We start from the raw sequence: 81,498 nt of genomic DNA on the forward strand, positions 1-81,498 counted from the left end.
TGCTGTCCGCCCACTGTGCGTCGACCTTACGGTCCGCAATCGGGACGAGCCGGTTGAAGCTCTCGGAGATGGCGTTCATCACGGCGCCGACGTGGGTGAAGATCGACGGGGCCATGCGGGCGCGGTACCAGGGGTCGTCGATGACGGCGTCGTAGATGAGCAGTGCCGAACTGCGGTGCTCGACTTCTTCGACGGTGTGCCACAAGAACAGCGATGCCACTCGGTCGTCGCCGGGCGCGAACAGGGTGTCGGCGTTGTCGAGCATCAGCTTGAACGACGGCGTGAACGTCGCTTCCACGTCGGCGGTGTAGGCCAGCCGGTACTTGACCGGCTTGGTGGCGGTCAGGTCGTCGAACATGGCGATCGCCGTGTCGAGGGTCTCCTGCAGTGCGGGGTGGCTCTTGATCAGGGCCTTGGCATGCTGCCGGTGGGCCATGCTGTGCTGGCCCTCCTGTCGCATGAATGCCGCGGCCTCCTCGGCCACCTGCGGGTCGTTGATCAGGGGCAGCGCTTCGGTGACCGCCGCGCAGATCATCTTTTCGAAGGCGATCGCGAAGAACGAGAGCGAATTTGTGGCACACGAGAACGCCGGGTTGGACGCGTTCCACGCGAACGGCACGTCGTGGTCGGCGAACCCGAAGCGCAGCTTGCGCACTTGCAGATCAGTCACCTGATTGCACCTCGATCTTTTGGGACCGATCTTGTTGGACCCAGCTCTGGACCGATCTCTCGGGCCAGGTCCACTGCGGGACATCACGCACGATGACATCAATTTACGGATACGTCAACGACATCGTCCATAAACCCTCCTGACGTCCGAGCAGCCGGTACCGTGCGCGTCAAACAACGATCGCGTTGCGGACTGCGGGGCCACACCTGAACTGGTCAGGCCCGGTCAGCCGAGAAAAACATGGGGTGAACCGTTGGTTGTGATCGACAGTCGGCCGGTGGACAGGACGAACCTGCACCGGCTCTGGCGGGCGATGCTCATCGGCATCGCGATCGCCGCGGCCGTGGCGTGCTACTTCGTGCCGGTCCTGCTGATCGGGTTGGGCGTGCTGGCGGTGCTGTTGGCCGGTGCGCGCCTGCTCTGTGCAGGGCGCGACCGCTTCATCCCGAACCTCTACGCGCGTGACATCGCGGTCTATGACGACGACTACCAGGCGTTCATCCGCAGCAGCCTTGCCGAGCTGCGCCGGTGCAAGATCCCGGGCCATCCGCTGCTGGCCGAGGCAAGCCAATTGGCGTCAGGGCCGGCCGGGGATTCCGAGGGTCTGCTGCTGGACCTGGGGGTGTGGATCGGTTGGTCGACTCGGCTCACGTCCGACGCGAGCCACCGCACGGTCCACGGCTTCGACACCTTTTCCGGTCTGGTCGAAGACTGGCAGGTCGACGACCAGATGGTCATCAAGAGCGGAACCTTCTCCCTGACCGAACCGCTGGCCCAACGCCTCATGCCGGACACCGGGGTCACCCTCGACGAGGACGGGATACCCGCCGCGCTGGGCCGCAAGGTGCAGTTCGTCAAGGGCATGACCTACGACACCCTGGATCCGTTCCTGGCCGCGCACCCGGGTGCCCCGATCAGCTTGTTCCACATGGATCTGGACACCTACGAGAGTTGCCTGCACGCCCTGGAGGCCTGCAAGGACCGCTTCGTCGAGGGGTCCATCCTGGTGTTCGACGAATACCTGGTCACCAACGCCGAGATGCAGGCGTTCTACGAGTTCCAGCGCAAGTACGGCCTGGAATGGCGTTACCGCACTTGGGGTCTGGAAATTTGGGAGATGAACGTCGAGATGGTCACCTCGCGCGTGAAGCGCGTGGCGTACTACTTCCTCGCGATCGCCGTGTACTGGCTGGTGGGCAACGGGAACTACGCGTGGGCGTTCTTCACCAAACGGTTCTGGCGGTTCTGGCTGGGCGCCCCGGTGGGCGACATCCTGTTCATGCTCGGTGCGGCCGGACAACGCAAATCGGTGAGTCTGGAGATCACCGGCCTGGGCCGGCTCGATCGCACCCGGCAACCCGACGGTGCCAACCGATGACAACGAAAAGTCTGTTCTCCCAAGGGGATCGTCTGATGAAGGGGATGGCTGCGTGAGCATCAACGACAAGCTGGTGATGTTGGCGGACGCGCTGCCCGGCGTGAACCGGATCCGGGCCGTGCAGCAGGCGCTCGCGATGCGTCGCGACCCGGTGTACCTGGAGATCGGGGTCTCGAAGGGGCAGGCGTTCCAGCGGATCAGCGCCGACATCAAGCTCGCGGTGGACCCGGCGTTCCGGATTCCGCCGCGATCCCGCGAACTCGCCGCTGCCAAAGGCCGCGTGACGAGGTACTTCGAGACCACCAGTGACGCGTTCTTCGAGAACGAGACCGCCCTGCTCGAGCAGCACCGGATCGACGTCGCCCTGATCGACGGCCTGCACACCTACGAACAGGTGGTGCGCGATGTCGAGAACACGGTCCGTTATCTCAAGGACGACGGCGTGATCTTCCTGCACGATTGCAACCCCCCGTTCGAGCTGGCCGGCCGGCGCGCGGACTCGTGGGAGGAATTCATGGCGCAACAGTCAGGGCCGTTGAAGATCGGCATCTGGAACGGCGACGTGTGGAAAGCCATTGTGCAGCTCCGCAGTACCCGCCCGGACCTGCTCGTCGGCGTCCTCAAATGCGACCAGGGCGTCGGATTCGTCCGCAAGGGCACCCCGGAATCCACCCTGCCGTACACGCCGAGGCAGATCGAAGCCCTCACCTACGCCGACCTCAAAGCCGACCGCAAGCGGCTGCTCAACCTGAAGTCGCCCCGCTATCTCGGCGAATTCCTCAGGGAGAGTGTGGGATCGTCGCGCAACACCTAGGACGCGAAAGGTCGACATCCGCGATGAAGTTTGTGCTGGCAACCTGGGGGAGCCGCGGCGACATCGAGCCCAACCTCGCCGTGGGCCGCGAGCTGGTGGACCGCGGGCACGAGGTGTGGATGGCGGTGCCGCCCGACCTGCTCGGCTTCGTCGAGGCGGCGGGGCCCAAAGCGGTGGCGTTCGGCCCGAATTCGCGGTCGATTCTCGACGCGCACCGCGACTTCTGGACGTGCTTCTTCCGTCACCCCTGGAAGGTGCGGGAGCTGGTCAGGTCGCGGGTCGAGATCGCCGGGCCGCTGCTGCAGGGGTGGCAGGACATGAGCTCGACGCTGATGTCGCTCGCCGACGGGGCCGACCTGATTTTCACCGGCATCAACTTCGAGGACGCCGCCGCCAACGTCGCCGAGCACTACGACATTCCGTTGGCCACCCTGCACTATTTCCCGTTGCGGCCCAACGCCGTCGTGCTGCCGTTCCTGCCGGCGTGGCTGGGCCGCGCGGTGGTGAAGGCGTTCTGGTGGGTGTCGTGGCGCGGGACGAAGAAGGTCGAGGACCAGCAACGGCGCGAATTGGGGCTGGGGAAGTCCAGCGGTTCTGCGCCCCGGCGGATCACCGAGCGAGGCTCGCTGGAAATGCAGGCGTACGACGAGGCGTGCTTTCCGGGGCTGGCCGACGAGTGGGCCGGTGACGCGGGGAAGCGCCCGCTCAACCGTCCGTTCGTCGGCACGTTGACGCTGGAATTGCCGACGGAATCCGACGAGGAGGTCGCGCGGTGGATCGCGGCGGGCACGCCGCCGATCTTCTTCGGCTTCGGCAGCATTCCGGTCGAGTCTCCGGCCGACACCATCGCCATGATCGCGACGGCCTGCTCGCGGTTGGGGGAGCGGGCCCTGATCGGCGCCGCCGGCACCGACTTCGGCAACGGTCCGCAGTTCGAGCACGTCAAAGTGGTGGGCACGGTGAACTACGCGACGACCTTCCCGGCCTGCCGCGCCGTGGTGCATCACGGTGGTTCGAGCACCACGCCCATCGTGATGCGGGCCGGGGTTCCGCAGCTGATCCTGTACTGGGACCTGGTGCACGCGATCTACGGGGCCGCGGTCAAACGGCTGAAGGTGGGCACCGCCCGACGGTTCTCGACCGCGACCGAGGACTCGCTGGTGGCTGACCTGCGCACCATCTTGGCTCCCGACCATGTGGCCCGGGCCGGTGAGCTCGCGACCCGCATTACCGAGCCGGCCAAGAGCGCCGCGGCCGCGGCCGACTGTTTGGAGAGTTTCGCTCGCCGGCACCGTATGCCCTGATCGACGCCGTCGCGGGCCTTTGCGACGGCGGGTTCAGCTACCGGGCCCTGAGGTCGGTGATCTCAGTCACAGCCGGGAAGTGCGGTTTTGCAACTTGTTGCGTCAGCGTCAATTACATTCTTTGCATAAGCGTCAATTAAAGTGGCTGGGAGAACCGGTGAGCATCAACCCCTTTGACGACGACAACGGCAGCTTCTTTGTGCTGGTCAACGACGAGGAACAACACAGTCTGTGGCCGGCCTTCGTCGACGTCCCGCCCGGTTGGCAGGTCGTTCACGGCGCGGCGGACCGGGCCGGATGCCTCGAGTACATCGAGCAGAACTGGTCCGACATCCGCCCGAGGAGCCTGCGCGAACGTCTGGCAGTTAGCCGGACGTCGAACCACTAGAACACCGGGTCAGGGAGTCCAATGGAACTCAAGGACGGCGCGCTCCCGCTGACGCGCGCGCAGCTGGACATTTGGCTTGCGCAGGAGACCGGTCACTCCGACACGGACTGGCAGATCGGCCTCCTGATCAAAATCGACGGCGAGTTGGACCGCGACGTCCTGCAGTGGGCGATCGAGCGAGCGATGCGGGAAGCCGAACCGGTCCGGGTGTCCTTCTTCGAAGCCGACGGCCACGTCTTCCAGAAGGCGATCGACCACCCCGACATCCCGCTGGATTTCTACGACCTGACCGATTCCGACGATCCGACGCAGGCCGCGCAGCAGATGGCGCTGTCGATCCAGCGCACCCCCATGTCCTTCACCGGTCCGTTGTTCAAGTACGCGCTCTTCCAGACCGGAGCGGAGGAGTTCTACGCGTTCGGGTGCTACCACCACATCGTCATCGACGCCGCAGGCATCGGGCTGCTGGGCAACCGGATCGCTTCGGTGTACACCGCGGTGGTATCGGGCGAACCCATCCCGCCGGCCTTCTTCAGCACCCTGCAGGAACTGGTCGACGCCGAATCGGAATACGAAGCGTCAGCGGACTATTCGTCCGACGAGAGTTACTGGACACAGAACCTGCCGTCGGAGGACCGAACGAACCACCAGGTGTCCGCGGCCACCGGCGAGCGTGACCCGAACTGGCGCTCGGAGCCGGTGCAACTGGACCCCGTGGTGCTCCGCCGCGTCGACGAGCTGGCCCACGCCTGGAACATGCCACGCCCGTCGGTCATCACCGCGGCCTGTGCGCTGTTGGTGCGGGGCCGCTGCGCCGAGGGCTCCGAAGTGGTGCTCGATTTCCCGGTCAGCCGACGGGTGAGCCCCGAGTCGAAGACGTCGCCGGGCATGGCCGCCGGCGTCGTACCACTGGTGCTCGACGTCGGGGCGGGCGCCACCGTCGGCGACTTCTGCCGCCATGTCGACACCCGGATCCAGGAAGCGTTGCAGCATCAGCGATTCCCGGTGCACGCCCTCGAGCGCAAGATCCACCACCGCGGTGCCGCGCAGACCGCCGACCGGGTGGTGATCGACTTCTTCCCGCTGGCGTTCACGCTGGACTTCGGCGGCATCCCGGCCTCGGCGTCGATGAGCAACTCGGGTTTCGTCGGCGGATTCGGTTTCATCTTCTCGGGGCTCGGCGACAAGCTTTTCATCAGCACGCTGGGCGCCGGGCACGTGTTCTCCGACATGGATGTCGCCGACCTGGCGGGGCGGCTGCAGCAGGTGTTGGTGGCGATGACGGCCGACCCCGGCCGGCGGCTGTCCTCGATCGGCGTGCTCGACCCCGGTGAGCGCGACCGCCTCGACGAGTGGGGCCACCGGGCCCAACTGGCCGGCGTGGTCAGCGCCGCGACGTCGATCCCGGAGGTGTTCGCCGATCAGGCAGCCCGGGTTCCCGACGCGGTGGCGCTGCGCTGCGGCGAGCGTTCCTGGACATATCGGGAACTCGACGACACCGCCAACCGGATGGCGCAGCAGTTGGCCGCGCACGGCGCCGGCCCCGGACAGCGGGTGGCGTTGCTGCTGCCGCGCACCGGTGATGCGATCGTGGCGATCCTGGCGGTGCTGAAGACCGGGGCAGCCTATGTCGCAATCGATCCGGCGGTGCCGGCCGCGCGGATGGAGTTCGTGCTCGGCGACGCCGCGCCGATCGCCGCGATCACCACCACGGAACTGGTCGAGCGGCTCGCCGGGCAAGACCTGCTGGTGCTCGACGTCGACCATCTCGTAAATGGCTCTACGGCACCAGAAGTAGCCGGATCCGTGGCCGGTCCGGGTGCCGACGATGTTGCCTACATCATCTACACGTCGGGAACCACCGGTACCCCCAAGGGGGTCGCCGTCCCGCACCGCAACGTGATCCGACTGCTGCAGACGCTGGATGCCGACATGGAATTGGCCGGGCAGGTGTGGTCGCAGTGCCATTCGCTGGCGTTCGACTTCTCGGTGTGGGAGATCTGGGGTGCCCTGCTGTACGGCGGCCGGGTGGTGGTGGTGCCCGACGCCGTGGTGCGTTCACCGGAAGACCTGCATGCGCTGCTGGTGTCGGAACAGGTGACCTCGCTGAGCCAGACACCGTCGGCGTTCTACGCGCTGCAGGCCGCCGACACCGCGCAACCTGAACACGGCGCGCGGCTGGCGCTTGAGGCCGTGGTGTTCGGCGGGGAAGCCCTGGAGCCACATCGGTTGCGGCCGTGGCAGGAACGGCATCCGGACTCGCCACGGTTGATCAACATGTACGGCATCACCGAGACCACGGTGCACGCGTCGTTCCGGGAACTGGCCGCCGCCGACATCGTCGGCGACACCACCGTCAGCCCCATCGGGGTACCGCTGGCGCACCTGGGCTTCTTCGTCCTCGACGGGTGGTTGCAGCCGGTCCCGGCCGGGGTGGTCGGCGAGCTGTATGTGGCCGGCGCCGGACTGTCGTACGGCTACATCGGCCGGGCGGGGTTGTCCGCCACCCGGTTTGTGGCCTGCCCGTTCGGCGGTGCGGGCGAACGCATGTACCGGACCGGCGACCTGGTCCGGTGGAACGCCGACGGTGAACTCGAGTACCTGGGCAGGGCCGACGAACAGGTCAAGATCCGCGGCTACCGGATCGAGCTCGGCGAAATCCAGGCCGCCCTGGGCGGACTGGACGGTGTCGAGCAGGCGGTGGTGATCGCCCGGGAGGACCGCCCCGGCGACAAGCGCCTCACCGGATACATCACGGGCACAGCAGATCCCGCCGCATTGCGCGCCGCACTGGCCGAGCGGCTGCCCGCTTACATGGTGCCCACCGTGGTGATGGTGATCGAAACGCTGCCGTTGACGGTCAACGGCAAGCTCGACGTCCGGGCCCTGCCCGCGCCCGAATACCAGGGCACCGATGCCTACCGTGCACCCGTCGATGCGGTCGAGGAGATCCTGGCCGACATCTACGCCCAGGTGCTGGGCTTGGACCGGGTCGGGGTGGACGAGTCGTTCTTCGAGTTGGGCGGCGACAGCATTCTGTCGATGCAGGTGGTGGCCCGGGCCCGGGCGGCCGGGGTGGTGTGCCGGCCTCGCGACGTGTTCGTCGAGCAGACCGTGGCCCGGCTGGCCCGGGTGGCAGTCGTCGCCGACGATGCCACGGCAATCGACGACGGCGTCGGGCCGGTGCCGGCCACCCCGATCGTGCGATGGCTCCAGGGCCTGGAAGCCGCCGGCAGCCCGGTGGACCAGTTCAGCCAGACCGTGGTGGTGCAGGCCCCGGCCGGGACCACCGAGGCAGACGTCCTCGTGATGTTGCAGGCGCTGTTGGATCACCACGCCATGCTGCGGCTGCAGGTGCAAGCCGACGGTGCGGGGCAGTGGTCGCTGAGCGTGCCGGAGGCCGGCGCGGTGGACGCCCGCGCCTGCCTGCAGTCCGTCGACGTGATGACCGACGAGGCGGTGGTGGAAACCCTGTTGCGGTTGAACCCGGCCGCCGGGGTGATGCTGAGCGCACTGTGGGTCGAGTCCACCGGCCGCTTGCTGGCCATCGTGCACCACCTCGCCGTCGACGGGGTGTCCTGGCGAATCCTGTTGGAAGATCTCAATATTGCCTGGGCACAGCATCAGGCCGGCCATTGCCCGGCACTGCCGGATTCGGGGACGTCGTTCGCCCGGTGGGGGGCACTGCTGACCCAGTACGCCCACCACCCCGACGTCGTGCAGCAGGAGCAGGTGTGGCGTCAACTCGGGTCGACCCCGGCCGCGTTGCCGGCGGTGCGCCCCGAGGAGGACACGCTGGCCACCGGCGGGAACCTGTCGGTGGACCTCGACATCGAGACCACCCGGATGCTGCTCGGCGAGGTGCCGGCCGCATTCCATGCCGGTGTGCACGACATCCTGCTCATCGCATTCGGTTTGGCGCTCGCGGAATTCCTCGGGACCGGCGGCGCACCGATCGGCGTCGACGTGGAGGGCCACGGTCGTGACGAGGAGCTCACGGCCCTGGGCGAGCGTGTCGACTTGTCGCGCACCGTCGGCTGGTTCACCGCCAAATACCCAGTGGCACTTGTCGTCGGCGGTCTGGACTGGGGTCGGGTGGTGGCCGGGGACGCGGAACTGGGTGCCGTCATCAAAGCCGCCAAGGAACAGCTGCGGACCGTGCCGGACGGATTGTCCTACGGCGCACTGCGATACCTGAACAGCAACGTCGATCTGGACGGCGCCGACCCGGCGATCGGGTTCAACTATCTGGGCCGGCAAGGTGCGACGTCGGCCGAGACGTCCGGACAGCTGTGGCAGATCGCCTGGGACGGTTTGGCCGACGTCAGCCCGACGGTACGGCTGCCGATGCCGCTGGTACACACCCTGGAACTCAACGCAGGCACGGTGGACACCGACGCCGGCCCGTTCCTGCGCGCCGGCTGGACGTGGGCGCCGTCGGCGCTGAAGCAGGCACAGGTCAGCCGGCTGAGCACATTGTGGTTCGAGGCACTGGCCGGTATGTGCGCACATGTGAGAGGTGGTGGGGGCGGGTTGACGCCTTCGGACATTGCTGTCGGCCTGAGCCAGCAGCAGATCGACGAGCTCCAGCGCCAATATGCAGATAGCTGACGTCCTTCCGCTGACCCCGCTGCAGCAGGGGCTGCTGTTCCATGCCAGCACCGGGAACAGCGGCGACGACGTGTATGCGGTGCAGCTGTACATCACGCTGGCCGGTGAACTCGACCGGGACCGGCTGCACGGGGCCGCACAGGCGGTGGTGGAGCGCCATCCCCATCTGGCGGCCCGCTTCTCGCAGAAGTTCGCCGAACCGGTGCAGATCATCCCGGCCGACCCGGTGCTGCCATGGCAGTACGTCGACCTCGGTGGCACCGTGGACCGGGACGCCGCGGCTGAGCAGATCGCCCGGATCGCCGCGGACGAACGCGCCGCCGTCTGTGATCTGGCCGATGAGTTGGCATTTCGGGCGGCGTTGATCCGCACCGCGCCGGATCGGCACCAATTGGTGCTGACCAATCACCACATCGTCCTGGACGGCTGGTCGCTGCCGATCCTGCTGGGCGAGATCTTCGCCGGCTACTACGGCCAACGCTTGGCGCCGGCCCCGCCGTACCGCCGGTTCGTCAGCTGGCTGGCCGGCCGTGACCTCGACGCGGCCCGCGCGGCCTGGGGTGAGGTGCTGTCCGGCTTCGACACCCCGACCCTCGTCGGGGCGTCGGGCCAGGCCGCGCCCGGCCGGCGAGATGTCGCCTCGTTCACGATGTCCGAGGACACCACGCGGGCTGTCGGTGAACTGGCGCGCTCGCGGCACACCACCGTCAGCACCGTGCTGCAAGGCGCCTACGCACGGGTGCTGATGTCGATGACCGGCAGCCAGGACGTGGCGTTCGGCACCACGGTGTCGGGGCGGCCCGACGAGGTGTTCGGTGCGGATTCGATGGTGGGCCTGTTGATCAACACCGTCCCGGTGCGGGCGAGCATCACCTCGGCCACCGCCACCGCCACCGCCGAACTGCTGGAGCAGTTGCAGCACGCGCACGGCCGGACGCTGGACCACCAGCACCTGGCGCTCAGCGAGATTCACCGCGTTGCCGGGCAGGACCACCTTTTCGACACCTTCTTCGTGTACGAGAACTATCCGCTGGACGCGGCCCGGCTGTCGGGCCACGACGGTCTGGCCGTCACCAGCTTCGAGCACCGCGAATACAACCACTACCCGATCGCGATCCAGGCGTTGCCCGGTGACGAACTGACGCTGCGCATCGAATACGACACCGAGATCTTCGGCGCGGCCGACATCGAAGCGTTGGTCGAGCGATTCACGCGGGTGCTGGTGGCGATGACCACCGATCCGGCGCGGCCGCTGTCCACCCTCGACCTGCTCGACGACGGTGAGCTGGCCCGGCTGGAGCGGTGGAGCAACCGGGCGGTGCTGAACCGCGCGGCGTCCACCCCGGTGTCCATTCCGGCCCGGTTCGCCGCCCAGGTGGCGCGGGTTCCGCAGGCTCCGGCACTCACCTGGGGCGCGCGGACGTGGACCTACTGTGAACTCGATCAGGCCACCAACCGGTTTGCACATCTGCTGGCCGACAAAGGGATTGGCCCGGGGGACCGGGTGGCGCTGTTGCTGCCGCGTTCGGCCGAGGCGATCACCGCCATTCTGGCCGTGCTGAAAACCGGTGCAGCCTATGTGCCGATCGACCCGACCGCACCCGGCGCGCGGATGGAACTCGTGCTCGGTGACGCGGCGCCGACGGCCGCGATCACGTTCCCCGAGTTGGCGCACCGGCTGGAGGGGCAGGGGCTGCAGATCATCGACGCCGTCGGTATCGCCGACCCGGTGCCGCAGGTGGCAGATCCGGCGGGCACGGTGGAGCTGGCGCACCCGTCGCCGGATGACGTCGCGTATCTCATCTACACCTCGGGAACCACCGGCGTGCCCAAGGGGGTGGCGATCACCCACCACAACGTGACCCACCTGCTTGAGGCGATGGACACCAACTTCGCGCTGGCAGACCAAGTCTGGTCGCAGTGGCACTCGCTGGCCTTCGACGTCTCGGTGTGCGAGATGTGGGGCGCACTGCTGTACGGCGGACGGCTGGTGGTGGTGTCGGAGTCGGCGGCGCGCGCCCCCGAGGAGTTCCATGCGCTGCTGGCCAAGGAGCAGGTCAACGTCCTGAGCCAGACCCCGTCGGCGTTCTACGCTTTGCAGACCGCCGACGCCCTGGCACCCGAGCTCCGCGGTCAACTCGACCTCACCGCAGTGATATTCGCCGGTGAGGCCCTGGAACCGCAGCGCCTGCGGACCTGGCTGGACAATCACCCCGGCACCCCGCGCCTGCTCAACCTGTACGGCACCACCGAGACCACAGTGCACGCCTCGTTCCGGGAGATCCTGGAGGCGGACGTAGCCGCCGCCGCTGCCAACCCGGTCAGCCCGGTCGGCGGCCCGCTGCCCGACCTCGCGTTTTTCGTGCTGGACCGCTGGTTACGGCCGGTGCCGGCCGGCGTGGTCGGTGAACTGTACGTGGCGGGAGCCCAAGCGGGACTGGGCTATTGGCGGCGTCCGGGATTGTCCTCGACGCGCTTTGTCGCCTGTCCGTTCGGCGGCGCGGGTGAGCGCATGTACCGCACCGGCGACCTGGTGTGGTGGGGCGCCGACGGTGAGCTGCGCTATGTCGGGCGGGCCGACGAACAGGTCAAGATCCGCGGCTACCGCATCGAGCTGGGCGAGGTCCGTTCAGTGCTGGCCGCAGTCGACGGAGTCGAGCAGGCGGTGGTGATCGCCCGCGAGGACAGGCCCGGAGACAAACGACTGGTCGGCTACATCACCGGCACCGCCGATCCGGCCAAGGCGCGGACCACGCTGGCCGAGCGGCTGCCCGACTACATGGTTCCGACCGCGATCATCGCGATCGAAACGCTGCCGTTGACCGTCAACGGCAAACTCGACCGACGGGCCCTGCCGGCGCCGGAGTATCACGACACCGACACCTATCGCGCCCCGTCCACCGCCGTCGAAGAGATCCTGGCCGGGATCTACGCCCAGGTGCTCGGGGTGGACCGGGTCGGGGTGGAGGACTCGTTCTTCGAGTTGGGCGGAGATTCGCTCTCGGCGATGCGCCTGATCGCCGCGGTCAACACCGGCCTGAACACCGGACTGACCGTGCGCACCCTGTTCGAGGCGCCCACGGTCGCCCAGTTGGCGCCCCGCATCGGCACCGCCGAGAGCCAGTTGGCCCCGCTGGTGGCGATGGAGCGGCCCGAGATCGTGCCATTGTCGTTCTCGCAGAACCGATTGTGGTTCCTCGACCAGCTGCAGGGTCCCTCGCCGACCTACAACATGGCTGTCGCGTTGCGGATGCAGGGTCAGCTGAATGTCGACGCATTGGGTGCGGCCCTGGCCGACGTCGTGGGCCGGCATGAGAGTCTGCGGACAATCTTCGCCGCACCCGACGGCGTCCCGCAGCAGATCGTGCTGCCCGCCGAGCAGACCGACTTCGGCTGGGACGTCGTCGACGCCACCGGCTGGTCGGAAACCGAACTGGACGAAGCCGTCGGTGCGGTGGCCCGCCATCCGTTCCACCTGGGGACCGAGATCCCCATGCAGGCACGGCTTTTCCGGATCAGTGACGACGAGCACGTGGTGGTGTCGGTGGCGCACCACATCGCCGCCGACGGTCTGTCGATCGGCCCGCTGGTCCGCGACCTCGGGGTGGCCTACCTGTGCCGGTGCGCCGGGATGAGCCCCGTGTGGAACGAATTGCTGGTGCAGTACGTCGATTACACGCTGTGGCAGCGCGCGCAGTTCGGCTCCCTCGACGACGAGCACAGTCTGATCGCCGGGCAACTGGCGTACTGGCGCAATGCCCTGGCGGGGATGCCCGAGCGGCTCCAACTGCCCACCGACCGGCCCTACCCGGCGGTGGCCGACGAACGTGGCGCCACGGTGAGCTGGACGTGGCCCGTCGAGTTGCAGCAGCAGATCGCCCAGGTGGCCCGTGCCCACAACGCCACCGGCTTCATGGTGCTGCAGGCCGCCCTGGCGCTGTTGGTCGGCAGGCTCAGCGCGAGTTCTGATGTGGCGGTGGGCTTCCCGATCGGGGGCCGTCGTGACCCGGCACTCGACGACCTGGTCGGCTTCTTCGTCAACACCTTGGTGCTGCGGGTCGACGTGGGTGGCGATCCCACGGTGGCCGAGCTACTGGATCAGGTGCGCAGCCGCAGCCTGGCCGCCTACGAGCACCAGGATGTGCCCTTCGAGGTCGTCGTCGAGCAACTCAACCCCACGCGATCGCTCAACCACCACCCGTTGGTCCAGGTGATGCTGGCGTGGCGCAGCCTGCCCGCCGAGGCCAGCGAACAGATCGCCCTGGCGCTGGGCGATCTGCAGGTCACCCAGCTGCCGCTCGACAGCCACACCGCCCGGGTCGATCTGGCGTTCTCGCTCGACGAACGCTGGACCGATGCCGGTGAGCCCACCGGCATCGCCGGGACGGTGGAATACCGCACCGACGTCTTCGAGGCCGCCCGCATCGAGGCACTGGTGGCCCGGTTGCAGCGGGTGCTCGAAGCGATGATCGCCGACCCGAACCGGCGGTTGTCAACGGTGGACATGCTCGCTGCCGAGGAGCGCGCCCGGCTCGATCAACTGGGCAACCGGGCGCTGCTGGCGCAGCCGGCGCCGGCCCCGATGTCGATTCCGGAACTGTTCACCGCCCAGGTGCACCGCGCGCCCGAGGCGGTGGCGGTGACCGCCGGCGATCTGTCGATGACCTACCGGGAACTCGACGAGGCCGCGAACCGGTTCGCGCACAGACTTTCCGGAGCCGGTGTGGATTCCGGAGACTGCGTCGCCCTGCTGTTGGAACGTTCCGCCGAGGCCGTCGTGGCCATGCTGGCGGCGCTGAAGCTCGGCGCGTCGTACCTGGCGATCGACCCTGCGCTGCCCGAGGCCCGGGTCGCGTTCATGCTGGCCGATGCCGCGCCGGAGATCGTCGTGACCACATCGGAGCTGCGGTCGCGGTTGGCCGGGCACGACGTCGCGGTGCTGGACATCGAGGACGCGACAAACCTCGAGGTGGCCGGCCAACCCAGCTCTGGGTTCCCGCCGCCGGACCCCGAGGCCATCGCCTATCTCATCTACACCTCGGGCACCACCGGGACGCCCAAAGGTGTGGCCGTCGCGCACCGCAACCTGGCGCATCTCGCGGATTCCCCGCCCGTCGGCCTGCCGGCCGAACAGGTGTGGACGCAATGCCACTCGTACGCCTTCGATTTCTCGGTCTGGGAGATCTGGGCGGCGCTGCTCGGCGGCGCGCGGTTGGTCGTGGTGCCCGACGCGGTGACCCGGTCACCGGCCGACTTCCACGATCTGCTGGTCAGCGAACAGGTCAACGTGCTCACCCAAACCCCGTCCGCGGTGAATGCGCTACGGCCGCAAGGGCTGGAGTCGGTGTCGCTGCTGCTCGGTGGCGAGGCCTGTTCGGCCGAGGTGGTGGACAGGTGGGCGCCGGGTCGGGTGGTGATCAACGCCTACGGGCCCACCGAGGCCACGGTGTACGCGTCGATGAGTGCCCCGCTGACACCGGGCTCGGCCGGCGCCGGGGTGGCGCCGATCGGCGCGCCGGTGCCGACCGCGGCGCTGTTCGTGCTCGACGAACGGTTGCGGCCGGTGCCCGAAGGTGTGGTCGGTGAGCTCTACGTGGTGGGCCGCGGTGTGGCCGTGGGCTACATCGGCCGGACCGGCTTGACCGCGTCCCGGTTCGTGGCGTGCCCGTTCGGCGCGCCGGGCACCCGCATGTACCGCACCGGGGATCTGGTGCGGTGGCGGTCCGACGGCCAACTCGACTACGTCGGCCGCGCCGACGAACAGGTCAAGATCCGCGGCTACCGGATCGAACTCGGTGAAATCCAGGCTGCCCTGGCGGAATTGGACGGTGTCGAGCAGGCCGTGGTGATCGCCCGCGAGGACCGGCCCGGGGACCTGCGTCTGGTCGGATACGTCACCGGCACCGCCGACCAGGTCAAGGCCCGGGCCGCGCTGGCCGAAAGGCTTCCGGCCTATATGGTCCCGGCGGCCGTGGTGGCATTGCCCGCGGTGCCGTTGACCGTCAGCGGCAAACTCGACAAACGCGCCCTGCCGGCCCCGGACTACCAGGGCACCGACACTTACCGCGCCCCGACCACGCTGACCGAGGAGATCCTGGCCGGGATTTTCGCTCAGGTGCTCGACGTCGACCGCGTCGGCGTGGACGATTCGTTCTTCGACCTGGGCGGCGACTCCCTGTCGGCGATGCGCCTGATCGCCGCGGTCAACGCCGGCCTGGACACCGCTGTCGCGGTGCGGGTGTTGTTCGAGGCCCCCACGATTGCCCAGCTGGCACCCCGGATCGACGGGGCGGCCGGCCATTCCGAGCCGCTGGTTGCCGGGCCGCGCCCCGAGGTGGTGCCGCTGTCGTTCGCCCAGAGTCGGCTGTGGTTCATCGACCAGTTGCAGGGTCCGTCACCGATCTACAACATCGCGGTGGCGTTGCGCCTGCACGGAGAACTCGACGCCGACGCGTTGGGCGTGGCGCTCGCCGACGTGGTGGCGCGTCAGGACAGTCTGCGTACCTTGTTCCCGGCCGTCGACGGGGTGCCACGACAACTGGTCTTGCCGGCCGAGCAGGCCGACTTCGGCTGGGATGTCGTCGACGCCACGCTGTGGCCGGAATCCCGTCTGGGTGCGGGTATCGATTCCGTCACCCGTCACAGCTTCGACCTGGCCACTGAAATCCCGATCCGAGCACAGCTTTTCCGGCTTGCCGAAGACGAGCACGTACTGGTGGCCGTGGTGCACCACATCGCCGGTGACGGCGCGTCGATCACCCCACTGGTGCGTGATCTGGGAGTGGCGTACGCGAGCCGGTGCAGCGGTGCGGCACCGCGGTGGGCCGACATGCCGGTGCAGTACGTCGATTACACGCTGTGGCAGCGGACCCGGCTCGGCGAGCTGACCGACAGTGACAGCCGCATCTCCGCGGAGTTGGCGTACTGGGAACGCGCACTGGCCGACATGCCGGAGCGCTTGCAGTTGCCCACCGACCGGCCTTACCCGCTGGTCGCCGACTACCGCGGCGCCCGCCTGGACGTCGACTGGCCGGCCGAGTTGCAGCGCCAGGTGGCCGCGGTGGCCCGCGAGCACAACGCGACCAGCTTCATGGTGGTCCAGGCCGCGTTGGCGGTCCTGCTCTCGAACCTCAGCGCGAACCCCGATGTGGCGGTGGGCTTCCCGATCGCTGGGCGCGGTGACGCCGCGCTGGACGATCTCGTGGGCTTCTTCGTCAACACCCTGGTGTTGCGGGTCGAGTTGTCCGGCAATCCGACGTTCGCCGAGGTGCTGGCACAGGTGCGCCGGCGCAGCCTGTCCGCCTACGAGCATCAGGACGTGCCGTTCGAGGTGCTGGTGGAGCGGCTCAAGCCGACCCGGAGCCTGACCCATCATCCGCTCGTGCAGGTCATGTTGGCCTGGCAGAACTTCGCCTGGCAGGACAGTGACGCCGCCGGGCTGTCGCTGGGCGAGCTTCAGGTGGCGCCGATGCCGGTCGACACCCAGACCGCCCGCACGGATCTGACGTTCACACTGTCCGAGCGCTGGACCCCCGACGGCGAACCGGCCGGGATCGGCGGTGGGGTGGAATTCCGCACCGACGTGTTCGACGTGGCCAGTGTCGCAACGCTCGTCGAGCGGTTCCGCCGAGTGCTGGCGACGCTGACTGCCGACCCGATGCGGCTGTTGTCGACCGTCGACGTGTTGGACGACGCCGAGCACGCCCGCCTCGATGAGGTGGGAAACCGTGCAGCGCTGACCCATTCGGCGCGCAGGGCGCAATCCTCGGACGGGGAGTCGATTGCCGCGGTGCTGGCCGCCCAGGTGCGGCGCACACCCGATGCGGTGGCGGTCACCTGGGAAGGCCGGTCCATGACGTACCGCGAGCTGGACGACGCGGCGAGCCGGGCGGCGCGGGCGTTGGCCGCCCACGGTGTCGGCCCGGGACAGCGGGTGGCGCTGCTGTTGCCGCGCACCGGTGATGCGATCGTGTCGATGGTGGCGGTGGTCAAGACCGGGGCGGCGTATGTGCCGATCGATCCGGCTGTGCCGATGGCGCGGATGGAGTTCGTGCTCGGCGACGCCGCGCCGGTCGCCGCGATCACCACCGCGGATCTGGCGGAACGACTTGCCGGACAGCACCTTTCCGTCATCGACGTCGCTGACCTCGATGACCTTGCCGCCCAGTCGGCGGCCGCCCCGGTAGGCCCGCACGCAGACGATGTCGCCTACATCATCTACACGTCGGGCACCACCGGCACGCCCAAGGGTGTGGCGATTCCGCATCGCAACGTGATTCGGTTGCTGCACACGCTCGACGCGGACATGCAACTCGACGGCCAGGTGTGGTCGCAGTGCCATTCGCTGGCGTTCGACTTCTCGGTGTGGGAGATCTGGGGCGCGCTGCTGTACGGCGGCCGGGTGGTGGTGGTGCCCGATGCCGTGGTGCGGGCGGCCGAGGACCTGCATGCGCTGCTGGTGTCGGAAGGCGTGACGGTTCTGAGCCAGACACCGTCGGCGTTCTATGCGCTGCAGGCCGCCGACACTGCGCAGCCCGAACTCGGCGCGCAGCTGGCGCTGCAGGCGGTCGTGTTCGGCGGGGAAGCCCTGGAACCGCACCGGCTTCGAGCCTGGCACGCCGGCCATTCCGACTCCCCGCGGTTGATCAACATGTACGGCATCACCGAGACCACGGTGCACGCGTCGTTCCGCGAACTGGCCGCCGCCGACATCGTCGGCGACACTGCGGTCAGCCCCATCGGCGTGCCGCTGGGCCATCTCGGGTTCTTCGTGCTGGACCGGCTGCTGCGACCGTTACCTCCGGGGGTGGTCGGCGAGCTGTATGTGGCAGGCGCCGGACTGTCGTATGGGTACATCGGCCGGGCGGGGTTGTCCGCCACCCGGTTTGTGGCCTGCCCGTTCGGTGAACCCGGGGCACGCATGTACCGCACCGGTGACCTGATGAGCTGGGGCGCAGACGGCGAGCTGCGCTATATGGGCCGGGCCGACGAGCAGGTCAAGATCCGCGGCTACCGGATCGAGCTCGGCGAAATCCAGGCTGCGCTCAGCGAACTCGACGGCGTAACCCAGGCGGTGGTGATCGCCCGTGAGGACCGTCCCGGCGACAAGCGGCTGGTGGGTTACGTGACCGGCAGTGTCGACCCAGCTTCGGCTCGGGGCGCGCTGGCCGAGCGGCTGCCGTCCTACATGGTGCCCACCGCCGTGGTGGTGATCGAAGCGCTGCCGTTGACGGTCAACGGCAAGCTCGACATCCGGGCCCTGCCCGCGCCCGAATACCAGGACGCCGATTCGTACCGGGCCCCGGCAGGCGAGGTCGAGGAGATACTGGCCGACATCTATGCCCAGGTGTTGGGCCTGGAGCGGGTCGGGGTGGACGAGTCGTTCTTCGAGTTGGGCGGCGACAGCATTCTGTCGATGCAGGTGGTCGCGCGGGCCCGGGCCGCCGGCGTGGTGTGCCGGCCGCGCGACGTGTTCGTCGAGCAGACCGTCGCCGGGTTGGCCCGCGTCGCCACGCGGACTGACGGTGACAGCGTCGAGATCGACGAGGGCGTCGGGCAATTGGCGGCGACACCGATCATCCGCTGGTTGCAGAACGTGGCAGGGCCTGTCGACCAGTTCAACCAGTCGGTGCTGGTGCAGGCCCCGATCGGAGTGACCGAATCCGACGTGGTCGCGGTGTTGCAGGCGGTGCTGGATCGACATGCGATGCTGCGGTTGTGCGTGCGTGATGACGGCGCGGGGGAGTGGTCGCTGAGCGTGCCCGAGGCCGGCGCGGTGGACGCCCGCGCCTGCCTGCACACCGTCGACGTCTTGTCCGACGAGGCGGTGGCGGCGGCCCGGTCGCGGTTGAACCCGGCCACCGGCGCGATGGTGAGCGCGCTGTGGGCGGCGCCGGCCAACCAGTTGTTGTTGATCGTGCACCATCTGGCCGTCGACGGGGTGTCGTGGCGAATTCTGTTGGAGGACTTCAACCTCGCCTGGGCTCAGCGCCACAGCGGGCAGCAGGTGCTGCTCCCGGCGCCGGGCACGTCGTTCGCCCGGTGGGCGTCGATCCTGTCCGATTACGCACAGGACCCGGCGGTGGTGGCGCAGGCGGAGACGTGGCGGCAGATCGCGGCGGTGCCGGCGGCGCTGCCCGCGGTGCAACCCGCCGTGGACACCTACGCCAACGTCGGCAGCCTGTCGGTGGAGTTGGATGCCGAGACCACCCGGATGCTGCTCGGTGAGGTCCCGGCCGCGTTCCACGCCGGGATCAACGACATCCTGCTGATCGCTTTCGGTTTGGCGCTGGCCGAATTTCTCGACGTCTCCGATCCCCACGGTGCCCCGATCGTGATCGACGCCGAAGGTCACGGCCGCGAGGAAGACCGCGCCGCGGTGGGAGAGCAGGTCGACCTGTCCCGCACGGTCGGCTGGTTCACCACCAAATACCCGGTGGCACTTGCGGTCGGCGGTCTGGACTGGAGCGCCGTGGTGGCCGGCGATGCGGGCCTGGGCGCGGCGGTCAAGGACGCCAAGGAGCAATTGCGGTCTCTGCCGGACGGTTTGACGTACGGTGTGCTGCGCTACCTCAACAGTGAGATCGACCTGGAGGGAGCCGATCCGGCGATCGGATTCAACTACCTGGGGCGGATGGGCGCCGGCGGCGGCCAGGTGTCGGGTGACATCTGGGAGATCCGCGAGGACGGATGGAAGGTGACCGGTGCCGCTGCGGCGATCCCGATGCCGTTGATGCACACCGTGGAACTCAATGCCGGCACCGTGGACACCGACGCGGGCCCACGGCTGCGCGCCGGGTGGACGTGGGCGCTGTCGGCGCTGGACCAGACGCAGGTCGCCCGGCTCAGCGAGCTGTGGTTCGACGCACTGGCCGGGATCTGTGCGCACGTGCGCGGTGGCGGCGGCGGGCTGACCCCATCCGACATCGCCCCGGCGCGGCTGTCCCAGTATGAGATCGACGAACTGTGCCGGTCCGACGACGTCGCCGACGTGTTGCCGTTGACTCCGTTGCAGCGGGGGCTGCTGTTCCACGCCGAGGTGGCGCACAGTTCCGGCGACGATGTGTACGCGGTGCAGCTGGACGTCACCCTGACCGGGCGACTCGACCAGCACCGGCTGCGCGACGCGGTGCAGGCGGCGGCTTCCCGCCATCCCCAACTGGCGGCCCGCTTCTCCCAGCGGTTCGGCGACCCGGTCCAGGTCATCCCGGCCGACCCGGTGGTGCCGTGGCACTACCTCGACCTCAGCGGCAGCGCCGAGCCGGAGCAGCAGATCGCCGGGTTGTGCGCCGATGAGCGGCACGCGGTCTGTGATCTGGCCACCCAGCCGGCGTTCCGGGCGGTGCTCATCCGTACCGCGGCCGATCGGCACCGGTTCGTGTTGACCAACCACCACATCCTGTTGGACGGGTGGTCGATGCCGGTGCTGCTGCGCGAGGTGTTCGCCGCCTACTACGGGCAGCGGTTGCCCGCCGCGGTGCCGTATCGCCGGTTCGTCAGTTGGCTGGCCGACCGTGACCTCGACGCCGCCCGTGCGGCCTGGTGTGAGGTGCTGGACGGCTTCGACACGCCGACCCTGGTCGGACCTCAGGCCCGGCCCAGTGTCGCACCGAGAAGGGTTGCGTCACTCCTAGTGTCAGAACAGACGACGTACTCCCTCAACGAACTGGCGCGGGCCCATCACACCACCGTCAGCACGGTGCTGCAGGGCGCGTTCGCGCAGCTGCTGATGTCGTTGACCGGTCAGTGCGATGTCACGTTCGGCACGGTGGTCTCCGGCCGGGCGGCCGAGGTGACCGGCGTGGAATCGATCGTGGGCCTGCTGATCAACACGGTGCCCGTGCGGGCCACCGTCACACCCGCGACCAGCACCGCCGAGCTGCTCGATCAACTACAGGACCGTCGCAGCCGCACTCTCGAACACGAACACCTGGGGCTCAACGAGATTCACCATGCCACGGGTCGGGACAGGTTGTTCGACACCGTCTTCGTCTACGAGAACTACCCGATCGACACCAGCCAGTTGTCAGGTGCGGACGGATTGGCGCTCAGCGACATCAGCACCGTCGACAACTACCACTACCCACTGACGATCCAGGCGGTGCCGGGCGACGAGCTGGACCTGCACATCCAATACCGCTCGGATGTGTTCGACGAAGCCGACATCGACGCCCTGATCGAGCAATTCAGCCGGATTCTGGTGGCGATGGCTGCCGACCCCACCCAGCCAGTGTTGGGGTCGACGGCCACCGACCTCGAAGAGATCCTCGTCGACATCTACTCCCGGGTGCTCGGCGTGGACGAAGTCGGCCTCGATGTGTCGTTCTTCGACCAGGGCGGGGATTCACTGTCGGCATTGCGGGTGATCCGCGAGATCAACAGTGCGCTGGCGGCAGACCTGCCGGTGACCGCGCTGCTCGACGCGCCGTCGGTGCGACGGTTGAGCCGGCGGTTGGGCTGAACAAGTGTTCGTGCGTCTCCTCGACCCCAAGGCAGGTCTGTACTCGCGTCACTCCAGACTCAATCAGCCTCGTAGGAAACAGATTTCGGTTTGTCCACCTACGAGCGACAGAGGCTCACCACATATAGGGCACCAGGCGCGACCGCACCCGCTGCGTGTACTCCGCGTAGCCGTCGAGCTCGGCGGACAGCATCTTCTCCTCGTCATGGATGCGTGAGGCGAGCACCAGCACACCCGGAACGACGAACAGCAGCGCCCAGTAAGAGCCCACCGCGAGCGGCAACCCCACCAGCATCAGCACGTTGCCCGTGTACATCGGGTGGCGCACCAGCCCGTACAGACCGGTGGAGACGACCTGCTGGCCGGTCTCCACCTGCACCGTGGTCGAGGCGTAGCTGTTCTGGACCACCACCGCGACGACGACGATCAGGCCGAGGCCGAACAGCACAGCTCCGGCGACGCTGATCGTGGACGGCACCGTCGACCAACCGAATCGGTGGTCCAAGCCGCCGACCACACAGATCGCTGCCAGTGACAGGTACAGGCCGGCCATGACGATCTTCTGCACCGGCCGCCCTTCGGCGGTCGGCCCGCCACGCATCCGTCGTTGCAGTGCATCAGGTTTCGTCAGCTGAATGAACACACTGGGCAACCACACCGAAACTGCGAACACCGCCAGCAGCACCCAGGCCTGCCAGTAGTGGAACGAACCGGCCGGCACGAACAGCAGCGCGGCGATCGCGACAAGCTGAATCAGCCCGGATACCAACACATTGAGAACGGCTTTCACGATGCTCCTTGCAGCCGTTCACACAACACGTCGGCCAGGCCACGGACGGTGCCGACGGCCAAGTCGGACGGGGCGAGGCGGATTCCGGTCTCGGTCTCGATCCGGGTGCGCAGTTCCAGCGCCGCCAGCGAGTCGACGCCGTACTCCGACAGCGGCCGATCCGGATCGACGCTGCGCCGCAGGATCAGCCCGATCTGCTCGGACACCAGCCGCCGCAGCCGGGAGGGCCAGTCGGTGCGGTCGAGTTCGTCGAGTTCGGCCCGCAGCCTGCTGGTACCCGAAAGGTTTTGGCCGTTGGAGCGGAAGGCTTCGGCGAACGGACTGCGCTGGGCGAACGCGGTCAGCCACGGGGTACCGATGATCGGCGCATACCCGGTGTAGGGGCGATCGTGACGGAGCAGTGCCTCGAACGCGTGGGCGCCGTCGTCGGGCGTGATGGCGACACCGGTCCCTTCCGCGAAGGTCGTGGCCGCGCCGATCTGGCCCCACGCGCCCCAGGCGATCGCCCCGGCCGGCAGCCCCTGGGCCCGCCGCCACCGGGTGAAACCGTCCAGCCAGCTGTTGGCCGCGGCGTAAGCGCCCTGGCCCGGCGAGCCCACCAGTGCCGCCGCGGAGGAGAACGAGCAGAACCAGTCCAGCGACTGCCCACCGGGAGCTTGCTCCACAGCCTGATGCAGGTTCCAGGCACCGTAAACCTTTGGCGCCCAGTCGCGCTCGATGAGCTCGGCGGTGACGTTGGGCAAGGTGGCATCTTCGACCACCGCGGCGGCATGCAGCACACCTCGCAGCGGCAGCCCGGTGGCGGTCGCGGTGGCCACCAGCTGTTGTGCAGTGCCCGGTTCGGCGATGTCGCCGCACTGCACCACGACGTCGGCACCGATCGACCGGATCAGCTCGATCGTCTCCGACGTCGCGGAGTCCGGTTGCGAGCGGGACGTCAGGACGATACGCCCGCAGCCTGCGGTGGCGAGCTTCTCGGCGAGGAACAACCCCAGGCCACCCAGGCCTCCGGTGATGAGATAGGCGCCGTCGGGCCGGAACATCCGGGCCTGCTCGGGTGGCACCACCACGGTGCTGTGTCCGGTGTCCGGTACGTCGAGCAGGAGCTTGCCGGTGTGCTGTGCCGAGCCCATCACCCGGATCGCGGTGGCCGCGTCGGCCAGGGGATAGGTGGTGAACTGCGCCGGCGGCAGGTCACCGTTGGCCGCCATCCGGTACACGGTGCGCAACAGTTCCCCGACCCGTTGCGGGTGACTCAGCGACATCAGCGCCAGGTCCAGATAGTAGAAGGTGAGATTGCGGTGGAATGGCAAGAGACCCAGCCGGGTGTTGCCGTAGACGTCGCGTTTGCCGATCTCGACGAACCGCCCGCCGATGGCCAGCAGCTCGAACCCGGCCCGTTGCGCCGCACCGGTCAGGGAGTTGAGCACGATGTCAACGCCGTAGCCGTCGGTGTCGTTCCGGATCTGCTCGGCGAAGTCTGTGCTGCGGGAGTCGTACACGTGCTTGATCCCCATGTCGCGCAGCAACTGTCGGCGCGCTTCGCTGCCGGCGGTGGCGAAGATCTCGGCTCCGGCGGCTTTCGCGATGGCGATGGCCGCCTGCCCCACCCCGCCGGTGGCGGAGTGGATCAACACGCGGTCACCCGAGGTGATCCGGGCCTGCTCGTGCAGGCCGTACCAGGCGGTGGCGGTGGCCGTGGCGACCGCGACGGCCTGATGGTCGGACAGGCCGGGCGGAAGTGTGACGGCGAGGTTGGCGTCACACGTGACATAGGTTGCCCAGCAGCCGTTCCGGGACACACCGCCGACGCGGTCACCCACCCGGTGGTTGGTGACGTCGGGGCCGACGGCGGTGACCACCCCGGCGAAATCCATGCCCAGCTCCGGCAGTTGGCCGTCGAAGCTGGGAAACAGGCCCATTGCCACCAGCACGTCGGCGAAGTTTAGGCTCGACGTGCTGACCGCCACCTCGATCTGTCCCGGGCCGGGCGGAACCCGGTCGTAGCCGGTGAGTTCCAGCGTTTCCAGGTCGCCGGGTGTGCGGATCTGCAAGCGCATCCCGTCGGAACCGAAGTGGGCGACGGCCGCGCCCCGATCCTCGGGTCGCAGCGGGGCCGGGCACAACCGCGCCGTGTACCACTCGCCGTTTCGCCAGGCCGTCTCGTCTTCGTCGGAGCCGCTGAGCAATTGGAGCGCCAACTGTTCGGCGTCACACGCGTCGTCGACATCGATCTGGGCGCTGTGCAGATGCGGGTACTCGGTGCCGATCACCCGGATGAGGCCGCGCAGCCCGGCCTGTTCCAGGTTGACGACATCACCCGGCAACACCGCCTGAGCGGCCCGGGTCACCACGAAGAGGTGCGGTAACCGGCCGGGTACCTGTAGCAGTTCACGGGTGAGGCGAACCAGGTGCTCGACATGCCGGCGGCCCCGCTCCGCGCACTCGTCCTCGGCGCCCGCGCCAGGTGGGCCGGTGAGGATCACCGCGCCGGCGAATCGACCGTCGCCCAGCTGTTCCTGGAGCGCAGCCGCCGCGACCGTGTGGTCGGCGGTTGGCGGCCAGTGCGTGGTGGTGCATTGCGCGCCCTGGGTTTTCAGGGCACCGGCGAGCGCGCCGGCCAACGGGTCCGGGGAGCCGTCATCGATCAGCAGCCAGGTGCCGGTGTCGGCCGGGGTGGATTCGGGCAGTGAATGCTGCTGCCACTCGATGTTCAGCAGCCGTTCGCCCAGCACGCGGTCCTTGAGGGCTTTCTCGGATACTGCCGTCCCACACCGCAACCCCTGCACTCGCAGCAGCACGCCTCCGTCTTTGTCGAGCACATCGAGATCGGCCTCGACCCCGCCGGCATCGACACTCGTCACCCGCGTGTAGCAGTAGTGGGCGGCGCGGGCCGAACTGTAGGAGCGCAGCCGCTGCACACCCAGCGGCAGCCCCAGTGCCTCCGTGCCAAGGGCCTGGACCGCAGGGCTGGCGCCAACGGACTGGAAGCAGGCATCCAGGAGGGCGGGGTGCACGCCGTAAGCGGCTTGCTGCGAACGGATTTGGGTGGGCAGGGCGACCTCGGCCAGCACAGTGCCAGAGTCTTCACCGGTGCGCACGGCGGCAAGGCCGCTGAACGCCGGACCGTACTGCACGCCACGGGCGTCGAGTGCCAGGCGGGTCTCCGCGCCGTCCGCGGTGTGCGGATGCGACGCGAGCAGGCCCGCCACATCGTAGGCGGGGGGTGGTTGATCTGCGGCGCTCCGCAGAACCGCGCTGGCTTGACGAACCGGTTGGCCGGACTGCTGGGATTCCACCGCGAAGTCGACGACACCGGGTGAGACCAGCGACGTCGAGGCGCCGACCGCGGTCTGTGCGTCGAGCAGCAGCGCCTGCTCGAAGCGGATGTCGTCGACCTCGGAATCCTCGCCCAGCGCAACTCCGGCCGCCGCCAGCGCCATCTCGCAGTACGCCGCCCCGGGAAGCACGGCCACGTCCCGGATCCGGTGCTCGGCGAGCCAGGGCTGGGCGTCGGTGCCGACCTCGGCCTGCCACACGTGCCGTTCGGGTTCCTCCTGCAGCCGCACGTGCGCGCCCAGCAGCGGATGTACCGACACGGTGTGGCCGTTGCGGCTTGTCACGTCGCGATCGTTGCCGTCCAACCACATTCGCCGGCGGGTCCAGGTGGGCAGGGGCGCGTCCACCAGTTCCCCGCTGGGGTACAGGGCCGAGAAATCGATCGCGGCGCCCGCGCTGTGCAGATCTGCGGCGAAATCGGCCAGCCCGTGCGGCAACTGCTGCTCGCGGCGCATGCCGGCCAGGGTGGCCAGCGGCACATCCAGACTGTCGGCGGTCTGCTCGATCGCGTGCGTGAGCAGCGGGTGTGGCGCCAACTCGGCGAAGACGCGGAACCCGTCCTCCAGAGCGGCCCGCACCGCCGCACCGAACCGCACGGTGTTGCGCAGGTTCTGCACCCAATATTTGTTGGTGCACCACGGCTCTTCGCGCGGGTCGAACCCGGTCGCCGTGTAGAAGGGAATCTCGGGGGTCCGCGGGTTGACTTCTGCGAGAACGTCGGTCAACTCGGCAAGGATCGGATCGACCTGCGGCGAGTGCGAAGCCACGTCGACGGCGACCTGGCGCGCCATCACCTCGCGTTGCTCCCAGGCCGCGACCAGCTCGCGCACCGTCTCGGTGGCACCGCCGATCACCGTCGACTGCGGCGAGGCCACCACTGCGACCACGACATCCTTGATGCGGCGCATCGTCAGCTCCGAAAGTACCTGCTTGGCAGGCAATTCCACCGAGGCCATGGAGCCGGACCCGGCGATGGTGGCCATCAGCCGTGAGCGACGGCAGATCACCCGCACACCGTCTTCCAGGGACAGCGCCCCGGAAACCACGGCGGCGGCGGTCTCGCCCATCGAGTGCCCAATGACCGCGCCGGGACGCGCCCCGCGGGCCGTCATCGCGGCGGCCAGGGCGACTTGCATGGTGAACAGCGACGGCTGCACGCGGTCTATCCCGGTCACCACGTCGGGCGCCGTGATCGCCTCGCTCACCGAGAACCCGGATTCGGCGGCGATGAGTGGTTCGATCTGGGCCACCGTCGCGGCAAATACCGGCTCATTGGCCAACAGCTCGGCGCCCATCTGCGCCCACTGCGACCCCTGCCCGGAGAACACCCACACCGGTCCGCGGTCGTCCTGGCCGACGGCCGACCGGTAGGGAGTGTCGTCGTCGGCGACCGCCCGCAGCGCCCGGCTCAGTTCCTGACGGTCGGCGGCAGTGACGGCGGTGCGCACCGGGCGGTGCGCGCGTCGACGCGCCAGCGTGTAGGCGAGGTCCGGCAACGACACGTCCTCGTGCGTCTGCACCCAGTCGGCCAGCCGACCCGCGGTGCGGCGGAGCTCGTGGGCCGAGGTCGACGACAGCGGGAACACCAGCGGTGTTCCGGCTTCTGCTGTTGGGCGGTGCCCGTTGGTGACCGCCTTGTCTGCGGGTTCGGGAGCCTGCTCCAGGATGGCGTGCACATTGGTTCCCGAGACGCCGTAGGACGACACCGCTGCTCGGCGCGGTTGCCCCCCGTCGGCGCTGCCGGGCCACGCGGTGGTCTCCTGCGGCACGAACAGGTTGGTGCTGATCCGGGCCATGTCCTCCGGCAGGCGGTCGAAGTGCAGATTCTGCGGGATCGCGCCGTGCTGCAGCGCCAGGATCGCCTTGATCAACCCGACCGCGCCCGAGGCCGATTGGGTATGGCCGACATTGGATTTCACCGACGCCAGCGCACAGGGACCTTCGATTCCGTAGACCTCACTGAGGCTGGCGTACTCGATGGGGTCACCGACCGGGGTGCCGGGACCGTGCGCCTCGACCATGCCGACGCTGCCGGCCTCCACGCCCGCTGCCTGCAGGGCCGCCCGGTACACCGCGGTCTGCGCGGTGACCGATGGCGTCGAGATGTTCACGGTGTGGCCGTCCTGGTTGGCGGCCGTGCCACGCACGACGGCCAGGATGCGGTCGCCGTCGCGCAGCGCATCGGGCAGACGCTTGAGCAGCACCACCGCGCAGGCCTCACCGCTGACATAGCCGTCGGCCGCGGCGTCGAACGAGTGGCAGCGGCCGGTGGGGGACAGGTGGCCGGCCGCCGTGCCCGCGACGTACTTGCGCGGATCCAACATGACGTAGGCGCCGCCGGCAAGGGCGAGATCGCTCTCGCCGTCGTTGAGGCTGCGGCAGGCCGTGTGCACGGCGAACAGGCCCGAGGAGCATGCGGTGTCGAGCGCGAGCGCGGGACCGTGGAGTCCGAGGGTGTAGGCGATGCGCCCGGCGGCCATGGCCAGGGTGTTGCCCTGGAAGCCGTACGGCCCTTCCATGGCTTCGGAGCCGGCGCTGATCAGTTGGTAGTCGAGATGCGTCAGGCCCACGAACACGCCGGTCGAGGTATCCCGCACCCGCTCCGGGGTGAGGCCGGCATGCTCCATCGCTTCCCACGAGGTTTCCAGCAGCAGGCGATGCTGGGGATCGAGCGCGGTGGCCTCGCGCTCGTTCAGCCCGAAGAACTCGGCATCGCAACCGGCGACGTCGTCGAGGAACGCGCCCCATTTCGAGGCCGTCCGGCCCGGCACACCCGGCTCCGGGTCGTAGTACTCGTCGGAGTCCCAGCGGTCGGGCGGGACTTCGGTGACCAGATCGTCGCCCCGCAGCAATGCTTCCCACAGTTGCTCCGGAGACTCGATGCCCCCGGGCATCCGACAGGCCATGCCGATGACAGCAACGGCAGTGGTGGGCTCGTCGCGCTCACCGAATGAAACCATGTGGCCTCCTCCCAGCAACGACGACGTAGCGTTGCCCGCTGCTCGATTCATGTACTGGTTCCCCCGACCCAGGGCAAGACATTAATTGACGCAGACGTAGGTATGCCGGGTCAAGTACTTCGCCGGGGTCGGCCACTCGAACCTGTTCGCCACCCAAGTTTTATTTTCGCCCGTGTAAATGCCGTTGCTGTTGTAACTTCCATCGCGTGACACAGATGGTCGACACATCCCTTCCGGCGCTGCTGCGCGAGCGCGCCAGCCTGCAACCGGATGACGCGGCGTACACCTACATCGATTACGAGCAGGACTGGGCCGGCGTGCCCATCAGCCTGACGTGGCCACAGGTGTACCGGCGAACGCTGAATGTCGCCCGCGAGCTCAGGCTCTGTGCCGCACCCGGCGACCGCGCACTGATCGTGGCGCCGCAGGGGCTGGAGTACATCGTGGCTTTCCTGGGCGCGCTCGAAGCCGGACTCATCCCGGTGCCGCTCTCGGTGCCCTTCGGTGGCGTCACCGACGAGCGTGTCGACTCGGTGCTGCGCGACGCGTTGCCCGCCGCAATCCTCACCTGCACCTCCGTCGTCGACGGCGTTGTCCGTTCTGTCGCAGCGCAACCCGAGTTGCCCGCGCCGGCCATCATCGAGGTCGACGCGATGGATCTGGACGCGCCGGTGCGGTCCGGCGGCGCAGAGTTCGGACAAGCCGACGACTACCAGAGCACCGCATATCTGCAGTACACCTCGGGGTCGACCCGCTCGCCGGCCGGCGTGATGATCTCCTACAAGAACCTGTTGACCAACCTCGAACAGATCACCACAGACTTTCTGATCGACCACGGCGGCATCGCCCCGCCGGACATGACCATCGTGTCGTGGTTGCCCTTCTTCCACGACCTGGGCCTGATCATGGGGGTCTGCACCCCGGTCATCGGCGGATTCCACACGGTCTTCACCACCCCGGTGTCGTTCCTGCAGCGGCCGGCGCGCTGGATGCAGCTGATGGGCAGCCATCCGCACGTGTTCACGTCGGCACCGAACTTCGCCTTCGAGTTGGCGGCGCGCAAAACCACCGACGACGACATGGCCGGGCTCGACCTGGGTGGTGTGCTGACCATCCTCAGCGGCGCCGAGCGCGTACAACCCAGCACGGTGCAGCGCTTCAACGACCGGTTCGCCCGCTTCAACCTGCCCCCCGCGGCGATCCAACCGTCCTACGGGCTCGCGGAAGCCACGTTGTACGTGGCCACCCGCAGGCCGGGCCGGGCTCCCGACGTCGTCAACTTCGATTCCGAGGCACTGGCGGACGGCCGCGCGGTGCGCACCGCGGGTGCCGACGGTGCCCCCCTGATCAGTTACGGATCACCGATCTCCGAGGTCTCGCCGCTGGTGCGGATCGTCGACCCGGAGACGCGCATCGAGTGCCCGGCGGGAACCACCGGCGAAGTCTGGACCGCCGGCGACAACGTCAGCGCGGGCTACTGGCAGAAACCGGAGGAGAGCGAGCGCGTCTTCCGCGCCACCATCGTGGAGCCCACGGCCGGTACTCCCGCAGGCCCCTGGCTGCGGACGGGGGACCTGGGCTTCATATCCGACGGCGAATTGTTCATCGTCGGTCGTATCAAGGATCTGCTGATCGTCTACGGGCGCAACCACGCCCCCGACGACATCGAGGCGACGATCCAGGAGATCACCGGCGGCAGGTCGGCGGCAATCGCCGTTCCCGACGACGGCACCGAACAACTCGTCGTGGTCATGGAAGTCAAGAAGCGCGGCGACTCCGATCAGGAAGTGAAGGCCAAACTCGACGTCGTCAAACGAGAAGTCACCTCGGCGATCTCAAACTCGCACGGCCTCGCGGTCTCGGATCTGGTGCTCGTCCCGCCCGGCTCGATTCCGATCACCACCAGCGGCAAGGTCAGGCGATCGAGTTGCGTCGAGGAGTACCAACGGAACAGGTTCGCCCGCCTGGACGCCTGACCGCTCGAACATGTGGGCCCCGCACCATAGCGGTGCGAGGCCCACATATCTTGGTAAGCAACCGATTACGAGCCGTCCGTCGGACTAACCCGAGCAGAACCCCAGCAAGCAGTCGATGGCGACAGACAGATCGGGGATCGGCAGTCCGATACCGGGCAGGCCGGGTAGGCCCCGGACACCCAGCCAGCCGACACCGCCCAATCCGCCGGAACCACCCGAGGCCTGACCCAGTTTGACCGCGAACCCGCTGCCGCCGGTACCGCCGAGACCACCGGCCGCCAACGTGCCCGAGGCCGCGCCGCCGGTTCCGCCGTTCCCGCCGATGGCCGCTCCGTCGATGCTGTAGGTGGGGCTCAAGAAGTTGTAGGCCGCCCCGCCCGAGCCGGCGGCGCCGCCGATCGTGACGCCCTGTCCACCATTTCCGCCGTTGCCGCCGATCGCGTACGACGGAGTGCTGTCGACGCCGGTGAACTGGGTCATCACCGTCAAGAGATAGTCGGTCACCGACAGCCCCAAAACGATTGCGGTACCCCCCGCCCCGCCGAGCCCGCCGATGGCGCTCGTCGCGGTGCCGCCGGTCCCGCCATTCCCACCTTTGACGCTGCCGGCGTGGTACTTCCCATCGAAGTATCCGAATCCGAGGCTGAGCACCGACCCGCCGGCCCCGCCCACGCCGCCACTGACGCCGCTGCCGCCGTTCCCGCCATTGCCGCCGTTGCCGCTCATCAGCCCACCAGAGCCACCCGCCCCGCCGGCGCCGCCGATCAGCCCGCCGTCCCCGCCGTTGCCACCATTGCCGCCATTGCCGAACAACAGGGCGGATCCGCCGTTTCCGCCGCTCTGGCCATCCGCGCCGTTGCCACCGTTCCCGCCGTTGCCGACCAGACCGGCGGCTCCCCCATTGCCGCCGGCCAGGCCAGAGCCGGCCGGCGCCGAGTAGCCGTCACCGCCGTTGCCGAAGAACCAGCCGCCTTCCTTGCCATCCGGGCTTTCCGCCGTCCCGTCGGCGCCGTTACCGACCAGCGCACGGCCCTCCCACTGATTGGTGACGATCGCAGTGAGGACGTCCTGAACGCTGATGTCTTTCGGGTCGACGAAGATATTGAGCAGCGTGCTGCCCGCCGTGCTGGTCACCGAGTAGAGGAGGTCGCGAATCATCTGCTCTACCGGGTTGGCCGCGGCGGCAGCGGCGGCAGTGACCCCGGACGTGGTGGAGTCGGTGGTGAGCGTGTTGTCGGCCGCCGCCGCGGTGGCGGTGATTCTGGGCCTGGTGACTCCGGATGTGGTGGTGCCGGTCGCGGTTTCGGGTGCGGTGGCGTCTGTGGTGGCGTCTGTGGCGTCGGCGGGTGGTGTGTCTGTGCTTTCGGTGGACGTCGTGGCTGCGGGCGCCAGGGTTTTCGGCGCGACGGCGGACGCCGTCGACGGTCGCGTCGGCGTCGAAACCGAATTCGTGGACCCGGAACCCACGCCGCCGTCGGTGCGGTCGGAATCAGTTGTCGCCGTGTCGGGTTCGGGTTCGGTTCTGGTCTCGGGTCCGGCACTCGGGGCCGTCGGGGTGGTGTCGTCCGAGGGCTGAGCGTTGGCGTGCGACGGCTTGGCCGTCGATGACGTGGAGCCATGGATGGTTCGGTGCGTGCCGCCGTGGAAGGCTTTCTTCAGCTTGTCAACCGCAGCTTCTTCGGGGTCGTCGGTGGTTCCCGATCGTTTACCGGTGCCGGCGGTGTTCCTGCCGGGCGCCGCGGATTTGGTGGCTTTCTTGCGTGCCGACGTGGAGTTGTTCTTGGTTCCCTTGCTCGACTCACTGCTCTTGGCCGAACCATCAGATCCGCCAGAGGTGTCCGCGTAGGCGATGGCTGGCGCGCCGGCGAGCGAAGCGCACACACCGAGGGTGACGGCGCCCGATACCAGCCACGTCGAGGCCTTGGCGTTTCTTGCGGCGGCAGCGTGCCGGGCCTGGTAGCGCCGCCTCTTCGCCTTGGCATTCGCACGGTGCTTGGCTGTCATACTCCAACTTCCGGTCATATGAACGACGCGCAACTTGAGTCATAGCAAATTGACGACCTGGTAGAAATGGACAATACAGGGTCTGGGCCGGTTCAGGTCAAGTAGGGATGTTTACGAGCATTCTGGCGTGAGACCACACTGACCTGCGCTTTTCGCGTGCGGAATGGGCTGCAGATTCAAATTATTCTGCCCGGCGGTCTGGGCGCCGCGACTTGTCGGTGGTCGAATATATGTTCGATATATGCAGGCAGGGGCAGTCGAGGCGGTGGCGGGGTTACGCGCGGCGTTCGACGCGTTGGCTGCCTGTGATTTCGAGGCACTGACCCGCCCTGAGGTGTTGGCGGTGCTCGACGAGTACGAAACCTTGACCTGCCAGCTGCCGTGGCTGCGGCAGCGGCTGCTGGCCCAGCTGCAGGCCCAGACCACCCCGCCGGAGTTGGGCGCGAAATCCTGGAACGAGGTGCTGCGGGTCCGGTGGCGACTGTCGAGCGCCGAAGCCGGGCGCCGCCTGGGAGAGGCCGCCGAGCTGGGACCCCGACGCACCCTGACCGGTCAACCCCTGCCCCCGGCGCTGCCCGCCGTCGCGGCTGCCCAAGCCGCCGGGGCGCTCAACGCCGATCACGTCAGCGTGCTGCGCGAGGCGATCCACCACCTGCCCGGGTTCGTCGATGCCGCCACCGCCGGGCAATTCGAAACCGACCTGGTCGGGATCGCGGTCGGGGTCGGACCCAAAGAACTCAAAGACACCGCCGCCCTACGACTGTTCCTGCTCGACCAGGACGGCCCCGAACCCGACGACACCGAACGCGCCCGCCGCCGCGGCGCCTCGATGGGCCAACAGGGATCCGACGCCATGACCGTCCTGCGCGCCAATCTCACCCCTGAGGCTGCCGCGGTCTACGAAGTGCTGTTCGCCGTCCTGGCCGCCCCGGGCATGTGCAACCCCGACGACGAGCAGCCCTGCACCTCGGGGACCCCCACCCAAGCCCAGATCGACAACGATCACCGCAGCCTGGCCCAACGCCAACACGACGCCCTGCTGGTCATCGGGCGGATCGTGTTGATGACCGGCGATCTGGGCCAACTCAACGGCCTACCGGTCTCGGTGATCATCCGCACCACCCTGCAGGACCTGGAGTCACGCGCCGGGATCGGTGTCAGCGGTGGGGGCCTGAGGATCCCCATCCGCGACGTGATCCGCATGGGCGGACACGCCCACCATCACCTGGCGGTGTTCGACCAGGCCACCGGCGCGGCCCTGGACTACTTCCGGGCCCGCCGGGTCGCCAGCCCCGCCCAACGCATCATGCTCATCGCCCGTGACGGGGGATGCACCAAACCATGCTGCACCGTCGGGGCCTACGGCTCCCAGGCCCATCACGCGGTCACCGACTGGGCCCAGGGCGGCAACACCAACGTCGACGAGATGGCCTTGGCCTGTGGCCCGCACAACCGCATGGTCACCAACGACGACACCGGCTACACCACCACCATCAACAACCACGGCGACGTCGAATGGCACCCACCACCAGGACTGGACCATGGACAACACCGCATCAACTACCACCACCGCCCCGAACTACTGCTCACCCCACCACCCCAGCCCCAGCCCGACCCGCAACCCCAGCGCCAGCCCGACCCAGAACCACCGTGGGAGTCGCTACCTCAACCCCAGCACGACGAGCCCGAACCCCCATGGCACCCCGACTGGGACCAACTCGGCGATACCAGCCTCGACGAGCCGACACTGACCGCACCCAACATCGAACACCTCTGGGACACAACCACACCCACACACCCCACCGACCCACAACTCCCACCCGGATGGACCCTGCTCGAACCCCACCCCAACCGACGCAACCCCCTCGACGGACACCCCCTCGACAGCGTCGCCCTCGACGACAAGGCAGTCCGCGGACCCTAACCCTGAGACGGTGCGGGCCCGCCCCTCAACCTGAGCCGGAGAGGCGGGCGGCGCAGCAGTCGCACCTGCAAAGCAGTTGGCCCGTCAGGGTTTCCGGCTCAGCCCGTTGGTGCGCCACTTAGGCAGCCGACACGACGGTGATCGTCACTGTGGCGGGGCTGCTGGTGGCGTCGCCATCAGAGACGGTGTAGATGAAGCTGTCGAGGCCTGTGAACCCGTCGTTCGGGACATAGGTGTAGCTGCCGTCAGGGTTGACAGTCACCGTGCCACTGGTGGCCGCGGCTGCCAGGGAATAAGTAACGGTGTCGCCCTCAGAATCCGTGGCCGCTGGCAGCGTCGAGGTCAGCGGAGTGCCCTGGTTGGTACTGGGATTTGGGTCGGCGCCGGCGGTGGGGGCGTCGTTGACGGGGGTGACGGTGATGGTGACGGCGCCTTCGGCGCTGCCGCCCTGGGTGTCAGTGGCGGTGTAGGTGAAGGTGTCGGTTCCGTTGAAGTCGGCGTTGGGTGTGTAGGTGTAGCTGCCGTCGGCGTTGACCACCACGACGCCGTTGGCGGCTTCGGTGGCCAAAGCCGCAGTGAGAGTGTCCCCCTCGGGATCGGAGTCGTTGCCGAGTAGTTCACCGGTTACCGGGGTGTCTTCATTGGTGGTGACGGTGTCTGCGCCGGCGGTCGGGGCGTCGTTAACCGGACTGACCGTCACGGTCACGGTGCCAGTGCTGCTGGCACCGCTGGGATCAGCAGCGGTGTAGGTGAAGGTGTCGGTTCCGTTGAAGCCGGTGTTGGGTGTGTAGGTGAAGGTGCCGTCGGTGTTGACGACCACGACGCCGTTGGCGGCTTCGGTGGCCAAGGCTGCGGTGAGGTCGTCGCCGTCGGGGTCGGTGTCGTTGGTCAACACGTTCACGGTGCCCGAGATCGGGGTGTCTTCTGTGGTGGTGATGTTGTCCGCGCCAGCCGTCGGGGCGTCGTTGACTGGGGTGACGGTGATGGTGACGGTGGTTGGGCTGGTGGTGGCGGTGCCGTCGGTCGCGGTGTAGGTGAACGAATCGGTTCCGTTGAAGTTCGTGTTCGGTGTGTAGGTGAAGGTCCCGTCGGCGTTGACCACGACGACGCCGTTGGCCGGTCCGTCACTCAGGGTGGCGGTGAGAGGGTCCCCCTCGGGATCGGTGTCGTTGCCGAGTAGTTCACCGGTTACCGGGGTGTCTTCATTGGTGGTGACGGTGTCGGCGCCAGCTGTGGGTGCGTCGTTGACCGGGGTGACGGTGATGGTGACGGTGCCTTCGGTGCTGGCGCCCTGGGTGTCAGTGGCGGTGTAGGTGAAGGTGTCGGTTCCGTTGAAGTCGGTGTTGGGTGTGTAGGTGTAGCTGCCGTCGGCGTTGACCACCACGACGCCGTTGGCGGCTTCGGTGGCCAAGGCTGCGGTGAGGGGATCGCCGTCGGGATCGGTGTCGTTGCTGAGTAATTCACCCGATACTGCGGTGTCTTCCTCGGTGCTGGCGGCGTCGGCGCCCGCTGTGGGTGCGTCGTTGACCGAGGTGACCGTGACGGTGACCGTGCCAATGTTGGTGGCGCCGTTGGGATCAGCAGCGGTGTAGGTGAAGGTGTCGGTTCCGTTGAAGCCGGCGTTGGGGGTGTAGGTGAAGGTGCCGTCGGTGTTGACCACGACAGTGCCGTTGGCGGCGTCGGTGGCCAAGGCTGCGGTGAGGGGGTCGCCGTCGGGGTCGGTGTCGTTGGCCAACACGTTGACGGTGCCCGAGATCGGGGCGTCCTCGGTGGTGGTGACGGTGTCCGCGCCGGCCGTCGGGGCGTCGTTCACTGGGGTGACGGTGATGGTGACGGTGGTTGGACTGGTGGTGGCGGTGCCGTCGGTCGCGGTGTAGGTGAACGAATCGGTTCCGTTGAAGTTCGTGTTCGGTGTGTAGGTGAAGGTCCCGTCGGCGTTGACCACGACGACGCCGTTGGCCGGTCCGTCACTCAGGGTGGCGGTGAGAGGGTCCCCCTCGGGATCGGTGTCGTTGCCGAGTAGTTCACCGGATACCGGGGTGTCTTCATTGGTGGTGACGGTGTCGGCGCCGGCTGTGGGTGCGTCGTTGACCGGGGTGACGGTGATGGTGACGGTGCCAATGTTGGTGGCGCCGTTGGGATCAGCAGCGGTGTAGGTGAAGGTGTCGGTTCCGTTGAAGCCGGCGTTGGGGGTGTAGGTGAAGGTGCCGTCGGTGTTGACCACGACAGTGCCGTTGGCGGCGTCGGTGGCCAAGGCTGCGGTGAGGGGGTCGCCGTCGGGGTCGGTGTCGTTGGTCAACACGTTGACGGTGCCCGAGATCGGGGTGTCCTCGGTGGTGGTGACGGTGTCCGCGCCGGCCGTCGGGGCGTCGTTGACCGGGGTGACGGTGATGGTGACGGTGCCTTCGGTGCTGGCGCCTTGGGTGTCGGTCGCGGTGTAGGTGAACGAATCGGTGCCGTTGAAGTCGGTGTTGGGTGTGTAGGTGAAGGTGCCGTCGGCGTTGACCACCACGACGCCGTTGGCGGCTTCGGTCGCCAAGGCTGCGGTGAGGGGATCGCCGTCGGGATCGGTGTCGTTGCTGAGTAATTCGCCGGATATTGGTGTGTCTTCATTGGTGCTGACGGCATCCGCACCGGCTGTGGGTGCGTCGTTGACCGAGGTGACCGTGACGGTGACCGTGCCAATGTTGGTGGCGCCGTCGGGATCAGCAGCGGTGTAGGTGAAGGTGTCGGTGCCGTTGAAGCCGGCGTTGGGTGTGTAGGTGAAGGTGCCGTCGGCGTTGACCACGACAGTGCCGTTGGCGGCGTCGGTGGCCAGGGCCGCGGTGAGGTCGTCGCCGTCGGCATCGGAGTCGTTGCTCAACACGTTGCCCGACACCGGAGTGTCCTCGGCGGTGCTGACCGTATCGCCGGTGGTGGCCGGGGAATCGTTGACTGGGGTGACGGTGATGGTGACGGTGCCTTCGGCGCTGCCGCCCTGGGTGTCGGTGGCGGTGTAGGTGAAGGTGTCGGTGCCGTTGAAGTCGGTGTTGGGTGAGTAGGTGTAGCTGCCGTCGGCGTTGACCACGACGACGCCGTTGGCCGGTCCGTCACTCAGGCTGGCGGTGAGAGGGTCGCCGTCGGGATCGGTGTCGTTGCTGAGCAATTCACCCGATACTGCGGTGTCTTCGGTGGTGCTGACGGCATCCGCACCGGCGGTCGGGGCGTCGTTAACCGGACTGACCGTCACGGTCACGGTGCCAGTGCTGCTGGCACCGCTGGGATCAGCGGCGGTGTAGGTGAAGGTGTCGGTGCCGTTGAAGCCGGCGTTGGGTGTGTAGGTGAAGGTGCCGTCGGTGTTGACCACGACGGTGCCGTTGGCGGCGTCGGTGGCCAGGGCCGCGGTGAGGTCGTCGCCGTCGGCATCGGAGTCGTTGCTCAACACGTTGCCCGACACCGGAGTGTCCTCGGCGGTGCTGACCGTATCGCCGGTGGTGGCCGGGGAATCGTTGACTGGGGTGACGGTGATGGTGACGGTGCCTTCGGCGCTGCCGCCCTGGGTGTCGGTGGCGGTGTAGGTGAAGGTGTCGGTGCCGTTGAAGTCGGTGTTGGGTGAGTAGGTGTAGCTGCCGTCGGCGTTGACCACGACGACGCCGTTGGCCGGTCCGTCACTCAGGCTGGCGGTGAGAGGGTCGCCGTCGGGATCGGTGTCGTTGCTGAGCAATTCACCTGATACTGCGGTGTCTTCATTGGTGGTGACGGTGTCGGCGCCGGCTGTGGGTGCGTCGTTGACCGGATTGACCGTGACGGTGACCGTGCCGGTGTTGGTTGCGCCGTTGGGATCCGCAGCGGTGTAGGTGAAGGTGTCGGTTCCGTTGAAGCCGGTGTTGGGGGTGTAGGTGAAGGTGCCGTCGGTGTTGACCACGACGGTGCCGTTGGCGGCGTCGGTGGCCAGGGCCGCGGTGAGGTCGTCGCCGTCGGCATCGGAGTCGTTGCTCAACACGTTGCCCGACACCGGAGTGTCCTCGGCGGTGCTGACCGTATCGCCGGTGGTGGCCGGGGAATCGTTGACTGGGGTGACGGTAATGGTGACCGTGGTCGGGCTGGTGGTGGCGGTGCCGTCCGAAGCGGTGTAGGTGAAGCTGTCGGTGCCGTTGAAGTTTGCGTTCGGCGTGTAGATGTAAGTGCCGTCGGCGTTGACCACGACAGTGCCATTGGCCGCCTCCGTGGCCAGGGCCGCGGTGAGGGTGTCCCCGTCGGGATCGGTGTCGTTGCTCAACACGTTGCCCGACACCGGGGTGTCCTCGGCGGCAGTGGCCGTGTCGGCCGCGGCGCTCGGCGCGTCATTGACAGCCGTGACAGTGACGGTGACAGTGCCAATATTGGTGGCGCCGTTGGGATCAGCAGCGGTGTAGGTGAAGGTGTCGGTTCCGTTGAAGCCGGCGTTGGGGGTGTAGGTGAAGGTGCCGTCGGCGTTGACCACGACGGTGCCGTTGGCGGGTCCGTCGCCGAGGGTGGCGGTGAGGGGGTCGCCGTCGGGATCGGTGTCGTTGGCCAACACGTTCACGGTGCCCGAGATCGGGGTGTCCTCGGTGGTGGTGACGGTGTCCGCGCCGGCTGTCGGGGCGTCGTTGACGGGGGTGACGGTGATGGTGACCGTGGTCGGGCTGGTGGTGGCGGTGCCGTCGGAGGCGGTGTAGGTGAAGGTGTCGGTGCCGTTGAAGTTCGCGTTCGGGGTGTAGGTGAAGGTCCCGTCGGCGTTGACCACCACGACGCCGTTGGCCGGTCCGTCACTCAGGCTGGCGGTGAGGGTGTCCCCGTCGGAATCGGTGTCGTTGCTCAACACGTTGCCGGATATCGCGGTGTCCTCGGCGGTGGTGGCCGTGTCCGCCCCGGCGCTCGGCGCGTCGTTGACCGGGGTGACGGTCACGGTCACCGTGGCCGAGGTGCTGCCACCCTGGGAATCGATGGCGGTGTAGGTGAAGGTGTCGGTTCCGTTGAAACCGGCGTTGGGTGTATAGGTGAACTTGCCGTCGGTGGTGACCACGACGGTGCCGTTGGCCGGCCCGGCAGCCAATGCGGCAACGAGCGAATCACCGTCGGGGTCAGTGTCATTGGCCAAGACATTGCCCGATACCGCGGTGTCCTCCGCGACGGTTGCGGTGTCGGCCGTAGCAGTGGGGGCGTCGTTGACCGGGGTGACGGTGATGGTGACGGTGGTCGGGCTGGTGGTGTCGGTGCCGTCAGTGGCGGTGTAGGTGAAGCTGTCGGTGCCGTTGAAGCCGGCGTTGGGTGTGTAGGTGAAGGTGCCGTCGGCGTTGACCACGACGGTGCCGTTGGTCGCCCCGGTGTCCAAGGCTGCGGTGAGGGGGTCGCCGTCGGGGTCGGTGTCGTTGGCCAACACGTTCACCGTGCCCGAGATCGGGGTGTCTTCAGCGGTGGTCACGGTGTCGGCACCGCCGGTCGGCGCGTCGTTCGCCGGGGTGACGGTCACGGTCACCGTGGATGCCGTGCTGCTGCCATGGGAATCGACGGCCTGATAGGTGAAGCTGTCGGTGCCGTTGAAGTCCGCGTCCGGCGCGTAGGTGAAGGTGCCGTCGGCGTTGACCACGACGGTGCCGTTGGCCGGTCCGGTGCCCAGGGCGGCGGTGAGGGTGTCGCCGTCGGGATCGGTGTCGTTGGTCAGCACGTTGCCCGTCACCGCGGTGTCCTCGGCGGTAGTCGTGGTGTCGGCGTTGGCATGCGGGCTGTCGTTGATTGCGACCACGGTGACGGTCACGGTGCCCGTGCTGGGGTCAGTGCCGTCAGTGGCGGTGTAAGTGAAGGTATCGGTGCCGTTGAAGTCCGTGTTCGGCGTGTAGGTATAGGTGCCGTCGGCGTTGACCACGACGGTGCCGTTGGCCGGTCCGTCGCCGAGGGCGGCGGTGAGGGTGTCGCCGTCGGGATCGGTGTCGTTGGTCAGCACGTTGCCCGACACTGCGGTGTCCTCGGCAGTGGTGGCGGCGTCACCCTCAGCCGTCGGCGCGTCGTTGACCGGGGTGACCGTAACGGTCACAGTGCCAGTGTTGTTGGCGCCGTATGGATCCACGGCTTGGTAGGTGAAGGTGTCGGTGCCGTTGAAGTCCGCGTCCGGCGTGTAGGTGAAGGTGCCGTCGGCGTTGACGACGACGGTGCCGTTGGCCGCTCCGGTGGCCAGGGCGGCGGTGAGGGTGTCGCCGTCGGGGTCGGTGTCGTTGGTCAGCACGTTGCCCGTCACCGCGGTGTCTTCGGCGGTGGTGACGGTTTCGCCGGTGGTGATCGGGGCGTCGTTGAGATCGCCCACCGCGCTCCGACGGCCGGGGCGGCCGGCTGCACCTGCGCTCGCGGCGCCGATCCCGCCCCGCCCGCCGACCCCGGCCACAGTCATGGTGGCCAGAAGTGCCAACGCGTCGCCGCCGGTCCCTCCGTCGCCGCCGGTGCCGGTGGTGGCGGTCGCTGCACCGCCCGTGCCGCCCTCGCCGCCGGTGGCCCATCCGGTGGACAGGTAGTTGTAAGCGGTGCCGCCGGTGCCGCCGATTCCTCCGGCGGTGGTGCCTTCGCCGCCGACGCCACCGGTGCCTCCGGTGGCATTGCCCCACGGCGTCGGCGGTGTGCCCCATCCGGTCGCACCAAAGTCGTAGGCGCCCATGATCGCGGTTCCGCCGGTGCCGCCCTGCCCCCCGACACCGTCGGTGCCGGTTCCGCCGTCACCTCCGGTGCCGCCGACGACGTTTCCGAATCCGTAGCTGATGGCGGCGCCGCCGGTGCCGCCGATCCCGCCGATGGCGCCCGTGCCGCCCTCTCCGCCGGGCCCGCCGGAGAAGAAGCCGGTGCCGCCGATCCCGCCGGCACCGCCGACCCCGGTTTCACTGTTCCCGCCGTCGCCGCCGGCGCCGGCCTGGCTGAAGAAGCCTCCCGATCCCCCGGTGCCGCCGGTCCCGCCGGCCCCGGAACCCAGACCGTTCCCGCCGACGCCGCCGATTCCGCCGTTCCCGCCGCCGACCAACCCGGCCGCCCCGCCGTCGCCGCCGTTTCCGCCGGCCTGCCCGGACGCGGTGGCGTTGCCGCCGGCCCCGCCTGCGCCGCCGGAGCCCCACCACACTGCTGACCCGCCGTCGCCGCCGTCCTGGCCGGCCGCACCGGTACCGCCGGCACCGCCGTTGCCGAACAGCCCGCTCGCGCCGCCGTTTCCGCCGGCCTGCCCGGAATCGGTTGCCGGACTGTAGCCGTCGCCGCCGTCGCCGAACAACCACCCGCCAGGTTGGCCGTCCGGGTTCTCCGCGGTCCCGTCGGCGCCGTTGCCGATGATCGGCCGCCCGGCCACCGACAGAGCGGCCTGCGCAGTGGCAGATGGTGCGACGGTGGCGGTGTCCGTCGGGGTAGTCGCTGTGCTGACGGTCTTTTCGAGTGCCGGCGCGGGTTCCGCTGTCGCGGTAGCGCCTGCTTTCTCTGTCGACGAGGTGACCGTGGAGCCGATCTCCGGTGCAGCAGTGCTGGTCGGTCTGGTCGACCCGGTGATGGTCGAGCTGGTGACGGTCGATCTGCGCGTGGTCTTGGTATCGGTGAGAGAACTGCGCTTGGATCGCGCTTTCGTGCCGGGCGTGGATTTCGTGTCGGACGTCCCGGTCTTCGAGTCCGTGGCGCTGCGGGTGGAATCGCTGCCGCCGGAAGGGTCGGCGTGGGCGATACCCGCCCCGCCGGTCAGCGATGCGCCCAACCCGAGGGTCACGGCGCCAGTTCCGAGCCATATGCAGACCTTGCTGGGCTGCTCCAACCTGCGGTGACGGGCTGCGCGCCGGGACTTCGCAGCCTTTGCCTTCGTGCGCTTCGTCGAACGGTGCTGTGCAGGCATGGCTGGTCCCCGGCTTCCTACTTGTCTGCGGCCCCGGCCGTTGTCCCCTTCGCGCGTTTCTTCACGCTGGAGGCGCTGGAGCGGTCCTTGGCGGTGGCCCGGTGGGGCGTGTGGGCCCGTTCCCTGGCTGTGACCCGGCCGGTGACCCGGTCGGTGACCTTGGAGCGCACCTTGGCTGCGATCCGGTGCGCGACGTTGGTCCGTGCCGCGACGCCGGAATCATCGGTGGACTTTTCGGACGCCGCGTCGATGCTCTCGGGTTCCGTTGGGGCTGCGGTATTTCGGGCGGACTTTTCGGCGATATCGGGTTCGGCATCCGGTGCGGCGGCGGCGGCGACCGAACGCGTGGTGCTGCTGGCGGTCTTGACCGAGCCGGCGTCTGACGGCCGGGGGGCAGTTCCGTTGATGTTGATGCCGGGGCCGGTCTGGGTGACGGTCGCACCGGTCTGGAGGACCGACCCGGCGATCGACAGCGGACCCGCGCCGGAACTGACGGTGTTGTTGGCGCCGAGGGCGTTGAAGGCCGCAGTCAATATGCCGCTGGTTGCTGGGTCGGGATCCCCCGAGGAGACGTGGCTGTTGCTGCCGAGGAAGTTCAGGACGGCGGTGAAGATTCCCTCGGCGGTCGCGCTGCTGCCGTTGCCCAGGATGTTTGCCGCCAGACCGAAGAAGGCTGCCGTTGTGGCGCTGCTGCTGCCGTTCCCCAGCAGATTGAGCGCAATGGTGCCCAAGAGGCCGGCGGTGGTGGTCTGCTGTCCGGTGCTGCCGGGGGAGAAGCCGAGCGCGAAGTTGAGAAGGCCGACGTCTTGTGCGCTGCCCGGTCCCAGTTGGAGTGCGATGTTGGCGATGCCCGCGGCGCTGGCGGTTTGCGATTCGGTGCTTCCGGGTAAGCCGCCCCAGGCGAAGTTCAGGGCACCCAGTGTGGCCGAATCACCGGGGCCCAGTTGCACGGCGATGTTGCCGATGCCCATCGTGCTGGCGGTCAGCGGTCCGGCGCCGTTCGGCGACAGCCCGAGGGCGACGTTGAGGGCGCCGATCGTGGCTGCCGTGCCCTCCCCGAACTGCAGGGCCAGCGCCATGACGGAGGCAAGCGCGTTCGCTTCTGAGTTGTCCCCGATTGCCGAGGTCAAGGTCAGAAGGCTGAGCGCATTTGTGGCGGTGGCATTGTCGCCGATCGCCAACGCACCGCCCAGGAAGCCGAGGGAGGCATCGGCTTGCGCTCCGGCGCCGATGCCGATCGCGAAGCTGGTCACATTGCTCGTGCAACCGTTGCCATTGCCGATCCCGAAGGCCGAGAAGCAGGACGCATTGGCGGCTGGAGCTGCGTTGAACGCCCCGGTCGTTAGCGCGCTGTAGGCCAGCGCGCCGAGCAGCATCCCACTTTTACCCAGAACTTGCTTCATCGACAACCGCCGTCACTCGTAGGGGTCTCCGCCGGTTGGCACCATACAACTGACGCGCACGACAATTTTGCGTTTTCCCGCAGACGGGTGTGTCGAAATGTGTATTGAGCAACGCGCGGCAGGTGTTGTGCGGGGCGCGGTACCGTGGCGTCGCCCCGGCCGGCGTGTGGCCTGAGCGAACGCCGTGCCGCCGCCATGCGCGTCGATGACAAGGGTCTGTGACCGGCGGTTTCTGCGCCCCCTGTGGTGGTGGCGGCGGCTGGCGGCAGCGCTCCGATCGGTCCGTGAAGCCGTACCCATTCGGCTTGCTGAATAACCTGTCAGTAAACGTAGGCAAAGTCATTAGTGCAGCAAAGTGGAGCACTTCCCGCTGCGACGCGTGGCGTTTCTGCCCAGATCATGGCTGTGTCGAGGGCGGTGCCGTCGGGTGTCGGACCTCGGCTCGGCCGGCACCGCAAAGGACGGCAGACTTTGCGCAGTTCGCCGCCGGCGGAGCTGTGCGGACGCCGCCGGGCGCCGACGGGGACGGTGTGCGCGATCCGGCGGGCGCGGTCGGTCGGCAACCCGGCGTCGTCGCGTCCGCGCAAACGACCGATCGAACGCGAGGCCCGCCGGCGCCCGCATCGGCGTCGGTCACCACCGGTTTGACGGGGATCGGGACCAGCAGAAGCGATCGTTGGCAAAAATTGTTAACAGCGTCAAAAAACCGGGACCAGACGAGTGTCCACGGGTTAGAGTCCCGCACCATGAGCGCATCGTTGGCTACATCGCCCGCGGCAAACACCATTTCAACGACGTTGTTCGACGTGTCGGACGTCGGTGAGGCGCTCGCGTCGATCCGGATGCCGGTAGCCGTCGTCGGCTCGGCGCAAGGGCCACGGCCGGTTCTCCTTGGTCCGGATGGGCTGACGCCCGACATTCTGCGTCAGGAACTGATCGCGGTCCTCCCACCGATATACCCCGAATGGCTGGGTGAGCGCAGTTTCACCGCGGCACACGGCGTGCGCTTCCCCTACGTGATCGGCGAGATGGCCCGCGGCATCGCCACCGCACGGATGACGATCGAGGGGGTTCGCGCCGGCGGGATGGCCTTCTTCGGTAGTGCCGGGTTGGGGCTGGACGCCATCGAAGCCGGCGTGCGGGAGATCCAGGCGGCCCTGGGTCCCGAAAGCGGCGGTTGGGGCGCCAATTTGATCCACAACGTCCAGGACGACCGACTCGAGCTGGCCACGATCGAACTCTTCCATCGCCTCGGTGTGCGCTGCGTTTCGGCGTCCGCCTTCATGCGGTTGACCCCCGCGATCGTCCTCTACGCGGCCAAGGGTCTGCGGCGAGGGGCCGACGGCCAGGTCGTTCGGGCCGGACGCATCTTTGCGAAGGTTTCCCGGGATGAGGTCGCCCGGCACTTCCTTTCGCCTGCACCGGAGGCGATGCTCAGCGCGCTCGTGGCCGAAGGCCGGATCACCGCGGCGGAGGCGGCCCTCGCCGCGGAGATCCCGATCGCCGAAGACATTACCGCCGAGGCTGATTCAGGCGGCCACACCGACAACCGTGCCCTGACCGTGCTGTTGCCGCGATTGCTGGGTCTGCGTGACGAGATCGCCGCCGCCCACGGTTACGCCGTGTTGCCGCGGGTGGGTGCGGCCGGCGGTCTCGGTACTCCCGCCGCGGTAGCGGCCGCGTTTGCCGCTGGTGCGGCATACGTCCTGACCGGTTCGGTCAACCAGTCGGCAGTGGAAAGCGGACTGTCCCCGGACGCGCGCAACCTGCTCGCCGTGGCCCAATCCACCGATGTGGCAATGGCTCCGGCAGCCGACATGTTCGAAATGGGCGTGACCGTGCAGGTGCTCAAGCGCGGCACGATGTTCGCCCAGCGCGGCCAGCGGCTGGCCGACTTCTACCGCAGGTACTCCTCGTTCGAGGAAGCCCCGGCCCGCGAACTCGAGAGCCTCGAGACGACGGTGCTCGGGCGCCGCGTCGACGAGATCTGGTCGGACACCGAGGCGTTCTTCGCCGGCAGCGACCCGCGGCAGGTCGAACGGGCGCGTCAGGAACCCAAGCATCGGATGGCGCTGGTGTTTCGTTGGTACCTGTTCAATGGCGCGCAGTGGGCCCGCGAAGGCAACGCCGACCGGCGCGGTGACTACCAGATCTGGTGTGGCCCGGCGATGGGCGCCTTCAACGAGTGGGTCCGGGGAACGTTCCTTGATCCGGTGGAGGCGCGCACTGTTCGCCAGATCGCGCTCAACCTGCTCGAAGGCGCCGCGACCGTCACCCGTGCCGGGCAGTTGCGCGCGGTCGGCGTCGCGATGCCCGCGTCGGCCTTCGACTTCCGTCCGCGTCCCCTCGGATAGTCGTCAGCTCTTCTTTGACAAATCGTCCTCTCGGATAAGTAGTGAGGCCTCAGTGATCGACAACAAGCAGCAAGCCATCGCCACCCCGATCGCGGTCGTCGGCATGACCGCGATATACCCGGGGGAGCCAGGGCTCACCGGGTACTGGCGCACCGTCACCGGCGGGCACGACGCCATCAGCGATGTGCCGCCGTCGCATTGGCTCATCGAGGACTACTTCGACCCCGATCCCAAGGCGCCGGACAAGACCTACTGCCGGCGTGGCGGGTTCATCGATCCGGTGCCCTTCGACCCGATGCAATTCGGCTTGCCGCCCACCGCGTTGCCCTCGACCGACTCCGCGCAGTTGCTCGCCCTGATCGCGGCCAGGCAGGTGCTCGACGAAGCCACGCGCGGCGGCGTGGAAGTCGACCTGGACCGGGTGGACGTGGTGCTCGGTGTGGCCTCCACCACCGAACTCGTCGTCCAGATGGGCGCCCGGCTGCAACGGCCGATCTGGCGCAAGGCGATGCTGGAGAACGGGCTGCCCGAAGACGAGGCGGACGAGATCTGCCGTGACATCGCCGATCACTACGCGCCCTGGCAGGAGAGCACGTTCCCCGGCCTCCTCGGCAACGTGGTGGCCGGACGTGTCGCCAACCGCCTCAACCTCGGCGGCAGCAACTTCGTCACCGACGCTGCGTGCGCCAGTTCGCTTTCGGCGCTGCAGACCGCACTGCACCGGTTGTACCTGCACGAGGCCGACATGGTGCTGACCGGCGGCGTCGACGCCCTGAACGACGTGATGATGTACATGTGCTTCTCCAAGACCCCGGCGTTCTCGAAAACCGGTGACTGCAGGCCGCTTTCGGAAGCTGCGGACGGAACCATCATCGGCGAGGGTGTGGGCATGCTGGCGCTCAAGCGCCTCAGCGATGCCGAGCGTGACGGTGACACCATCCACGCGGTCATCCGGGGCATCGGTTCGTCCTCCGACGGACGCGCGTCCAGCGTGTACGCCCCGCGCTCGGAGGGGCAGGCCAAGGCGCTGCGCCGGGCCTACGAACATGCCGGCTACGAACCGTCGACCGTCGAACTTGTCGAAGCGCACGGCACCGCGACGAAGGCCGGTGACGTCGCCGAGTTCGCCGCCCTCAAGTCGGTGTTCACCGATACCGGCGCGCGTTGCGCGATCGGCTCGGTGAAGTCCCAGATCGGACACACCAAAGCCGCGGCCGGCGCCGCCGGTCTCATCAAAGCAGTGCTCGCACTGCAACATTCGACGCTGCCCGGCACATTGAAGGTGGAGCGTCCGAACCCGGGACTGGGCCTGGCGGACACCCCTTTCTACGTCAACGCGCAGACCCGCCCCTGGGTGCGAAAAGGCGATCAGCCCCGACGCGCCTCGGTCAGCTCGTTCGGCTTCGGCGGCAGCAACTTCCACGTCACGCTGGAGGAGTACTGCGGCGAGCAGCGGGCGAAGCGGCTGCGGGCGCTGCCCACCGAACTCGTGGTGTTGAGCGCCGACAGCGAATCCGGCCTTGAGCAGCGGGCTGCCGAGATCGCCGGCGCCATTCACTCCGGTGAGAGCCTGGCCCGGATCGCGTTCGAATCGGCACGTGAATTCGACGCCTCGCAGACCGCGCGCGCCGGTCTCGTCGCCGCCGACACCACATCGCTTGAGATGCTGGTCGAGCGGCTGCGCAAGGCCATTGCCGACGGCGTCGCGGGCCAGCTCAAGGATCCCAACATGGCGGTGGGAATCGGGCCGGCCCGCGAGGGAAAGACCGCCTTCCTGTTTCCGGGACAGGGCAGCCAGTACGTCGGCATGGGGGCCGATCTCGCTCTCGAGTTCCCCGAGGCCATCGCGGTATGGGACGCACTCGACGGCAACCTCGCCGACATTCCCGGTGTGGTGTTCCCGGAGCCGGTGTTCGACGCCGCGGCCGCGGAAGCGCAGAGGGCCGAGCTGACGGCGATGGCGAATGCCCAGCCGGCCATCGCGACCACAAGCCTTGCGCAGCTGGCGCTTCTCGACGTGCTCGGGGTGAGCCCAGACACCGCTGCCGGTCACAGTTTTGGCGAGGTCACCGCGTTGGCCGCGGCCGGTGTGCTGCCCGCCGAAGCGCTCGTCGAAACGGCGCGCACCCGCGGCGTGCTGATGGCCGAAGCGGGGCACGGCAAGGACGGCGCAATGCTGGCGGTCGCTGCCAGCGCCGAAGAGGTGCAGGCCCTGCTCAACTCCGATCCGCAGTCGGCCGGATCGTTGGTGATCGCCAACGACAACGCGCCGAACCAGGTGGTCCTGGCGGGATACACGTCCGAGATCGCCTGGGCGGAAGGTGCTGCGAAATCGGCGGGTTGGACGTCACGTCGGCTGCCGGTGGCCTCGGCGTTCCATTCATCGATCGTGGCGGCGAGTTCCGCACCGCTGACGTCCTACCTGAAGACGCTGAAGATCGGGGAACCGCGCTTCCCGGTCTACGCGAACGCAACCGCCCAACCGTACGGCGAGCAGGTGGCCGAGCAGCTCGGTGATCAGGTGCGGCAGTCGGTCCGGTTCCGCGAGATGATCGAAGCGATGGCGCGTGACGGGGTCACCCGGTTCATCGAGGTGGGTCCGGGCCGGGTACTCACCGGCCTCGTCGGCCAGATCCTCGCGGCGACACCACATCTGGCCGTGGCTCTGGACGATGCGAAAGCCGGCGGGCTACGTGGCTGGCATCGCGGGTTGGCGAGTTTGGCCGCCGACGGCGTGGCGCTGGACCTCGTATCCCTGCTGGACCACTTCGAAGAGCCGGTCAAGCACGTGCCGACACCGGCTCACGCCGTCCTGGTGGGCGGAGCCAATCTCGGAAAGCCCTACCCGCCGGCCGACGGCAACGTGAAGATCACGCCCAAACGCACACGCACGGCATTGCCGGTTGCACCGCCGACAGAGACCGAAGGACCACAGTTGACCTCATCGACCCAGCACATGGCTCCGCCGGCTCCGCCGGCTCCGCCAGTTCAGCCGATGGCCCCGCCGTCACCGCAGCCGGTGGCAGCGGCGCGGGAAACGCCCCCGCCCGTGGTTTCGGTTGCCGCACAAGCAGTTTCGACGGTCGACGCGTCGTTCTCCGCGGATGCCTGGAGTGTCATCGATCGCATCCAGAAAGAGACCGCGGACCAGCACCAGCGGTATCTGGACGTCGTGACGCAAAGCCACCAGACATTCCTGGAGATGTCCGCACAGATGATGGCGGAGATCGTGGGCGGCGGTACCACCATCGCCCAGGCTCCCGCACCGGTACGCAACGGCGCCGTGCACCCGTTGGATGCCGCCCCCAAGCCGGCGCCGATGCCGGTCGCATCGCCGGCGGCTGCCGCTCCGGTGACCGCCGCCCCGGCGGCTGTAGCTCCCGTGATGCCGGAGCCCGTGACACGACCGGAGCCCGCGCCGGTGACCCCGCCCCCGGCGGTGGTGGAGCCTGTGGTGTCGGCGGGTGCTGTGGTGTTGGGGATTGTGTCGGAGAAGACGGGTTATCCGGTTGACATGCTTGGGCTTGAGATGGAGATGGAGGCCGAGCTGGGGATTGATTCGATCAAGCAGGTGGAGATTTTGGCTGCGTTGCAGTCGAAGTTTCCTGGTGCTCCGGAGATTCCGGCCTCGGAGTTGGCGGGGATGCAGACGTTGCAGGATGTGGTCGATGCGGTGGAGGGGTTTGTTGCTGTTGCCCCGGCGCCGGCCGCTGCTGCGGCTGCTGTGGTGACCTCGCCCTCGGCGGTGGTGGAGCCTGTGGTGTCGGCGGGTGCTGTGGTGTTGGGGATTGTGTCGGAGAAGACGGGTTATCCGGTTGACATGCTTGGGCTTGAGATGGAGATGGAGGCCGAGCTGGGGATTGATTCGATCAAGCAGGTGGAGATTTTGGCTGCGTTGCAGTCGAAGTTTCCTGGTGCTCCGGAGATTCCGGCCTCGGAGTTGGCGGGGATGCAGACGTTGCAGGATGTGGTCGATGCGGTGGAGGGGTTTGTTGCTGTTGCCCCGGCGCCGGCCGCTGCTGCGGCTGCTGTGGTGACCTCGCCCTCGGCGGTGGTGGAGCCTGTGGTGTCGGCGGGTGCTGTGGTGTTGGGGATTGTGTCGGAGAAGACGGGTTATCCGGTTGACATGCTTGGGCTTGAGATGGAGATGGAGGCCGAGCTGGGGATTGATTCGATCAAGCAGGTGGAGATTTTGGCTGCGTTGCAGTCGAAGTTTCCTGGTGCTCCGGAGATTCCGGCCTCGGAGTTGGCGGGGATGCAGACGTTGCAGGACGTCGTCGATGCCGTGAGTGGTTTCACCTCCGGTACCCCAAGGACCGAAGAGGTTGTCGCAGAGCCGACCTCAGCCCCTGCGGAGCCTGCGCTCACGGTAGGTCTGAGCTGCACCGAAGCTGAGCTTCGGGCGGACCCGGCGGGTGGCTTCGCCATGGCCGGTCTGCGGGGCGGCGAGGTCGTCATCACCCGCGAGAACCCGGAATTCGCCGATGCCCTCGCGGCGGCGATGACTTCGCACGGGATCCAGGCCCGGACCGTCGAGCGGGTGCCGGACGGTGCGGGCGCAGTCATCTGTCTCGCGGCCCTGGCCCCGGCCGGTTCGCCGCAGGACTGCGTCGACATGCACCTGCGGGCCTTCCACGCGGCACGCAGCGTGGCCAAAAGCCATGCCGCGGCACGGCTGTTCGTCACGGTGCAGTCGACCGGCGGAGGTTTCGCCGGAGCAGACATGCCGGTCGGGGTGGCGAGCCTGGTCAAGACCGCGGCCTGGGAATGGCCGAACGCCTCGGTGCGGGCGATCGACCTGGAGACCCTTGATGCGCAACGCTTGACGGACGAATTGCTGCGGGGCGGCAGCGGAATCGAGGTCGCGCTGCGAGACGACGGCAGCCGGCTGGTGGTGGTCGATGAGATCGAGGCCTCCCCGGTGGGGGAGACGATCAGCGTGGCCGACGGCGGGGTTGTCGTGGTCACCGGTGGTGCCCGCGGGGTGACGGCGAAGTCGGCGCTGGCGCTGGCGAAACACCATGGACTGAAGTTGGCGCTGCTGGGCCGGACACCGCTGCGCGAGGCGTCGGCCGACGAGCCGTCCGGTGCCACGGTTGCCGAGATCGCCACGGCGCTGGCGGCATCGGCAGCTGCACGCGGCGAGAAAGTGAGCCTTCCGCAGGCCCGGGCACAGGCGGAGCGCCTGATCGCCGAACGAGAGGTGCGTGCCACTCTTGCGGCCGCGCAGCAGCAGGGCACCGCGGCGCGATACTTCCCGACCAGCATCACCGATCAGGCCGAGCTGCGGCGGGTCCTCGCCGAGGTGCGGCAAGATTTCGGTCCGATCGTCGGCGTCGTTCACGGTGCCGGTGTCCTCGCCGACAAGCGTCTGGAAGATCTCGACGACGACCAGTTCGTCAATGTGTTCAGCACCAAATTGATCGGGGCCGAGGCGCTGCTGAGCGCCACCGCCGCCGACGATCTGCGGTTTATCTCGTTCTTCTCCTCGATCGCGGCGCGGACCGGCAATCCCGGGCAATCCGCGTATGCCTCCGCCAACGCGGCGCTGGAGTCCATCGCGGCGCGGGAGGCCGCGCGCCGTGGCGACACCTGCGTGGTCCGCGCCTTCGGCTGGGGTCCGTGGGACGGTGGGATGGTCGACGCCACCCTCAAGAGCCGGTTCTTGGAGGCCGGGGTCGGTGTCATCCCGATCGACGAAGGCGCGCAGTTCTTCGCCGAGAACGCGATGAGCCGGTCGTCGGCAACCGCGGTCGTCGTCGCGGCGCCGGCCGAGCCCCGGCTGCGTGCCACAAGCCTGGACTGGACGGTGTCGACCGAGAACCTGCCCGTACTCGACGATCATCAGGTCCGCGGCAAGGTCGTGGTGCCGGTGGTGATCGTGCTCGACGCCATCCTGCGGGCGGCACGTGGCCTGGTCACCGAGGTCCGCCCCGTCGTCCGCGACCTCCAGGTGCTCTCCGGCGTCACCTTTGACTCCGGCGAGCAGCGCACTCTCCGAATCGATTTCGAGCCGATGGGAACGTCGTACAGCGTGGCCATCCGAGACGGCGAGGGCCGCGCCCGGTATCGCGCCACCGTGGACACGCAACCGAACACGACACCGGCCGGCCCGGTTCCCGAGGTAGCCGGCCGGCCCTGGCCGACGGACATCGCCGGCGCCTACGCCGGGCCGCTGTTCCACGGGCCGCGTTTCGCCGCCATCGAAGCGCTGGGTTCGTTCGGGGCGGCCGGTGGCAGTGGCAGCCTCAAAGGGCTCCGCGCGCTCGGCTGGCCAGACGGTGAGTGGGCGATAGATCCCGCGATCGTCGACGGCGGCCTGCAGTTCGGCCTGTTGTGGGCGAGTGCGCAGGGCCGTTCCCTGATGCTGCCGATTCGGATCGGGCGGGTCGTTCTCGACCAGGCATTCCCCGAAAACGGTGTGGTGCGCTGCCGTCTCGCCGCGCATCCGGTCAATGACAAGCGTGTCGACTTCGACATCGCATTCGAAACCACGGACGGGGCACCTGTCGCCACGTTGGAGGGCGTGGAGTTCTACGCCGCCGGCGCCGCAGTGGATGCGTCGGCGTGACGGGGTTCGAACCGGTCGCGATCGTCGGGCGTAGTTGCGTGCTGCCCGGTGCGACCACGCCGGAAGAGCTGTTCGCCGCGACCATGGCGGGGCGGAGCCTGCTCACGCCGACCCCGCCGCAGCAGTGGCGCGGGGTGGATCCCGAATCCCTGGCGATCAGTGACAAGCCCGGGCTGCGGGTTTCGTCAACCACCGGCGGCTACGTCGGGGCCTCGTTCGAGCTGACCCAGATCGCCTCGCGGATAACCGATTTCAGCAGGCTCGACCCGATCGTGTCGTGGCTGGCGCAGTGTGCACAGCAGGCCTTGGGCGCTGCGCTCGCCGGGCCGCGGACCGGGCTGATCGTGGGCAATCTGTCCTACCCCAGCGTGCTGGGCACCGTGTTCGTGGAGAGTGTCTGGCGCGGCGAGGACGATGTCGACCCGCGCAACCGGTTCTCGTCGGGCCTGCCGGTGCACCTCGTCGCCGGGGCGATGCAGATGACCGGACCGGCATTCGCGCTCGACGCGGCGTGTGCGTCGTCGCTCTACGCGATCAAGCTGGCCTGCGACGCGTTACAGGACGGTGCCGCCGATGTGATGCTGGCCGGCGGCCTCAACGGCGCCGATGATCTGTTCCTGCATCTCGGATTCACGGCTCTGCAGGCGCTGAGCCCGTCAGGGCGGTCCCGCCCCTTCCACGCCGAGGCCGACGGGCTCGTGCCGTCCGAGGGCGCGGCGCTGGTCGCGCTCAAACGGCTCGAGGACGCCGAGCGCACCGGAGACCGAATCCTCGGTGTCATCACGGGAATTGGGCTGTCCAACGACGGCCGTCAGAACGGGCTGCTGGCGCCGGCGATGTCCGGACAGACCAGCGCCATGGCCGCGGCGTTGGCGCAGGCCGGTCTGGAGCCCGCGGACATCGACTTCGTGGACTGCCACGCCACCGGCACCGCGCTCGGCGACGCCACGGAATTGGAGAGCATTCTCGCCGCCTACGGCGAAGTGCCGCTGAAGCTCGGGGCGCTCAAGGGCAACCTCGGACACACCATCACGGTGTCGGGCGCGGCGAGCCTGGTGAACGTGCTGTCCGCCATGCAGGCGTCGGTGACGCCACGGACACTGTGTGACAAGCCGACCACCGCACTGAACGACACCCCGTTCACACTGTCGACCACGCCGACACCATGGGACGGCCCGGTCAGGCGGGCGGCGGTCAGCAACTTCGGCTTCGGCGGCAACAACGCGCATCTGATCGTCGAGAGCTACGCGGGCCCGAGCCGCCCGGCGCCGCGGCGGCCGCGCCCCGCGACCGATGTCGTCATCTGTGCCATGGGTGTGGTGACCGGCGATGCGCACGACATCGCGACGTTCCGCCGCCGGGTCTTCGGGCCGGAGTCCGCACCGAGCGCACTGGACACCGTTGAACTCGAGCTGACCGGTCTCGGCTGCCCGCCGAGTGAGCTCAAGGCCAGCCTCGGTCAGCAGACGGCGATGCTGGCCGCTGCCGCGCAGGCGCTTTCACACGTCGCCACCGATCCGGAACGGACCGGGGTGATCATCGGCATGGGGTGTGACGCCACGATCGCACGGCACCGGCTGCGGGTGCAGCACAAGGACGACGAGGCCTGGCTGGAGGCGAACAAGGACTCGATCCCGCGGCTGACCGCTGACGGCGTGGTCGGGACCATGCCGAACATCCCGGCCAACCGCATACATGCGCAACGAGACTTCCGCGGGTTCGGCTTCACCGTGGCCGGTGAGGAACTGTCCGGTATCGCCGCGCTGCGGCTCGGTGCGCGTGCACTGCGCAGCGGCGAACTCGACGCGGTCGTCGCCGGTGCGGTCGACATGTGTTGTGAGCCGACGCATGCGCGCGCGGCAGACGCCGTCACCGGGGCGAACGGACCGCACGGCGACGCGGCAGTGGCCTTCGTCCTCAAACGGCGCGCGGATGCCGAGGCGGCGGGCGACGACATCATCGCGGTCGTGGACACCGACGGCCTCGTACCGGGGGCCGTCGACGGCGGCGCGGATGCGGGCGCCGACTTCACCACCGGGCGGTTCGGTCGTACCCATGCGGCCGGCTCGGCCGTCGAGGTGGCGGCCCGGGTGCTGGCGGCGCGGTCACGGGTCCGGGTGGACGAGAACGGGGCCCAGCCGATACCGGGAGTCAAACACTCTGTGGTGCAGCGGGAATCGATCGGCGGCCGCACCGACCGGGTGACCGTGTCGGCGCCGGCCGGGGCGGTCGATCCGGTGGCCGCCGGAGCGGTTCCCGTCTCGGAGCGCTACGCCGGCGCAAGCCGAGACGAGTTGCGGCACCGGATGGCCCGCGGCCAGCAGGGCGGAACCGGGCCGGTGCGGTGTGCCCTGGTGGCCGACAGTGAGACCAAGCTGGATGCCCTGCGGCGGGATGCCGTGCAGCGACTGGACCGCGGCGAGGCGCCGGTGGGGATCGGACTCTCGTTCACCGATAACCCGGTCACCGGCGAACTGGCCTTCACGTTCACCGGGGCGGCGGCGGCGTATCCAGGGGCCGGGCGGGACCTGCTGCTGGCCTGGCCGGAGATCGGCGACGCGCTGGCCACCCGGGTCTCGCACGTCGGCGAACTGGGCCGCGCGATGTACGGCACCGGCATCACGAAGCTGGAACCCCCGGCCCAACTCACCGGGTGTGCCCTGGTGTGCCAGGCTCATGCCGAGTTCTCCCGCACCGTGCTGGGACTCAAACCGACTGCGGCCGTGGGACTGTCGTCCGGCGAGACGAACGCCCTGCTGGCCTTCGGGGTGTGGCGCGATCTCGAGGCCATGCTCGAGGAGATGCACGCGGTCGGCATGTACGGCGACAACCTCACCGGCCATTGCCGGTCGGCGGCCCACGAGTGGGGTCTACCGGAAGAGCAACCGGCGGCGTGGGAATGCTGGCGCGTCAGTGCGCCCCGGGCGGCGACCGAGGCCGCGCTGGAGCGCGAACCGCGGGCCTACATGACCATCGTCCAGGCGCCGGACGACTGCGTGATCGGCGGCGATCCCGAGGCCTGCCGACGGGTCATCGACGCCATCGACGGTGCCCGTGCGATCCCGCTCGGTCTCGACATGATCGTGCACTGCAGCGCGATGGCGCCGTTCGAAGCGGAGTGGCGCAGCGTGCACAGCCGCGAGAGTCACGCCGTGCCGGATGTGCGTTTCTACACCAACGCCGGCAACCGTGCCTACATCCCGACCCGGCAGGCGGCCGCGGACGCGATCACACAGCAGGCGCTGGAGCCCATCGACTTTCCCGCCACCGTGCTGCAGGCTTGGGAGGACGGCGTCCGCATCTTCGTCGAGCACGGGCCGCGGGCCATCTTGACCGGCGCGATACCAAAGATCCTCGGTGACCGTCCGCATTTGGTGGTGGCGCTCGACGCCCAGGAGCGACGGGGCCTTCGCGCGCTGGCCGAATCCGTGTCCAAGCTGTGGGTGCACGGGCAACCGGTTGACATCGAGGCGTTCGACGCACGGATGCGGCAGTTGCGTGAACAAGCCGCCGCGCCGGACGAGGGCACGGCCCGCAAGCTGGTGTTGGCCGCGCACCGGCCGGACATGGTCATGACGCCCGAGCTGCCGGCGGTGCACGAGGTGCCTGCGTCGACGCCGCCGGTCGAACTGGGCAGCGTGCAGGTCATGGCTCCGGCACCGGTGCAGACCGCGGCGGTGATGGTGTCCCGGGAAGTGTTCGCCCAGCACGGAACTCACGTGGCTCCCGCCGTGCGTGAGACAGTGCCGGTGGCCGGGGGCAGGTCGACGGCCGCGCTGGGTCTGGTGGCGTCGGTCGGTCAGGCACAGACGGCGTTCGTGGAGCGCCAGGCCCAGGCGCACACCACGTTCTTGAAGATGCGTGGGGAACTTCTCGCACTGGTCACCGGCCGGCCGCCGACCGCTCCGGCTTCGGCCCCGCCGGCCCCGCAGGCCCCGCCGGCCCAGACTCCGGCACCGGCTCAGCCTCCGGTCCCACTGCGGCCCGCGCGGCACGAGCAGCCGCTCTACACCCGGGAACAGCTGGAAACCCTGGCCGGCGAGAATATCTCACAGGTATTCGGCCCGCTGTTCGCCGAGCTGGACCAGTACGAGCGGGTGGTGCGCATGCCGCAGCCACCGCTGCTGCTGGCCGACCGGGTGATGCTCATCGAAGGTGAACCGGCCACGATGGGGACCGGCCGCATCGTCACCGAAACCGACGTGCTCGCCGATGCCTGGTACATGCACAACGGCCGGATGTCACCGGGCGTGGTGATCGAGTCCGGCCAGGCCGACCTGTTGCTCGCATCCTGGTTGGGCGCCGACTTCAGCAATCGCAGCGAACGTGTCTACCGGCTGCTCGGTTGTGAGTTGACGTTCGTGGGCGAAGCGCCGCAGGCCGGTGACACCCTGCGGTACGACATCCACATCGACGGCCACGCGAAAACCGGTGCCACCCGGCTGTTCTTCTTCCACTACGACTGCTATATCGGTGACCGGCTGGCGATCTCGGTGCGCAACGGCCAGGCCGGGTTCTTCTCCGATGAGGAACTCAGCCAGTCCGACGGGGTGCTGTGGGACGCCGCCGACGACGTCCCACGCGACGCCGCACGGCGGGACACGCCGCCGCGGGTCACCCAGAAACGCTCCTTCGACCGTGCCGATCTCGATGCCTTCATCCACGGAAATGCCTTCACCTGCTTCGGCACCGGCTTCGAGATGGCCGCGGCGCACATCCGGACGCCGGCACTGCCCGGCGGCCAGTTGCGGTTGATCGACGAGGTGGCCGAATTCGATCCCGAGGGCGGTCCGTGGGGGCGCGGTTACCTGCGCGCCACCGCGGAGGTGCCGGCCGACGCCTGGTTCTACGACGGTCATTTCAAGAACGATCCGTGCATGCCCGGAACGTTGATGGCCGACGCGGCCACCCAGGCGTTGTCGTTCGCGATGGCCGGCTACGGCTTCACCATCGATCGCGACGGCTGGCGGTTCGAGCCGGTGCCGGATGAAACCGCGCGTTTCGTCTGCCGCGGCCAGGTGACCCCCGACGCTCACCACACCCTCGATTACGAGGTGTTCGTCGAAGAGATCGTCGACGGCCCCACCCCGACGATCTTTGCCGCGCTGCTGTGCCGCCGCGACGGCTTCAAGGTGTTCCACTGCCGCCGCTTCGGCATGCGGCTGGTCCCGGATTGGCCGGTCCCGCCGGGTGTGCCCGGACCGGCGCACATCGTCGGCAACTCCGTCGACGTGCGCGGCGATCACGCCGCGCTGCTCGCATGCGCGCGGGGCAAGCCGTCCGATTCCTTTGGTGCCATGTACATTCCGTTCGACGGGACCCGTCGCGCACCCCGGTTGCCCGGCGAGCCCTACCACTTCCTGTCGCGCATCGTGAGCGTGGATTGCCCGGTGGGAACGACGACCGAGGGCGGCACCGTGGTCGCCGAGTGCGACGTGCCCGCGGATGCGTGGTACCTCGCCGATACCCATTCCGCCGGCGTTCCGCTGTCGGTGCTGCAGGAGATCCTGCTGCAGCCCTGTGGCTGGCTGGCTTCCTACATGGCCCTGGCCGCCCAGCGCACCGGCGACGTGGTGATCCGCAACCTCGACGGCAACGAGGTGGTGCAGCACAAGCCGGCCGGCGTCGGTGTGCTGCGGGTGACCTCCCGGCTGGATCGCTTCGCCGAGGCCGGCGGGTCCACGATCGTCTTCTTCGAATCCGTGTGCACGCAGAATGGTGAACCGGTGATGTCGTTGAAGACGACGTTCGGGTTCTTCAGCCCGGCGGCGCTGGCGAATCAGGTCGGCCTGCCCGCCGCGCCCGAGGTGGTGGCGGCGCTGTCGTCGGAGGCGCCGGTTTCCCTGCCCTACGCCGCCGCCGAACTGTCCGGTGCGCCGTGGCTTGCCCAGGGGAAGCTGAAATTGATCGACCAGGTGAACTTCTGGCCCGGCGGCGGGGCCGCGGGACTGGGACGGCTGGTCGCCGAGGCCGACGTCGACCCCAACGCGTGGTACTTCAAGGCGCACTTCTTCCAGGACCCGGTGCAGCCCGGTTCGCTGGGGTTGGAGGCCATGCAGCAGGCGGCCCGGGCGGCGGCCCGGCTCGCGGGGCTGGCCGACGGTGACGGGCTGGAGTTCGAACCTTTCGCGGTGGATCAGCCGTTCAACTACAAATGTCGCGGTCAGGTGTTGCCGACCAACCTGCGCACCCGGATCGAAGTCGAAATCCTCTCCGCGACAGCGGATGAGCGCGGTCTGCTGGTCGTGTTCGACGGCGCCTTCTGGGTGGACGACCTGCGGATCTACCAGGCCCACGGCATGGGTGTGCGGGTCGTCGAGCGTTCGCGCGGGCTGGTGTGAGTGGGCTAGGTGGTGTGATGAAGGGAATCATCTTGGCAGGCGGCTCGGGGACGCGCCTGCACCCGATCACCCTCGGGGTCTCCAAGCAACTGATCCCGGTGTACGACAAGCCCATGGTGTACTACCCGCTGTCCACGCTGATGCTGGCCGGGATCCGCGACATCTTGGTGATCACCACTCCGCACGACGCGCCGAGCTTCGAGCGGCTGCTGGGCGACGGCTCGCAGTTCGGGGTGTCGATCACGTTCGCCCAGCAGCCCTCGCCCGATGGGCTGGCCCAGGCGTTCACCATCGGGTCCGACTTCATCGGCAACGACAAGGTCGCCCTGGTGCTGGGTGACAACCTGTTGTACGGGCCCGGTTTGGGTACCCAGCTCAGGTGTTTCGCCGACATCGACGGCGGCGCGATCTTCGCCTACTGGGTGGCCGATCCCAGCGCCTACGGTGTGGTCGAGTTCGACGCCGGCGGCATGGTGGTGTCGTTGGAGGAAAAACCCAAGCGCCCCAAGAGTAATTACGCGGTGCCCGGTCTGTACTTCTATGACAACGATGTGGTGTCGATCGCGCGGCAGTTGCGTCCGAGCGATCGCGGCGAGTACGAGATCACCGATGTCAACCGGACCTATCTGGAGCAGAGCCGCCTGCGGGTGCAGGTGCTGCCCCGGGGCACGGCCTGGTTGGACACCGGCACGTTCGACCAGATGACCGACGCCGCCGACTATGTCCGCACCATGGAGCGGCGCACCGGTCTGAAGATCGGTGTGCCCGAGGAAATCGCCTGGCGGCACGGCTTTCTCACCGACGACGAGCTGCGTACCCGCGGGGAGACGTTGGTGAAGTCGGGCTACGGTTCCTATCTGCTGGATCTGCTCGAATGGGGTGGCTGATGTCGCGGCTTCTCGTCACCGGAGGCGCCGGTTTCATCGGATCCAACTTTGTGCACCACGTGGTCGAGCACACCGATCATCACGTCACGGTGCTCGACAAGTTGACCTATGCGGGCAATCGGGCGTCGTTGGCTGCCCTGCCCTCGTCGCGGGTGCGTTTCGTCGAGGGCGACATTGCCGACGCCGGCCTGGTCGACGGGCTCGTCGCCGCTGCGGACGGGGTCGTGCACTACGCGGCGGAGACGCACAACGACAACTCGCTGAACTATCCGCAGCCGTTTCTGCAGTCGAACGTGATCGGCACGTTCACGCTGCTGGAGGCAGTCCGCAAGCACGGCAAGAGATTTCACCATGTCTCCACCGACGAGGTGTACGGCGATCTGGAGCTCGACGATCCGGACCGGTTCACCGAGTCCAGTCCGTACAACCCGTCGTCGCCGTACTCGTCGACCAAGGCCGCCAGCGACATGTTGGTGCGGGCCTGGGTCCGGTCGTACGGTGTGGCAGCGACGATTTCCAACTGCTCCAACAACTATGGCCCCTACCAGCACGTGGAAAAATTCATTCCGCGCCAGATCACCAACATCCTGTGGGGCATCCGGCCGAAACTGTACGGCGAAGGCCGCAACGTCCGCGACTGGATCCACGCTGATGACCACTCGTCGGCCGTGCTGAGGATTCTGGAACACGGCCGGATCGGGGAGACATACCTCATCGGCGCCGACGGTGAAAAGGACAACAAGACGGTCGTCGAGTTGATCCTGACCATGATGGGGCAGGACGCCGATGCGTACGACAATGTCACCGACCGCAACGGCCATGACATGCGGTACGCGATCGACGCCACGAAACTGAGCACCGACCTCGGCTGGCGGCCGCGGTTTCGTGACTTCGAGCGGGGCCTGGCGGTGACGATCGACTGGTATCGCGACCATGAACAATGGTGGGCGCCGGCCAAAGACGCCACCGAGGCGTTCTATGCCCAGCTCGGGCAATGAAGACGGGCGAAGAAGACGGGAGCGTGAGGCGTTGACGGAACTCGGAAAGACGTTGCAGGTGACGAGCACGCCCATTCCCGGCCTGACGGTGTGGGAGTTGCCCGTGCACGGCGACAATCGCGGCTGGTTCAAAGAGAACTGGCAGCGCGAGAAGATGGTCGCCGCGGGGATGCCCGATTTCGGGCCGGTGCAGAACAACATCTCGTTCAACGAGTCAGCGGGCACGACGCGGGGTATCCACGCCGAGCCGTGGGACAAGTTCATCTCCGTGGGGACCGGACGGATCTTCGGCGCGTGGGTGGATCTGCGTTCCGGCCCGACGTTCGGGACGGTGTTCACCGCGGAAATCGACCCGTCACGCGCGGTCTTCGTACCTCGCGGAGTGGGTAATTCGTTCCAGACGCTGGAGCCGAACACCGTCTACGCCTATCTCGTCAACGAGCACTACACCGCCGGTGTCGCCTACCCGTCGGTGAACCCGGCCGACGCCACCCTGGCCATCGACTGGCCCATTCCACTGGAGCGCGCGGAACTCTCGGCGAAAGACAGCGCCCAGGGGACCCTGGCGCAGGTGGAACCGATCCGGCCGCGCAAGACGCTGGTCCTGGGTGCGGGCGGACAACTGGGCCGGGCGTTGCGCGAGGCGTATGCCGACGCGCCGCACGTCGAGTTCACCGAACGTGCCGACCTCGATCTGACTTCCGGTGAACTGGGTGCTGCCCGGCCGTGGCGCGATTACGACACGATCGTCAACGCCGCGGCCTACACGGCGGTCGACGCCGCCGAGACGGCAGAGGGTCGCGCCGCGGCGTGGGCCGCGAACGTCACCGGCGTGGCCGCGCTGGCCCGGGTGGCCACCGACCACCGCCTCACCTTGGTGCACGTGTCCAGTGACTACGTGTTCGACGGCACGGCGACGCGGCCGTATCGCGAGAGCGACGCGGTGGCGCCGCTGGGCGTATACGGGCAGACGAAGGCCGCCGGCGATCAGGTCGTGGCCACGGTGCCGCGGCACTACCTCGTGCGCACGTCCTGGGTGATCGGCGAGGGGCGAAACTTCGTGCGCACCATGGTTTCTCTTGCACAGCGCGGAGTGGACCCGGCGGTGGTCGACGACCAGTTCGGCCGGCTGACGTTCACTTCGGAGCTGGCCCGGGCGATCCGTCATCTCACGCAGGCGCGCGCGCCGTTCGGCACCTACCACGTCACCGGGTCCGGCCCGACGACGTCGTGGGCCGAGATCGCACGACGCACCTTCGCGTTGGCCGGCCACGATCCTGACCGGGTGCGGGGGGTGTCCACCGCCGAGTACTTCGGCAACGCCGCCGGGCCGGTAGCACCGCGACCGGCCAACAGTGTGCTGGATCTGGCGAAAATCGAGTCCACGGGATTCCGGCCGGCCGATGTCGACGAGCTGCTCGCCGAATACGTCGAGCGCGAAACCCACAGCGTGTCCCAGCCGGCGATCAGATAGGCCGGCCAGGCTCAGCGGAAGCGCACGTGCATCGTCGTCAGGCCGAAGATCTTGGTGTCACCGGATTTCGCCGCGATGACGAGGACGCCGGTCCGGGTCGTGGGGTCCAACCACTTGACCTGCCCGCTGAACTCGATGTCGGCACCGCCGGCGGCCGGGACGACCACCGGCGCGGACAGCCGCACGCCATAACGGGTGACCGCCCCCGGATCACCCGACCAAGCGGAGACGAATCCCGAACTCAGCCCGAGAGTGAGCATCCCGTGGGCGATCACATCGGGTTGCCCGGCCAGCTTGGCGACGTGCTCGTCCCAGTGGATCGGGTTGGCGTCGCCGGCCACACCGGCGTAGTTCACCAGATCGCCGCGTGACAGGCGGGCGTGCTGCACGCCGATCTTGTCGCCGACCTGAACGTCGTCGAAGGACCGCGCGCGCGGCAACCGGGCGGCCGGGTCCGCAATCCGCACCTCGCCGTCGGGTCGCACCGTCTTGTGGAAGGTGCCGGAATCCTCGGCGCCGAGCATCGTGACGCCGTGCATCATCACGTTGTCCACGGCGGATCTGATCCGGGGATCGGTATCCGCGGCAGTGAGGCCGACGACCGTGGTACGCAGGGTGTGCACCCGCTCGCCGGCGGTGTCGGTGAACGTGTTGGTCACGGTGATCATGTCCCGCCCGGCGATCCGCTGCACCGACGACAGTTCGGCGTCGACGGTCAACTCGTCGCCGGCCACGATCGGGCGGTGCTGTTCGAAGACTTCTTCGGTCTGGACGTAGGTGTGGTAGCCGACGACCACGGATTCGAACATGCGCCGATTGCAGGCCATCGCCGGGGTCGCGGTGAAGGTCAACGGTGCCACCACATCCGGGTAGCCGAGGGCTGCGGCGGCGACGACGTCCCGGTGCGCGGGGTGATGGTCCTGCACGGCACGGGCGTACTCGCGGATCTTCTCGCGGCCCACCACGTAGGTGTCCTCGGCCCGGTAGTAGTGGCCGATCCGGGCTTGGAGTGGAGATGATTCTGCCGCTGCAGTCATAGATGTGGGCAACTCTAACTGCCGTAGAGATGCAGTGCCCGTCCGGCCAAGGTGGCGACGTCGCCGCTGAGGCCGGCCACCGGTGGACCACCGGGTTGGTGGATCACGTTGGCCAGCAGGAGCACGTAGGTGTCGGATCCGGGGTCGATCCACAGGGTCACGCCGGTAAATCCGGTGTGCCCGAAGCTGCCGACCGGGAAGATCAGCCCCCGCGGCCTGGACTGCTCGGTGTCGATATCCCATCCGAAGCTGCGTAGATCCTGGCCCGCGATGGCCGGGTGATGCGGTGCTTCCCGGGAGGCCCGGTTCGCCGCGGCGAGCTGCGCGGGGTCGTGTCCCGGTTGCTGCGGCGTCGTCATCAGCTCCAGCGTCGATCGCCGGAGCGGGAAGGGGCTCGGGCGTCCGGCCAGACGGTCCAGCAGCGCCTGCGCGTACCGGCCGATGTCGTGCACCGTCGAGAACACCCCGGCGCTGCCCGCGACCCCGCCCATCCGGCGCGCGGTCGGATCGTGCACGGTGCCGCGCTGCAGGTGGCCGTAATCGGGGTTGAGGCCGGGCGTGTCGCCGTCGTGGGCCGTCGGGGCGATCCGGGCCAGCAGATCGGTGCGCCACGTTCCGGGCGGACACGGCGCCGATGGCGGTGCCCCGTCCTCGAAAACGATTGCCGTACCGCGGATATCGTGTGGGCCGCAGGCTTTGGACACCGGCAGGTAGCGGGTGTCGGACAGCCCCAGCGGGGCGAAGACATGCTGCGGTACATAGGAATCCAACGCTTCGCCGGTCAGCTTCTCGACCAGGGCGCCGAGGATGATGAAGTTGATGTCGGAGTAGTGGAACAGTTCCCCCGGCTCGAACACCACCCAGGCGCCCAGCGCGCGGTGTACGCCCTCGGCTTTGTCGGGCTTGTCCAGACCCCACGGGCCGTCCAGGCTCAGGTCCCCGGCGATGCCCGAGGTGTGGGTGAGCAGCATGCGCAGTGTCACCGCGGCCCGCCGTGGGTCGTGCGCCGGGTTGAACTCGGGTAGGTATTCCTGCACCGGATCCTCGATCCCGATCCGTCCCTGCTCGTAGAGCTGGAGTACCGCGACGGTGGTGGCGAGGCTCTTTGTCAGCGACGCCAGGTCGAAGATCGTGTCTTCGGTCATCGGCTCGGCGGGCGTGGGCGCTCCGTCCAGTCCGGGTTCGCCGTCGAGCTTGCGGGCGCCGAATGCCTGACGGAACACCACGTTGCCGCCGTGGCCGACCTGAACCACCGCGCCGGGCAGGCGATGTGCGGCGATCGCGTCGTCGATGCGGCGGGCGACGGGGGTGAAGTCCCCGGCGGGAACCACCGGCGGTACCGCCGCGGGCGCGGGTGCGGTGTCGGGGGCGGGCACCGTCGTGCTGGTGACCACCGGCGGCGGCGCCGCCGGCTGTCCGCACGCGGTGAGTGCGGTGAGTGCGACGACGACAGCACAGATCCGGGCCACGCGTGATCCGGCTACCGTCACCACGCCGACGGTAGCCGGGCTGCCGGTGCAGATCCAGTGACCCCGATACGCTGCGGACTGTGCCGCGATCACGTCGTGAAGTCCTCAGGTATGCCGCGCTGGCCGCGGTTCCCGCCGGCCTTGCCGCGCTGTCCACGGCGCCGAGGGCACGGGCCGAGGGACTGCAGCTCGTCGATTTTGCCGATCGGCTGGTTCAGCCCGAGCAGATCAAATCCGCCGGCTTCGGCGGCGCCCTGGTGTATGTATCCGAACTGCGCCCCGGAGCCACGTTCGATTTCAAGCCGGTCACCCGCGACTATGCCGACCGGCTCCGGGCCGCGGGCCTGCAGGTGGTCAGCTGCTACCAGTTCGGTAAGCCGGGGTGGCCGACCCCGTCGGATTTCACCCGCGGCCGTGACGGGGGTGTGGCCGACGCGCAGACCGCCCTGGCGCTGCACACCGCGGCCGGCGGCCCCGACTCGGCCCCGATCTTCTTCAGCGTCGATGAGGACATCGACGCGGCGACGTGGAAAAGCACGGCGGTCCAATGGTTTCGGGGCATCAACTCGGTCTTGGGGGTGAGTCGGACGGGGATCTACGGGGGTCGTCGTCAATGTGGCTGGGCCATCGCCGACGGGGTCGTCGGCTCCTCGACGAGTCCGGGCTACCGGTGGGCCTGGCAGACCAAGGCGTGGTCACGCGGTGAGCGCGAACCGGCGGCGGTGTTGTTCCAGAGGGAGGTCGTCACCGCGTCCGATCCCGGTTTCGTGATCGACGGCATCCACGTTGACGTGAACGACGTTCTCGCCGCTGATTTCGGCCAGTGGGAGCTGGCCAGGTAGACGTGTTCGGCGGGTGACTCAGCGGAAGCGGACGTTCAGCGTCGCCAGACCGAAGATCTTGCGGCCGGCGGCCTTTGCACCCACGATGACGACGCCGGCACGGGTCGCCGGGTCCAAAGACTTGATCCGGCCGCTGTATTCGATGTCGCAGCCGCCGTCGGCCGGCACCACCGCGGGCTGGGACAGGCGCACCGCGTAGCGGGTCACCGCCGCCGGGTCGCCGGACCACGAGGAGGCGAACGACGCCCCCAGGCCCATGGTGAGCATGCCGTGCGCGATGACATCGGGCTGGCCGGCCAGCTTGGCGATGTTCTCGTCCCAGTGCAGCGGGTTGGCGTCGCCGGCCACGCCGGCGTAGTTCACCAGGTCGCCGCGGGACAGCCGGGTGTGGTGCACGGGCAGCTCGTCGCCGACCTTCAGCTCGTCGAACGACGGCGAGGTGGGCGTGCGGGTGGTCCCGTTCTGGGCGATCGGCGACGGATCACCGGGACGCACGGTCTTCTCGTAGACACCAGACTCCTCGACGCCGAGCAGGTTCACGTCGTGCATCATCACGCCCTGCACGGCCTGCCGGATGTCGGGATCGACCTCGTCACCGGTGACACCGACGACGGTGGTGTGCAGGGTGTGCACCCGCTCCCCGGCCGCGTCGGTGAAGGTGTTGGTCACCGTGATCAGGTCGCGCCCGGCGACCCGGCGCACCGACGACAGCTCGACGTCGATGGTCAGTTCGTCGCCGGCGACGATCGGGCGGTGCTGTTCGAAGACCTCTTCGGTCTGCAGGTACATGTCGTAACCGACGACCACGGATTCGAACATGCGCTGGTTGCAGGCCATGGCGGGGCCCGACGTGAAGGTCAGGGGCGCCACCACGTCGGAGTACCCCAGGTCAGCGGCGGCGGCGACGTTCCAGTGCGCGGGGTGGTAGTCCTGCACGGCACGGGCGAACTCGCGTACCTTCTCGCGGCCCACCAGATAGGTGTCTTTCATCTGGTAGTAGTGGCCGACCCGGGATTCGAGTGTCGACGTGTCTGCTGCTGCGGTCATGAGTCTGCTCATTCTTCCTGTCGGCTGGTTCGCTGGGCCGACCACAGCACACTAACGCCTGTCGGCCGGCGGCCTGGCGCGAGCCTGGCGCTGTTCGAGGACGGCCAGCGCCCGGCGGGCCCAGTCGAGGTTCTCTTCCTCGAAGCGGATCCCGCGCAGCAGGGTCAGATAGGGGCCGATGCGGTCGGTCTCGGCCAGGTAGGCCGCTTCGGTGCGGCCGGCCAGCAGGTGGTCCTGGGCGCGTCGGTAGCGGGCCAGTTTCGCCGCCGCCCAGTGTGTGCGCTCGGTGAGCCCGGCGCGGACGGCGTCCACGTTGCCGGCATCGACCGCCTGGATCTGCACCAGCAGGTCTTCCCGGATGGCGCCGGGTTTCGGCGGCACCTCGGTGAACTCGCGCAGCGCTTGACGGCCGCGCTCGGTGAGCGAGTACAGGCGTTTGTTCGGTCGGCGATCCTGTTCCACGAGCCGGGCGGTGATGAGCCCGTCGGCGGCCATGCGGTCCAGTTCGCGGTAGAGCTGCTGCGGGGTGGCCATCCAGAAGTTGGCGACCGACGCGTCGAATCCCTTGGCCAGGTCGTAACCGGAGGCCTCGCCGTCCAGCAGGGTGGCCAGCACGGCGTCGCGTAGTGCCATGCGCCGAATGCTATCAACGAAGTTAATACTCAAAATGTTGACTATCAAAATGCCGCAGACTTAGCATGCCGCTATCCAAGAAAGAGGTGTCAGATGCATCCGTTCCGGCAGGCCGTGGAGGCCCGTGACGAGGCGGCGATCGAAGCGCTGCTGGCCGACGACGTCGTGTTCACCAGTCCGGTGGCGTTCAAGCCGTACCCGGGCAAGCCCATCACCGCGGCGATCCTGCGGGCGGTGATGCGGGTGTTCGAGGATTTCCGCTACATCCGGGAGATCCCGGATGTGGCAGAGCCCTCGGGCCGGGATCACGCGCTGGTCTTCGAGGCGACGGTGGCCGGCAAGAAGATCACCGGATGTGACTTCCTGCACCTCGACGACGACGGCAAGATCGACGACTTCATGGTGATGGTCCGGCCACTGTCGGGGGCGACCGCGCTGGCCGAGGCGATGGCCGCGCAGTTCGAGCGGATCACCGAGGAAGCTTCAGCCGCGGTAGCCGCCGAGGAGCCCAGCAGCTAGGCCGAGATCAGCCGTCCCGCGTCGGAGGCGGCCTTCTTCAATTCCGGAATCGTCATGTCGGCGTAGTCGTCGGCCGGTCCCGCGGCGTATCCCAGCCAGGTCACCACACCCGGGTCCGGCGTGACGCCCAGGTGGTAGGCCTGGATGCCGGGCAGGTGGTACTGCAGGAAGTTGCCCAGGAGGTCGACGAGGAAGACGACGTCGCCGACGGGCCCGGTGCCCCACAGTGCCGCCGCGTTCATCAGCGGTATGGCGGCGTCGGGATCGCCGACCATGACGATCGCGCCATAGTGCGGCTTGCTGCCGCCGCCGGGCACGTACTCGGGCATGAACGGCTGCAGCCCGGGCAGGTCGGTGGCCATGTAGGCGGCCGCGTCGCCATAGGTCTCGACGTTGACGAACCCGGAGTCGTTGCCGTTGCCCGGCACCGTGGTGTTGAGGCCGGGACTCTCAAATCCGATGCCGCCCAGGCCCGTTTGCTGAGCGACGTAGGAGGCCTCCCAGCCGCCCAGCGAGTGACCGGTGACGAAGATGTCCTCGGTGCGGTAGCCCTGCTCGGCCGCGGCCGCCTCTACCTGCTGCTCGAAAACCAGCGCGTCGGTGAACGCCTGCGGTGTGGTGTCGGTGAAGATCACCTGCAGATCGGCGACCACCTGGGAGATCACGATCAGCGGGTTGTGCAGCAGGTTCGTGCCGCCGGTGGTGCCCTGGTAGGCGATGATGATCTGGCCGTCGGGCGTCACCCACGTCTTGGCGGACATGCCGGTGAGCACATTGGTCGATTCCATCTGCCTGCCGTCGACCGTGAACGGTTTCAGGTCGCCCGGGGTGCCGCCGAACACGTACGCGGCGGTTGCGGCGTTGAGGAACTGGGCCACCGTCGGGGTTTTGCCGGTGGTGGGGCCGGTGTACACCTCGGCGGGCGGCACCGGTTGCACTGCAGGGGTTTTGGTGAGGCCCAGGGAGTTTTCGATTTCCCGGAACGCCGCGAAGACGGCGTCGTTGATCGGCGCGAAGTTGATCGGGCTCTTCGGGCCGTCGGCGGTGACGGTGATGTCGAGTACCTGCAGCACCGTGTTGACGATGCGGCCGGGCAGCGCGGCGATCTCGGCGATCGGGGACAGCGGCTCCGGGGGATCGGGGGTGGTCACCGTGGTGCCCGAAGTGGTCACCGCAGCGGCCCTCGGCGCCACCGCGATTCGGGCCGACGGCCTCGCGCGCGGGACGATCTCGCGCAGCGGCTTTGCCACCGTGGGCGGTTCGGCCACGGGTTCTTCGGCCGTGGTCTGTTCGGCTGTGGTCTGTTCGGCCGTGGTCTGTGCCACGCGGGTTGGCGCCGGCGGTGTCACCGATCGGCTGCTGTCGCCCTTGGCGGTGTCCGATTCAGGGGCTTCCGACTCGGGGCTCCGGATCTTTCCGAGAATGGTCAGACGCACCGGATTTTTCTGCGGTGCAGTGGAATCCGGTTGACCAGTCGGGACCGTCTCGCTGGTGCTGGTGCTGGTGCTGGTGCTGGTGCTGGTGTCGGTGTCGGTGTCGGTGTGCACGGTCCGCGGGACGCGAACCTTCGTCGCGGCGGAAGAACGGTCCGCACGGGTGCTGCGCCGGTTGGTGGGCTTCTTCTTGGGCCTGTGGCCGCTTCCCGCGGCCGAATGGTTCGAGGACTGGCTCGAGGACCCCGAGGATTGGCCCGAGGATCCGGCCGTTCCGGGCTCGGCCCAGGCCACGGCTTGACCGGTGGCGCCGGCCAGACCGATGCCCGTCCCGATTGCCACGATGGCCAGTCCGTACCGAACCGGCTTGCGTCGAACGTTGTCCGGGCAGCGTGAACTCGGCACCATTACCCATGTCCCCCTTGACATTCGCCCACGCGAGGGGTCTCCGCCGGCGACGGGAGTGCACCCGGCGCGACCGCACGCCGGGTCAATATATGACACCGGCTGATGTCAATCGGGTGTTTTGGCGGGGTGGAATTCTCGAGGCCGGTCAGCAAACCGAAAACAGGGTGGCGTTGCCGGAGGACAGCCAATACCCGGTTTGCAACGAGGTTGAGCCGGAGGTCGCTGCCGACGGCGGGAGGACCGAACTCACCTGCTCCGTGCCGATGGACGGCGAGAAATTTGGTGTCGTTCGAGACGGAGCTGCGGCCGGCCTCCCGCTTCTCGTATCGGGGTTAGCCGGGCAACCGGCGATCCGGGCCGGCGGGAGCAACCCCGGCCGCTCCACTGTGCGCGAATAAGCGATTTCAGCAAACAATGTCAAATTCGGGAAGTGTGAATTGCGTCTCTCTTGAGGCTCATTCGATGTGTAAAAGCAATTTAAGAGCGATCCTTAATGTGTTCCCGGTCAGCTCGACGCGCTGCCTCAGTCTGGCCGAACACGCTGGGCACGAATCAAAGTGTCGTGAAGCTCTGCTGGAGGTCATGAAGATGACGACAACTGCTGCCGGTTCGACAGTGATCGAGCTTGCAAAGCATCCCGTCTGGTGTTCGTCGCTGCGGTATTCACGCGAGCTCGCCGATGCCAAACGCCGGCATCCGTCCTATCGGTCCAAGACGGAAGCCGATGTACTCGATCCCGACGCCGATGGGTCGGCAGGCCAGCGGTCCGCCCGGGTGATCACGCTGGCCTGCGTGCGCGGAGCGCGGGTGTCCGTGGCCGAAACGTGACGAATGCTTGACCGAATTGTCCACGTGTAAAACACATTCGGACTCGCTCGGCGCCATACCATGACAGCGTTCAAGATCATGGGGGCATCGCAGAGGGATCGAGTGGATGCGCGCGGTTGTTCAGGGTGTTCTCGTGTTGGTCGTGGCCGCTATGCCGGTCGCGGTGACTGCGGCCACCGACTTCGACTGGAATGCTGACGGTGTGGACACGGCGGCGGTGAGCCTGCCGTTGACGTCGACCATCGCGTCGATCGCACCGGCAGCGGATGCTGTCGTCGGAGTGGGTCACCCGGTGGTGGTGACGTTCAAGAATCCGGTCACGAATCGCGCGGTGGCCGAACGCGCGGTCGGGTTGAAGTCGACGCCGGCGCGCACCGGCCGGTTCGAGTGGCTCGACGACCGGGTGATGCAGTGGACCCCGGACGAGTTCTGGCCGGCGCACAGCACGGTGATGCTGTCGGTCGGGGGTATGCGCACCGAATTCCAAACCGGTCCGGCCGTTATCGGCGTCGCTGACATCTCCGATCACACTTTCACCGTGACGATCGACGGGCTGGGTGAGGATCCGCCGGTTCCGCTTCCGGCGCCACATCATCTGCCGCACGCCGGCGAAGCGGGTGTCCTGCTGGCGTCGCTGGGGCGCCCCGAGTATTCGACCCCGGTGGGCACCTACACGGTGTTGGCGAAAGACCGCACGGTGACCATGGATTCGAGCAGCGTGGGAATTCCCGTCGAGGCTCCCGACGGCTATCTCCTTGAGGTGGACTATGCGGTCCGCATTTCCCAGCGTGGTCTGTACGTGCATTCGGCGCCCTGGGCGGTGCCGTCGATGGGCCTGGAGAACACGAGCCACGGCTGTATCAGCCTGATTCCGGCGGCGGCCGAGTGGTACTTCAACACGGTCAACGTCGGTGACCCGGTGATTGTGCAGGAATAGCGAATCCTGCGGTAAGACAACAATTGAGGCGCCCGGCTCGTGAGCCGGGCGCCTCGATGTGACGCGATGTGGTGGCGCGGTCAGCCGGCGTCCGCGGAGGCCGGGCCGGGCAGTGTGGGCGCTCCTGCCACCGGACCGCCGCCCGGTGACACGGTGGGCACGCCCTTGCCGGTACCGGCCGCCACCACCACCGGCGCAGCGGGTGCCGCGGCGGGGACGATGGGTGCGACGGGTACCGGCGCTGCCGGCACCACGGGCACCGGCGGGGCCAATGGCACCGGGGGCACGGCCACCGGCGGTGGTGCCAACGGCACCGGGGGCACGGCCGCGGGCGGGACCACAGGCGGGAGTACGGCGATCGGTGCCGCCGGTACGACCCCGGCGGCTTCGATGGCGGCTGCGGCGCACACCGGGGCGGCCGGCGCGGCCCCGGCTGCCCCGTCAACGCATTTGTAGCCGCCGGTCTTGAATTGCATGGCCGCCGCGTGCGGGCTCAACGCGACGGCAGTCAGCGCTGCCGCCGCGCACAGTCCAGCGCTGACAACAGTTTTGACCGTGATTCGAGCAAATGTGTCCATCCCCGACGTGCTCCCTTGATTGGGCTGGAAAATTACAGCGATGAAAATTGTGCAGAGCTGAACCGTAGAGCTGTGCCGGAACGGCGTCTACCGGAGTTGCCGGATGGTTGCATGGTTGACATGGGAGTGAGCCGGACTCGTGACCGCTTCGTTTCACACCGGCGGCGTCGCTTTGCGGAGGGCACCGGGCCGCACCGGGCTACTTCGTGAGGAGCTGCGATTCCGGCAAATCTCACTGGCCGAGCTGGACCAGGATCCCTTTGGCCACAAGCTGATCAAAGCTGTAGCTGAACTCACCGCGCCGTCCGATGGACAACACGTAACGATCCTCGCCCTCGGTGACCGGCACGGTGAAGGTGAAGGTGCAGGTGGTGCTGTCCCCCTTGCCGGGCCCCAGGGCGGCGCCGACCAGTACGTCGCCGTGACCGTTCTTGACCGTGACGGGGGTGCCCGGGTTGACGTCGGAATAGCCGTTTGCGCCTTGACAGCTCGTCCCGTCGGCCATGATGCCGTCGACACCGACATTGTCGACGAGCACGAAAGTTCCCGTCACCTTCACCTTTTCGAGGACGCGGAAACCTTGCGCGAAATGCGGGCAGAACGCGTCCACGGCGATCTTGTCGGCCGGAAGGCCCTGCTGGGGATCGCCGTCCTCCAGTTGCCGGCACACCTGCCGCCCGTGGGCGACGGCGTTGACATCCGAGTTGAACTCATCGCTGAGACCGGCATCTCTCAGCGCGGACAGATAGCCGGCTTCCGGCGGCGGTGGTGGCCGGCGACCGGCCACCAGCAGCACCCATACCACCGCGGCGGTCAGCACGATGATCACCGCGGCCGCGGTGGTTCCCAGCCAGGTGGACCGAATGCCCGCACTCGGCAGTTCGAGGTAGTCCGGCAGCATCTGACCGCCCACCGGATCGCTGGAGGTGGACCTGCCGTCGCGGACCCGGTTGGTCGGATGCCCGGTGACGAAGTAACGACCTTCGTGCCGCGCCGTCGGGTCCGGGCGCCAGCCCGTCGAGACCGAGCCGTGCACCTGCCCGCACCGGCTGCAGGTGCCGGTTGCGTCGAGCCCCGAGCCGCAGTACGGGCACGTCATGGTGGCGCCATCGGTCATCACTACCCGTTATATGCCGGACCGACGCACCGCACAGCGGGCCGGTCAAATTGGCTCGGGAACCAGATGCTGGGCAGCTGCCCAACCCCGCGCGCGGGCGGCGGACGGTGCCCTATACCGTGCTTGCCATGACACGGGTGACAGTGATCACAGGCGGTGCGGGTGGCATGGGGCAGGCGACGGCCAAGGTTGTCGGCCAGGACCAGGCGGTGCTGCTCGCCGACGTCCGCCAGGAACGTCTGGACGCCGCGGCCGCGACGCTGAGTGAGCTGGGTATCGCGGTCACCACGGTGAACGCCGACGTCACGGACCGAGAGGCCGTCGACGGGCTGTTGAAGACGGCGGCTGAGGTGGGCGCCATCGCCGCGGTCATCCACGCCGCCGGGGTCAGCCCCAGCATGGGCGACGCCGAATACGTGATGAGAACCAACGCGCTGGGCACGCTGCACGTCAACGAGGCGTTCTTCGCGACGGCCCCGGAGGGCGCGGCGATCGTCAACGTCGCCTCGATGGCCGCGCACCTGCTGCCCGAGGAGATCATCCCGACGCAGCACTTTCCCCTGGCGCTGCAGGATCAGGACCGGTTCCTCACCGAGATGCTGGCCGCGTGCACACTCGCGCCGGAAGAGATGAGATCCGGTCTGGCCTATGCCATCAGCAAGGCCTTCGTGAAGTGGTACAGCTCGTCGCAGGCCGAGCGGTTCAACGGCCGTGGGCTGCGGATCGTCTCGGTTTCGCCGGGCTCGATCGACACCGAGATGGGCCGCCTGGAGGAGCAGGCCGGCGCGGGCGCGATGGTGGCTGACGCCGCGGTTCCGCGCTGGGGCAAGCCCGAGGAGATGGCCGATCTGCTGGCTTACTGCGCAAGCGACCGGGCGGGCTACCTGACCGGCACCGACATCCTCAACGACGGTGGAGTGGTCGCCTCGATGCGGGAGCGGGCCCGGCTGAGTCAGGCGAACTCCAGCAGCGTGTAGGCGCCGCGCACCTGCCTGGTGGGCTTGAACTGCCAGAACGCCGGGAACACCGTGCCGAAAAACCAACCGCGCCCGGCGGGCATCGGCAGGTCGTGAACGGCCGTGATGCCGGGCACGGTCCGGGCCAGGTCCGCCAGTTGTGCCGGGGACAGACTGAACGGCATCGGTGGCACCCGATAGTGCCTGGACGAGCGCACCCCCTTGGGGGCGAACCGCTTCACCAGCGTCGGCGGTAGGTCGAAGATCATCTGACCGCCGGGAAAGCGCTTGGCGCACTCGGCAATCAAGTCCATCGCAGCGTCGGGCTGAAGGTACATCAGGAGCCCTTCGGCGGTGATGAACACGCCATGGCTGGTATCGACCGCGTCCATCCAGCTGTGGTCCAGCGCCGACTGGGCGCGGGTGGCGATCCGTTCGGAAGAGGGCAGCAGCCGTTCACGAAGTTCGATGATGGGCGCGAAATCCACAGTGAGCCAACGAAACCGGGCGTCAGGCAGGGTGGCGTCGAGCCGCCAGAAGCTGGTTTGCAGGCCTTCGGCCAGCGCCACCACGGTGGCCGCGGGATGATCGGTCAGATACCTTCTGGCGGCGCTGTCGAAGGCCAGCGAGCGCAGCGCCATCTCCTGGCCCTTGCGTCGGCCGAACTTGTCGAAGTCGAAGTCGATCGCCTCGGCCACGCGGATGGCCAGCGGGTCGTCGATGATCGCCGCGGGGTGACGCGCCTGGTGGGCCCGGCCGTTGAGGGTCAGCAGCGCAGTCTCGGACACGCCGGTCAGGGAACTGGCGTCGACTCGGCCGTCTTCGGGGTGTTGCACCGCCACCAACCTACCCATGCTCAGCCACTCAAGGCCTGCGGGGACAGTTCCTTGAGCATGGCATTGGCCCACCGCATCTGCCGCAGCGTCTGTGGGTGGCAGCGCTTGGTCAGCGCGAGCAGTTCATGGTCCTTGGTGGCCTGCGCGCCTTGGCCGAGCAGCTCCCAGTCCAACGACACCCCGGCCGCCGAGCGGTGGATGCGCCGCAGGTCGGCCAACAGCAGCAGCGCCGGTTCCGGTCGGTGGCGCACTGCGGCGCTGAGCCACTGCTGGATCCAACCGCGCAGCCGCCGCCGGCGGGGACGACGGGACAGGTGCAGGCCGTAGTGGCGGCCGTGTTCGGCCAGGACGTCGACGTGCTCGTCTGACCAGCGGGACAGATCCTCGGCGAGGTGGGCGATGTCCTGATCGCTGTGGTGGCGGGCCGCGACGGTCCGCAGTTCGCGGGCCAGTGCGCATTCGCTGCGGTGCAGTTCGGCCAGCGCCAGCGCAACCTTGCTCATGGCTCCTCCGGCTCCTCGGTGACCTCGGTGACCTCGGTGGTGATGCCGCCGGAGGTGGCGGGTACGCCTGAGGTGATCGGGGCCGACGCCGCCGTCGTCGGGGCCGGGGCGGGTCCGCGGCCAGGTTCCACGCGCCGCAGTCGCGCCGCGGCGGTCTTGAAGATCGGTTGCTTGGACACCGGATCCCAGTCAGTCAGCGTGAGTTCGTTGGCGGCTCGGTGGTGGGCATCGCCGGGGGAATCCGAGGTGTCCCAGTAGCCGTAGTGGAACGGCAGGAACACCACACCGGGCCTGATCCCGGTGATCCGGGCGGCGGCGAGGACACTTCCGCGCGGGGTACGCACCTCGACGAGATCGCCTTCACCGACACCGGTTTGGCGCGCCTCGGTTTCGGAGATCTCCACCCACACCTGCGGCGCCGCGGCGTCGAGCTGGGGTGCCCGACCGGTTTTGGTTCGGGTGTGGAAGTGGAAGACGGTGCGTCCGGTGATCAGCACCAGTGGGTAGGCGCGCGACGGCGGTTCGTGGGGCGGCACGTATTCGGCAGCCTTGATGATGGCGCGCCCGTGGGGATTCAGTGCCCGGTACTCCGTCGGCTCCACGGGTGCGCCGGTGATCAGGTCCTTGCCGTAGGCCTCGCAGTAATCGGGTTGTGCCCAGAACCGGCCGTCGCTGTAGAGACGTTCGGTCCCGTCGGGATTTGCGGTGTTACACGGCCATTGGATGCCGCTGCTGCCGCGCAGCTTGTCGTAGCTCAGCCCGGTGTAGTCGCACGGCCGCCCGGCAGTGCACCGTTTCCAGGCCTCGAACGCTTCCTCGGCGGTACTCCACGTTGGTAGCGGGTGCCCATCGCGATCCCGGAAGTCCATCCGCCGGGCGTAGTCCAGGAAGATGTCGAGATCCGGTCGCGCCTGCCCGGGCGGATCGACGGCTTTCTCGGAAAGGTGCACAGTGCGATCGGCGTTGGTGAACGTCCCGGTCTTCTCTGCCCACGCGGCGGCCGGCAGCACCACGTCGGCCAGCTCGGCGGTCTCGGTCAGAAAGATATCCTCGACCACCAGGAACAGCCGTTCCTGCGCCAGGATGTGGCGGATCCGGGCCAGATCCGGCAGCGAGACCGCCGGGTTGGTGGCGGTGACCCACAGCATCCGCAGGCTGCCCTCTTCGGCGTAGCGCAGCATCTGCATGCAGTGCGTCGGCGGCCCGTAGTGGGGGATCTGCATCGGGTCGAGGTGCCACAGCTCGGCGAGCTCCCGGATGTGGGAATCGTTGGCCCAGTTGCGGAATCCGGCGAGATCCCCGTCGGCGCCGCACTCGCGGGTGTTTTCCGCGGTGGGCTGCCCGTTCATCTGCAGCACACCGCATCCGGGTTTGCCGAGCTGTCCGCGCACCAGGTGGATGTTGTTGACCTGCACGGCCGCCGCGGTGGCCTGGTGCGACTGGTAGAACCCCTGCAGCACCGTAGACAGCAGCCGCCCGGACGTGCCGAGAATCTCGGCGGCCTCCCGTAGCCGTGCCGGTTCGATCCGGCAGATCTCGGCGGCCCGCTCCGGGGGGAACTGGGCCACCCGCTCGGCCAGCTCGTCGAAGCCGACGGTGTGGGCGTCGACGTAGTCGTGGTCCACCCAGTCGTGGTCGAGTATCTCGTGGAGCAGCCCGTTCATCAGCGCGACGTTGGTGCCGGGCAGCGGCGCCAGATGCACGGTGGCGTGGCCGGCGACCGGGGTGGGGCGCGGGTCCACGCACACGATGGCCGGCGGATCGGGCCCGGCCAGTCTGTCGAGCATGCGCATCCACAGCACCGTCTGGGTCTCGGCCACGTTGTGGCCGTACAGGGCGATTGCGTCGCAATGGTCGACGTCGGTGTAGGAACCCGGTTGCCCATCGCAGCCGAACGACTCCTTGAGCGCTTCACCGGCGGTCGCCGTGCACAGCCGGGTGTTCCCGTCGACGTGATTGGTGCCGATCGCGCCGTGCGCGATGACGCCCTGGGTGTAGTACTCCTCGCTGAACAGCTGACCAGAGGTGTAGAAGCCGATCGAATTCGGACCGTGATCGGCCAGCAGCGTTTTGGTCTGCGCCACGATCCGGTCCATCGCGGTGTCCCAGTCGGTCTCGACCAGTGTGCCGTCGCGGCGAATCAGCGGAGTCGTCAACCGGTCGGGTGAGCTGTTGGCCTGCCAGCCGAAAAGGTCCTTGGGATCCACTCGGCCGTGGTTGACGCGGTCCGTGCGCCGCCCGCGCACGCCGACGATGCGGCCGCCCTTGACGGCGATGTCCACCCCGTCGCCGTTGGAGTGCAGCACGGCCGCTGTGGGCACCCACCGGTCCACCTGTTCGGCGGACAGGCCATCATGGAGGTAGCTGTCCACCCGATGCGGCCACGGTTCACCCCGTCCGTAGGGGGTTCGGGTGCCCCATGGATCTGCAATCCGATCGCTCACCGCGAACAGATACCCGGTGTGATCCGTGCCTAACCACGGCACCGGGACTGCGCGCCGCGCCGGATTCGGGTACATCTCGAGGGGTGGGGAGATCGACGGGCCGGGGAACCCGTTTCGCGCTCAATGTCGACGAAACCGTAAGGAAGGCAATGTGATTGGCACCTTGGCTCAACCCGGCAGCAATGCAACGGGGCCACGGCTGGCCCGTCGGGCCGCGTTCAAGGTGCCGTTGCTGGTGATGGGTGCGACCGGCCTGGCCAGGGCACCACGGGCCCAGGCCCGGACCGGGCGCTGGTCACCCGAGCGGGCCCACTCCTGGTACCGCGAGCACGGTTGGCTGGTCGGCGCCAATTTCATTCCGTCCAATGCCGGCAACCAACTGGAGATGTTCCAGCGGTCCACCTACGACCCACAGCGGATCGACAGCGAATTGCGCCTCGCCCGCCTGGCCGGCTTCAACACGGTGCGGGTGTTCCTGCACGACCAGTTGTGGGCCCAGGACCACGTGGGATTCCAGAATCGGCTGGCGCAGTTCGTCGGCCTGGCCGCCAGCCACGGCATCAAACCGCTGTTCGTCCTGTTCGACTCGTGTTGGGATCCGTTTCCGCGGTTGGGTCGGCAGCGTCGGCCCCGGCCCGGGATCCACAACTCGGTGTGGGTCCAGAGTCCGGGGGCGCAGAACCTGGACAGCCGGCGTTACCGGCGGACCCTGCGCGATTACGTGATCGGGGTGATCACCCAGTTCCGCAAAGACGACCGGGTCCTGGGCTGGGACCTGTGGAACGAACCGGACAATCCGGCCGCGACCTACAGCGAGGTGGAACGGCAGGACAAGGTCGCTGTGGTCGAGCGGCTACTGCCGCAGGTCTTCGGCTGGGCCAGACTGGTCGACCCGATACAGCCGTTGACCAGCGGGGTGTGGGACGGGCCGTGGGCCGACCCGGTGAAGCGCAGTGCGATGGCGGCGATCCAGCTCGACCTCTCGGATGTGCTCACCTTCCACAGCTATGACCATCCGGAGGGGTTCGAGGCCCGGATCGCCGAGCTGGCCCCGATGGGTCGTCCCATCCTGTGCACCGAATACCTGGCCCGTGGCGAGGGCAGCACCATCGAGGGCGTGCTGCCGATCGCCAAACGGCACAACGTCGGTGCCTACACCTGGGGCCTGGTGGCCGGCAAGACCCAGACCTACCTGCCGTGGGATTCCTGGGATCGGCCCTATCGGAACCCGCCGCCGGTGTGGTTCCACGACCTGTTTCACACCGACGGCCGGCCGTATCGGGAGGGCGAGATCCGCACGATCCGGGAGCTGACCGGCCGCCCCTATCCGTGACCGTTCAGCGCCCGGCCATGCGGCTGACGTCGACGACGGCGGCGGCGAACTGCTCGGGCGCCTCCTGCGGCACGTTGTGGCCGATGCCGTCGAGCACACGGTGTTCGTACGGGCCGGTGTAGAGCGCGCGATAGCCCGCGCCGTCCTTGGCCGGCCCGTCGAAGTCGGACCCGAGCGTGATGGTCGGCACGGTGACGGGCGGCTTGCCGGCCAACCGGGCCTCGTCGGCGTCGAAGCGGGCCTCACCCGGCGCCAGCCTGAGCCGCCACCGGTAGTTGTGCACCACGATGTCGACGTGGTCGGGGTTGTCGAACGCCGCGGCTGACAAGTCATAGGTGGCGTCGTCGAAATGCCACAGCGGTGAGGCCTTGGTCCAGATCAACCGGTTGAATTCGGCCGTGTGCTCGCGGTAGCCCAGCTCACCGCGCGGGGTGGCGAAGTAGTACTGGTACCACCAGCCCAATTCGGCCTCGGGCGACAGCGGCTGCAGGTTGGTGGCCAGGTTGACGGTGATGTAGCCGCTGACCGCCACCAGTCCGGTGCAGCGCTGTGGCCACAGTGCGGCCACGTTGTTGGCGGTGCGCCCACCCCAGTCGTAGCCACCGAGGACGGCCTGGGGAATGTCGAGCGCGTCCATCAACGCCAGGACGTCGTGCGCCTGCGCCGCCTGCTGTCCGTTGCGCACGGTATCGGCCGAGCGGAACCGGGTGGACCCGAACCCACGCAGGTAGGGCACGATCACCCGGAAGCCTTTCTGGGCGAGCAGCGCCGAGGCGTCGGCGTAGCTGTGGATGTCGTAGGGCCAACCGTGCAGCAGGATCACCGGCTGACCATCGGCCGGGCCGGCTTCGGTGTAACCGACATTGAGCTCACCGGCGTCGATCTGCTTGACCGGGTTCATCCGGTGCCCCGGCCTGGCGGGCGGCCCGGCCGGGGCCGCGGGGGTGGGTGACGTGCCACAGGCCGCAAGGGTTGCCGCGCCGGCGGCGACCGCCGTGAGGAAGCCGAAATTCCTTCTGCTCAAACCATTCACCGACCCATCTCACCCTGGATCTGCTCATCACGTCCAACGATTTGATGTGATGAAACCAATCTCTGTTTTAGATAGGTTGGTCAGGTGGAGCTACGTCAGATCGAGCATTTCATCGCGGTGGCCGGCGAGATGAGCTTCACCCGCGCCGCCGAGCGAGCGCATGTCGTGCAATCGGCGCTGTCGGCCTCGGTCGCCAAGCTCGAGCGCGAACTCGGGGTGGCGTTGTTCGACCGGTCGCGGCAGCGGATCAGCCTGACCGCGGCGGGGGAAGCCTTCCGGCCGCACGCCTACGAGGTGTTGCATGCCGCCCGCACCGCAGCCGAATCTGCCAGTCAGTTTCGTGGATCGCTCATGGGCACCGTCGAATTCGGCTCACTCATCTCCTACGGCCCGGTGGATGTGGCCGGAGCCCTCGGCGACTTCCACCGGGCCCACCCGCACGTCCGGTTGCGGTTGTGGCTGAGCCAGTCCGGTGCCTCGGCCTACCTGTCCGCACTCCTGGAGGGCTCGCTGGACCTGGCCCTGGTGTCACTGCCCAATCGGTTCCCGGCCGGCCTCGACATGACGTTGTTGTTCGAGGAGCCGATGGTGTTCGTCTGCCGGGACGACCATCCGCTGGCACGCCGGCGGCGAATCGATCTCGGGGACCTGGACGGCGAGGATCTCGTCGGGTTTCCACCGGAATTCGGCCTGCGTCACCTGATGGATGAGGCTTTCCACCGCGCCGGTGTGGAACCGCGGACGCAATATGAGGTTCCGGCCGGATTCGCCGTGATCGCCGAGCTCGTCAACAACGGACTGGGCACCGCGTTCATGCCCGCTTCCGAAGCGCGGCGGTTCGGCGAGTTACGGACTGTGCCACTGCAGGACCCGGCAGTGTGGCAGGTGTACCTGGCCGCACCGCCGGTCGAGCGGATGACGCCGGCGGCGGCGCGGCTGGCCGAAACCTTGCTCGCCGCTGCGGATTAACCCCCTTTCCTCAGAATGGTGGGGGTGGTGCGTAGTGTTCGGCGATCCAGGCTTGGTAGTCGTGTTCGACTTCGAGGGCGG

40 protein-coding genes (1 of these 40 cut by a window edge) are annotated in these 81,498 nt (G+C 68.2%); 23 read left to right on the forward strand and 17 right to left on the reverse strand.

The genetic code is table 11. From position 1 onward, the window contains the following. On the reverse strand, positions 1 to 670 hold the 5' portion of the coding sequence (locus tag FR943_RS04255) for a metal-dependent hydrolase (protein WP_217155094.1). 260 nt of this gene lie to the left of the window's left edge; only the first 670 of its 930 coding nucleotides appear in the window; it begins with the start codon at positions 668 to 670; its stop codon lies beyond the left edge, outside the window. 253 nt (positions 671 to 923) lie between these two features. Between FR943_RS04255 and FR943_RS04260 the strand changes: the two genes are divergently transcribed. From FR943_RS04260 to FR943_RS04285, 6 genes are all read left to right on the forward strand, one after another. Next, positions 924 to 2,048: a TylF/MycF/NovP-related O-methyltransferase gene (locus FR943_RS04260; RefSeq protein ID WP_217155095.1), complete on the forward strand. Its 1,125-nt coding sequence runs from the start codon at positions 924 to 926 to the stop codon at positions 2,046 to 2,048. Between the two features lie 76 nt (positions 2,049 to 2,124). Next, entirely contained in the window at positions 2,125 to 2,862 is a 738-nt protein-coding gene (locus FR943_RS04265) for a class I SAM-dependent methyltransferase (RefSeq protein WP_217155142.1), read from the forward strand. 23 nt (positions 2,863 to 2,885) lie between these two features. Then, positions 2,886 to 4,166 carry a glycosyltransferase gene (locus tag FR943_RS04270; protein WP_217155096.1) on the forward strand — a complete coding sequence of 427 codons (1,281 nt, stop codon included), beginning with the start codon at positions 2,886 to 2,888 and terminating at the stop codon, positions 4,164 to 4,166. A 157-nt stretch (positions 4,167 to 4,323) separates the two neighbouring features. Beyond that, entirely contained in the window at positions 4,324 to 4,554 is a 231-nt protein-coding gene (locus FR943_RS04275; protein WP_217155097.1) for an MbtH family protein, read from the forward strand. A 21-nt stretch (positions 4,555 to 4,575) separates the two neighbouring features. Further along, complete coding sequence (locus tag FR943_RS26830) at positions 4,576 to 9,165, forward strand: non-ribosomal peptide synthetase (RefSeq protein ID WP_217155098.1); 4,590 nt, start codon at positions 4,576 to 4,578, stop codon at positions 9,163 to 9,165. Further along, positions 9,152 to 21,625, forward strand: a complete 12,474-nt coding sequence (locus FR943_RS04285) for a non-ribosomal peptide synthetase (RefSeq protein WP_217155099.1) — start codon at positions 9,152 to 9,154, stop codon at positions 21,623 to 21,625. Before FR943_RS26830 ends, FR943_RS04285 begins: the two co-directional genes overlap by 14 nt. A gap of 115 nt (positions 21,626 to 21,740) precedes the next feature. On the opposite strand, the gene FR943_RS04290 is transcribed toward FR943_RS04285, so the two are convergent. Together FR943_RS04290 and pks2 are read right to left on the reverse strand one after the other, a co-directional pair. Further along, positions 21,741 to 22,415 (reverse strand): methyltransferase family protein, encoded by a 675-nt coding sequence (locus FR943_RS04290; protein ID WP_217155100.1) that lies wholly within the window; start codon positions 22,413 to 22,415, stop codon positions 21,741 to 21,743. Then, the gene (gene pks2, locus FR943_RS04295; RefSeq protein WP_217155101.1) at positions 22,412 to 28,714 is read right to left on the reverse strand and encodes a sulfolipid-1 biosynthesis phthioceranic/hydroxyphthioceranic acid synthase; all 6,303 of its coding nucleotides are present in this window, start codon (positions 28,712 to 28,714) and stop codon (positions 22,412 to 22,414) included. Before pks2 ends, FR943_RS04290 begins: the two co-directional genes overlap by 4 nt. Positions 28,715 to 28,929: 215 nt before the next feature. Between pks2 and FR943_RS04300 the strand changes: the two genes are divergently transcribed. Further along, positions 28,930 to 30,690, forward strand: coding sequence for an AMP-binding protein (locus FR943_RS04300; RefSeq protein WP_217155143.1), 1,761 nt, complete (start codon positions 28,930 to 28,932; stop codon positions 30,688 to 30,690). 84 nt (positions 30,691 to 30,774) lie between these two features. Here the strand turns inward: FR943_RS04300 and FR943_RS04305 are convergent, their stop codons facing one another. Next, positions 30,775 to 32,694 (reverse strand): PGRS repeat-containing protein, encoded by a 1,920-nt coding sequence (locus tag FR943_RS04305; protein ID WP_217155102.1) that lies wholly within the window; start codon positions 32,692 to 32,694, stop codon positions 30,775 to 30,777. A gap of 226 nt (positions 32,695 to 32,920) precedes the next feature. Here FR943_RS04305 and FR943_RS04310 point away from each other — a divergent pair, with 226 nt between their 5' ends. Beyond that, complete coding sequence (locus FR943_RS04310; RefSeq protein ID WP_217155144.1) at positions 32,921 to 34,618, forward strand: HNH endonuclease signature motif containing protein; 1,698 nt, start codon at positions 32,921 to 32,923, stop codon at positions 34,616 to 34,618. Positions 34,619 to 34,736: 118 nt separating this feature from the next. On the opposite strand, the gene FR943_RS04315 is transcribed toward FR943_RS04310, so the two are convergent. Next, positions 34,737 to 41,939: an Ig-like domain-containing protein gene (locus FR943_RS04315; RefSeq protein ID WP_217155103.1), complete on the reverse strand. Its 7,203-nt coding sequence runs from the start codon at positions 41,937 to 41,939 to the stop codon at positions 34,737 to 34,739. Between the two features lie 37 nt (positions 41,940 to 41,976). Between FR943_RS04315 and FR943_RS04320 the strand changes: the two genes are divergently transcribed. Further along, positions 41,977 to 42,399 (forward strand): hypothetical protein, encoded by a 423-nt coding sequence (locus tag FR943_RS04320; RefSeq protein ID WP_217155104.1) that lies wholly within the window; start codon positions 41,977 to 41,979, stop codon positions 42,397 to 42,399. An 85-nt stretch (positions 42,400 to 42,484) separates the two neighbouring features. On the opposite strand, the gene FR943_RS04325 is transcribed toward FR943_RS04320, so the two are convergent. Next, entirely contained in the window at positions 42,485 to 43,870 is a 1,386-nt protein-coding gene (locus FR943_RS04325; RefSeq protein ID WP_217155105.1) for a hypothetical protein, read from the reverse strand. A 746-nt stretch (positions 43,871 to 44,616) separates the two neighbouring features. Between FR943_RS04325 and FR943_RS04330 the strand changes: the two genes are divergently transcribed. The 6 genes from FR943_RS04330 to rfbD are packed head-to-tail and all read left to right on the forward strand — an operon-like array spanning position 44,617 to position 62,495. After that, positions 44,617 to 46,224 (forward strand): PfaD family polyunsaturated fatty acid/polyketide biosynthesis protein, encoded by a 1,608-nt coding sequence (locus FR943_RS04330; protein ID WP_217155106.1) that lies wholly within the window; start codon positions 44,617 to 44,619, stop codon positions 46,222 to 46,224. 52 nt (positions 46,225 to 46,276) lie between these two features. Further along, positions 46,277 to 52,795, forward strand: a complete 6,519-nt coding sequence (locus FR943_RS04335) for a type I polyketide synthase (protein WP_217155107.1) — start codon at positions 46,277 to 46,279, stop codon at positions 52,793 to 52,795. Next, entirely contained in the window at positions 52,792 to 59,136 is a 6,345-nt protein-coding gene (locus FR943_RS04340) for a beta-ketoacyl synthase N-terminal-like domain-containing protein (RefSeq protein WP_217155108.1), read from the forward strand. Before FR943_RS04335 ends, FR943_RS04340 begins: the two co-directional genes overlap by 4 nt. Positions 59,137 to 59,153: 17 nt before the next feature. Beyond that, a complete protein-coding gene (rfbA, locus tag FR943_RS04345; protein WP_217155109.1) occupies positions 59,154 to 60,023 on the forward strand; it encodes a glucose-1-phosphate thymidylyltransferase RfbA in 870 nt (289 codons plus the stop codon). Then, positions 60,023 to 61,021, forward strand: a complete 999-nt coding sequence (gene rfbB, locus FR943_RS04350) for a dTDP-glucose 4,6-dehydratase (RefSeq protein ID WP_217155110.1) — start codon at positions 60,023 to 60,025, stop codon at positions 61,019 to 61,021. The genes rfbA and rfbB overlap by 1 nt, the downstream gene beginning before the upstream one ends. A 31-nt stretch (positions 61,022 to 61,052) precedes the next feature. Further along, positions 61,053 to 62,495, forward strand: coding sequence for a dTDP-4-dehydrorhamnose reductase (gene rfbD, locus FR943_RS04355; protein WP_246584826.1), 1,443 nt, complete (start codon positions 61,053 to 61,055; stop codon positions 62,493 to 62,495). An 11-nt stretch (positions 62,496 to 62,506) separates the two neighbouring features. On the opposite strand, the gene FR943_RS04360 is transcribed toward rfbD, so the two are convergent. Then, complete coding sequence (locus FR943_RS04360) at positions 62,507 to 63,532, reverse strand: fused (3R)-hydroxyacyl-ACP dehydratase subunits HadA/HadB (RefSeq protein WP_217155112.1); 1,026 nt, start codon at positions 63,530 to 63,532, stop codon at positions 62,507 to 62,509. A gap of 14 nt (positions 63,533 to 63,546) precedes the next feature. Next, positions 63,547 to 64,926: a serine hydrolase domain-containing protein gene (locus FR943_RS04365; protein WP_372448073.1), complete on the reverse strand. Its 1,380-nt coding sequence runs from the start codon at positions 64,924 to 64,926 to the stop codon at positions 63,547 to 63,549. A gap of 146 nt (positions 64,927 to 65,072) precedes the next feature. Between FR943_RS04365 and FR943_RS04370 the strand changes: the two genes are divergently transcribed. Beyond that, the gene (locus FR943_RS04370) at positions 65,073 to 65,843 is read left to right on the forward strand and encodes a DUF1906 domain-containing protein (protein WP_217155146.1); all 771 of its coding nucleotides are present in this window, start codon (positions 65,073 to 65,075) and stop codon (positions 65,841 to 65,843) included. Between the two features lie 18 nt (positions 65,844 to 65,861). Here FR943_RS04370 and FR943_RS04375 read toward each other — a convergent pair whose 3' ends face one another. Together FR943_RS04375 and FR943_RS04380 are read right to left on the reverse strand one after the other, a co-directional pair. Continuing rightward, positions 65,862 to 66,890 (reverse strand): fused (3R)-hydroxyacyl-ACP dehydratase subunits HadA/HadB, encoded by a 1,029-nt coding sequence (locus tag FR943_RS04375; RefSeq protein WP_217155113.1) that lies wholly within the window; start codon positions 66,888 to 66,890, stop codon positions 65,862 to 65,864. Between the two features lie 51 nt (positions 66,891 to 66,941). Beyond that, positions 66,942 to 67,523, reverse strand: a complete 582-nt coding sequence (locus FR943_RS04380) for a PadR family transcriptional regulator (protein WP_217155114.1) — start codon at positions 67,521 to 67,523, stop codon at positions 66,942 to 66,944. 93 nt (positions 67,524 to 67,616) lie between these two features. Between FR943_RS04380 and FR943_RS04385 the strand changes: the two genes are divergently transcribed. Continuing rightward, positions 67,617 to 68,042 carry a nuclear transport factor 2 family protein gene (locus tag FR943_RS04385; protein WP_217155115.1) on the forward strand — a complete coding sequence of 142 codons (426 nt, stop codon included), beginning with the start codon at positions 67,617 to 67,619 and terminating at the stop codon, positions 68,040 to 68,042. Here FR943_RS04385 and FR943_RS04390 read toward each other — a convergent pair. Beyond that, positions 68,039 to 69,478, reverse strand: coding sequence for a hypothetical protein (locus tag FR943_RS04390; RefSeq protein WP_308170456.1), 1,440 nt, complete (start codon positions 69,476 to 69,478; stop codon positions 68,039 to 68,041). The genes FR943_RS04385 and FR943_RS04390 overlap by 4 nt on opposite strands. 55 nt (positions 69,479 to 69,533) lie before the next feature. On the opposite strand from FR943_RS04390, the gene FR943_RS26730 reads away from it, so the two are divergent. The 3 genes from FR943_RS26730 (at position 69,534) to FR943_RS04400 (ending at position 71,648) form a co-directional block, all read left to right on the forward strand. Next, entirely contained in the window at positions 69,534 to 69,776 is a 243-nt protein-coding gene (locus FR943_RS26730) for a hypothetical protein (RefSeq protein ID WP_308170457.1), read from the forward strand. A gap of 695 nt (positions 69,777 to 70,471) precedes the next feature. Next, positions 70,472 to 70,711, forward strand: a complete 240-nt coding sequence (locus FR943_RS04395; RefSeq protein WP_217155117.1) for a hypothetical protein — start codon at positions 70,472 to 70,474, stop codon at positions 70,709 to 70,711. Between the two features lie 106 nt (positions 70,712 to 70,817). Then, positions 70,818 to 71,648 carry a L,D-transpeptidase gene (locus FR943_RS04400; protein ID WP_217155118.1) on the forward strand — a complete coding sequence of 277 codons (831 nt, stop codon included), beginning with the start codon at positions 70,818 to 70,820 and terminating at the stop codon, positions 71,646 to 71,648. Positions 71,649 to 71,728: 80 nt separating this feature from the next. Here the strand turns inward: FR943_RS04400 and FR943_RS04405 are convergent, their stop codons facing one another. Next, positions 71,729 to 72,226 (reverse strand): hypothetical protein, encoded by a 498-nt coding sequence (locus FR943_RS04405; protein ID WP_217155119.1) that lies wholly within the window; start codon positions 72,224 to 72,226, stop codon positions 71,729 to 71,731. A gap of 232 nt (positions 72,227 to 72,458) precedes the next feature. Beyond that, positions 72,459 to 73,343, reverse strand: a complete 885-nt coding sequence (locus tag FR943_RS04410; RefSeq protein ID WP_246584827.1) for a DUF732 domain-containing protein — start codon at positions 73,341 to 73,343, stop codon at positions 72,459 to 72,461. A gap of 128 nt (positions 73,344 to 73,471) precedes the next feature. Between FR943_RS04410 and FR943_RS04415 the strand changes: the two genes are divergently transcribed. Beyond that, positions 73,472 to 74,320 carry an SDR family oxidoreductase gene (locus FR943_RS04415; RefSeq protein ID WP_217155120.1) on the forward strand — a complete coding sequence of 283 codons (849 nt, stop codon included), beginning with the start codon at positions 73,472 to 73,474 and terminating at the stop codon, positions 74,318 to 74,320. On the opposite strand, the gene FR943_RS04420 is transcribed toward FR943_RS04415, so the two are convergent. From FR943_RS04420 to FR943_RS04430, 3 genes are read right to left on the reverse strand one after another with little or no spacing between them, the layout of a single operon-like run. Beyond that, the gene (locus FR943_RS04420) at positions 74,296 to 75,135 is read right to left on the reverse strand and encodes a class I SAM-dependent methyltransferase (RefSeq protein WP_308170458.1); all 840 of its coding nucleotides are present in this window, start codon (positions 75,133 to 75,135) and stop codon (positions 74,296 to 74,298) included. The genes FR943_RS04415 and FR943_RS04420 overlap by 25 nt on opposite strands. A gap of 20 nt (positions 75,136 to 75,155) precedes the next feature. Next, positions 75,156 to 75,638, reverse strand: coding sequence for a hypothetical protein (locus tag FR943_RS04425; protein ID WP_217155122.1), 483 nt, complete (start codon positions 75,636 to 75,638; stop codon positions 75,156 to 75,158). Next, complete coding sequence (locus tag FR943_RS04430) at positions 75,635 to 78,082, reverse strand: molybdopterin oxidoreductase family protein (RefSeq protein WP_308170459.1); 2,448 nt, start codon at positions 78,080 to 78,082, stop codon at positions 75,635 to 75,637. Before FR943_RS04430 ends, FR943_RS04425 begins: the two co-directional genes overlap by 4 nt. Before the next feature lie 199 nt (positions 78,083 to 78,281). Here FR943_RS04430 and FR943_RS04435 point away from each other — a divergent pair, with 199 nt between their 5' ends. Beyond that, the gene (locus FR943_RS04435; protein ID WP_217155148.1) at positions 78,282 to 79,415 is read left to right on the forward strand and encodes a glycoside hydrolase 5 family protein; all 1,134 of its coding nucleotides are present in this window, start codon (positions 78,282 to 78,284) and stop codon (positions 79,413 to 79,415) included. A 4-nt stretch (positions 79,416 to 79,419) separates the two neighbouring features. Here FR943_RS04435 and FR943_RS04440 read toward each other — a convergent pair whose 3' ends face one another. Continuing rightward, positions 79,420 to 80,448 (reverse strand): alpha/beta fold hydrolase, encoded by a 1,029-nt coding sequence (locus FR943_RS04440; RefSeq protein WP_217155124.1) that lies wholly within the window; start codon positions 80,446 to 80,448, stop codon positions 79,420 to 79,422. Between the two features lie 84 nt (positions 80,449 to 80,532). Here FR943_RS04440 and FR943_RS04445 point away from each other — a divergent pair, with 84 nt between their 5' ends. Then, the gene (locus FR943_RS04445) at positions 80,533 to 81,417 is read left to right on the forward strand and encodes a LysR family transcriptional regulator (RefSeq protein WP_217155125.1); all 885 of its coding nucleotides are present in this window, start codon (positions 80,533 to 80,535) and stop codon (positions 81,415 to 81,417) included. Positions 81,418 to 81,498: the final 81 nt, after the last annotated feature.

The organism is [Mycobacterium] fortunisiensis (genome assembly GCF_019050325.1).
Taxonomy (GTDB): domain Bacteria; phylum Actinomycetota; class Actinomycetes; order Mycobacteriales; family Mycobacteriaceae; genus Mycobacterium; species Mycobacterium fortunisiensis.

What these genes read in the sequence shown, in the direction of transcription:
- FR943_RS04265 (WP_217155142.1), top strand. Translation starts at nt 2,125, where the DNA reads ATGTTGGCGGACGCGCTGCCCGGCGTGAACCGGATCCGGGCCGTGCAG.
- FR943_RS04270 (WP_217155096.1), top strand. Translation starts at nt 2,886, where the DNA reads ATGAAGTTTGTGCTGGCAACCTGGGGGAGCCGCGGCGACATCGAGCCC.
- FR943_RS26830 (WP_217155098.1), top strand. Translation starts at nt 4,576, where the DNA reads ATGGAACTCAAGGACGGCGCGCTCCCGCTGACGCGCGCGCAGCTGGAC.
- FR943_RS04285 (WP_217155099.1), top strand. Translation starts at nt 9,152, where the DNA reads ATGCAGATAGCTGACGTCCTTCCGCTGACCCCGCTGCAGCAGGGGCTG.
- pks2 (WP_217155101.1), bottom strand. Translation starts at nt 28,714, where the DNA reads ATGGTTTCATTCGGTGAGCGCGACGAGCCCACCACTGCCGTTGCTGTC.
- FR943_RS04300 (WP_217155143.1), top strand. Translation starts at nt 28,930, where the DNA reads ATGGTCGACACATCCCTTCCGGCGCTGCTGCGCGAGCGCGCCAGCCTG.
- FR943_RS04305 (WP_217155102.1), bottom strand. Translation starts at nt 32,694, where the DNA reads ATGACAGCCAAGCACCGTGCGAATGCCAAGGCGAAGAGGCGGCGCTAC.
- FR943_RS04325 (WP_217155105.1), bottom strand. Translation starts at nt 43,870, where the DNA reads ATGAAGCAAGTTCTGGGTAAAAGTGGGATGCTGCTCGGCGCGCTGGCC.
- FR943_RS04330 (WP_217155106.1), top strand. Translation starts at nt 44,617, where the DNA reads ATGAGCGCATCGTTGGCTACATCGCCCGCGGCAAACACCATTTCAACG.
- rfbA (WP_217155109.1), top strand. Translation starts at nt 59,154, where the DNA reads ATGAAGGGAATCATCTTGGCAGGCGGCTCGGGGACGCGCCTGCACCCG.
- rfbB (WP_217155110.1), top strand. Translation starts at nt 60,023, where the DNA reads ATGTCGCGGCTTCTCGTCACCGGAGGCGCCGGTTTCATCGGATCCAAC.
- FR943_RS04360 (WP_217155112.1), bottom strand. Translation starts at nt 63,532, where the DNA reads ATGACTGCAGCGGCAGAATCATCTCCACTCCAAGCCCGGATCGGCCAC.
- FR943_RS04375 (WP_217155113.1), bottom strand. Translation starts at nt 66,890, where the DNA reads ATGACCGCAGCAGCAGACACGTCGACACTCGAATCCCGGGTCGGCCAC.
- FR943_RS04380 (WP_217155114.1), bottom strand. Translation starts at nt 67,523, where the DNA reads ATGGCACTACGCGACGCCGTGCTGGCCACCCTGCTGGACGGCGAGGCC.
- FR943_RS04385 (WP_217155115.1), top strand. Translation starts at nt 67,617, where the DNA reads ATGCATCCGTTCCGGCAGGCCGTGGAGGCCCGTGACGAGGCGGCGATC.
- FR943_RS04395 (WP_217155117.1), top strand. Translation starts at nt 70,472, where the DNA reads ATGACGACAACTGCTGCCGGTTCGACAGTGATCGAGCTTGCAAAGCAT.
- FR943_RS04400 (WP_217155118.1), top strand. Translation starts at nt 70,818, where the DNA reads ATGCGCGCGGTTGTTCAGGGTGTTCTCGTGTTGGTCGTGGCCGCTATG.
- FR943_RS04405 (WP_217155119.1), bottom strand. Translation starts at nt 72,226, where the DNA reads ATGGACACATTTGCTCGAATCACGGTCAAAACTGTTGTCAGCGCTGGA.
- FR943_RS04410 (WP_246584827.1), bottom strand. Translation starts at nt 73,343, where the DNA reads ATGACCGATGGCGCCACCATGACGTGCCCGTACTGCGGCTCGGGGCTC.
- FR943_RS04415 (WP_217155120.1), top strand. Translation starts at nt 73,472, where the DNA reads ATGACACGGGTGACAGTGATCACAGGCGGTGCGGGTGGCATGGGGCAG.
- FR943_RS04425 (WP_217155122.1), bottom strand. Translation starts at nt 75,638, where the DNA reads ATGAGCAAGGTTGCGCTGGCGCTGGCCGAACTGCACCGCAGCGAATGC.